The sequence below is a fragment of the Fructilactobacillus fructivorans genome, assembly GCF_001434095.1.
Classification (GTDB): domain Bacteria; phylum Bacillota; class Bacilli; order Lactobacillales; family Lactobacillaceae; genus Fructilactobacillus; species Fructilactobacillus fructivorans.
The window spans coordinates 56,589-171,931 of record NZ_AZDS01000001.1 but is presented as its reverse complement, the minus strand read 5'-3'; the positions used below and the strand labels follow the sequence as shown (position 1 = coordinate 171,931).

The window sequence follows — 115,343 nt, the reverse complement described above, 5'->3', positions numbered from 1 at the left end:
TTTTGATGCCAAGGAAACTACCAGTAATACATCTTTTCCCCTTAGTAATTTTCATGAGCATCAAATTGAACACATGAGGAAATGCACTCAATTAGGTGGAATTACCTTTGCAATGATAAAATTTGTTAAAAGTAATGAGCTTTTTGTCTTAGCGGGACCAAATTTATTTTATTATTGGGATCGGCAAAATAATGGTGGCAGAAAATCAATTTCTAAAACAGAATTACAAGATAACGCATACCAAATTAAGTATCACTTTCAACCACTGATTCCATACCTCAGTGCAGTTGATCATATTATCGATGACAGGAACAACATATAAAGGAGATATCTAATGGCCGATTCAAATGAAAATGCGTCCAGGGTGCAAAAGTTTCAGCATCGTAAGGGACCCCAAAAGAAAAAAATGAAGTTATGGAAAAAAATTATTTTATGGATTTTAGCCATAATTGTTGCCATGGTGATTTTTGGGGCTGGGCTTTTTACCTATTACGCTTCAAGTGCGCCGAAAATATCCTATAATACCCTTTCAAGTGATAATTCAACAACGATTTATGATTCAAAAGGAAAGGTCATTTCACGTTTAGGAGCTCAAAATCGAGACTATGTAAAGCAGGACCAAATTCCTGATAATTTAAAGAATGCAATCATTTCAATTGAAGATCGACATTTCTACAAAGATCATGGAGTTGATCCAGCCAGAATTGTTGAAGCCGCCTTTTCAAATATTCGTGGTAACGGTGGCCTTCAAGGTGGGAGTACTTTAACGCAACAACTAGTTAAATTATCAGTATTTTCCACTAAAGCATCTGATCAAACAATCAAACGTAAAGCTCAGGAAGCATGGTTAGCTGTTAAGGTAGATCATGATTACAGTAAACAACAAATTCTAGAATTTTATATCAATAAAGTATATATGGGTAATAATGCCTATGGAATGCAGACTGCTTCTGATTTTTACTTTAATAAGCCATTAAACAAAATCAATCTTTCTCAGACTGCTTTTCTAGCTGGTCTCCCTCAAGCTCCTGTACAATATAATCCATACACGAATCCTAAACTTGCTACGGATCGTCGTAACCAAGTTTTGGAAGCCATGGCTAGTAATAAAGTGATTACTAGAGAACAAGCCAATCAAGCTGAACAAACGAGTATTACAGATGGTTTAGCAAAAAAGCACACTGCAAACTCTTCTCCGGATATGAAGAATGAAAAATATGCTGACGCTTATATTCAGCAAGTTGTCCAAGAATTAGATCAAAAGGGTTACAAACTAAATGCTGGTAATAAAGTTTATACCAATTTAAACATGGATGATCAAAAGCAAATGTACAATTTAGCTAATAATCCGACTTCCCCAGTTCAATTCCCTAACAACAACTTCCAAATTGGTGCAACTATGGTTAATTCTAACAATGGTAAAGTTGTTTCAATGCTAGGGTCACGAAAACAAAAAATTGCATTTGGTTTGAATCGAGCTGTTCAAACCGATCGATCAAGTGGTTCAACCATGAAGCCATTAATGGATTATGGTCCAGCCATTGAGTATTTGAAGTGGCCAACCTATCAAGCAGTTCAAGATACACCATTTACTTATCCTGGAACCAACAAAGAATTACAAGATTTTGACAATAAACATGAAGGAACTATTACCATGAGAAAGGCATTAGTTGAATCACGTAATATTCCTGCGATCAGAACTTTACAACAAGTTGGAATTCAAAGATCTCAAGATTTCTTGTCAGGGTTAGGTATGACATTCGATAAACCCCTTGAACTTCAAAACGGGATTGGTGCATATATTTCTTCAGAACAAGAAGCAGCTGCCTATGCTGCGTTTGCTAATGGTGGTACCTACTACAAGCCATACCTTATTAATAAAGTGGTCAATGTTAACGGAGCTGAAAAGAAGTTTAGTTCCAAGGGACATCGCGCAATGTCACAAGATACTGCCTTTATGATGAATGACATGCTTAAGGGAGTTATGACATCTTCAAATGGATCAGGAACTGCTGCTAAAATCCCTGGACTTTATGAAGCTGGAAAGACTGGAACGACACAATACCCTGATGATTGGATTAAGCGAGTTCCAAATCAAGCTTCTATGGACTCATGGTTTACTGGATACACTAAGAACTTGTCCCTTTCAATTTGGACTGGATATGACCATCAATTTAAACCAGGAAATTATATTTCAGAACAACAAACCAGAATTGCACAAACCTACTATAAGGAAATGATGTCTCAAGCCTCTGTTGGACAACCTAATATTGATTGGCAGAAGCCAGATAATGTGGTTGAGACACGGCGCGATGGTGTAAATGAGTACTATATTGAAGGACACATGGGAACTGCAGTATCTGCTAATAATAACGCTAGTCAGTCTGGACAAGCTTCCAAAAATCGTTCGGTAGTTTCCAACTCATCAAGTTCAAAGAATTCAAGTAGTTCATCATCTGATAGCAATTCAAGCAGTTCAAGTCAAACCTCATCTGGATCAAGTTCTAAAGTTGAAGAACCAAATAATCAGTCTTCTTCTGAATCGTCTTCTAGTGAGAATAATCAAAGTAGTACCAATTCAACCACTGCTTCAAGTAATGATAATAACCAAAACGCTAGTTCGTCATCTAGCCAATAATTTTAAATAAATAACTGATTAAGACTCGCCGTTTCGATGGTTTGAGTCTTTTTTTATTTTTGTTTTATTAAGTTAAAGTAACTTTTAACTTTTTACTAATATTTACCTCCATTTAAACAAAAAAGGACCAAACTTCAAAGTTTGGTCCTTTTTTACTTGTTATCTTTGATTATCAATCTTAAAAATAGGAATATTCTGATTAGGCTTTCGCTTATTCTTACTTTCTATTCCCTTTTGTCGGCGCTCATTTGCCTGCTGCACCTGAGCAGCCGTTTTAATATTTTGATGTTGCCAATTTAACAAGATTCGATCCATATATTTCAAACTATATACCTGACTTAAAACCGACTCTTTCAGCGCCAATTCAATAATCTCCGGTGAATAATGATCTTGATCAATCCATTGATTAATCATTTCAAGTTCAATGGAAGACAAAGGTCGCCCAAATTCTTCTTGAATTTTTTTAAAGAGCCCCTTACGTTCTTTAACTGTATCATTTTGCTTATTTCGTTCTTGTTGTGATCGGTTACCTGTTTTGATATTAGTCTTTGAATCAATTAGCTTATCAATCTTACTGTTCAACAAATTAAATTTATACTCATCTTCACCAGACTTAGTGCTGGAAATACTAATAATATTCTTAGAAACCAACTGATGCAACAAATTATAAATATCATTTTCACTAATCCCAGTTGCTTGCGATAGCTTTTTGGCACTTGGAAAAAGATTTCCTTGTGAGCGAGCTAAAACTAACTCCAAAAAGATCACTAATTCTGAAGGATTCATACCTAATTCAGCAAAATGTTGTAATAAAAAACCTGACACACTAATCGATCCATAGTCCAAATAACGTTCTAAATTTTCACTCATGTTATTCCTCCTATAATGATCGATCACTACAAATTATTGATGGTTTGAACAATTCTTCCTGTTTTATAATCGACAGTTACATAATTTAACCGTTTATTCTGATTCCAATAAGAAACCACCCAGGCTGGCTTATTTTGATAAATTGCCAGCCCCGCGTTAATAATCTTAGTGGCTTTCCCAATCTTTTGAGCAGCCCGCTCAGCTTCTTGTTGGTTAATTCCATTCTTTTGCGTAACAACTTGCATGCTTTTACCGTTCTTAGGCAAAATAGCGTAAGCATATTGGTTTTGTTTATCATATCCGCCAACTGAATAGTACGTTTGGTTTAAATTAGAAGAATAGAAATGATTAATGTTATGAAAACCAGCACTATTTTCGGCTACCGTAGTAACGTGAGATCGTGCATGTAATAGTGGAGCTTTGGCAGCATGAAAGAAAAGGATAATTCCAACTACAATTAGAACAATAATTGTAATCATTATCCATCGCATTCGATGAGTTTTTTTTCGTTTTAATTGTTCTCTGTACATGATATTCCTCTTTTACTAGCTTTTACATGCCCCATTATAGCAAACTTTACTAACCGATTAGTTAATTAATTTCTTTCTTTAAAGAAATCTTGACCATCTTTAACGATCTCTGAAATGGAGCCAGTTTTAATTGGTAATCCTTGCGGAAGAGCATCAATAATTTGCTTCCCATAACGCTTATCAATTAAGCGGCTGTCAAGAAAATTAATCACACCATAATCCGTTGCACTTCTAATTAGACGGCCAACGCCTTGTTTGGTCTTAATGATAGCTTCCGGTAAATCGAAATTATAAAATGGATTTTTATTTTGACCCTTAAGAAACTTAGCCCGACTCGAAACCACCGGGTTATTAGGAGAATCAAATGGAATCCTGGTAATGATAAGTTGTTTTAACAAATTATCAGGAAAATTAACACCTTCAAAGTAGCCATTAGCCCCTAAGATGACAGGAACCGAATCTTTTACAGATTCAAATCGTTTAACAATTTTTTCTTGACTACCAGAAACCCCCGCTGCCTGAATCATAAACTTACCATTATTACTATGACTTAATCTATCATAAACTTTCTTCAAAATATCAAGTGAATTAAATAAAACTAACGTCGGAACTGAATTAGCACTAATAAGTTTCCAAATCGAATTAGCTAAATAAGCAATGTATTCATCATTTTCTCCATTGGGTGGCATTGGGGTCGTCTGTGAAATCATCATTTCAGCCTGGTTAGCATAATCAAAAGACGACTTTAATCGCTTCATCCTGGTATCAGACCGATTCAAATCTAATTGATCAAAAATATATTGTGATTTTTTCGATGTAAATAAAGTCGACCCAGTAAAAATAATCGGTTGAAAATACTGATAAACATTTTCTTTTAATTTGCTTTTGGAATCAAAATCACCAGTTAGCAATATTACATGGTTAGTATCTAAATCTTCGGTATAATGAATCCAATAAAAATGTGATTTCTCACTAACCTTCTGCTTAATTTTATCCACGTCAATTCCATCAATATAATTAATAATGGTAAGCAAATGACGTTCAAACTTCTCAATGAGTACCTTATCAGAAATGGTCCATCGATTCTTTTCTTTCTGAATTAATGTCTTAAAAGCATTAATAAATTTTTTTAATTTGAGATTAATACTAGTCAAATGCTTAATTTGACCCTGATGAGACTGAATAAACTTCAATAAGTTTTGGGCAGAAATAGCCATCTCCGCACGTCTAGTCTCAACTGGTTTCATAAATTCTGTTCTGAAATCCTGTAATACTAATTGGTTCGTATCAAAAACAGCATCTAACTGTGAATCAAGTCTGTTGAGTCGGTTTAATTCATCAATATCGTCAGAAAAAATTTCGTTCAGGTTAAGTCCATGAGTTTGAAATAAATCATTCTTAACTCTTCCAATGTTTTTCTTCAATACATTAAACTTAACTAACTTTTCCTGTGATGAAAAAGCAATATCAGCTAACTTATGAGCTTCATCAACCACTAAGTACGGTTTGGAATTCATATGATCACTTAGCTGCTGACCATTTTCAAACAGATAGTTATGATTAACTAAAACAATATCAGCATGTTCCACTCGCTTAAACTGAGCTGCTAAAAAGTCAGCATCCCGAAACGAATTATTCTTTCCATTCGCCACGTGCGAACTTTGATAATTAATCTGATCAATAAATGGAACCTCATTAGGAAGATTGAGCTCATCTAAATCACCCGTACTCGTCTCAGTCAGCCAAACTAAAATTCTAGCCTTCATAAATTGAGATTGCTTAGATTTATCATGGAATTGGAGAGTTTTACTAAAACGTTCCAGATTAATGTAATGATTAACTCCCTTTAAAAGAGCAACGTCAAAACTAGTATTCAGTAAGGGTTCTAATTGATCTTTGATGGTAGCGTATAACTGTTCTTGTAATCCATTAGTGGATGTACTAACAACCAGTTGTTCTCCATCATTAATTAGATACGACATGGGTACCAGGTAGCCCAACGTCTTCCCACTGCCTGTGGGAGCTTCTATTAATAAATTATAGGTTGGCTTTTCATTTTCATGATAATTATTATAAATGAGGTTCATCATTTTACTCTGTGAACTACGCCAATCTAACTTACCACTAAATTGTTTCTCTTTTTGCTTCTTGATTTTGGGATATTTGGTTAAGTTATGTTCTGAAATAGAATAAGATGCTGTCTGATTTTTTAATGCAATGCCATTTACTACTACATACTGAGAAGCCAAATTACTCAAATGTTTTCGTTTCATTTGCTCTCGATCAGCAATAAATTCTACGGTATCCCGCGGAAGATCAGGATTAACTTTGAGTATACTTTGCACCGTGATTAACGGTAACTTTTCAATCTTATTCATAATCGTTAGAAGTAAATGAGCCGTAGCATCAGCATCACTCTTAGAAGAATGTGGATGAGTATGCGAGATACCAAAATGATGACTCAGATCTTTTAAACGATAACCGTTTAATTCCGGAAAGAAAATCTGACTTAGGGTAACGGTATCAATTGCCTTAATATTTAATTCTGGGTATCCAACTCTTTCTAATTCAGCATTTAAAAAGGGAAAATCAAAGTTAACGTTATGAGCAACAAAAACGGTGCCACTTAAAATCTTATAGATATGGGCAGCAACCTGATCAAACGACGGTGCCCCTTTAATAGTTTGCGAATTAATTCCGGTTAAATGAGTAATATCTTTGGGAATGGCTTCACCATTATTAACATAAGTTGAATAGGAATCGATAACTTGCCCACCTTGAACAAAAGTACAACTAAATTGAATGATTTTGTCACCACTTGAAACATCCGTTCCGGTTGTTTCCATATCGACTACTGCATATTTTGTATTCTTGGGCACAAGTATCACCTACCTTTAAAACTAACTTCACTATAATATTACTACATTTACCTTAATTTTTATATAAACCAATATTTAATCATTAGTAAAGTATTCCAAAAGATATTGGTCATTCAATAAATTATGATAAAATAGGTATGTTTGGAAAGTGGGCGATTGAAATATGAACATGACTGCAACCGGGTTGAGTCATGCAAAGATAATTTTTCTAGGGGAACATAGCGCGGTCTATCAAAAGCCTGCGATTGTTTTTCCTGTGCCTCAAATCAAGGCCAAAGCCATCATCAGTTCTGACGGCCATAACCAATTGAATAGTAAGTACTATAGTGGTCCAATTAGTACGTTGCCATCTTCAATGAACGGTCTACAGACACTTATTAACCAACTTAACAAGCTCTTAAACCGTAACAACGATCCAATTGATATCGAAATTGATAGTGAGATCCCCCTTGGAAGAGGAATGGGCTCATCGGCGGCCACTGCTAGTGCCGTAACCAGAGCCTTCTTTAACTTCTTTAAACAACCCATCAGTCAAAAACAACTCAAAAGTTTTACTGATGTGGAAGAAAAGATCACCCATGGCAATCCCAGTGGCATTGACGCCAAGACGGTTAGTTCTATTAAACCCATCTTATTTGAAAAAGGCCAATTCTATGACTTCCCTGTTTCAACGCGGGGCCAACTTATCATCGCGGATACTGGGGTATCTAGTAATACATCCACGGCCGTTGCCATGGTAAGAGATGAAATGGATCGTCACTTTCAAAGTACAAGTGAATTAATCGACGACCTTGGCAATTTAGTTGAATCCGCCAAAAGTTCATTGCAATCCAATCAACTAGAACAAACTGGTAAGTTAATGAATTTAGCACAAGATGATCTTACCAAACTTGGCGTCAGTTCGGTTGAGATTAATACCCTAGTAAATGCAGCTAATCAGGCTGGAGCACTGGGAGCCAAGCTAACCGGAAGTGGACTAGGTGGATGTATTATCGCCCTCTCAGCATCCACAACTACAACCGAACAAATTAAGACCGCTCTTAAACAAAATGGTGCGCACGGAGTTTGGATCCAATCATTAAACGAAATGAAGTAAGGAGATTTGTTATGTCCGACAATACTAATATAAATAGAACCCAAAAGGCTCGTGCTCATACTAATATTGCACTAATCAAATACTGGGGAAAAGCTGATGAGCAACTTATTATACCCGAAGATAACAGTCTCTCATTGACATTAAAAGATTTTTATACTGATACTGAAGTTCGTTTTGATAAAGATTTAACGGCAGATGAAATTGTCTTTAACAATCATTTGATGAACAAAGCAGAAAGTCAGAAAATGATTAACTTTCTCAAAATCGTCAGACAAAAAGCACAGCAAAACATTTTTGCTCACGTTAAAACCCAAAATAACATCCCTACTGCCGCTGGACTGGCATCCTCCGCTTCGGGGTTTGCCGCTTTAGCCGCAGCATCAAGCAAAGCCATTGGATTAGATCTTTCAAGAAAAGACCTTTCCAGGTTAGCACGGCGTGGATCTGGTTCAGCGACACGTTCCATTTTTGGAGGATTCGTTGAATGGGAAAAGGGAAATAATGATCAAACTTCCTTTGCAAAACCAATTGAAGAAAACGTTGATTGGGACGTTAATTTAGTGGCAGTTATTACTAATCGTCACGAAAAGAAAATTTCTAGTCGGAAAGGTATGAAAATTTCTAAAGCAACCTCCCCCTACTACCAAGCTTTTAAACAGGTTACAAGTTGTGATCTGATCACCATGAAAAAGGCCATTAGCAACCATGATTTCGATCTGATGGGACATACTGCTGAAGAAAATGCGATGAAAATGCATGCTCTTACCTTTAGTTCCGATCCATCCTTTACATATTTTAATGGAGATACACTTAAAGCAATACAACTTGTTCATGAACTTAGAAATGAAGGGATTAATTGTTACTTCACTATTGATGCCGGTCCAAATGTAAAAGTTTTAGTTCAACACAATAATCTAAAAAAAGTCATTAGAAAATTTAAAACGGCATTTGGACAATCTAACGTAGTAGCAACCATTCCTGGTCCTGGGATCGAATATTTAAATTAAAGGGAGTAATTAATCACATGATTTCCGCAAAAGCACCAGGCAAACTATATATAGCTGGTGAATATGCTGTAGTTGAAACTGGACATCCCGCAATCATCGCAGCGTGCGATCGTTTTGTCAGAGTTAGCATTAAAGAAAGTTCAGACTTTGGAAGTATCTATTCCAAGCAATATGATGAAAATATGTTGCACTGGAAACGATTAGGTCATCGAATGGTTTTTGATAATCGTGATAACCCCTTTCAATACATCATTTCAGCTATTAAAGTTACCGAAGAATACGTTGAAACACTAAACAAAAATTTAAAAACCTACGACATCATCGTAAATAGTGAACTAAATAGTTCTGATGGTCGCAAATATGGATTGGGATCATCAGCGGCCGTAACCGTTGCTACGGTAAAAGCTCTCTGTGAATTCTATGATATTGATCTTACAACCATGCAGTTGTTTAAACTAGCAGCCATTGCTCACTTTGAAGTTCAAGGAAATGGTTCTTTAGGCGATGTGGCTGCCAGTGTCTTTGGTGGATGGATCGCATATCATTCTTTTGACCGTCAATGGCTCGCTAATGCCCGTCAAGATGTTGATTTAGTAGAACTAATCAACTTAAAGTGGCCTAATCTAAAAATTATTCCCCTCACTGCACCGTCTAATTTGCAGCTATTAATTGGATGGTCTGGCTGTCCCGCGTCCACTTCAAATTTAGTTGATCGCGTCGAACTCAAAAAGGCCCGAAATTCAGAACTCTATACCGATTTTCTTCGTCTAAGTAAAGAATGTGTTCTAAAAATTGTTAAGGGCTTTAAATCATCAGACCTTAAGATGATTCAAAAGAACATTGAAATTAACCGAACCCTTCTTTTAAAGTTGGGCGAATTTGCCAACGTTGAAATTGAAACTCCCAAGCTCAAAGAACTAATCGATATCGCAGATCATTTTGGTGGGGCAGCAAAAGCATCAGGAGCTGGCGGTGGTGATTGTGGAATTGTCATCATTGATAAAGACGACAATATTGAGGACCTCATTCGTGACTGGAACAAGCACGGCATTAAGTTACTCGACCTTAAAATTCACAATAATTAGGAGAAAACAATGACTAGTCAACAGTCGCATCGAAAAGATGAACACGTATCCATTGCCAAAAAGTTTCACCACTCAAATTCTTTAGCAGGATTTGACCAAGTGCACTTCATCCCAGTCACCTTCCCTGAAATGGCGATCGATGATGTTGATATTTCTACCACCGTGGGAGATTTGTCACTCTCAATTCCCTTTTACATTGAAGCGATGACCGGTGGAAGTGAATATACCAAAAAGCTTAATTCTAAGCTGGCATCTATTTCCAAAAAATGTGGGATTGCAATGGCATCTGGATCTGAAAGTGTGGCTCTAAGAGAACCACAACTAACCGAAACGTTTTCAATCATTCGCAAACAAAATCCCCAAGGATTAATTTTTGCTAATATTGGTGCGGATGCGAGTGTGAGCCAAGCTCAAAGGGCAATTAACATTCTGCACGCAGATGCATTAGAAATTCACGTTAATTCGGTGCAAGAACTGATTATGCCTGAAGGATCCAGGTCGTTTAACTGGCTCACTCACCTATCTGACATTAAGAAGCAAATCTCAATTCCAGTCATTATTAAGGAAGTTGGCTTTGGCATGAGTTCGACTACCATTCATTCATTATATAATCTAGGAATCAGATATATTAACGTTGGTGGTCGTGGTGGAACTAACTTCGCTCAAATTGAAAACTTTCGACGTCATAAAAAAGAAATGGACTATTTTAATGATTGGGGATTAACAACGGTCGAGTCACTCTTCGAAGCCCAAAAAGTACCAAAGATGAATATCATTGCTACTGGTGGGATCACTAATCCAATGGAGATCGTCAAATCACTATATTTAGGTGCTGATGCAGTGGGAATTGCTAGCCAAATCCTGGTTAAACTAATTAATGACGGTGAAGATGCCACGATTGAAATGATCAACGACTGGGTCACCGGAATTAAAACAATCCTAACGGCATTAGGTGCTCACAACATCAACGAATTAAGAAAACGAGAATCAGTTAATAGCCCAGAATTACAAAATTACTTAAAACAACGAAAATAAAAACTACCCAAGATTGGGTAGTTTTTTTAAACTTTAAATCTTAATCCTTTGGGGAAAAAATTCTTTAATGTTCCATTGACAACTTTTCCAAAGCCAACGTTCATTGAACGACACTGAATCAAGTACCATCCCTTCTTGAGTTTCGCATCAACCGTAATGGTATCTCCATGAACATACCTATCCCATTGATTATCATTAATTTCAATTACATTTTTAACATCATGAGGATTAATTGCAAGTGCCAAAGCATACGCAGGCTCAATTCGATTTTTCTTGATCATTCCAAGGGGTGTCCCAGGACGCATAACCTTTAATCCATTAAGATTAGGGATCTCAGGATTAAATGAGTAGAGCATTTTCCCAAATTCTAATAAGTGATGAGGATAAAAATCATTTTGAAAATTACGTCTACAAAATTCTTTCCATTCTCGCCGGACTTCGGTTGATGCATTTCCGGTTTGATGTTTAATCTTTTTCGACTTCCCACTACTTAGACTCTGAAGCTTGGCAATAAAATGTCCGTCACCTTTAAAGAGATGAGGAAATAATCGAATGGTATTTTCTAATGCTTCATTCCCATCAGCCCATTCTGGCTTTCCCGAAACCATTCCATCATATTTTTTAATAGGTAAAGTCTTAAAGTCATAGTTATCTAAGATCCACGCAATAATTTGCTCATCTTCCTCGGGTGCAAAGGTGCAGGTCGAATATATTAGTTGACCCCCTGGTTTCAACATCTTAATTGCTTCAGCAACGATTTCTTTCTGCCTTATGGCACATTCACGTGGATAATCTTTTGACCAATACTTAGTGGCTTCATGATTTTTTCTGAACATTCCTTCACCAGAACACGGCGCATCAATCAAAATCTTATCAAAGTACCTGGGAAAATGTTTCGAAAGCATCTTTGGGTCTTCGTTTAAAATTAATGGATCAAAAACTCCAAATCGCTCTAAATTCTCAACTAATACTTTAGCTCGACCACGTTCAATTTCATTTGAAACAAGTAATCCTTTGTTTTGCATTAACCCTGCTAAATGAGTTGATTTGCCACCTGGAGCAGCACATAAATCTAAAACCCTATCACCAGGAGTGGGATTAACCACCTCAGCAACGTACATAGCAGACGGCTCTTGACTATAGACATAACCACTTTGATGCTCAACTGTCTTTCCACTTACCTTGCCATAATAACCATTTTCCGTATAAGCAATTGGGCGTGATCGATCTAAATGAACGTCTGCTCTGGGTTTTAACGGATTGGTCCGAAAGGCATTATAAGAATCATCGTCAAACGAATCAATAAAGGATTGATAATCGTCCCCTAAAAGATCATTATATTTACTTTTAAAATCTTCCGGTAATTGCATAATTAAATTCCCTATTCTTTAAATTTCCTAGCAGCTTGAACTGCCATTTTCCACCCACGATATAATTCAACACGCTTCCCTTGATCCATCTGTGGTTCAAAAAAGGTTCCTACGTGTTTAGTTGCTTTAATTTCATCAATACTTTTCCAAAAGCCAACCGCTAATCCAGCTAAATATGTGGCTCCCTGAGCCGTTGTTTCTGAAATTAACGATCGCTCAATTTGATCATTTAAAATGTTAGCTTGAAACTGCATTAAATAATTATTTTGAGCAGCTCCACCGTCAACCACTAATGATTTAATTGGAATTTTAGTCTCAGCTACCATGGTATCTAAAACATCTTTCGTTTGAAAACCAAGCGATTCAATCGTAGCTCGAACAATCTGATTATTAGTGGTAGTTGAGGTCAAGCCAAAAATAGAACCCCTAGTTTCCTGATCCCAGTATGGCGCTCCTAAACCAGTAAAGGCAGGCACGACGTAAACTCCGTTATTAGTCTGGGCATCAAATGCCATTCTTGCAGATGCTTTAGCTGAACTAATCAATCCCATTTCATCCCTTAACCACTGAATGGCCGAACCTGCAACAAAGATACTACCTTCTAGGGCATATTTCACCTTACCATTAATCCCATAAGCGATAGTGGTAAGGAGCCCATTGGAAGAAAACTTTGGTGATTTACCGGTATTCATCATAATAAAAGCACCAGTTCCATACGTATTTTTGGTCATCCCAGACTCTAAAGCTAATTGACCAAACAACGAAGCTTGCTGATCACCGGCAATCCCAGCAATGGGGATCTGGACACCTAGAAATGAATAACCCTTGGTGTAGCCAAACAAATGTGATGATGACTCAACTCTTGGCAACATGGATTTGGGGATGTTAAGAATCTTAAGTAATTCATCATCCCACTTCAGGGAATTAATATTAAAAATCATGGTCCGACTAGCATTAGTGTAATCCGTAGCGTGCACCGTTCCACCGGTTAATTTCCATAAAAGCCACGAATCAATGGTCCCAAACAACAGCTCCCCATTTTCGGCACGTTTTTGAGCATCTTTAACATGATCTAAAATCCACCTAATCTTGGTTCCCGAAAAATATGAATCAACAATTAAACCAGTTTTTTGATGAATAAGATCAGCATAACCATCAGCTTTTAATCGATCCGCAAGTTGATTAGTTTGTTTTGATTGCCAAACAATTGCATTATAGATCGGCTTGCCACTTCGTTTATCCCACACTACAGTCGTCTCACGTTGATTGGTAATACCAATACTTCGCACTTTGTATGGTGGAATCCCAGAATTAATCAACACTTCTGAAATAACCGATTCAACCGCATTCCAAATCTCAATTGGGTCTTGCTCGACCCACCCTGGCTGTGGAAAATATTGCTTAAATTCTTTTTGAGCTTTCGCCACGATTTGTCCATCATGGCCAAACAAGATAGCTCGAGCCGAGGTCGTACCTTCATCAATTGACATTATGTACTGTTTGTTACTAATATTTTACCCTCGTTCTTCTTTTAAAACCTATAATATAATTATACATTAAGTATTTTCTCACACCAAACGTCAAATTATAACTACGTAAGGCAATATGGTAGGATAATCATATGTGATTTAATAGGAGGCAATTGAAATGATACATTTTAACGAATATTCAGCATGTACCAGCATTTTAGTTGGTAAAAATGCCACGGTCGATGGAAGCACTTTAATTGGTCGAAATGAGGATGCCAAAGCATCCTGGCCAAAACGCTTTGTGGTTCATGAACACCATGAATATCGTGATAACCAAGAATTCAAATCCACTGATAACGGTTTTAAGATGCCATTACCAAAGGTTAGAGGAAAGTACACCGCAACGCCAGAATGGACTGACAAAGAAGGTTTATTCGAAGAAGATGGAATTAATGAATATGGCGTTGCAATGAGTGCCACCGAGAGCACCTATGCTAACCCACGTGTTTTGGGTTATGATCCACTTGTAAAAAACGGAATTGGTGAAGAAGCCATGGTCACCGTTGTTCTTCCTTATGTACATTCGGCTCGAGAAGCAGTAAGTCGTTTGGGTAATATCATTGAAAAATACGGTGCTAGCGAAAACAATGGGGTCCTTTTTTCTGATAAAGATGAAGTTTGGTATTTAGAAATCGGATCTGGGCATCAATGGGTTGCCGAACGAATTCCGGATGACCATTATGCGGTGGTTGCTAATCAAATGGCAATTGAAGAAGTAGATTTTAATAATGACGATTACTTCATGTGGTCCCCTCAAATTTACGATTTTGTCTCATCTAATCGATTAAATCCAGATCGTTCTGGCTTTAATTTCCGTCACATTTTTGGGACTCATGATCTTTCTGATACCTACTACAACACTCCACGTGTCTGGTACGGGCAAAGAATGTTTAACCCTGCTGTTAAACAAGATCCTACGTCTCAGAACATGCCCTTTACTAGAAAAAGCGAAACCTTAATTTCAGAATTAGATGCCCAAAACCTTCTTAGTTCACACTATCAAGGAACCCAATTCGATCCACTCGGTGCTGGCGACGAAGCTGATCGGACTAAATTTCGTCCGGTTAGCCTCGCTAAGACCCAGGAATCACACGTCCTTCAAATTAAACCAAATCTGCCAATTGAAATCGGTGGTATCCACTGGTTAGCAATGGGAGTAGCAGCACAAAGTACTTATGTCCCATTTCTTGAGGGAATCACTGATACTCCAGAAGCTTACAAGTATCATGTTAAAAGAGATTTTGATCCCAAATCAGCTTACTGGATTTTCAAACTAGTAGGCATTTTAGTTGATCCCCATTATCTTGAATTTGGTGACAAGTTGAAGGAAGTGCAACAAACTCTAATTGAACAATACGAGCAAATTCTGAAACAAACTGACACAGAAGCAAGTGGTTTAAATTCTTCTGAATTAAGTCAGTTAGCTAATGAAGCTAGTACCAAATCGGCTAAACTAGCAATGCGCAGTTTCAAAAACCTTGGTCAAGATCTAATTACTAATTCAACCGACTTCTCCCCTCTAAACTATCATCAGGATTTAAATCTGTAGTAAAATAGAGTATACTTAATTAGTATTTTCATAAATTAGATCAAGGAGAGTGACTTTATGTCTAAAGGGAAAAAGCAGAATAAATTAGGCTTGATGTCTTTAGTTTTAATGATACTCACTGCGATATTTGGCTTCGGTAATACGACTGTAGCTTATGATCAAATGGGCTATGCCAGTATTATCTGGTACATATTTGGAGCACTAGTATTTTTCTTACCAGTTTCATTAATGTTTGCCGAGTACGGTTCCACTTTCAGTAGTGCTAAAGGTGGAATTTATTCCTGGTTGAAGGAATCAATTGGTGAACGTTTAGCTTTTATTGGAACTTTTATTTGGTTATCATCATGGATTATTTGGATGATTTCCACTTCATCTAAAGTTTGGATTCCATTTTCTAACATTATCTTTGGAACCGACAAAACCCAAACTTGGCATTTATTTGGAATCTTTACCCCAATGCAAACCATTGGAATTCTAGGAATGGCTTGGATTTTGATCATTACCCTTTGTGCTACTCATGGGTTTGATTCAATTGCTAAGATTGCCAATATTGGTGGGGTTTTATCAATTGCCCTCCCGTTGATCTTTGCAATTCTATCCGTGATTGTCTGGGTTCTAAATAAAGGACAATTAGCTGAACCAGTTAATGGTGCAAAGAGTTTTATTCAATCCCCTAACCCATTATTTGTAACGCCGATTGCCATCATGTCATTCGTTGTTTATGCAATCTTTGCTTACGGTGGAATGGAGTCAATTGGTGGAGTCGTTGATAAGGTTAAAAATCCCACTAAAACTTTCCCACGTGGAGTGATTATTGCCGCTATTATCATGGCTGTCATCTACTCTGGCTCAATCTTCTTAGTCGGCATTACAGCTAACTGGCATTCAGTCGTTGGAAAAAGTTCAGTTAATTTAGGAAACATTACCTATGTCTTAATGAATAACCTTGGTTATGTTTTCGCTAAAACATTCGGATTTTCTGCCGGATCGGCTATGGAATTTGGTCGTTTCATGGCTCGAGTTGCTGGTTTAGGAATGTTTATTCCGTACTTAGGTTCTTTCTTTGTCCTCATTTACTCACCAATTAAGTCCTTCATTGAGGGATCTAATCCTGATTTATGGCCAAAGAAAGTTGTTCAACTAAACAAACATGGGATGCCAGGTTTTGCAATGTGGATTCAAGCCTTTGTCGTGGTGGCCGTTATCTTTGTAATTTCATTCAGTGGAAATAATGCACAACAGTTTTACTTAATTTTGACCGACATGGCTAATATCTCAACTACCTTCCCATACTTGTTCCTAGTTGGTGCTTTCCCATTCTTTAAGAAACTAAAGAACGTTCCACGTCCATTTGTTTTCTATAAGAATCGAATTATTACTAATATCATGGTTGCCATCATTCTAATCGTCTTAGTATTAGGGATTGGCTTTACAGCCGTTCAGCCAATCTTGATTCACGATTACACTACGGCCTTTTGGACCATTGCTGGACCAATTGCATTTGCACTCGTTGGCTGGATCATGTATGAGTATAATAGTCGTCATAGTAAGAAAGTTGCTAAAAAACAATAATAGATAACAAAAAAAGAGTTCGCAATGCGAACTCTTTTTTTGTTTAAAATTAATGTTTACGACTTGCTTCTTTAATACGAGCAGCCTTACCAGAACGGTCACGCAAGTAGTATAACTTAGCACGGCGAACGGCACCATGTCTAACAACATCGATCTTAGCAACTCGAGGTGAATGTAATGGGAAGATTCTTTCAACCCCAACACCACTGGCAATTCTTCTTACGGTGTACGTAGCTTGAATGCCTGAACCGTGACGTTTAATTACGACACCAGTAAATCTCTGAATTCGTTCGTTACTACCTTCGACAACCTTTACGGAAACCGTTACAGTATCACCAACACGAAATTCAGGAATATCTGAACGCAGTTGATCACTATTAATCTTATCAATCAAATTGTTTTGACGCATAATCATTTCTCCTAACTAGCATTCTTATCTTCTCGACAGCGGAGTACCGTTTTATTTAGTCATCAGACCACTTAAAATTATAACACATTGATAATTAAACTCAATACCTATTTCTTTTCTTCTTCAATCTTAACGTCCGCTAGTAATTCTTTTTGTTTCTTAGAAAGCTTATCATAATCAATTAAATCAGGTCGGCGTAAGTACGTTTTTCGTAAAGATTCCTTTTGACGCCAGTCAGCAATTTTTTGATGATCACCACTCGTCAAAACTGGTGGAACCTTTGATCCTCTGAAATCGGCCGGTCGCGTATATTGGGGATATTCTAGTAATCCCGTGGAAAAAGAATCATCAGGAGCAGATTCCTGATTTCCGAGGACTCCCTTAATCAATCTTACAGTAGCATCAATCATTACTAAGGCGGGTAATTCACCACCCGTTAAAACAAAATCCCCAATTGAATACTCATCCGTCACAACTGATTTAATTCGTTCATCAAATCCTTCATAGTGACCACACAAAAAGGTCAAATGATCTTCTTTAGCCAAATCAACTGCATCTGATTCTTCAAACCTCTTTCCAGCTGGATCGGTTAAAATTACCCGTCCAGTTGGATAACCCTGCTCTACTGAAACTTGTTGGGTATGAGCAAAAGCGTCTAGCATGGGTTGCGGTTTGAGTAACATCCCGGCTCCCCCACCAAACGGTGTATCATCAACATTATGATGTTTGTTAGTAGAAAAGTCCCGAAAATTAGTAATATCAATGTTTACAATTTTATTTTCGACTGCCTTTCCAATAATTGATTCACTCAATGGTCCCTTCAAGATCTCTGGAAAAAGACTTAATATATCGATCTTCATCTTTATTCCATTCCTTCCATTAATTCCACAATCACTTTATGATTAGGAATATCAACTTTCTTTACGACTGAATCAATCTTTGGTAACAAAAGGTCATCCTTGTCTTTTCGATCAACTACCCAAACATCATTTGCTGGCATATCCATAATGTCTTTGATAACACCAACTTGATTACCGCTTTCATCGACAACGTCTAATCCGATGATTTGCTGATAAAAATACTCACCAGGTTTTAAATCAGAGGTCTTTCTTTGGTTAGCATCAATTTTAAGTATTGCAGGTTTTAAGTATTCAACATCATTAATGGAATCTCGGCCTTTAAAGTGCAACAGAATAAATCCCTTATGATTCCTTACACCATCAATTTCAAGTTCTTCCATGTTACCATTTTTCGGAAAAGCAAAAACATGGTTACCTACCTTAAAACGCTCATCGATAAAATCAGTATTGGGTTGTACTCGTACTTCACCCTTGATGCCTTGAGTGTTAACAAGTTGACCAATTTCTAAGTATTCCATAATTCACCTATTTCTATAAAAAAACTCTTAAATAAAAACGAGTTTTATCTAAGAGTTAGTCTTTGCCATCATCAATAACGAGTTTAATTCGTTTTCCATCATTAACGTGCACACTATAAATTATTGTTCGAATGGTCTGAGCTACACGACCCTTTTTACCAATAATTCGGCCCACATCATTGGGATTGGTTGACAGTATATATTCGCTAAACTGATCAGTATCTTGATGAGAAATACTAATATCATCAGGATATTTAACTAATGGTTTAACGATTGTTTTAATTAAATTATCAAAATTAACCATGGTCAATCACTTATTTCTTAGCTGCTAATTTAGCATCATGTAATTGTTTCATAAGACCTGCATCTGACAAGATATTACGAACAGTATCAGAAGGCTTAGCACCTTTTTCTAACCAGTCCATGATTGATTCTTCTTTTAATGTTACTTGGTCGGGTTCAGTTAATGGATTGTAAGTACCAACGTTTTCAATAAAACGACCATCACGAGGACTACGTGAGTCTGCAACCACAATACGGTAAAATGGACGCTTCTTTGAACCCATTCTTCTTAATCTAATTTTTAATGACATAAATACACCTCCTATTAATTATCTTAACAATTACTAATATTAACAATAATTATTAATGATGTAAAGGTTTTTTTCTTTACAGCGCCAAATTAATGACGTTTCTTGTTTTTACGTCTTTTCTTCTTATTTTTCTTGATCTTTCTACCCATTCGCTTCATGGCAAGATTAGATAATTTTCCAGTCATTCCGCCACCCATTCCGGCAGAATTCATCATATTAGATAATCCAGACATATTTCCATTTGAAACCTTATTCATCATTTTCTTCATTTGATCGAACTGTTTTATAAGTCGATTAACTTGTTGAATAGGCTGAGCAGAACCACGGGCAATACGACGTCGTCGCGAAGGATTTAAGACATCTGGATTGGAACGTTCTTCACTAGTCATCGAGTAAATAATCGCTTTAATATGATCAAGATCTTTAGGATTAACATTTAAGTTCTTTAAAGCCGGGTTATTTGCCATTCCTGGAATCATTTTGACTAGATCTTGAATGGGACCCATCTTTTGGATTTGTTCCAATTGATCAATGAAATCGTCGAAATCAAAAGAATTCTCTTTAATTTTTTCAGTTAATTCTTTAGCTTGATTTTCGTCATATTCTTTTTGAGTTTTTTCGATGAAGGAAAGCATATCCCCCATCCCCAAAATTCGCGAAGCCATTCGATCTGGATGAAAGACATCCAAGTCATCTAGCTTTTCACCTTGACCAACAAACATAATGGGCTTATCGGTAACAGCTCGAATTGATAAAGCAGCACCACCACGAGTATCACCATCTAATTTGGTTAGAATAACACCAGTAATATCCAAAGCATCATTAAAACCAACCGCGGTATCAACCGCGTTTTGACCGGTCATCGCATCCACAACCAAAAGGATATCATTAGGGTTGGCAACTTTTTTGATGTTCTTCAACTCGTCCATTAAATTCTCATCAATTTGAAGACGTCCAGCAGTATCGATTAAAACATAATCGTTATTGTTTTTGTCGGCTTCCTTTAATCCATCTTGAACAATTTGAACTGGATCAACATCGGTTCCCTCTTGAAATACCGGAACACCTACTTGTTCTCCAACTTTTTCTAATTGTTCAATCGCAGCTGGCCGATAAACATCAGCTGCAATCATCAATGGACGAGCATGGTCATCAGTTTTAAGCTTTTTTGCAAGCTTACCAGCCGATGTCGTTTTACCTGCCCCTTGTAGTCCAACCATCATAATAACGGTTGGAATTTTATCCGACTTAACTAGGGGGGTGGCCGACTTTCCCATCATATTAGTTAACTCATCGTTAACAATTTTAACAATTTGCTGAGCAGGATTTAATCCTTCCAGAACGTCAGCTCCCTTAGCCTTTTCTTGAACTGTTTTAACAAATTGCCGAACCACTTTAAAGTTAACATCAGCCTCAAGTAAAGCCAGTCGGATTTCACGCATGGTTTCACGTAAATCAGACTCACTAATTTTGCCCTTTCCTCTTAAGTTTTTAAAAGCTTTCTGTAATCGATCGGTTAAACCTTCAAAAGCCATTTTTTCACCCCTAATTTTCTTCCGTAATTTCTAAGTGATCCACTAATTCATTTAGTTCCGTATCATTTGGATAATTTTTTCTTACATAATCTCTGATTTCATCGGTTTGCTGATTGCGTAATACAAATAACTGGTACAAATGCATTTTACTTTCGTAATCTTCTAAAATTTGTTCCGTTCTCTTAATATTATCATAAACTGCCTGACGACTAATATCGAAGTTTTCGGAAATTTCACCTAATGAAAAATCATCGGCATAATACTCTTGAATGTATTCAGCTTGCTTTTTAGTTAATAATTCGCCATAAAAATCGTACAAAGCATTAATTCGATTATTCTTTTTAATGTCCATTGCATTCACCACTAATTATTTTGAATTAATCCCTTAAATAACCCATCAATAAAGTTCTTAGAATCAAATGGGCGTAAATCGTTAACCGTTTCCCCGAGTCCAACAAACTTGACGGGGATGTTGAGCTTATTCTTAATCGCAATCACGATCCCACCCTTAGCGGTTCCATCAAGTTTAGTCAAAACGATTCCTGTAATATCAGTAATTTCATTAAACATCTTAGCTTGATTTAATGCATTCTGTCCGGTTGTCGCATCAATTACTAATAGAACTTCTTGAGGAGCAGCCGGAATTTCTCGTTTAATGACTTTATTAATTTTAGCCAGCTCATTCATCAAATTAACCTTGTTTTGTAATCTACCGGCTGTGTCCACAAATAAAACATCATAGTTTTCTTTCTTAGCTTTATCGACAGCTTCAAAAACAACCGATGCCGGATCACTCCCAGCTTCTTTCTTGACGATGTCAACGCCATCTCTTTTGGCCCATTCATCTAATTGTTCAATCGCACCAGCCCGAAAAGTATCAGCAGCAGCCATAAGAACCTTTTTACCTTGTTGCTTGTAGTTATTAGCCATCTTACCAATGGTAGTAGTCTTGCCGACCCCATTAACACCTACAAACAAAATAACCGTTGGACCGTCCTTTGAGAGTTGAATGGCATTATCTTTGTCACTTGGGGCATCATACAAATCAATCATCTTTTGAACGATTAAATTTTGAACATCTTTGGGTTTTTTAGCGTTTTTTAGTTTAACTTCTTCTTTTAATTCATCGGTTAATTGAATGGCCGTTTCAAATCCAACGTCTGATTCAACCAAAGTATCCTCTAAATCATCAAAAAAGTTATCATCAACCGAACGAAAATTTGCAAATAAAGCATTTAACTTTTGTCCAAATGAAGAACGAGATTTTGCCAAACCATGTTCATAAGCTTTCTCATTAGACTCCGGTTTTGGTTCGTCATCATTCTCTTCTGTTCTTTGATCTTCATTTTGCGATTTATCTTCAGAAGGAACCGTTTGTTTTGTCTCAGCTTGTTTATCTTCTGTCTCTTCAGAGACCTTGGCTGCCCGATTCTTTTCATCGTAGTGAGCTTCTGAATTCTCTTCTGTTTTAGATTTAGTTAACTCATCGGCTGATTTTGGCTCATTTTTACTCTGCTCATCTGATTTTAATTTCTCATCTTTCTGTTTTAATTCAGAATTATTATCTTCCTTTTTTCCATGATCCTCTTGTTGGTTCTGTTTCTTTGCTTTTTCTTCGGAATCTTTCTTTTTGCTTTTGAAAATATCAAATAAACCCATTATTTTTCTCCTAGCTTCTTGGACTCATCCAAATTTACTGACACAACTTTTGATACTCCAGAATCTTGCATTGTTACTCCATACAAATAATCAGCATAGACCATCGTTTCTTTTCGATGCGTAATTACTATGAACTGCGTCTTATCCTTTAAGCTCTGAATATACCGCGCAAACCGATCCACATTTGCAGGATCAAGGGCTGATTCAGCTTCATCAAGTATAACGAACGGAACTGGTTTCACCTCTAAGACCGAAAAAAGCAATGCCAGTGCGGTCAAAGCTTTTTCACCACCGGATAGGAGATTTAAGTTGCGATATCTTTTACCTGGTGGCTTTACTAAAATATCAATCCCCGTTGTTAACAAGTGATGCGGATCGTCCATCTTTAAGCGGGCTTCACCACCACCAAAAATGTTCCGAAAAATACGACTAAATGCAGTTGCAATTTTATCATAAGTCTCATTAAATTTAACTTTTACCGTTTGATCCATCTGATTCATGATTTTAACCAATTGTTTCTTAGAATCAATCAAATCTTCTAATTGATGATTCATAAAATCATACCGTTCCTTGATCTCTGAGTAATCATCAATCGAATTAATATTAATTGGACCCAAGCTATCAATCTTCAGTTGATAATCTTGAATTAATGAATTGATTTTGTCTAAGTTAAAGTCAACTGGCTCTATTGATCGGTCTTCATTAAACGATGTTTGGAGACGCTGACGTTCTGAAATAAGGTTATTCTCAACTACTTTTAACCTTGCTTTTAATTTTTGAATCACTTGTGTTTGAGAAATTAAACGATCTTGCCCTTGATTAATCTGACGTTCGTCATTTTGATCATCTTGACTGGCATCATTTACATGATGATTAAGGTTGGTAAGTCGCACTTTGATTTCATCAATCTGCTTTTTTAAAGCCAAAACATCTACCTGAGTGACGTCATCATCTTGTTTCATTGATTGATTCAAGGCTTTCATGTTACTCGTTAATTTGCTCAGTTGGTTCTTTAAACTATTTCTTTGATCTATCAGTGAATTTTTTGTTTTCTCAAGTTGCTTATTTTGCTCTTTTGCAAGGATTAAACGTTCTTTTATGTCTGAAATCAATGAACTATTTTTACTAACTTCACCATTTAGCTGTTTAATTTCGTTTTTAACCAATGTGTTTTTAGTTTGATTTTGTTTAATTTTAAGTTTTAAACCATCAATCTTTTGAGAAACGTCTGATTCATTATCACCGTAATCACTAAACGCATTTTTTAACTGTAAACGAAATGCATCGGCATCTCGCTGCGTTTCCTTTAAGCTCTTTTGACTAGCGTTAATATCCCTTTGTTTAACCTTAATTTTACTCTTGATTTCACTTAATTCCTGATACATCTGATCATGTTGAAGTTGTAGATCCTTTTGCTGCCCTTGGGCACGCTTAATGGCTTTCTCTCCAGCATTCATTTTTTGATCCATCTGGTCAACCTGAAGGTTTAATTGGGTCAACTTTTCTTTTTGACTCAGCAATCCATTAGCTTGATTTCGGTTAGAACCGCCAGTTATTGAACCCCCAGCATTAATGATTTCACCATTCAATGTCACAATCTGATTTCTATGATTAATTGCTTTACTAATGCCATTAGCAGCTTTTAAATCGTTAGCAATAATAATTCCACCAAGGAGATGATTCTTAACTCTCGTCATTTCGGATGGCATCTTAACCAGATCAGCGGCAACTCCAACAAAACCATCCATTTGACTCACATTATTTAAAATATTTACCGTTAAATAACGTTCATTAACAGCATTCATTGGTAAAAAAGTTACCCTACCGAGTTTATTTTTATTTAGATACTTAATAGCATCCCTCGCATCATGGACGTTTCTAGTAATTACCTGCTGAATTCTACTTCCTAAAGCTGTCTCAATTGCAAAGACATACTTATCAGGTACTTCGATAAAATCACTGACAGTTCCTCTAATCCCAGGCAGATCTTGCTTCTCTTTTAATAAGTTACGGGTTCCACGATAGAGTGAATTATGATTTTCTAACATTGATTTAATGCTATCACGTTCGGTTTTGGTTTCCTGAAAGACTCGAAGTGCCCCATACCATCTTTTACGCATTTCTGCTGTTTCTTTATTTGAACTAGCAAGGAGACCATTAACTTGCTCAAGTTTACTTGCAATTCTTTTTTGATCATCGGTAAGATCTAAGAATTCTTGCTTTGAAACGTCTAACTGTTGTCTTAATTGACTCGCTTGTTTATCAAGAGCAACAATTCTTTGTTCCTTTTCCTGTGATGCATTGTCACTACGTTTTGATAACTTCTGCATCAGTTTAAGATCATTTTTAGCTTCAACTAATGACTGCATCAAATCTATGTAATCATTTCTAATATCTTCTAACTCTGCTTGCTTTGCTACTAAACGTTCCTTAAAATGAGCAACTTTAGATTCCCTAATTTCTTGATTAAGTTTAGAAATAATGGTTCTTTTTTCATTAATTTGACTCTGATTATCATTAATATTTTGAACCACATCATCCAATTTGATTCGAAGTTCTTTTAATTCTTTCTTCAAATCAACATTTTTTTGTTGGTTAAATTCACGTCGTTGTTTAGATAACTTTTGTGCGCTACTAGCTGATTCAAGCTTCTTAGTATTATTTAATAGTTGATTTTGAAGGCTTTCACGCTCGCGTGATAACTCATTAATTTTTAAAGTTAACTTCCGCTTATGGCTTTGAATTGAATTAACTTTGGCTTTTAATTTATTGTAATCAATTTGCTGTTGCTTAAGTTTAAAATTTAGACTCGAGCGACTATCTTCATGCTGTTTAATTTGAACTGTTAGCAGTGAATACTCCAAGCGATCCAAATACTTCTTTTTAGACAAATACAGCGAAGCATTTTCGCTTTGCTGTTTTAATGGCCCCATCTGTTTATCTAATTCCTTAATAATATCTGAAATCCGGTCAAGATTTCCCTGAGTATCTGCTAATTTTTGTTGGGTTTCATTCTTCTGTTTCTTGTATCGATAAACTCCAGCTGCCGTTTCAATAATTGAACGCCGCTTTTCAGCATCATCATTTAAAATCTCATCTACGTTCCCCTGCGAAATAATCGAAAGGGAGCCTTCACCTAGACCTGTGTCCATAAAAAGATTGTTAATGTCTTTAAGTCGACATTCTTTATCATTAATTGAATAAGAACTCTCACCGTTACGATAAACTTTACGGGTAATTTTTATTTCAGTAAAATCTGAGTCTAAAAAATGATCTGAATTATCAAAATCAATGCTAACTTCCGCACGATTAAGAGCTCTGCGCCCTTTGGACCCAGAGAAAATCACGTCTAACATCTTTTTACCACGTAAGGTTTTGGCGGATTGTTCACCTAATACCCAGCGAATTGCTTCAATAACGTTGCTTTTCCCGCTACCATTGGGTCCAACAATTCCTGTCAATCCGTCCTGAAAGTCAATTGTGGTTTTATCTGCGAAGGATTTAAACCCCGCAATCTCAATTGATTTTAACTTCACCTTAATGCCTCATTTACTTAATACTTGTGCTTACTCCTAGTTCATTTAAGGCCTTCTTAGCTGCCTTCTGTTCAGCATCTTTTTTAGAATGACCTAAACCAACTCCCATTTCTTTCCCATTGATCTTAACGGCTACTTTAAATTTACGATCATTGTCAGGACCATCTTCACTAACTAATTCATAATCTAGGTCGACTGGTCCATCCTCTTGAACCACTTCTTGAAGCTCAGTTTTATGATCAAAAAACTCATCAAACCAACCCTCATCCAATTTAGGAAAAATAACAATTTCACAAAAATGTTTAACGGTTGCCATTCCTTGATCTAAATATACTGCTCCAATAAATGACTCAAAAATATCACATAATAGTGAGTCACGTTGCCTAGCATTCGCTTTTTCTTCGCCTTTACCTAAACGAATGTACTTATCAAAATGACATTCACGGGCAAACCGACTAAAACTATGTTCATTAACCATGGCCGCCCTTAATCTAGTCAATCGACCTTGTGGTAATTCAGGGAAACGTCTAAAGATGTAGTCAGAAACCACTAACTGATAAACGGCATCCCCCAAGAATTCCAAACGTTCATAAAACTTTAATCCCTGACCCGGATGCTCATTAACATATGAGGCTTGTGTCATGGCCTCATCTAAAAGTGATTCATCGTTAAATTTAATATTGAACTTGTCTTCTAACAAGTCATCAAACTGCTTTTGCAATTCCATTTCCTCCAAAGGTAACATTTTTCTTTTAATTATATCATTAATGCCTAAAATCCGATAATTGCATAATAAAAAATGACTCGTCATCATAACGAATCATTTATTTCTTTGAAATGTGTTTTTTGGACTTAGGATCAGTGTCTCTTATAATCACATCAACCAAGTCGCTAACATCACTAATATTTTCAGTATTCTCACTGGTAAATACATCACCAAATTCATCTTCAAGTTCCACAATAAACCCTGCCATGTCAATAAAATCGGCACCTAAATCATTAGTGAAGTTTAAATCATCAGTGACCTTATCAACTGGAATCTTAAAACGATTCGAAGTAATCTCTGCTACTTTTTTAAATACTATTTCTCTATCCATTAGTGATTCCTCCTACTGCTCACCCTTTTTAATGTCATCCATCTCATCAGTGTGATTAGAAAAATAATTTTTCACCGATCCCACAAAGTTAGAAGTAATGATTTGTTCAATTTGAACTACAGTGTTTCTAACGGTTTTAGCTTTACTGCTTCCATGACTTTTAACCACCGGAGCCTTTAATCCAAGTAAGACCGCACCTCCATACTTAGTGTAATCCATTTTGTGAGCAATCTTTTTTAATGTATCTTTTAATAATAAAGCTCCCATTTTGGAGCCAAATCCACCATTAATAATACCATCTTTTAACATATTAATCATAGACAGTGCCGTTCCCTCAATACTCTTTAACACGGCATTGCCTGTGAAACCATCGGTCACTGCAACGTCAGTAATTCCATCTAACAATCCACGTGATTCAATGTTGCCAATAAAATTAATGTCATCATTTTGACTGAGAGCTTGATACATTTTTTGATGAATTTTGTTTCCCTTATCAGACTCAGTTCCATTGTTGATTAATCCAATTCTGGGATTATTAATTTTAAGGACTTTTTCTGCGTAATACTTTCCAAGAAGAGCGTATTGATAAACGTTCACTACTTTGGCATCAGCATTCGCTCCACAATCAATTAAAGTAAATCCAGTGTCATTATTAATCACGGGAAGGGTCGTAATTAGTCCGGGACGATCAATCCCCTTGATTCTTCCAATTATCAGTAATCCCGCAACTAGTATCGCTCCAGTATTACCACACGAATAAAAAGCATCAGCAGAACCATCTTTGACTGCTCGTGCTGCCATAACTAAACTAGAATTCTTCTTATCTTTAACGGCTCGAACTGGTTCGTCTTCCATTTTGATAACTTCATCTGATTGAATCACTTTAATCCGCTCTTTATTACTCAACAAAGAATTGATTTGGGTAGAATTACCAAATAGTTGAAATTCCACGTTATCTATTTCATTACGGGCAAGCTCAACTCCTTTAACAATTTCTTTTGGTGCATTATCTCCACCCATTGCATCAATAGCGATTTTTATCATTATAAGCAAAGCTCCTTAATCAAACTTAACGTCTTGATTCAAAGACTTAAGTCTTTTTACTAACATTCGATTTTGTGGTTCTTGTTCCCAGTTTTTATCATCAACAATTTCTTTTGCAACCGTCTGTGCGGTACTTAAAATGTTAATGTCTGCTACTGGATCTCCAACTTTAAAGGTTGGAATTCCAGATTGATTTTTACCAAGAATATCCCCAGGACCTCTTAATTCTAAATCTTTTTGCGAAATAAAGAAACCATCAGTTGAGGAACACATTACGTTCATGCGTTTGCGGCCAGTTTTGTTTTTCGGATTGGCAATTAAAATACAATATGATTGCTGATCTCCTCTCCCAACTCGGCCTCTAAGCTGATGAAGTTGGGCTAGTCCAAAGTGATCAGCATCATATATGACAATGGTACTGGCATTTGAAACATCCACTCCCACTTCAATCACAGTTGTAGAAACCAAAACTTGAATCTTATTATCTTTAAACGCATCCATGACTTCATTTTTATCTTCATCATTCATTTGACCGTGAAGTAGTCCAACCGCATGCTGATCACCAAATTCGGCTTTAAAGCTTTGGTATGTATCGGTTACGTTTCGCATGTCTACCGCATCGGATTCACCAATGAGTGGAACTACTACATATACCTGTTCGCCATCATTTAATCGTTTCCTTACAAATTTAAGCATGGTTTCAATCTGTTGATTCTTGATCCAGGCGGTTTTAATTGGTTTTCTTCCACCAGGTAATTCATCAATAACAGATACATCCATCTCACCATAAGCTGTAATTGAAAGCGTCCGTGGAATCGGTGTAGCTGTCATTGAAAGAACATTAGTTGCCTGTCCCTTTTCACGCATCGCTTTCCTTTGATTTACTCCAAAACGATGTTGTTCATCAATAACTGCAAGTCCAAGGTCTTGATATTTAACTTCCTTTTGAAATAAAGCATGCGTTCCAACTACCAAATTAATCTCGCCATTTTTAATTCGAGGTAATAGCTCGTTACGAGCTGATCTAGAAGTATCTCCGGTAAGTAAACCAATGTTAACCTTAGTATTTTCAAATAAATTTGCCAGACTATTGGCATGTTGCTCAGCCAAAATTTCAGTTGGTGCCATGATTACTGCCTGCTTACCTGCTAAAACGGCAGCATAAATGGCAATGGCTGCCACAACGGTTTTACCACTTCCAACGTCACCTTGAAGAAGCCGATTCATTTGGTAAGGACGTCCCAAATCGGCCAAAATTTCAGTTACCACTTTATCTTGTGCCCCCGTTAATCGGTAAGGAAGAGCATCAATAAATTTCTGCAAAGCCGAACGTTTGGGGGTAATAACCGAACTTGCATCTGCCTCTTTTTGTTGCTTTAAAGTTTGCATACGCATTTGAAATAAAAAGAATTCGTCAAATTTGGCAGTTCTCCGTGCTAGAGCAGCTGCCCGCTGATTTTTTGGAAAATGCATATTAGTAATGACACTTTTTAAATTCTCTAATTTATATTTTTGTAGAATCCAATCGGGTATAAAGTCTTCAATCTGATCGTGATACTGATCATAAGCTTCGGTTACCAATTGTCGAATTGTATTCTGCGTAATTTTATGATTGGCAGGATAAATTGAGCCAAACTTCTCTCCATCACCGGGTTTTAAAATTTTGATTCCAGCCATTGACTTCTTGTTAGCATCAAACTTTCCGTAAATGAGGATGTCATCCCCAGTCTCAACTTGTTTTTTTAACCACGGTTGATTAAAAAAGGTCACCGGAATTACATCATGACCCACCAGTAATTTAATGGTTAACCGACTTCGCCGTCTGCCAAAAAAGTTCACAGTTGGGATTACTGCAACTCGACCTTTCAAAGTTACAACCTGTTGGTCAGAAATTTCATCCAAATTTTTAGTTCGAAAATCTTCATATCGAAACGGAAAATAAGTTAATAAATCGTAGACAGTCCGAATGCCTAAATCATCAAGAGCTTCAATCTTTTTAGGTCCAACTCCCTTTAGAGTTGCCACATTATCATCTAAGCCGCTCATAAAATTCACCTCCTAAAAAAACTGCTAATCCAATTGGACTAACAGTCTTGTTAAAAAGAAACACTATTCACATTTTACCTATTCGACAGAAATAATCAAAGGATAAACTGGTTGATCCCCTTCATGAGTCTCAACTTCCAGTTCATCATCGGTTGCTAACGCTGCATCAGATACCCTTTTCGCATCACTTGCTTTAGCATTTTTACCGAAAATAATCGTTACATTTTCGCTATCATCATCTAACATTTCTTTAATCATTTTAACGGCCGCGTCATCTAATGAATTTCCAAGGACCTCAATGTTACCATCAATAATCCCCATGTAACTTCCCTTTTTAATGTCCATTCCGTTAATCTTAGTATCACGGACTGCGGTTGTTACTTGGCCACTTTTAACGGTATTAAGAGAGGCATCCATTTGCTTCTGATTCTTCTCAAAACTGCTATCAGGATCAAATGAGAACATCGCTGTTAAGCCTTGGGGAATTGTCTTAGTGTGAACAACTTCCATTGGAATATTTACAATTCCTTGTGCCTGTTCCGCTGCTAGAAAAATATTTTTATTGTTAGGAAGGACGATCGCCTTTTTAGCATTACTCTTATTAACAGCATCAACAATGTCCTGAGTACTAGGATTCATGGTCTGACCACCACTAATAATATTGGTAACACCTAAACTCCTAAAGAGCTTCTCTAGACCAGCTCCAGCCACTACAGCAATGATAGCTAAGTATCTTGGCTTTTTGTGATCTTCTTTTTCATTTTCAGCTCTTTTATCATTCTGCTGTGCTTTTTCGTCACTTTCCATGATTGATTCTTGTTGAAGCCGCATATTATCGACCTTAACAGTTGCTAAATCACCAAACTGTTGGCCCCACGAAAGAACCTTGCCCGGATGTTCAGTATGAACATGGACCCGGACAACCTCATCATCATTGATAACTAATAATGAATCACCCAGTTTAGCTAAGTAATTGTAGAAAGTATCATAATCAAATTTTTGGGTTACTTGCTTACCCTTTCCAATTCGAACCATGATTTGAGTACAATATCCATAAACAATGTCTTCAGGATTTAACTTCCCTTGAGCACTTTTATGGTGTTCAACATCAATCATTTCATTCATTTTTTCAGAATTGGGTTGATGTTCACCCTTATCCTCGATTTTGCGTCCATTTAACACATCATCAAAGGCTTGAAAGACAAAAACTAATCCTTGACCACCTGAGTCAACTACGCCGACTTGCTTTAAAACGGGTAGGAGATCGGGGGTCTCTTTCAGGGCTTTCTTTGATGCATTAAGAATTGCATCCATTACCTTAATGATATCATCAGTATCGTCAGCCTTGCTTTCACCAGCTTTTGCTGCTAATCGAACAACGGTTAAAATGGTCCCTTCTGTAGGCTTCATCACAGAATTATAAGCAGTCTTGGCTCCTGCAATAATAGCGTCAGCAAATTCTTTAGCGTCAAGATCCTTTTTACCCTCAACGTCTTTAGCAAAACCACGGAAAATCTGGGACATAATTACCCCAGAATTCCCACGAGCTCCCATTAAAAGTCCCTTTGCAAGTGCCGAAGCTTTTCCACCAACCGTGTCATCAGTTGATTTATCAACATAACTTTCTCCACTTGATAATGATAAACTCATGTTAGTTCCAGTATCTCCATCTGGAACTGGGAACACATTTAATGAATTAATAAAATCAGTATTATTATTCAGAACGACCGCGGCAGCTTGAACCATTTGGTCGAACTCTTTAGTAGTAATCTTAGTTAATGACACTATTATCAAATCCTCCTTATACTTCAGCCGCTAGTCGTTAATTACTTTAACGCCTTGAACGATCACATTAACTGAATCAGCATTGATGCCCAACATTGATTCTAAGTTATATTTAACCTTCGATTGAACGTTCCTAGAAACTTCAGAAATTTTGGTCCCATAACTTACAATCACATTAACATCGACTTGCACCTTTTTATTTACTTCTCTGACTACTACCCCTTTAGAGTAACTGTCCTTGCGAAGAATTTCATTCATATTATCTTTAAATTGGTTTTTGCTAGCCATGCCAACAACACCATAATTATCAGTTGCGGCACCACCGACTACTGTAGCAATTACATCATTATCAATATCAATTGATCCATATTGAGTGTTTAACTTTACAGCCATCGTTTGCATCCCCCTTATTTTTTCGATCTCATAACGATATCTAATATTACCACACCCCATTATAAAACAAAAATATGAACAAAGCTGTCAAGGACATTTACTTGAAAGAAACTTTGCATTTATGGCTGTATTATGGTAAATTATTTAAGTGGACTATTAAATAAAAAAGAATTCCAAAATAAGGAGGGATATTATGGCAAAGGATCACATTAATGGCAAGAGAACTCATTTCGGTAATCGTCGTTCTCACGCTTTAAACTCCTCAAGAAGAAGTTGGAAGCCAAATCTACAAAAGGTACGTATCTTAGTTGATGGCAAGCCTAAGCGTGTTTGGGTTAGTGCTAGAACTTTAAAATCTGGTAAGGTTACCCGAGTATAATCAATGTATTTTAATTAATTAATTAAAAAAGCAGCATAACCATTCAGTGGTTATGCTGCTTTTTTAATCTCTACTTTGAATTACCATTAATACTCCATCATCAAAAGAAAATGAAGCTTTATCACCAATAAACTCATTACTAGAATAAGAAGTTGGCTGACTTACCCACTTATGATTCAATTGATACCTTTCATCATTAAGGGTTAAATGCATGGCTGTTAAAGGACAAAAATCCAAATATTTCATTTCATTAATCTTCTCAATTTGATGCGAACCTGGCAAAAAATATCTAACCTGATTTTGACTGTCGATTAATTTCAAACGTTCTAAATATGGTTTGATGTTGGGTTTTAAAACCATTAATAGATTAGTAAGTAAATGATCCAATCGACCACCCGAAAATCCATAAACATCAATTTCCGAACTAGCGAAATGTTCACCAGCTGTCATCACACCTAGTTCCGTATCAGTCTCATCCTTGACCGGATCGACTCGAATCACTTTTTTTGCATTTTGTGAGATTAATTTAAATTCTTCATCCGAAACTGAATCAAAGTCACCAACAGCATAATCAGGACGAATTCCCATTTTAATTAATCGTAGACTTCCTCGATCTACTCCAACAAACGGTCCCGAAATTTGGTTATCTTGTAAATTACTCGGCCAAAATTGAACTGGACCACCAACAACCACATTAACTGTATTCATAATTAAAAGTTGGTGGCATCCTTTAAAGCTTGAATTCGAGCAGCAGGATCTTTGGCATCAAATACATACGAACCCGCTACTGCCACATTTGCTCCGGCATTATAAGCGCCAACGACAGTTTGATCATTAACTCCTCCATCAATCTCGATGTCATAAGAATAAGAATCATTTTCTTCACGGAGTCTGTTCAGTTCTTTAATCTTACTAATGGTCTCTGGAATAAACTTCTGGCCGCCAAAACCGGGATTAACGGTCATAACAAGAACTTGATCTACCATGTATAAAACGGGCTTGATCATCTCTACGGGAGTCCCTGGGTTAATAACCACCTCAGCTTTAACGTTTTTATCTTTAATCATTTGAAGAGCTCTATGAATGTGAGGAGTAGATTCAACATGAACCCCAATAATATCAGCGCCGGCATCTGCAAAAGTATTAATGTATCGCTCAGGATTTTCAATCATCAAATGACAATCAAGAGTCAGACCAGTAATGGGACGAATTTCTTTGACCCAACCTGGACCATAAGCAATTGATGGAACAAACATTCCATCCATAATGTCGATATGTAATAATTCGGCACCACCCTTATCAACTTTTTCAATGTCCTTTTGAAGGTTGACATAATCAGCACTCAAAATTGAAGGAGCAACTTTAATCATGATTAATTTCCTCTTTTCTTATTATAAACTGGCTTCTGTGATTTTAATAAATTATATTCCTGCAGGTAATCGTCATACCTGCTCTTCAAGATTGTACCACTTTCAACTCCTGCTTTCACGGCACAACCGGGTTCATTTACATGGAGACATTCACGAAATTTACAGTTAGCTGATACTCGTTTAAATTCGGGAAAATAATTCTTTAACTCATTTGATTTAATATCAAGGGTATCAAACGAAGAAAATCCAGGCGTATCAGCAATTAAGCCCTCATTTACTGTTAATAAAGAAACTTTTCTAGTGGTATGTTTTCCACGACTTAAAGACTTTGAAACTTCTCCTGTTTTTAATTTTAATTCCGGATCAATCTGATTAAGAAGAGTGGATTTTCCAGATCCAGTCTGCCCCATTACAATGGATTGCTTGTGCGGAAGTTTTTTAGCAACCTCATCAATCGCATGCGGATCATCCACCTCAACGGGTAAAATCACATCGTAGCCAATGGTGCGATAATCTTTAGCAATCTTTTTAAAAAAATCAATCTGTTTTTCAGAAGAAAGTAAATCAGTTTTACTAATATAAATAATTGGTGTGATTTTTTGCTTTTCAAGTGCCACTAACTGTTTATCCAGAAGTGAAAATGAAAAATCTGGTTCAACCGCTGAACTCACAACAACGGCCTGATCGGTGTTTGCCACCGGCGGACGAATCAACTCGTTAAATCGAGGTAACATCTTCAAAATATACCCCTCATTAACGTTAGTAATATCAAACTCAACTATATCTCCGACAATGGGTTTAATGTTTTTCTTTCTAAAATTACCACGTGCTTTGGTTCGATATACTTTACCATCGGACTTAACGTCGTAGAATCCACTTAAAGATTGGTAAATCTTTCCCTTTTTCACATTAATCTCCTATTTGATCCGCTGAAATCCAGAAATAAAGAAGCCATCAGAATCATAATCATCCGGATAAATTCTTAAATCATCTGTTTCTCTTTTTGGTTTAAGATTTTGTTTTGTTTCCACCCAAATCGGCTTAAAATTTGGATGATTATCTAAGAACTTTTTCACGTTATCACGATTTTCTTGATTCAAAATAGTACAGGTACTAAAAACTAACTGTCCACCTATTTTCAGTGTAGGAGCAACTGCATCCAAAATTTCAGCCTGAACTTTCGAAAGATGAGAAACATCGTCTAGCGTTTTGTCATATCTAATCTCTGGTTTTCGACGCATCAATCCTAGTCCTGAACAGGGAGCATCAACCAGAATTTTATCAAAGACTTCATTACTAAACAAATTTGAGACTTTTCGAGCATCAAGTGCATGGACTTCAATTTTATCCTTTACACCCATCCGAGCTGCATTCTGTTCGATTTTATTCAACTTCTTCTGATGTAAATCCAATGCTTCAACTTTTCCAGAGGCCAAATACTCAGCAATTTGCGTGGTTTTACCGCCGGGTGCAGCACACGCATCGAGAACGTAATCATCACCATGAATGTCCATTGATTGCACTGGTAACATCGCACTTTCATCCTGTATGGTGAACATTCCAGCTTTAAATAAGGGACTTGAACTGGCACTTTTCCCTGACAAAATTAATGCATGATCCGCCACTTCACTAGTTTTAACATCATACCCTTCTTGAACTAATTCCCTTTTTAAATTAGCATCAGAAATTTTTTTTTGGTTAACCCGAATCGATTGCTTAGCTGGCTGATTAATACTTTTAAAAATGCTAATTGTCTTATCTAGGCCAATTTGTTCATTTAACTGCTCAACGATTCAGAGGGGAACACTATAAAGAATTGAGTAATTCGAAGCCGAATCTTTGGGTTTATCAATTTGAGGTAATCCATTACGTTGGATGTGATGAAGCACTCCGGTTACAAGCCGTCTAATTCCGTCATGACCACGTTTCTTAGCGATTTTAATTGATTCATCAAAAATGGCTCGGTCAGGAATTTTATCAAGGTATTGCATTTGATAAATGGCGGTATAAAGTAATTCTTTTACCCATCCATCAAGCTTATCAGGCTTTTTTACCAACTGATTTACATAATATTCTAACGTTAATCGATGTTGAATTACCCCATAGACAATGTTAGTAAATAATGAGATGTCCTTTGAACTCATGGTACTTGAATCAATGACATTGTTAATTTGTAAATTTGAATATGCTCCACCATGAACTCGTTCTAGAGTTTTAACGGCTAGATATCTTGGATTACTTGAATTATTTTCTGTCAATAAATTGATCTCCGATTTCTAATTTTTGGTGCCCGTTTAAATATTCGGTAATTGATTTTTGGGGCTTGCCAGCAGGTTGAATCTCATCAATTCCGATAACTGTTCCATCACCAGCTGCAACTTGAAGATGATGCTTATCCTTATTAACAATCTGACCTGGATCCAAGTTAGTTGATTCATTAATTACCTCAGTTTTCCAGATTTTATTGGGCTTACCATCGATCATTGCAAACGCAGTTGGATCTGGTCTCAAAGCTCTTACCTTAGCATCAACTGCTCGAGCAGGAAGTGCAAAATCTAATTCTTCTTGTTCTCGTTTAATGTTTGGAGCAAAAACAACCCGGTTTTCATCTTGTTTTTGAGGTTGAACCGTTCCATCAATAATTTTAGGAAGGGTTTTTAAAAGAAGATCTCGTCCGACTAAGCTTAACTTCTTAAACATACTTTCAGTATCATCAGTATCCTCAATTTCAACGGATTGTTGAGCTAAAACATCCCCAGCATCCATCTTTTTAACCATGTACATAATTGAAATCCCAGTTACTTGATCGCCATTCATAATGGCATATTGAACTGGAGCTCCACCCCGATATTTAGGCAACAGAGATCCATGAACATTAACATCAGCAATCTGAGCGGCCTTCAGGAGTTTGGTCGGAAGAAACTGCCCGAAAGCAGCGGTGATGATAAAATCTGGTTTCATTTGAATAATTTGTTCCATCTCATCACTACCACTCAGCTTTTGCGGTTGTAGCACTGATAAGCCTAATTCTTTACTTGCTTGCTTAACTGGTGATTCCACAATTTGATGTTTCCTTCCCACCGGACGATCAGGCTGAGTAACAACTGCTAACACGTTATAATTATCATTTAAAGCTTTTAATATTGGAACACTAAAATCGGGTGTTCCCATGAATACAACTGATTTCATAATGATTCACCTACATAAAACTTACTGGTTCGGGATCAATCCCAATCCTTAAGCCCTTTCTAACTTCTTTTTGTGACACTTGAAGGACGTGCTTTAAACTCTGATTAAGTTTTAAATCACGTTTATATTTAATAATGATCTGAAAATAATACCGCCTTTTCATTCTTGCAATTGGTCTTGGAGTTGGTCCTAGAATAATAGTCTCGTTATTAAGAGATCCCTTAAGATAATTAGCTACCTCGTAAGCCTCTGAGGCAGCTTGCTTTTCGTTTAACGAACTAATTGAAACTTTAATTGTAAAGAAATAAGGTGAGTAATCGGCTAGATGTCTTAACTGCATTTCTTTTTGATAGAAGGCCTCGTAATCCTGATGCTTAGCTAATTGAATCACGTAGTTTTCAGGATTATAAGTTTGAATGATAACTTCTCCGTCTTTATCGGCTCTCCCAGCTCTCCCAGACACCTGAGTTAAAAGATCAAAAGTTCGTTCACTAGATCGAAAATCTGGCAAGTCTAATCCTGTATCAGCGTTTAACACTCCTACCAACGTTACATTCGGAAAATCAAGCCCCTTAGCAATCATCTGTGTTCCAAGAAGAATATCAAAATGATGATCACCAAATTCATGAAGAATCTTTTCATGTGATCCCTTTTTTCTGGTTGTGTCGACGTCCATTCTGACCACTCTAGCTTTAGGAAGGAGTTCTTGTAACTGTTTTTCAACCTTCTCAGTCCCTGTCCCGAAATAACGAATATTTTTACTATGACAATGCGGGCAATACTTAGGGATAGGTTCCTCAAATCCACAGTAATGACATTTCATCGTATGAGAATCCATGTGAAGGGTTAAAGAAATATCACAATTGGGACACTTTAAAACGTATCCACAATCACGACACATCAAAAAGGAGGAAAAGCCGCGCCGATTGAGCATCAAGACCACCTGTTCATTCTTATCAATCCGCTGATCAATGGCCTTAAGTAATTCTTCCGAAAAAATCCCATCATGAGTTTCTTCTTCTTGAGTCATATCAACAATTGACACCTCTGGCAGATGCTTTTGATTAATCCTTTTTGGCAGGCGGAGAAACTTATAAACACCTTTACCTGCACGCGCTCTCGACTCAAGCGAAGGGGTGGCACTTCCTAATACAACAGGGCAATGATGATATTTGCCACGCCATATAGCAACATCTCGCGTATGATAACGTGGATTATCATCTTGTTTATAACTTGTGTCATGCTCTTCATCAAGAATAATGATTCCAATGTTATCTAATGGAGCAAAAACAGCAGATCGAGCTCCAACTACCACTCGCGCATCTCCACTATTGATTCTTCGCCATTCATCGTATTTTTCACCCGTTGATAGTCCACTATGAATCACGGCAACTTGATTTCCAAACCGATTTTTAACCCGATTAACCATCTGTGGAGTTAAAGATATCTCCGGAACTAACATTAAAGCTGTCTCTTTTAAATCCAATGCTCTTTGGATTGTTTGAAGATATACTTCAGTTTTACCTGAACCAGTAACACCTTCAAGGAGATAGGTATCATTTTGGTGACTATCAATAGAACGATTAATTTCTTTGACAGCGTCCTCTTGGTCTTTAGTCAGTTTTTTTGGTTGATCAGCCTTAATTTCATGTTTGTAAGGATCGCGATACTTTTCAACTTGAATCTTCTTCAACCAGTTCTTCTTTTCAAAACTTTTAATGGCTGAATTAGAAATTCCCCAATCCTTAACCAGATGTGATTGAACGAGTGGTTGCTTGGGATTCTTTTGCAAAACTTCTAATAGATTGAGTTGAGCAGTAGCATTCTTTCGAATTTGTTTTTGGATTCCATCAAAATCATTAATTTGGTTAACAACGGCCGTTTCTTGCTTCTTTTTAGCCTCGTTTTGAACCTTATAAACCACTTTAATTTTATTTGCCTTACGCAACTTCGCCAGTTTACCCATCTCTGGACCATCAAAATGTTCTGAATCAAACGGGATCATATCACTAGCTTTAAATTTATTGCTAATGTCCTCGTCATCAATTGGACCAATATCCTTTACATATGTCGCATATTTGGCCTTCATAGCATTGGGTAACATGGTTAAAAGGCAACTAATTTGAAACGAGTAGGTTTTGTCAGCCATCCACTTTGATAGTTTAATTAATTCATCATTTAAAACCGGAACGAGATCCATCGTACGATCAACTTCTTTTAGTTGAGGGGATTGTTTAGCATCAGTTTCTTCAATATCTACCACAAATCCCTCAACCTTACGATTTCCATTACCAAATGGAACAACAACTCTCATTCCACGCTTTAATTGGGTTTCTAAACCATTAGGAATGCGATATGAATAAGGGGTATTTGTTTGCATAGTTGGTACATCAACGATTACTTTTGCAATTTTCAAATGACCCCTCCTTTCAGGTATTGTATACTACAAATTAGTTCAAACGTTTACACAGGATCTCTAAAATTTCCTTAGCAATTTTAGATTTTGATTCAACGTTAGTCTTCTTGATTAACCCCTTATCAGAAATAATTGATACTTGATTATTGTCACTATTAAAACCGATGGCCGAATTTGATACATCGTTTAGAACAATTAAATCGAGATGCTTTTGCTTTAATTTTTGAGTGGCATTTTCCACTGGATGATTAGTTTCGGCAGCAAATCCAATCACAATTTGATCCGGTTTCTTAGTCTTGGCTACCCTTGAAACAACGTCATGATTTTTAATCAGATGAAGGTCCAACGAATCATGATCAAGATCCTTTTTAATTTTTTGGGATGAAACGTGGTCTGGCTTAAAATCACTTACCGCTGCAGCCATAATTAAAACACGATTATGGGGAAAGTTAGCTTGTACCTGTTGCTCTAGTTGAGCAGCTGAATAAACGTTGATGACCTTTACTCCAGACGGAACCTGACAATGACTGTTAGCACTAATTAACGTCACATTGGCTCCCATTCGCTGGGCAACTTCAGCAATTGCATACCCCATCTTTCCCGAGGATTTGTTAGAAAGATACCTAACGGGATCAATTGGTTCTCGTGTTCCACCAGCTGTGACTAAAAGGTTAACACCATCTAACGGCTTAGAATTACCATCAATAAAATTTTGATCCAAAAAATGATAAATTTCTTCTGGTTCAGCCATTCTACCATTAGCAGAATAACCCTCCGCTAGTAAACCAACTTTTGGTGCAATAAAATGAATTCCATCGTGCTTTAATTGCATAATATTTCTCTGGGTTGCGGGATTATCTAACATAACATCGTTCATGGCAGGCGCATAATACTTGGGACAATCCATGGCTAACAGAGTGGTACTAGCAAAATTGTCCGCAATTCCGTTGGCTGTCTTGGCAATGAAGTTAGCTGTAGCCGGGACAATAACCGCTAAATCGGCCCATTTGGCTAATCCAATGTGATTAATGGTAGTTGAATCATCAAAATAACTTTGATCATCGTAAACATCATTTTTGGATAAGACTTGAAAAGTTAATTTAGAGACAAACTTTTCGGCAAATGGAGTCATCACAACTTTTACATCCACACCATTCTTCCTGAACATTCTTAATAAATAAATTGCCTTATATGCGGCAACACTACCGGTCACAAACAGAGCAATCCGTTTTCCCTTTAACAAATTAAGTCCCTCCAACACATTTCTTATTAATTATACTACACAATCATTATTAATCATTTAATAAAAAAAGACCTTGCGATGAGGTCATCACAAAAGTCTTTATTATTTGTCTTCTGGAGCGATTGTTAATACACCAGCAGCAATTTCTTCAAGTGCCATTCCAACTGACTTTACTGATTTGTAATGAGGAAGTAGTGGTTTTGCACCCTGATCAAGTTCTTCAGCTCGCTTACTAGCTAACATCACGAGTGAATATCGTGAATCAACGTGTTTTAATAAATCTTCAAGTGGTGGATAAATAAACATTAAATTTCATCTCCTAATTTGTTAAGGTAATTCGGCATAACCCGATTTACCTTTAAACGTTCACTTTTAACAATTGTCTTAATTCGATCAACAGCATTTGACACCTTATCATTAACGACGGCATAGTCATAGTTCTGCATCATTCTGATTTCTTTAGAAGCCTTTTCAATTCGCTTATTGATGACTTCAATATCATCCGTTCCACGACCAACTAAGCGATTTCGAAGTGAGTCAATATCAGGGGGTGTTAAAAAGATAAAGACGCCATCAGGACAATTTGCACGCACTTGCATCGCCCCATTGACTTCGATCTCCAAAAAGACATCTCTTCCCGAATCTAATGTCTCATTAACGTATTGTAGTGGTGTCCCATAATAATTGTCAACGTATTTAGCGTACTCTAACATCTCACCATTCTTAATATTTTCCTCAAATTGATCCTTTGAGACAAAATAATAGTCTACCCCATTAACTTCACCTTTGCGGGGCTTTCTGGTGGTCATTGAAATTGAATATTTAAAATCAACATCAGGTTCATTGAAAAGTGCTTTTCTAACCGTTCCCTTACCTACACCACTAGGGCCTGAAAGAACAATTAACATTCCTCTTTCACTCACTTAAACCGCTCCTTTTTCGTAACTTCATTAACTATATTATGCAATTTATCAATCAATTAATCAACACGCGATAAAATGAAACTCATTTCTTTTTTTGGTCTTTTTGCTTGTTTGCTAAGTTTAAAAGTTCAGAAGCATGCTCCATCGTTAGCTTCGTGACCGTGGTCCCAGCGAGCATTCGAGCTAGTTCTTTAACTCGTTCACTACCAGATAAGGGTTGAACGGAAGTCTCAGTTCGATTATTGGCGTCAACGTGCTTAGAGATAAAATCATGATTATCAGCCATTGCGGCCACCTGGGGAAGATGTGTGATACATAAAACTTGTGATTTTTGTCCAATAGCACTGATTTTATCTGCAATTGCCTGGGCAACTCTACCCGAAACTCCTGTATCGACCTCATCAAACACAATCGAAGTTACACCTTGAACCCTTGAAAAAATAGTTTTAAGTGCCAACATAATTCGAGACAGTTCTCCACCAGAAGCAATTTTCGCTAACGGTGCCATATCCTCTCCTGGGTTAGTCCGAATATAAAATTCAACATCTTCAATCCCGTTTCGATTGAATGTATCTTTTGGTAGGTTGGAAAAACGAACTTCAAACTGGGTTTTATCCATGTAAAGGTCCGCCAACTGCTGGTGAATTTCAGTGGTTAACTTTTCGGCTTGCTGGTGTCTAATCTTACTTAGTTCTTTTCCCAAATGGTTTAATTCATCAACGGCTGCATTATACCGTTCTTCTAAATTATTTCCACTTTTCTCATCAGATTCCATTTCAGCTAATTCCCCTGAAATTTTGTCATAATACTTTAAAATCTGGGCGATTGAATCGCCATATTTCCGTTTTAATTCAAAAATGGTATTTAACCGCTGCTCAACCTCATTTAACCGATCGGGGTCAAACTCTAAGGTGTCAATTTGATTACTGATTTCACCAGAGGCATCTTGAAGTGTGTAGTAAGCATTTTTAACGTTCTCAGAAATTGACTTAAATTCATCATCAAGTCGTTCCACGTCTTCAAGCGCGCTCATGGCATCTCCAATCATATCAATTGGACTAATGCTTTCATCGCCATTAATATCATTAAAACTTCTACCTAAACTATCGCTGATAGCTTGAAAATTATTTAACCGATCTCTTTCAGCAATCAAATCTTCTTCTTCTCCATCGGTCAAATCAGCAGCCTCAATCTCATTAACTTGATACTTTAACATATCAATCCGTTGTGCCCATTCTTTTTCATTTTTATTTTTACTGTTTAGTTCTTTTTTTAATTTCAGGTATTTTTCGTATTTATTTCGATATTTTTTAAGCGTTGGCTTGAGGTTGCTACCAGCAAATTCATCAAGTAAACCAATGTGCTTATCAGGTTGCATTAACGCTTGATGTTCATTTTGACCATAAATATCAACCAAAGTTTCACCGACCTGCTTCAGGGTGTTTGTATTGACCAACATGCCATTAATACGACATACATTACGTCCATTACGATATAATTCACGTTGCAAAATGACAGTGTCATCATCATGATCAATGCCAAACTTATCTAAGACTCGCGCCGTCAAACCGTCAGTAGGAATAGCAAACATTCCTTGTAAAATCGATTTATTAGCACCCTTTCTGATAAAATGCGACGAACCACGTCCTCCGGCTAGTAGACCTACAGCATCAATAATAATTGATTTTCCAGCTCCAGTCTCTCCAGATAGGACGGTCATCCCTGAATAGAAATTAACCTCTAATTGATCAATGATTGCAAAATCTTTGATTGAAATTTCCTGTAACAACTTCTCACCTTCTTAATTATTCAAGCTTTTATAAGCCTTATCCATCGCATCTTCTGCAGAAACATTTGGTGCAATCCGTGGATTATCAGATGATTTTAAGTGAATCAAAAATTCAATGTTTCCCTCTCCACCTTTAATTGGCGAAAAGTCTAAACCTAAAACTGAAAAACCAGCATCTGTAGCAAATTGAATTACATTATTAATTACTTGTTGATGAACCTTTTTATCATGAACAATCCCATGTTTTCCAACGTTGCCACGACCAGCTTCAAATTGTGGTTTAATTAAAGCCACAACTTCACCATCAGTGGTTAAGATTGATTTTAATGGCCCTAAAATCAATTTGAGCGAAATAAAAGATACATCAATTGATGCAAATTCAGGTTTCCCATGCGTAAAATCAGCGGGTTTACTATACCTAAAATTAGTGTTTTCCATTACAATCACCCGTGGATCATTTCGCAATTTCCAAACTAATTGGTTCGTTCCGACGTCAAGGGCATAACTTAACTTAGCACCATTTTGCAACATGACGTCAGTGAATCCTCCAGTAGAGGATCCGATGTCTAAAACAATTTTATCCTTTACACTAATGTTAAAACTTTTCAGAGCTTTGGCTAACTTCAAGCCTCCACGGCTAACGTATGGAAGTACATTCCCCTTTAAATGAAGCTTAGTTTCAACTGGTATTTTCACACCTGGCTTATCCATGCGCTGTTCATTTTTGCCTAACACTTCACCTGCCATGACGGCTCTTTTAGCTTTCTCTCTCGTGTCAAACAATCCTTGTTTGACTAGTAAGACGTCTACTCGTTCTTTTTCTTTTGCCATTTAAACCTCACTTCTGGACCATGAAATATGATAAAAAGGAACTTAACAGGTCAGGTGAAAATTTATCTGGTAATTCTTCTAATGAATGCTGACTTGCTTGCACAGTTTCTTTTAACTTTTGTTTAGCACCTTTCATTCCCAATAAGTTTACATACGTATTTTTATCAACATCATCTTGATTTTCATCATCTGGTGCATCTTTAATATCATCAAAGATTTGAAAAGCCAATCCAAAATTCCAAGCAAAACTTGATAAGGCCTTTTTACTCTGCTCATCAGCATCGGCAATAATGGCTCCTGCCATGACACAATAATGAAAAAGCTCGCCAGTTTTTTGCTTATGTAAATGTATCAATTCGTCAAGACTTAACTGCTTTTTGTCAGAACTTAGATCAACAGTTTGACCAGCAACCATTCCATCAGGACCGGCGGCATGTGCCAACAGACGAACTAATTCAATTTTTTTGGTATCCGATAAACTAGTGTTTGTTAACCATCCAAATGCCAAGGTTAATAGTCCATCACCCGCCAGAGTTGCAATTCCCGCACCAAATTCTTTATGATTTGATAACTTTCCGCGCCGATAATCATCATTATCCATTGCGGGAAGATCATCATGAATCAGAGAATAAGTGTGAATTAATTCAACGGCAGAACTAGCTCGGACCATTGCTTCATCAATGGGATGATTCAGGGTTTGGAGAGTAGCTAACGTTAATAAGGGACGTAGTCGCTTTCCACCCGCCATCAGCGAATATTCCATCGCTTTTACAATTAATTTGACTGAGCTAGCTTTTTGAATGTTGTTCTCTAGAACCCGATCAACTTGTGGAATATACTCCTGTTTGAACTCTGTCAGAACTTGTTTATTGGCCATCATCACTGTCACCATTTTGCTGATCGCGATCAAATGGAACTTCATTGTCACTATCATCCATCATTTTGGTAAGGGTCTTTTGGGCATTCGACAGGGTCTTTTGCATTTCATTACTTAACTCAACCCCATCTTTGAATTCAGACAAAGCCTTCTCAAGGGGTACATCGCCCTGTTCAAGCTGATTAACGATTTCTTCTAACTTACTCATATTTTCTTCAAACGTTGGTTTTTTATCTGCCATTATTTGTTATCTCCTTTAGATTCAGTTCGGTCAACAGTTGCTTTGGCACTCCCATCGCTAAATCGAACATCAATCTGCTCATTTTTCTTCAAATCCCTAATTGACTTAACCATTCGGCCGCCACTATCTGTCACCATACTGTATCCTGAACTCATTAAGCGCAACGGACTCAAATGATCAAGTGCAGATGCATTTGAACTTAATTGATTTCGCTTTCCATCTACAATTCCTTGGACTGATTTTTTGATGGAAGCAAGATAATAATTAACTTGATTCTGCATCCCACTAATTTTATGGACGGGTGAACTTAACTTTAATTGTTCTGACTCTCCCTGAAGTTGATTATGATAATAATTGATCAAATCTTTCATACTAGTACTGAGTTTTGTATTTAAAGTATCCAATTGTTGGACATATGACTCATACAACCGTTCTGGCTGATTAAAAACATAGGAATTCATGACCCGATCGTATTCGGATCGCGACCGTGCCAAAAGATTATCCATTGCATTATAAATTCGAGTTTGTTTCGTCTTTAAATCTAAAAGCACATCGCTAAGTACGGGAACAGCTAATTCTGCCGCTGCAGTCGGAGTGGCAGCGCGTTGATCAGACACTAAATCAGCAATAGTAGTATCAGTTTCGTGTCCTACAGAAGAAATAACAGGAACTTCACTATCATAGATTGCTCGTGCAACTATTTCTTCATTAAATGGCCACAAATCTTCAATTGATCCACCACCACGTCCGATAATTAAAGTATCAAATCCACCAATTTCATTAACTCGTCTAATTTGATGGGCAATCTCCGATGCAGCATTTTCTCCCTGAACCGCAGCTGGAAACAAAACAATTTGGGCGATTGAAAACCGTCTTCTAACGGTGGTAATAATGTCCTTGATAACGGCCCCACTTTGCGATGTCACTACTGCAATCTTTTTCGGATACATTGTCAGTGACTTTTTATGAATTCCCTCAAACAGTCCTTCTTTAGCTAACTTGTTCTTTAATTGTTCATAAGCTTCGTAAAGTTGGCCCACACCGTCCGGTTCCATATGATCAATATAAAATTGATACATCCCGGTTTTTTCATAAACAGAGACATGTCCAGTTACTAGAACTTTCATTCCCTCTTCAGGCATAAACTTGATCTTAGAAAACGCTGATTTGAACATCGTAACGTTAATCTTAGAATTATCATCTTTCAAACTAAAGTATTGGTGTGTCGGACGTAAACGAAAGTTCGAGATTTCACCCGTAAGATAAACTCTTCCTAAGTATGGATCAACGTCGAATTTCTTTTTTATATACTGCGTCAATGCTGATACAGTTAGATATTTACTTGCCAATCTTTTTACTCCATTCACACATATCAACCGTTTGCTGCATCAAAGTAGCAATTGTCATTGGACCAACTCCACCCGGAACAGGTGTAATGAATTCAATGTTGTCACTCTTGGCTTTGTAAGCTACATCACCAGCTAGTTTACCGTTTTCATCCATATTTTGACCAACATCAATTACCACCGCACCTGGTTTAAAATCATCATCATTTAAGATGGCGTACTTTCCAACGGCCGATATAACGATATCCGCATGTTTAGTGTACTTTGAAATATCATCAGTATGACTGTGGACATCAATGACCGTTGCATCAGCATTTAACATCAATGCCAACATGGGCTTTCCAACAATTGAACTTCTTCCAACCACCACAACGTTTTTGCCGTCCAAATTAATTTTATATTTAGCAAGCAAAGTCATAATTCCCTTGGGAGTACATGCAACGGGATAATGGCCCTTTAAATTAAGAAATAATTTTCCAACGTTCACCGGATGAAAACCATCCACATCCTTTTTAGGATCAATAGTTGCAATAATCTGTTCTTCGTCAATATGATCGGGAAGAGGTGATTGAACTAAAATTCCGTTAATGCGGTCATCATGATTAAGGTCTTTTACGATTTGAACTAATTCAGATTGGGTAACAGACTCCGGCAATGCCCGTTTTATTGAAAAGATTCCGAGTTCTTTGGCCTTCTTCTCCTTACTACGCACGTATCGCTGACTGGCTGGATCATCTCCGACAATTACTACCGCTAACCCGGGAGTTACGTCCTGTTTTTTCAAACATATAACTCGTTTTTTTGTTTCTAAATTAAGGTCATTAGCGACCCTTTTTCCATTAATTAACTGAACCACGAAAACATCTCCCGCTACGTTATTATTAGTACAATTCTAGCATATTATTTTTAATCTAGCTAAACGTAAAAAAATAAGAATCCCACTCGAATTCTTATTTTTCAATTACGCTGTCTAATACTCCATTAATAAAGTTTCTGGATTTATCATCACAGAACTTTTTAGCTAATTCCAAAGCTTCATTAATGGCAACTTTATTCGGCGTTGCTTCTACATATTTAATTTCAAATAACGCAATTCTTAGAATAATTAAGTCAGCCTTACTTATTCGATCAATGGACCACTTATTAGCCAAGTGATCAGTAATAATGGCATCAAGCTCCGTTTTATGATCTCTTACTCCGTTGACGAGCTCTAAATAATACTTAGGAGCGGTCACATCTTCTTTTACCAGATAATCAAAAAACTCACTTGGTTCCACCGAGTCATTACTTTCCATTGCAAACAAAGTTTGAAAAGCTAACTCCCTAATTTGATGTCGACTTATTTTCACTTTTTATCCTCATTATCGAATAACTTATCAGTATCAACTTTACCAGTACTCTTTGGAGGAATCATCCCTTCAACGTGAACATTAACGGCACCGATTCGAAGGTCAGTCATAAACAACAACTGTTGTTTTACTTGACTCTGAATCTCTAATGCTACCTTAGGGACCGAAACGCCATAATTAAGATAGACAAAAATATCAACATTTAGTTTTCCATTAGCGATCGCTAGTTTGACACCTTTACCACGTTCTTTTCTTCCAAATAATTCATTTACACTAGAAGAAAAGCTACCACGCATACGATTGACACCTTCAACTTGCACAGCTGCAATTCCAGCGACTACTTCAATCACACGCGGTGCAATTTTAATTGATCCTAGGTCCGATTTCTTATTATCGAGTGTAATGAAACTTTCATCTGCTGCCATAATATAACCCCCCAATTGGTATAATAATCAGAATCGACTAATTATTATGCCCGAGAAATGTAAGTACCATCGTCAGTATTGATAACTAACTTGTCACCTTTGTTAACGAAGAATGGAACTTGAAGGGTCAAACCTGTAGTCATAGTAGCTGGCTTTGATCCACCAGAAGCAGTATCACCCTTAATTCCAGGCTCAGTATCAGATACTTCAAGTGTAACCGTCTTAGGGACTTCGACTCCAAGTGTTTCTCCACCATACTGGATTACCTGGACTTCCATGTTTTCTTGCAAGTAGTTCATTTCTTCTTTAACTTGTTCTCTTGGAATTGTTAATTGCTCATAATTATCCATATCCATAAAGACCAAACCGCTACCATCATCGTAAAGATACTGCATCTTTTTAGTCTCAATGTTGGCTTTTTCAACCTTAGCGCTGGCTCTGAAAGTCTTTTCTTGAACCGCTCCGGTCCTTAAGTTCTTTAACTTAGTCCGAACAAACGCTCCACCCTTACCAGGCTTTACGTGTTGAAAACTAACGATTTTCCAGATGTTATTGTCAGCTTGAATGGTCATACCATTTTTTACTTTTACAATTGAAATTGACATTTTCATGCCTCCCACATATTTATATTCCTATCATATCAATATCGATCATGTAAAAGCAAGTTACGATACTGATAAAAAAAGAGACCCCCCCACGTTTCCGCTAGGTCTCTTTTGATTTACTTAGTTGCTACTTCTGCTTCAGGGTAAACAGAAACTTGACGTTTGTCACGGCCTAAACGTTCGAAACGAACAATTCCATCAACTAAAGCGAATAATGTGTCATCTCCACCACGCTTAACGTTTTTGCCTGGGTAGATATGAGTTCCACGTTGACGGTATAAAATTGTACCAGTCGTTACTGATGAACCATCAGCGGCTTTTGTACCTAAACGACGTCCAGCAGAGTCACGACCGTTAGATGATGAACCACCAGTTTTATGGTGAGAGAAGAATTGTAGATTCATTTTTAACATGTGTTTACACCTCCAAATTAAAAGGATTATTATTTTACTTCAACATAATTCGAATATTGTTTTGAAATATCCTTAAGACCATTCATAAAGCTTTTAAGTAAAGTCTGGACCTTAACATCATCCCAGTGCTCATCAGGAATCTTAACCTGGAGATAACCTCCATTCTTTTCATCCTGTTTAACAAAGGGATCAACATCACAAACAGTAATTAAACCGTTCACAGAAGAAATAGCCAACGCTGACACAGCAGCACAAACAATGTCATGTCCGTACTCCCCAGAATCAGCATGCCCGGTTACTTTAAATCCAGTAATTAGATTATGATTTAAATCAAACTTAGCTTTAATCATGAGAATTAAGCATTAATTTTGTTGATAGTAACTTTAGTGTAAGGTTGTCTATGACCCTTCTTTGATTGAGCGCCTTTCTTAGGCTTATATCTAAAGATACGGATCTTCTTGCCCTTACCTTGCTTATCAACTTTTCCTTCGACTGAAGCACCATCAACTAATGGTGAACCAACCTTAGGAGTCTTACCACCAACAAAGACAACATCATCAAAAGTAACTTTATCGCCTTCATTAGCATCAAGCTTTTCAACAAAAATGGCTTCGCCTTCGGCAACTTTGTATTGCTTACCACCGGTTTCAATAATTGCGTACATGTAGTGCACCTCCCTATAATTTGCTTAGACTCGCCAGTATTAAGTGCCTAATGGACTTAAAGACTCATACTGAGCGGTTGTAGCTGTGGAAGTCCACAATTACAACATCATAAGTATATAAAAATTACTGGTATAAGTCAAATTAAAAAGGCACATCTCCTAAAAGATGTACCCTTTTAAATATGTCGCAGGAGCGATTCGAACGCTCGACCTACGGTTTAGAAGACCGTTGCTCTATCCAGCTGAGCTACTGCGACATAAACTCAAACAACAAGAATAATTATATTGAATATTAAACTATAAGTCAATGGTTTTTAATATATTACTAGATTTAGTGGTTATCTAAGACCGTGTTCAAGTCATTTTGAATCATTTCATCAAACTTGTCTGTGATTTCTTCTGCCTGAAAGCCTAGATCAACAATTCCAAACTTCAAAAACAAGGTCCAAGCGTGTTTATACCCAATTTTACTCTTTTCGTAATAACTTTTGAGCAGCATATTTAGCATTGACAAATACAACGAATTTAAATCATCAGTTTTCTTCATTGCAGACAGTTTATTTAACGTTTGTTCATCTACATCAATAATGTCAGTCCAGCTTTGTAAATTAGCGATTAACAGAAAGTCCCGAAGTGTCTTGACATAATTCTCTAATTGGTAGTCTCGATTGCCACTGGGAACGGTAATATCCGTCTTTAACATCCCTGAACTTTTAGCCAGTTCACTCATGTGAATATTAAGTGAAACGTAAGAACTTGAAACATGGGTTCCTGGTTTCCAAATTTTCTGATCTTTGGCATCTAACTGTCGGTATAAGTTAACCGTGTCCGATACCATTTTACTGATATTCATATTTACTTCCTCCATTCTTTAATTTGCCGTTCAATTTGTTGAATTTCATCTGGATGTTGAACTAAATCATACCAACTGACGCTCATCTTGTTTCTAAACCACGTTAGTTGCCTCTTAGCGTAATGTCGTGAGTCTTTCTTGATCTCGCTTCTAACTTGATCAAGATCCTCTCTACCGTCAAAATAAGGGATAAATTCGCGATATCCAATTCCCTTACTAGCAGGAATTTTACGCCCACCATTTTTAAAAAGCCACTCATTTTCTTCAATTAGACCATTTTGCATCATCAGATCAACTCGATTATTAATCCGCTGATATAGAACCTTTCGATCGGTGTTTAATCCAATCACTAAATCATCATATTGTTTCCCAGAATTAACCTGATGTGAAATTGGTTTCCCCGTACTTTCATATACTTCAAGGGCTCGAATAATCCTCCGAGTATTTTCAACGGGAATTTTTGCCGCCGAAACGGGATCAATTTGATTCAATGTTTCCCACATTTTCTTTGGCCCACTCACTTTTAATTCATCATTTAGTCGAGTACGAATATCAGGATCTTCCTTACTTCCTAAACTCAAACCATTTAACAACGAACTAACATAGAAGCCTGTTCCACCAACAATAATGGGTAAATGCCCACGACTTATGATTTCAGTAATTAATTTTTGGGCTGCTTCAGTAAAATCTGCGACTGAGTACTGCTCATTAACGTCAATAATATTAATTAAATGATGTGGGATTCCCTCTTGTTCAGGTTCGGCTACCTTAGCGGTGCCCACATCTAAATGTCGATAAACCTGCATCGAGTCACCCGAAATAACCTCACCATTGAATCGCTTGGCAATCTTAATTGATAAGTTCGTTTTCCCAACTGCCGTTGGACCAACAATTGCTAATAATTTTTCCATAAATTCACCTAATTTAATGATGTTCTATACTGGATATATTAGCGCAAATAAAGCATAATAGACAAGTAGATAATAAAAAGGAGGCAATGACTATGAGTAAATTTACACAAGGATTTACTACCGGAGTTGCGGCATGTGTTGGAATTGCTGCAGGAGTTTGGCTTTCATTTAAGAAGACAGTGGTTCAACCAATCGAAGAACAAGAATCTAAGATTGATGAAAACCGCAAGAAGGCAAACCGAAAGAGTCATTCAGCTCATTTAAGTTAATAATATTCAGCAAAAAAGAGAACTCAACTGAGTTCTCTTTTTTTATTTAACCTTTTTTAATCTTGCCATCCCATCTTTGATATCCTTCATCAAGGATTGAGATGTCTTTAAAACCCTTTTTATGAAGAAGCTTAGCAGCCTTCATGCTCAAAGTTTTATTTTGATCATACAAATAAACTGGTAGATCTGGTCTCAGTTCTTGATAAAAACTTCGAAAAGTTGAATATGGCATGTTCCTTGCACCTAAAATATGTCCATCGTTAAAAGCCTTACTTTCACGTAAGTCAATAACTTGAGATTTGCGAATCCCTTTTTGAAATTCGTCTTCATTCAAAAACTTACAATAACGTTTGGCCATTAAAATAGTAAATTCATGATACAACCACCAAATTAACAAAACCACTCCCAGAGTGATCAAAAAATAAAGAACTGAAACTATCACGCTACTCAATTAAAATCTCTCCAATACTTTTATCTAAATTGTAATGCTAATGAAGCTGCTCCAATCACACCAGCATCATTCCCCAATTGGGCTAATTTAATTTTAGTTGAATCACGAATTGATGGGAAGGCGTTTTCTTGGAAATATCGAGTGGTTGGTTGAAGCAAAGTGTTACCTGCATTCGAAACTCCACCACCAATAATAATACTTGCGGGATTAAGAGTGTTTCCAATGTCAGATAAAGCAAGACCAAGGTAGAAACAAATTCGGTTAACTACTTGGTTTGCCAAAATGTCACCATTGTCTGCTAAGTAGAAAATCATCTTAGAAGTAATCTTTTCATCAGTATTTTCTAGGTCTTTTAGACGCGAATGTCCATTAAATTCTTTTGACATGTCTTTTGCGACATGAACAATTCCAGTTGCTGAAGCATACTGTTCCAAACAACCTTTCTTTCCACAAGTACAGAGATAACCATTTGGTTGAACAGCAATATGACCAACTTCACCGGCACCACCGTTAACACCGTGGAGCAGTTTACCGTTGGCAATCACTCCACCACCAACTCCAGTTCCTAAAGTAACGAAGACAACATCGTCTTCAGTGCTACCTGCACCTCTCCAATATTCTCCTAAGGAAGCCACATTGGCATCATTATCTAATTGAAACGGTAACCCAACCCCATTTTGAATTAATTCTCTAACTGGTTGTTCATCCTTCCAGTTAAGGTTGAAAGCTTCTGAAACCGTACCCTTCTCACGATTTACCGTTCCAGGTGTTCCCATTCCAATTCCAACAAAGTCATTAATGGTTTTATCAGAATCTTCGATGTGTTTGTTGATTGACTTGACAATATTTTCAACGATGTGAGCACCTTTGTCACTAGTATCGGTAAGCACTCTCCACTTATCAAGAACCTCACCATTTTCGTCCAAAAAAGCCATTTTGGTGGTCGTACCACCTAAGTCAATTCCAATCAAATTCTTTGCCATTCTATAGACCTCCCGTCTCATTTTTAGATTTTAAGTTTTTCTCTTCAATTCTGTGTTCACGTGTTAATACCAGTTTTGCGGATGTAAACTCTCGATCACTAACTACATGAGCATCATGGAGATGGTCAAGTTCCAGAGCCATCACCTCAATATCCCAAAGTCGTTTCCCGACATATACATATATTCCAAATTTTTTTAACAGTTGTTGAACATCATATAAAGTTGTCATTTTTAATCATCATCCTAAATTAACTATGTATAACGTGTCAACGAACAGAACCTAAATAGTACATTATTATTATACCAATAATTAAAGCGGTTGCATAAGATAATCGCATAATTTTATTTAAATTGATATTTTGTCTTAATCCTACAACAAAACTAACCAAGTAACCACCAATGAATCCACCGATGTGACCATAAATGTCAATCCCAGGAGTAAAAATATCAAACACCAAGTTAATTACCACAAAGAGAACGAACGTCTTCGCTGTACTTCTCACAAAATCATTACCACGATACTGAAATGCAATCATCAAAAAAGCACCAAATAATCCAAAGATAGCAGTACTAGATCCAGCTGAAATTCCATTTCCGAGGGCAAAACTCATCAGATTGCCACAAATTCCAGAAACCATAAAGATGATGAAATACCTTAAGTGCCCAACAATTGGCTCAATCAATTTTCCCAAATAATATAATGTAATTCCATTGATTAGAATGTGTTGAAAGCCAATGTGAACAAAGATTGGGGTAATTAACCGCCACCATTGTCCATCCCGAACCAGTTGATTCGACTGAGCACCAAATTTCAATAAATTAAATACGTTTTCTGATCCGCCATTCATGGTCATCAATAAATAAATCACAACCATGACAAATAATAACAGATATGTGACCCACGGATAATTATTAATCCTTCTAATCTTTTGTCTTATCATGCTCATCCTCTATAAATAATTTGATCTAATTTAACGTCAAAATTCTCTGGCTCCCAATCTAAAGCAGAGATAATTTGTTCCTCTTGAGCTAACGCTACTTTATATCCCTTAAAATGTGATAAGTATCGATCATAAAAACCAGCCCCATAACCAATTCTCTGCTTGCTTTGAGGGTTAAATGCCACTCCTGGAACAATCATTAAATCAATTTTATCCGATTTAACCACTGAACCAGCAACTGGTTCCCAAATTCCAAATCTAGTTTGCTGGAAAACCAAATTATGATCCATTTTAACAAATTCCATCTGATGATTTGGTAAGGTTCTGGGGACAACAACCCGTTTGCCTTCACCTAAAGCCTTGAAAATAATGGGAGCCGTGGGAATTTCATTTGTCGTATTCATGGTAGTAGCTACTATTTCAGCGTGATTCCATTCTGAAAGATGAAAAAGTTCTACATACAGATCAAAAAACTTTTGATCTGATTGTGTAGCACCTTCCATTTTATTTAATATTTGCTTTCTAACTTTATCCTTATTCAATTTTAGCACCCATTAATTTTATAATAAAAAAGATCTTGGGCAATAACCCAAAATCTTATTTTGTTTCGCGATGTAAAGTAACTTTTCTTTCACGTGGGCAATACTTTTCTAATTCTAAGCGATCGGGATTGTTACGACGACTCTTAGTTGATAAGTAATTGCGTTCGTGGCATTCAGTACATTCCAAAGTGATATGAACACGCATGTCAAATACCTCCAAACATATTCGTTTTTTTAACTAACTCAACAATCATAATCTTAACATCTTTAAACTTAGATATCCAGTCCTTTTAACATAATGTTAAGTATTTCCCCTTAACAGCAACTAAGGCTTGTTCTGAACATCCGACCAGTATGCTTGATAAATTTGTTTAGCTAAATTCAAGTTATTATTTTCAGCATTAACAGGGAGATTTGGAATTGCAAGGGCAACCACCACTTGAGGATCCTTTGAAGGTGCATATGATGCCAAACTTAAAGTAACCGTTGGCTTACCTTCATAAAAGGTCTGAGCAGTACCAGTTTTCGCAGAAACCTCTGGAGAGATACTGGATAGATCTCCACCAGTCTTGTATTTATTGGTACCATGAACAACCTGGTATAGTCCTTGCGTAACAACGTTTCGCTCTGCTGGAGTCATTGGAATTTCATTTAGCACCGTTGGCATTGTGGTATTTTGAACGGCTCCAAGTTGGCCATTCTTCGTGTTAGTTGATCTTACGTTTTGAACAACATGGGGTTTCATCCGATACCCACCATTAGCAATCGTTGACATATATTGAGCTAACTGAATCGTAGTGTATGAATCATAGTTACCAAACGATTCATCAAGTGCTTTACCAATGTTAGCAAAGGTTGATGGTCCTTGAATTCCGGCAGTTTCACCAGGTAAATCAATTCCGGTTTTAACTCCCAATCCAAATTGATTGAAGTAATTTCTTTCAGTGTTAAAGACGTTAGGACTCATGTTTAACGAGCCCCCGGCCTTATACTTAAAGCCGCCTTCCTTCATAGCAAGCTGCATCATGTATGAGTTCGATGAAACTTCCAGTGCTCCTTGAGCATTAACGGACATGTTAGCTTCCCCATTCTTATTAAACCACGAACTCTTTTTAGATCCACCAATATCAATTGGCATATCTTCCATCATACTACTATTTGGGGTAATAACTTTATCCATCAATGCTCCAGATACCATAGCACCCTTTACGACGGATCCCATTACGATAGCACTGTTAATCGTTCCTAATTCGTTTGGCGTGATTTTCCCAGTCTTAGGATCACGATTTACTCCAGCCATTCCAATAACGGCACCATTCTTGGGATTCATGACGACCGCATAAGCTCCGGTTGAATTACCAACTCCTCCTGATTCAGAACCCTTTACTAGATCTTGGAGTTTATTCTGAAATTTGGAATTAATGGAAAGTTGAAGGTTTTGGCCACGCTGGCCAGGATACTTCTTAACCTCCTTAACAATCTTATTATCACCACCAACTTTTACTTCAGTCTGTGATTTTGATCCTCTCAAAACTGGCTCATATTGTTGTTCCAAATTACTTTGACCAACGGAATCATTTCTCGAATATCCTTCAGCTAATAATTCATTAACCCGATCAGATGGTAATCCTGTTTTACTAGAAGACACGTTTCCAACAATGCTTTGGATTTCATTACCAGATGGATAATCACGCGACCAACTCGTTCCAACTTGAACTCCGGGCATTTCAGCAGCGTGTTCACCTACTTCAGCAATTTCCTTGTTACTTACCCCATCGGTTTTAATATTGGTGGTCGATAATTGATAAGCCCCACTCATTTCAGTAAAAATAGCAGCGGCGTTCTTCATTTGAGGGGTAACCTTAATAAGCTTGCCATCCTGAATCATATCTAAGGCTTTATCGTAAGCAGCTTGAGGTGCCAATTTTTCACCGTTAGGAACGACCTTCGTTGCTTTGGCTAAATTAGTTTTATCAGCTAAGTAATATTCACCAATTTGTTTCTTAGTAAGTGTCTTGGTTGGAATGGTAATGTAACTACCAAGCTTATTGGCATTATTATAAATCTCCTGTGGCATGACACTTAAGCCCTTAGTGTAAGTGATAGCTCGATGAGTTTTGTTTCCAACTAAAACCTTCCCCGTTGAATCATAGATCATTCCACGAGGAACGTTTCCGTATTTCACTGAATTATCACTTTGATTAACATCTGACTTATATACTGACCCCTGAAAAATTTGCATGTATGCTAAACGAAATACCAAAACCGCAAACAATATTCCCACAATAGCAAAAATAAAATTTAATCTAAACGGGATCTTGGAATTACCGTTTCGACGGCTTGAACCACGGCTTCTTCTCCTAAATAACCGATCAAAAAAGTTTTTCACAACGCTAACGCTCCTTAACTAACATTAATAACTCGAATTCATTATTTATGACGCTTTTCTTAATTCATGTATGATAACCTATTTACTAGAAAAACAATCAAGCTAATTCCATTATAATTCACCAGTTTGATAAATTAATGAGGTAATCAAATGCTTAACCAAAAAATAAAAAAAATTTTGTCTAAGAATTTGTCATTAATTCTAGGCTTTTTGATACCACTAGTCATTATGGCATTATATGCAGTATATCGCAATATGGCTCCCTTCGGCAATAACACGATTTTAACGGTTGACTTAGGCCAACAATACATTGATTTTTTTGCTTACTTTAGAAGAGCAATTTTACAACATCCATCATCTATTTTTTACTCTTTTTCGAATGGTTTAGGAAATGAAATGATTGGAACATGGGCATACTATTTAATGAGTCCTTTAAATCTCATTCTGCTTTTCTTCAGTAATGACAATTTATCAATCGGAGTCTTATTTCTTCTTTTAATCAAAATTGGCCTATCTGGCTTCACTTTCAGCGTTCTCATAAAGAAGCTCAAGCTTACTAAATCATGGTTAATTTCATCATCGTTTGCAACCGCATACGCTTTAAATGGTTGGATGGTAGCTAACAACTTAAACATCATTTGGTTAGACGCCATGATTTTGCTTCCTTTAATTGTATTAGGGCTTTCTCAACTTTTAAAAAATAAGCATTCGGCACTGTTCATCATTTCTTACACTGCCATGTTAATCATCAACTGCTACATGGCTTATATGATCACCATCTTTATCATCTTATTAACAATTTATTATTTAGCTGTTAATGCCAAGAGCATCAAAGAAGCTGCCACTAAACTACTACGACTTCTTATCAACGGAATCATTTCCGTTGGACTAGCTGCTTTCATCCTATTCCCTGTCTTTTACTCTTTGCTTAATTCAAAGGGACAAGGATTTTCGTCTAAATTAAATTTCAAGTTTGAATACCCCATTCTAGACATTGTCACCAAGTTAACTCCTGGATCATTTAACTTTGATCAAATGCCGAATGGACTACCAAACATTTTTGTTTCTTCAATGATCCTAATGTTGTTTTTATTGTTTTTTATTAATCGAACCTTTTCTAAAAGGCTTCGATTCGCCACTTTCATAATGACAATTTTTCTCATTTTGTCAGCTTGTTTTGAACCACTTAATCTATTCTGGCACGCCTTTCAATTTCCAATATGGTATCCATACCGCTTTTCATTTGTAATTTGCTTCTGGTTAATTATGGTTGCCTTAACAAGTTTAAATCACATTCGATCCATCAACCTCACACAAAAGGGCCTTTGGATCATGATAATAATCTTACTAGCAATGATTGGATACACTTGCCTTAGAATTCCCAAATATAACTATTTAAAGTGGTACACAGTGACAATTGAAGGATTAATGATATTAGCTTCACTAATTGTCTTAATAACTCCATTCCGCAAAGAAAAATGGTTTAATGCTGGCATTTTTTTGTTGGTCATTTTTGGTATTGCCGCTAATCTCTTCCTATCACTAGACAACATTTCATATCTAAGTAACGTTGAATACCGAGGTTACGTGACAAAACTAAACCAAGTAACCACGAATCTTCATGCCAAATCTTCTAACCAGCTTTTTCGTATCAATAAAGATTTTTCCCGCACTAAAAATGATCCGTTTAACTTTGGCTTCAACGGTGCGTCTCTATTTTCTTCCGTTATGAATCCCCAAATGTCGAACTTGATCGGTAATCTTGGTCAACCAAATGGAGATGGAGTCATTGAATATTCTAGTGGAACCATGGTTTCGGACGCTTTATTATCCATGAATTATCATATTGCTCGCCCATTGACTGCATCCGTTGACGTTCCTGGAATTCGCGAGTTCCCTGAAAGATATGATCAGGCCGCTTATAAATATCAAAACAATGTCGCGGGATTCTCATTATATAAAAACCAGTACGCCCTGCCAATGCTATTTAGTGCTAGTAAGCAGGCAATTACGAGCCAGGCTACTAGTGCCGATCCAATCCAATATCAGTCAGAGTTGTGGTCCAATCTAACCGGTAACCAAAGTGTTAGGAGGAACCTTTTTTCAAACCGCAACTTTGACAACGTGAAATATAACAATGTAACTAAGCATAACCAATTAACTGGTACGATTTTTAATAAAGTTAACCCACTCAAGCCGGCATCATTAGAACTCGAATTTAAACCACAGACTAATGACTCCTACTATTTGACCCTTGGCACTGAAATGCAAAATAGCAAGTGTGATTTATTCGTAAATGGTAATCAATTATCACTTAGTCCCGAATCAAATTCCATCAAGGTGATAAACATTGCCAACCAATCAAAGGACAAAGTTGTTGACGTTAAAATCCAATTCAAGAAATCATCGTTGTGGCTTCAGAATTTTACTCTCTACCAATTAAATAATTCTCTTTTTAAGCAGACTGACCGTCAACTCCAAGCAGGATCGATCAAGGTTACTAGTCCTAATTCAAGAAGGGTTAATGCCATTATCGATACCAACAATTCAAAGTCCGTTGTGGCTTCAAGTATCCCTTATTCAAAGGGATGGCACGCTAAAGTTAACGGAAAAAATCATCCTCTTACCAAATGGGATAATTACTTTATTGCCATAAAAACTGGTAAGGGCAAGCAAAACATTCAGCTTTCATATTGGCCACCATTTTTAAACCTTGGAATCTTGGTAAGTGTGCTAACGTTACTTATATTACTTGTCCAAACCAGATTCAAAAAATTACGTAAATAAATAAGACAATCGTCTTAACTGACGATTGTCTTATTTAAATTGCACAATTATTTAACTGATAAAATTTTAACGTGCATAACGCCCGCGGGAATATCAATATCAACATTCTCTCCTACTTTGTGTCCAAGTAAAGCTTGGGCAATCGGAGAATCATTTGAAATTTTTCCACTCATTGGATCTGCTTCAGCGGCTCCAACAATTTTAAACGTTTCAGGATCTTCATCGGGCAATTCTTTAAACTGAATTTCTTTTCCGACCGTAACTTCATCTTCATCGGTTTCTTCTTTATCAACAACCTGAGCATATTGGAGCATGTGTTCAACCGTCGCAATTCGACTTTCTAACATGCTTTGCTCATTCTTTGCTGATTCGTATTCAGAATTCTCAGATAAATCACCATAACTTCTAGCAACTTTAATTCGATCAACAATTTTAGGACGTTGATTAACTTTCAAATCCTTTAATTCAGTTTCAAGCTTTTCCTTACCCTCTTGCGTCATTGGATACATTTCATCTTCAGCCATTCTTACACCTCACTAATTTATTCAAAATTAAAATACCATTTAAATCAAGATTTAGCAACTTAACTAGATTGTCGTATCAATTGCATTACTAATTGGATCATCACCAATGTCATTTAAAATCGACTGAATTTTAGTAACAAGTAAGTCAATTGCCACTTGATTTTTTCCACCTTCAGGGATAATTATATCAGCATACCGTTTCGTCGGCTCAACAAATTGAAGGTGCATTGGACGAACCGTTGCCAAGTACTGCTGAATTACTGAATCAAGCGATCGTCCCCGTTCACTTGTATCCCTTTGAATTCTTCTGATTACCCGAATGTCGGCATCGGTATCAACGTACACTTTAATGTCCATCAAATCACGTAATCTTTTATCATCAAGAATCAAAATGCCCTCAACAATGATGACATCCCGCGGTTCCTGAGTAATCGTCTTGCTACTCCGCGTGAACTTAGAGTAGTCATAAACTGGTTTTTCAATTGATTCATAATTTAAAAGTTGCTTTAATTGTTTAACCATCAAATCGGTATCAAAAGCCAGTGGATGATCATAATTAACTTGTCTTCTCTCATCCATCGTCATATTAGCTTGATCCTTGTAGTAAGAATCTTGTTGCAAAATTGCAATGGAATGCCCTAACAAACGGTGCAAAATTGCACGGCTAACCGTCGTTTTCCCACTACTAGAACCACCAGTGACGCCAATAATAACTGGTCTTTCTTTCTTTTTCACCATGTCTCTCCTCCACTACCGATTAATGTGAGTTTTAATGTTATTTTGTTGTTCTTTCAAGCTTTTAGCGTAATAAATCTTTTTGGTCTTGTTATCGGCCAAGAAATACAAGTATCCCTTGTCCATATCCGTTGGATACAAAACCGCATGAACTGAACTTACTGAAGGACTATCAAACGGACCAGGTCCAAATCCCTGGTTAATATAAAGATTATATTTAGAATTAACCGTCAGGTCACGTTTAGAAAGGATCTTAGTATTCTTATGAAGTGCATATAAAACAGCTACATCTGATTGGAGTGGCATTTTCTTCTCAATTCGATTTCTAAGTACCCCAGCCATCTTATTGCGATCATCCTGGCTAACGCCTTCCCGTTCAATCAATGAAGCTAAAGTCAGGGTTTGTTGTACCGTTAACTTTTGATCTTTCATTCGTTGATAATATGGTTGATACATTGCGTTACTCTTAGCAAGCATCAAACTCACCAACATCTTTAACGATGAATGCTTTGGAACCGGGTAAGTTGCCGGATACAGATACCCCTCAAAAAAGTAGCGAGTGTCTTTCGCATTTTTAGCTGAACTTAACAGCTCAGGATAATTTTGTACCATGGCATCAAAGAACTTACGGTCCTTCATAAGGGACAGGAACTCATCTTTAGAGAAATCGGTATTCTTAGCAATGATATCCGCAATTTGATCAATGTTATCACCCTCAGGAATGATTAGTTTACTATCGGTACTTTGAATTGGTTCAGAACTTCCACCCTTTTGGAGATTCTGCGCAATGTTATCCAAAGACATCGAAGGCTTCAATTGATAGTATCCGGACTTAAAATTAGTAATATTGTGAGACTTAACGTAGTAATTAAACACCATTCCACTTTTAACCACTTTCGATTTTTGTAAGATCGCACCAATTTTTTTGGTAGATGATCCTCTGGGAATGTCGACTTGGGTCACTTGCTGATCATGGGGATCAAGTGGTTGAAGGGATGTTTTGAAGTAATGATGACCAATTAACACAATTGCAATGACTAAAATCACAATAATTACAATCACTGAATAAATAATTTTCTTGCCAAATGAACTGGTCTTGGCTTTCAAAATGACACCCTTTAAACGTTTCTTTTTGTCATCCATTACAAATCCGCCTTTATCTAATCTCAGCGTTTAACTCGTTAGTTAAGCGCTTTTGAATTTTATCTACTGCTTTATCAACAGTCTCATCTTTTAAGGTGGCGTTGGGATCTTCAAATGTCAAAGAATATGCAATTGATTTTTTACCTTCAGGGACATTACTACCTTGGTATACATCAAACACGGTAGCGTCTTGTAAGTATGCGCCGCCTCTTCTAGTAATTAATTTATTAATCTCAGCATTCGTAACGTTCTCATCAACTAACATGGCAATATCACGGTGAATTGCTGGGTATTGACCAACCTTTTGATATTGTTGGCCCGATTTTGGTGCCGTATATAAATAATCAAGATCCAGTTCAAAAACATAGGTTTCTTTAATCTTAAATTGCTTAGCAACTTTAGGATGAACCTCACCAATAAATCCAATAAGATGATCATCTAGTTTAATCAGAGCGGTTCTACCAGGATGCATATCGGCCATTTTGTCCGTAGAAACATAAGTGATATGTCCCTTTAAAGAAAGGCTTGCCAAATACTTCTCCAGAATTCCCTTAATTTGATAAAAATCAACTGGCTTGGCCTTTTGGTCCCAACTATTAGAAACGAGCGAGCCAGAAATGGCACCAGCAATATGTTCCACTTCATCAGGTCGAACCTGATCTTCATCTTGTTTGTAAAAGACCCGTCCTTGCTCATAAAGTGGTACGTTCAAAACATTTCGTGCCTGATTATAAGCCACATCATCCAATAAACCTGAAATCAAATTCATTCTTAAAATAGCATGATCTTCAGTCATGGGCCATTGTAATGGGGTTTCTGAACTAGCTCTTAACATAAACATTTTTGCTTTTTCTTGGGTAGTTAATGAATAAGACATTGCGTGAGTTAGTCCAAGTCCTTCAAGTGTTTCCCTTGATTTCCTGATCATTTCTTGTTTGGGGGTTAATCCGCCTTCAGTTGTCTGAGTAATTGGTAATGTAGACGGAATGTTGTCATATCCATATATTCGAGCTACCTCTTCAACTAGATCAGCATCAATTTTAAGATCCCAGCATCTAGTTGGAACCGTGACAGTCAAATTATCACCGGATTCTTCTACACCAAATCCTAAACGTTTAAAGATTGAAACAATTTCTTTAACACTAAGGTTCGTGCCAAGGACATGGTTAATATAAGAAGACGAAATTGAAATGACACGTGGTTGAACTTCTTCATTACTACCATTAACAACACCCTGTTCTGACTCACCGTTGGCCAAGTCTTCTGCCATCCCAGCGGCATACTCAAGGGCTGCTTCAACGTTTCCATGGTCAACTCCACGTTCAAAACGCTGCGAGGCATCCGTGTGTAGAAGCTGTTTTTGGGCCATTTTTCGTGTCTTAACGGGATCAAAGACACCCGCTTCAAAAACAATATTCTTAGTCCCAGACGTTACTTCCGTATCCTTACCACCCATTAACCCAGCGAGTGCGATTGGTTTATCATCCGCAATTACAACATCAGTACTGGTTAACTTTCGATCATTTCCGTCCAAGGTAGTAATTACTTCACCATCTTTAGCATTTCTGACTTCAAGATCCTTTGACTTCAACTTATCCAAATCATAGGCATGCATTGGTTGACCAACTTTAACCATGATGAAGTTAGTAATATCAACAACGTTATTAATCGGCTTAATACCAGAATTCCATAACTTAATCTGAAGCCACAATGGACTTGGCTTCACATCCACATTCTCGACAACCTTCAGCTTATAAATTGGAGCTAAATTAGGATCTGCTTTTGCCGAAATAAGTTCGTCAGTGTCATGAGTCCCAGTGGGTGCACTAGCATGCTCAATGAAATTAACTTTTTCATCAAAAACGGCGCCCAAATCATATGCCGTACCACGAACACTCAACATGTCACCACGATTAGGCGTAACGTCTAGGTCAATTAGTGATTCGTTCATTCCTAGATAGTTATAAACTTCATCGCCAACTCTAGCGTTATCTGGCAAGAAATAAATGCCATCCTTCCATTCATCAGGAACGAGTGATTTATCAAAGCCAATCTCATCAAGCGCACATAGCATTCCATTTGATTCAACACCACGCATTTTAGACTTCTTGATTTTAACATTATCCGCAATTCGGGCACCTGACAAGGCAACAATGACTTTTTTACCGATCTCAACGTTTGGAGCACCACAAACAATTTGAATGGGTTCATCTTCACCAACATCGACTTGTGTAATATGAAGATGATCGGCATCTGGATGATCTTTAATGGATAAAATTTGACCAACCACGATTTTTTTAAGTCCGTCACTCCGTTTAAAAACCGAATCAACCTCAACGGACGTTTTCTCAATTTTATTAGCTAGTTCTTCGGGAGAAAGCTTAATTTGAACATAATCTTTCAACCATTCATAAGATATCAGCAAATTTATTTCCTCCTTTAATCAAACTGTGACAAAAATCTTAAATCATTAAGGTAGAAGTCACGAATATCATCAACACCGTATTTCAACATGGCAAAACGATCTGGTCCAACTCCGAATGCAAAACCACCGTATACATTACTATCGACTCCCGCCATTTTTAAGACGTTCGGATGTACCATGCCGGCTCCAAGAACTTCGATCCAACCAGTGCCTTTGCATACGTCACATCCCTTACCGTTACAATTAAAGCAGGTAATGTCTGCCTCAACTGATGGTTCCGTAAAGGGAAAATAACTAGGTCTCAGTCGAACCTGAAATTTATCACCAAAAAGCTTATGAGTCATTACTTCAAGAGTTCCCTTAAGGTCAGCCATCGTGATGTGTTTATCGATCACAATTCCCTCTACTTGATGAAACTGATGCGAATGAGTCGGATCATCAGTATCGCGTCTATAAACAACCCCTGGCGAAACCATTTTTAATGGCCCTTTAGTAAAATCATGTTTTTGAAGAGCACGAGCCTGCATTGGTGATGTATGAGTTCTCATAAGAATGTCTTTAGTAATATAAAAAGTATCCTGCATATCCCTAGCCGGATGGTTTTTAGGCAAGTTCATCATTTCAAAATTATAAACTTCCTCTTCAACTTCAGGACCAGAAAGAACTTGGTATCCCATTCCGATAAAAATATCATCAATCTCATCGATGATCTGTTGAATAACATGAGGATGTCCCTTTGGAACTGAATCACCTGGAAGAGTTACATCAATTTTTTCATCCTTTAATTTTTGATTTAAGGCTGCCTGATCTAACTCTACCCTTTTAGAATCAATTGTTTTTGCGAGTTCATCTCTTAATTTATTTGCCAAACTACCAATCTTAGGTCTTTCTTCAACTGGCAATTCAGAAATTCCATGTAGTGCCTTAGTAATTGATCCTTTTTTCCCTAGTAAGTTGACCTTTAAATCATTTAAAGTTTTTCCATCTTGAGCTGCTTTAATGTTTTGTAAGCCATTTGTTTTAATTTGTTCCAAGTCTTCTTTTAAAGCCATGACAACCTCCGTTTCCATAAAAAAAGCTTCGTCCCCCCAATCAAAGGGACGAAGCATCGCGTTACCACCCAAATTCACACTAAAGTGTGCACTTATAGATGATGAATAACGACATCAACCGAACATTTTTAATATTCAATGCTAACATCAAAAAGCGAATTCAATCGTAACGTTCAATCTCAGCTAATTTGAACTCTCTGTATAAAACGATCTACTACTTCTTTTATCATTGTATTTATTTAAATATTATAGCAATTTAGCAACATGGTCAAGCTTTATCAGGGTCGCACCACTTGTCTGACCAACCATGAACTTCCTTCATAATAGGCCGTAATTCTTCTCCCTTAGTGGTTAATTGATAATGAGCAACTCCTGAGTTACTACCAGCTTGCTTTTCAACAATTCCTTCACGAGCTAACTCCTTTAAACGTTCAGTTAAAACACGATCACTGCACCCTTCAACCTTGTTAGCCAATTCACGAAAGCGAAGTGGTCCCGCCAACAAAAATGATTCGATAATTAAACCATTCCACTTCTTTCCTAGAATTTGAAAAGCGACCTGAAACTTAGGACATAAATGAATTATTTCTTTATCAGTAAAATTCATCTTCACATCCTCCTAACTTATCTTTTTAACAAACCTCTGACCTTTTTCTTCATTGGTGAAAAGAACTCATCAACAGCAGAATAATCATCAACCAAGGAAACAATCACACTTTCCATGTATTTTGGTCTTGCAAGGGTTAATCCCCACATATGTTTTAAGATAATATCTTGTTCTTTAGGTGTGATGTCAGTAATTTTCTTGGCATTTCTAAGTGCCACTCGGGGATGAATGTAAGCATGAGTTCCTAAATCAAATTTGGTTGTCCGCCAATCATAATAAAAGAGATCATGTAACAAACCACCACGGGCAGCTGCCCGATAATCCAAATTCATTTTTTTAGCAATTTTATAACTCTCGTACGATACCGCAATTGAATGCTTTAGCCTGGTCGAGTGGTGATGTTGGGTATAATCACCCAATTTTTGAATCTGAGGACTTTCTAATAAATCAGAAATAATTGAAACATACTCAGGGTCATTTTTCCATGATTCAGTTTCCATTTTACATTACTCCAATCTGTCTCTACATTAATTCTACATAATTAGACAAGTCATGTTCAATGATAAAGCCTTACCTTAATAAACAATTTAGCTTTTAATGCGAAACATAATAACCGCAGCCGCAATGGCAACATTTAATGACTCTGCATTTCCTTTAATGGGAATGTATAAGTTATCATTAGTCATTTTTAGTAAGTCTTTATTCATTCCATTTCCCTCGTTACCCATAATTAAGGCAAAATTATCCATTGGCTGGACATCTTGATAATTAATTGCATCTGGATTTAACTCGGTTCCGTATATTTTAACGTGCTGTGCTTTAAATATTTCCATGGCTTTCTTTAAGTTCATCCGAATTACAGGCAGATGAAATTGACTACCCTGCATTGCACGCAAAACTTTACCATTATACTCACTAGAAGTTCCATCACCAAAAATAACACCAGCAAATCCAGCTGCATCGGCAGTTCGCACCATCGTTCCAATGTTGCCCGGATCTTGGACGTTATCAAGTAATAGCCAAGCTCCACTGTCTTTTTGAACGTTAAAACTTTGTTCCTCAATTTTACATACGGCAAAAATCCCCTGAGTCGTCGAAGTATCACTCAATTCGGCCGCAATTTCATCTGATATGACAATAATATTCTCACCAGAAAGATCATCACCATGAGCTAAATACTGGTCCTCGGTAGCCAAGATGGTCACTACTTGATTCAAATTAAGATAATTAATGGCTTCTTGCACCAAGTGCCAACTTTCAATTAAGTATTCGCCACTCTTCTGGCGACCTTTATGCGTGTGCAATTTTTTGATTTCTTTAATGGTTTGATTTTGTTTAGAATTAATTCTTTCCATTTATATTCCCTTTCAAATGAATTAGAATTGAGATAGTTGTCTTCATCATATCACAGTCATAGCTTAAGCTTTTAAGGAGATTAATTTGTTAAACAATCAATCGGTCAAAATAACTGTATCAGGACTCGTGCAGGGAGTCGGATTTAGATATAGTACCAAGGAAATTGCTGAACATTACTCAATCAGTGGCAGTGTTAAAAACATGGCAAATGGAAATGTTTTAATTATTGCAAGTGGCTCTAAACAAAATCTCGATAAATTTATCAATGAGATCAAAACTTCGCCTAATAGCTTTGCTCAAATTCAAAACGTAAAGGTACAACCGGTGAAACTTAACCAACACCCTCGTTCATTTACAATTAAAATATAACTTGAAATTGATGAAATACGCCGATTAGGTTAATATGTAACATGTCACTTAAAAGTTAGGAGTTAACTAAATGAAAAAAATTAAGAAACTGGGCCTTTTCGGTTTTATTGCTATGGTTGGAATATTTCTAACTGGATGTGTAAGAACGGATTCTAAGGGTCGTCCATTTGGATTTGTTTATCATTATCTAGCAATTCCAGGACAACATGTTATGGACTGGTTGGCTCAATATGTTGGTGGTTATGGTTGGGCATTGATTGCCATTACTGTAATCGTTAGAACTCTCCTTCTCCCAATGATGATTAGTCAGACGAAGAAGTCCACGATTCAGCAAGAAAAGATGAATTTGGTCAAACCACAAATGACTAAAATTCAGCAGCTTTTAAAGAAAGCAACCACTCAGGAACAACAAGTTGCCTTGAATCAACAAATGATGCAACTTTATAAGGATAATGGCATTAGCATGACCGGCGGGATTGGATGTTTACCATTCTTGATTCAATTGCCCGTTTTTGCTGCCTTATATGCTGCCATTCGTTACTCACCCGAAGTCTCCCACACTGTTTTCATGGGAATTAAGCTGGGACAATCTAGTATTATATTGGCAATTCTCTCATTTGTAGCATATGCTCTTCAAGGTTATCTTTCCACCGTGGGAATTCCCAAAGAGCAAAAAAAGCAAATGGCTATTATGATGTTAATTAGTCCAATTATGATCTTATTTGTTACCTTGTCATCTCCAGCTGGACTAGGAATTTACTTCTTTATTGGTGGATTATTTGCTTGTGTTCAAACCTTTATTATTAACCTCTCCCGTCCTCGAATCAGGAAGCAAATTAATGAAAAGGCAAAACAAAACCCACCCAAAGTTGTTATTCCAAAAGAATTAGAAGAAGAAATTGAAACTGGTAGCGAGCCAGATTCAAACACCACTTCTAACAACCATAAAAGTTCTGCTAAAACCGAAGTTGAAGAAGAACACGAAAATAACCGAAAACGAAATGCTGGAAAGCAGCAACATCATCACGATGAATAACTCAGAAAACCGACAAAAGTTTGTCGGTTTTTTGTACAAAAAAAGAACTTCAAAAACCCATGGTGTTTTTGAAGTTCTTTTTTAATTAACCTTTTTTGGCAACTACTTCTTTGCCATCATAGTAGCCACAGTTTGGGCATACAAAATGTGATTTACGTAGTTCACCACAGTTAGGACATGGACTCATGCCAGGAACTGATAAACTGTCATGCGAACGACGCATGTTTCTTCTTGCTTTAGAAGTCTTTCTCTTTGGTACAGCCATTATTCACAACCTCCTCTTAATTTGATTTCCACTAGTGAATTTTTAAGTCTTGTCATCGTCTGAAGGTTTGAAATCCTTTAATTTTGCAAGACGTGGATCAACATTTTTATCTTCTTTCTCCTGACGATTAAAATCGTCTTCAGAAATAACTTCCCAGTCATTCCCTTTAGGCATCCCTTTGCCATTTTGTTCCTCAGGTGAAAGAACCTGCATTGGAATGTTTACAATTACATTGTCAGCAACGGCCTTATCAAAATCAATCATGCCGCTATCACCAACAATTAATACAACTTCTTCATTGTCATATCGATTAAGTGCCGTTTCAGTTAATACATAAATCTCACTAATGTGAAAATCCATGGGTAACTTAACTGGCGTCAACGATCGTGAAGAAGGAACTGTCACACTTCCCTTTACGTCTGCATCAATAATGATGTCCCCATTATCGGGAGTTGCTTTAGCAGTAACTTCAAAGGGAGTAGAGTCTAGAATTGTTTCTGGATATCGATGAATCAAATCATCTTTTAAATCCACCGTTTCATGAGTCGTAAACGGTTCTCTCTTATATCCAAGGAGCTTTTCAAATGACCACTTCATAATTAAACCTCCAATGCAACACGATTAATTATACATACCATAATTTTTATTGTCAAGGCTCTGTGCTTGATAGCACAATTGCCTAAATCATAATGGGATGAGTGAACTTATCCTGAATTCTACCATTCAACATTCCATATAAAATTCCCGAATGACATTCTATTTCTAACGTCTTATTAAAGGCATCTTTTCCAATTCGGTCAACAATTGGAAATCTAACCGTCTTTTTAACCTGATTCAAATAATTTCGACCATTCTGATTCATTCCCAAGACACGGATGACTTGCCTAGAATTCGCCATTTCTGTTTCTGTCATTTGAAACAACGTGTAGACCAACAATCTTTGGAGGCGTGTGTACGTGTATCGTTTAGTTTTAATATCAGTCATAAAAGAATCATAAGTTTGATCTTTTATGGCAGCTTGTTTTAACCGATACTCGAGCCCCTCCCTCATTTGATAAATCCGTCCTAAATCAGACAAACTACTCTGAGTTAATTCATACCTCAGATAAGGCCAAAAATCTGACCAGAAAAGAGGCTTTTCAGTTTCAATATGAACCGAGGAACGAGGAATAAATTTTTGATAGGAATCATCATGAGAACGAATTGCAGAACGAATCGCTTTGCCACTAGCAATCTTACCCGCTAGCTTATCACTATTATGTCCGCTTGCATAACGTTTAATTGGAATGAGCTTTAGCGGGAAACTCAATTGCCGATTAGCCTTAGCATACCAAAATGCCAACGTATCATTTGGCTGATTAAGATCAATTCCACTCTGTTTTTTAACAGTACGCCGAAATAATTCAGGATAAGTATAGCGATAATCATGAAACTCATTAGATTTCCCAATGGTGACAGTTGCTAATTTCATAAAATCCCAATCACTGTGTTCACTACCAAAGGATAAATATGAACACTTCATACTACTTACAAGATTAACCGCTCGCTGAGCAAAAATACTAGCAGGTTGAACAGCATCCACGATTGGAAGCTCAATCACTAGATCCGCTCCATTTTCTAAGGCCATTTGGGCTCTCACCCATTTATCATAGATCGCAGGTTCCCCTCTCTGGGTCCAATTACCACTCATAAAGACAATGGTAGCATCTGGATGAGTCAATTGTTTAGCCTGTTGTAACTGATAAAGATGTCCGTTATGAAACGGGTCATATTCCGATATTATCCCCATCGCTTTCATCATTATTATTCCTCGCTACATACAAAGAACCATCGCGTCGTATCATCATGAACTTCATCATTACCAAAATCACTGCTTACCCGAACATTATTAAATCCGGCAGACTTTAAAGCGTCCTGATATTCAATCAGTGAATAAGTTCGTTCCTTATGAGTCTCATTATATTCATCAAAAGCATCAAGCTCATGATTGTAATCAAAAAATGATAGGTCGTGTTCGACCGAATGTGGAACATTACCAATAAAAGTATTCCACATAAAAGCACGATCACCATCATTAGTATTAAACATGTAGCCGGGGTAAACGATATCCGTCTGATAAGGTGTAATTACGTCAAATAAAAACTTGCCATCATTACTTAAATGGTTTCTCACCTGAGCAAACATCTGCATAACTTGATCAATGTTTGCTAAGTAACAAATTGAATCATCAAAACACGTAATTGCCCCATACTTTGGTAATCCATCTAAATCAAGCATATTAGCGTTAATCAACTCAACATCAAAAATTCCATTTTCATTCAAGTGATCATTTGCAATCGCTAACATGTCATCAGATAAATCAGCGCCAGCAACTTGATAACCGGCATTTTTCAATTGAACTAATAGTCGTCCAGTTCCACAAGCTAAATCCAAGATCCGAGCACTTTTAGGAACATTACTCACTACAAAGTTACACCACTTTTTATATAATTCATTGTCAAATAGTTCATCATAAAATGATGCAAATTCCCCATAAATCATGCTAGTCTTCACTTATCCAATCGGTAACATCAACATTAGGTGCATCAGACCACAATTTTTCTAAATTGTAAAAGGCTCGTTGTTCACTCTTAAAGATGTGAACAATGATGTCACCCAAATCAATTAAGACCCACGCACCACTATTCAATCCTTCAACACGAAGTACTTCTACGTTTTCTTCATCCAATTTATCAATAATATCATTGGCAATGGCCTTTACTTGACGGGCACTTGGCGCATCCATAATGACAAAGTAACGTCCAACCAACGACAACTTTTCAATATCTAGAACAACGATATCGTGAGCTCGTTTGCTGTCAGCTGTCTTAACAATCCCTTGTAAAACTTTCATATTATCCATAATATCTCCTACTACTTTCCAGCAACAATCACATTAAAAGTTGAAATTGCTCCAGGATAAATTGCTTTTCCATTATTTGCCAAATATGAAATGGTACTCTTAGTTTGATATTTCACACCATCCCATAGGTTTTGGCGGGTAATTTTCCGAGCTTCATCTACCCCATCAAATTCACGACCAGGCTCAATGTAATCAGCCATATAGGTAATTTGTGCAATCTTATCCATGTATGGAGATCCAATTGTATGGTATTTAATGGCGTTAAGAATCCGATTGTCATGAATTCCAAGTTCAGACTCAACGATCAAATAACCAACATAACCATGCCAAATTGATCTGCCATAGTTAAGCAATTCGGGATTTAAATGGTGCGATTTAATAATATCGATGAACTCTGAATCAGGACGCTGTTTAGCGTAATCATGAACCAAACCGCTAAGTCCAGCAAGTGTAGGATCAACATCAAATCTTTTTGCTAAATCAATGGCCGTGTCTTCAACTCTTAAACAATGTTGAAACCGTTTGTCTTTTAATGTGTCCTTTAATTTGGCAACAATTTGGTCTCGGTTATACTTAGAATACTTTTGATAATCTAATTTTTCCTTATTCATATAAATGATGCTCCTCAATATAATGTAAAACCTCGTCTGGCAATAAATATCGAACGCTACTTCCATTTTTGATATTTGACCGAATGAGCGACGATGAAATTGCAACCTCAGGAGAATTAATCCAAGTAACGGGATAATCAGTTCCTTTGGAATTTCCTAGACGATTAACTCCCACGAATTTAACCATTTTTATCAAATCATCAATTCGATACCACTTTGGCAGATATTCCACCATATCACCACCAACAATAAAGTAATAGTCAACGTTTGGATGCAACTGCTTCAATTCACTTAGGGTATCATAACTGTAACTTTTTCCCCTTCGCTTTATTTCAATCAATTCAATCTGAAATTTAGAATTATTTTCAATCGCCAAGTTAATCATATTCACCCGATCTTGAGCGTCGATGGCCGTTTTATGATCAACGTGCGGAGGAAAATAATCTGGCATAAACAACACGGAATCAAGGCTTAATTGCGTCAATGCTTGCTCAGCCATAATTAAATGTCCATAGTGAATCGGATTAAAAGTTCCACCTAAGATTCCAATCCTTTTACGCATTTATCAATCTCCTATAAATCAGATACTTCAACTGATAACTTACGTGAACTTTCTTTACAAGACTCCTTAAATAATAAGAGAGTTTTTCCGATGGTTTGAACAATTTGAATGTCAGAGTTTTCTTCAATAAATTGTTTTACGTCCTTAACGTCAACATCAGCAGTTTGTTGAATGTTAATCTTAATTAATTCACGATTATCAACCGCGCTTTTTACTTCATCCAACCAAGTTTGGTCTAATCCATTCTTGCCAACCGAAAAAATAGGACGCATATGATTGGCCTTTGACCTCAAAAATCGTTTTTGTTTTCCCTTTAAATCCATCGTTAGATACTCCTAAAACATTGCTTTCCTAATCAACACTGAAACACCCTTAGGCGCATATCCCGCTACCGTTGATCCCTTTGGTACGGTAATCCATCCTAATCCTTCAATTACTAAGTCACTTCTATCAGTAACTTTAAATTCATACCTTTGTAACTCTATCACGTTATCTTTTCCAGTAGGTGGAGTTAAAAGCTCCCCAGCGTGTTTATCGAAAAATTCATCTGCATTTTCTAATTTAGTTCTGTGAATCATTAAATTATTATCAGCATAAACCGTAAATCCGTGGCGTTCACCAGAAATAAAGTCAAACCGTCCAATTGCACCTAAAAATAGTGTTTGTCCTGGATCTAATTGATAAGTTTTGGGCTTAATTCTTTTCTGTGGTGAAACATACTTTAAATCTTTAGAACCTAAGTAATGCGCCATCTGTCCCTCATGAATTACTCCTGGCGTATCAATTAGTTCCCTTCCATCTTCTAAAGGAATTTTAATTAAATCAAGTGTCGTACCAGGAAACTTAGAAGTCGTAATAACCTGTTTCTCGCCGGTACTTTGTTGAATGATCTGATTAATTAAAGTTGATTTTCCGACATTTGTCACACCTACAACGTAGACATTACGACCTTTTTGATGATTGGAAATCGCCTTTAGTAAATCATCCACAGACTGATTGGTTTTAGCCGAAACCAATTCAATATCAATCGGGCGAATCCCGTTTTTATTGGCCATCTGCCGTAACCAATCCTTAACTTTATTATGGTTAAAAGACGATGGAAGTAAGTCAGACTTATTACCAACTAGAATGATTGGGTTTTTGCCCACAAAACGTTGAATGCCAGGAATCATACTTCCATCAACATCAAAAACATCCACTACATATACTACCAGTGAATTAGTTTCACTAATTTTACTCAATAACTTTAAAAATTCATCGTTAGAAACACGACTCGGTTCAATTTGATTGTAGTGACGCAATTTAAAGCAGCGTTGACAATACAATTTCCCGGAATCGATCCCCTTCTTAATAGCAGAAGTTGGGGTATAACCAACGGCATCTGGATCAGTATCCTGAATTTCTGCTCCACACCCGATACAATACAGGGGCTCCTTACTTTCATCGTTATTCATTAATCAATATCATCCTTCCACTTCAAATCATCATACTTGCGCATTAATTTAGTGTAAACAAAGGCCTCAAAAAAGCGATTAATACGCGTATTCCATGCATCTGAAGTAACCAAGGGCTTTACTAAGATACTTCGAATTCTAGTATTATTAGCTGCCCAAATATCCGTTAAAATCTGATCACCAACCATCACAACTTGACTGCGCTTTAAATGATACGTTTTAAGGGCCCGTAAAATACCAAAAGTTAGTGGCTTTAAAGCACGGGCTACAAATGGTAATTGAAGACTATTCAACGCTTTTTCAATCCGTTCGCGATTATTATTAGAAACAACGATTACTCTGATCCCATAATCACGAATTCGTTCTAACCATTCATGTAACTGAACGGTCCCCTCAGGATTGTTCCATGGAATTAGAGTGTTATCTAAATCAGTTAAAATCGCACTAATCCCATAACTTTTAAGTTTTTCTGGGGAAATTTGATAAATATTATTAACCATCCAAGTTGGTTTGAATAATGATAGCATATAAACCTCTCTGTAAATAAGAATTGATGTTTCTATTTTAAATCATTTATGTATAGATTGGGAGCATCCCAATCCGATAAAAAAACTTCCACCAAACAAAAGCGGTGAAAGTTTTTTAGCTTATTTTAATGCTGCTTTGGCTTTTTCAGCTAGTGCAGAGAAAGCATCCGCATCGTTAACTGCTAAATCAGCCAACATTTTTCTGTTCATATCAATGTTAGCAAGCTTCAATCCATGCATGAATTTACTGTAACTCAAACCGTTGTTTCTAGTAGCGGCATTGATTCTAGCAATCCAAATTTTTCTGAAGTTACCTTTGTTGGCACGACGGTCACGAAAGGCATACTCTTGTGACTTCATTACTTGATCTTTAGCAGTTTTGAACAAACGATGCTTAGCACCGCGATATCCTTTAGCTAATTTAAGAACACGTTTACGACGATTACGTGTGGTAGTTCCACCTTTTACTCGTGGCATATTAAAATCCCCCTATACAAACTATATTATTCGCTTATTTTTGTAGTAATTCTTTGTAAGTCTTCAAGTTTGACTTAGCCATCATACGTGTTCCACGTAAGTGTCTACGTTGCTTCTTAGTTTTACCGTGGAAACGGTGACTAGTGTAGGCATGACCACTCTTTAGGCCACCATTAGCAGTCTTTCTGAAACGTTTAGCAGCAGCACGATTTGATTTCAATTTTGGCATATTATATTCCTCCTCATCGATTCATAACTCAGCTCACTGAATTATTTCTTTTCATTCTTACTTGGTGCAAGCATTAAGAACATACTTCGGCCATCCATCTTTGCTCGTTGAGTAACATCGGCAACATCAGAAGTAGCCTCAGCCATCTTATTAAGAACATCTCTTCCAATACTTTTATGAGTAATGGCACGTCCCTTAAATCTAATAGAAACACGAACACGTTCGCCCTTTGTTAAGAACTTCTTTGCATTCTTGAGCTTAGTATTAAAATCATTACTATCAATTGTAGGACTTAATCTAATTTCTTTAACGCTAACCGTCTTTTGACGCTTACGAGCTTCACGCTCTTTCTTTTGACGATCAAAACGATACTTCCCATAATCAATTATTTTAGCTACGGGTGGTTTAGCCTTAGGAGCAACTACAACTAAATCCAAATTAGCCTCTTCAGCAATTGCTAAAGCTTCCTTAGTAGATTTAATTCCTAATTGATCTCCATTAGCACCGATTAATCTCAATTCACGGGCATGGATGCCCTCGTTAACCATCTTATCTCTTGCTATGGTAATTCACCTCCAAGTAATTTTAAGCAGAAAAATAGCGGATGCCACAAAGCACCCGCTACACCTAAAAATATTAGGACTTTCATTCGTAGATTGCCCAGCGATCAAAATCACTCAGGCGAGAAGCGGGAAGCTTCTGCTTTTGACTACATTATCGTACCAATTTTATTTAACTTTGTCAACAGACTTTGATTTAGAATCATCGTCATCGTTTCTAGAATAGGTAGCAATATCATGAAGAACTTCAGAGATAAAGTCATCGATCGACATATCTCTACTATTATCTTCACCATATTTACGAACTGAGACCGTATTGTTCTTAATCTCATCATCACCAACAACAATTGTATATGGAATCTTCTTAGTTTGTGCATCTCTAATTAGATAGCCCATCTTTTCACCACGTTCGTCAACGTTGGAACGTAATTTTAAGGCACGGAATTTTTCGTTTAACTTACGTGCATAATCACCGTGTTTGTCATCACTGACCGGGATGATCTGAATCTGATCAGGTGCAAGCCAGGTTGGAAAGGCCCCCTTATACATCTCAATTAGATAAGCTGTAAATCTTTCCATTGTCGAAACAATCCCTCTATGAATCATAACGGGACGGTGTTCCTTCCCATCTTCTCCAACATAGTGAAGATCAAATCGTTCTGGCAACATGAAGTCTAACTGAATGGTAGATAAAGTTTCTTCATTTCCAAGAGCCGTCTTAGTTTGAACGTCAAGTTTTGGACCATAAAAGGCCGCTTCACCTTCCGCTTCAACATAATCAAGGCCTAAATCGTCCATGGCACCCTTTAACATTGTTTGTGCCTTATTCCACATTGCATCATCATCAAAGTACTTTTTAGTGTTCTTAGGATCACGATAACTCAATCTGAAAGTATAATTATTAATATCAAAGTCATGATAAACTTCCATCATCAAATTCAAGATCTTTTTAAATTCTTCTTGGATTTGATCTGGAGCAACAAAAGTGTGACCATCATTCAAGGTCATTTCACGAACTCGTTGTAAACCACTAAGAGCACCAGATTTTTCGTATCGATGCATCATTCCTAATTCAGCAATTCGTAATGGTAGTTCCTTATATGAACGAATATGGTGGTTATAAATTTGAATATGTGATGGACAATTCATTGGACGAAGCTCAAGCATTTCGTCATCATCCATCTTCATTGGTGGGAACATGTCATCTCGATAATGATCCCAATGACCAGACTGCTTGTATAAGTCAAGATTAGCTAGGACTGGAGTGTAAACATGTTGGTAACCATGGGCAATTTCCTTGTCAGTAATGTAACGTTCGATGGTTCGACGAATCGTAGCACCCTTTGGCATCCAATAAGGAAGTCCTGCACCAACCTTAGGATCAACAAAGAATAGATCAAGGTTATTCCCAATCACACGATGATCACGTTCCTTAGCTTCTTTACGATGCTTTAAATCCTCATCCAAAGCATCTGCTTTAAAGAAAGCTGTTCCATAAATTCGTTGAAGCATTGGGTTTGATGACTTACCTTCCCAGTAAGCACCAGCAACTGACAATAACTTAAAGTGCTTAAGATCTTTTAGACTTGGAGCAACAACACCCTGTGCCAATGTTTTGACACCATCAATGCTATAAAAAAGAATGTTATCTGAATCAATTTTAGCAATTAATTTAGCTTGGTAAGGATCGCCATCAACTTCTTTTAATGCATCATCTTTACTTAAGTAAACTCTGTTAACCGTTGCATTGTTTTTGATGATTTTCTTCATTTTAGAAGCTAATTCTTCAAGTTCATCTGAACTAACCTGACGATCTTCCTTATCAGTGTCAACAAAGAAGCCATCCTTATCAGCGGAAATTTCACCAATTCTGATATCATGATACTTCTCTTTTACCGCTGTCTCTAGTAACTGAGCAGCACCTTGTCGTAAAATTTGAAGACTTTCATCCGAACCAGAGGTAATAATATCAATCTTGCCACCTTGGTCTAAGGGTTGCATTAGATCAATCATTTTACCATCCAATTTAGCAGCTACGGCTTTTTTAGCCAAACTAACTGAAATTGACTTAGCAATGTCTTCAGCAGTTACTCCAGAATCAAATTCTTTCTTGTTGCCATCTGGAAATTCAAATGATAATTTAGCCATTCTATTCATTCCTTTCATAAAAAAAGTCCCTAGTAAATAAATACTAGGGACGCCATTTAGCGCGGTTCCACCCAAATTCGTCCATAAACTGGACATCTCGTTTAAAACCTATTATTAATGTCATTAAATAAAGGCGGTAAGTCAATTACTCCAAACAGATAGTTTCCAGAAAACCTATCCTCTCTGTGAATCTTGTAATTACTCATATCCTTAACAACTATCAGTCTAAACAACGACTTGTTTCATGTCAAGAATAATCCTTATTTATTCCGTCGGTTTCTGCCGTTTAATTCGACCGGCCTTGATAAAAATTTTATCCGTTCCATCAAACGCTTGGCCTTCAAGGGTTCTTCATCACCCTGCGAATTGATTTTTAGATGCTCTTCTTCCAATTGATCCATCGAAAAATTAGAACTGAAAAAAGTCGGAAGTTCATTTTGCATTCGATATTCTAAAATTACCCCAAGGATATCATCCCGAATCCAAGATGACATCGAGTCCGCCCCAATGTCATCAATCATCAAAATCGGCGCGGTTTTAATTTCATCAAGTTTTCCACCAACTTGATTATTTCCAATTGCATTTTTAATTTCCACTGCAAAGCTAGGAAAGTGAATCAGAACAGTACTAAATCCATCTGATGCCAATCGATTAGCAATTGCTCCAAGTAGATAGGTCTTTCCAACTCCAAATGGACCATACAAGTACAAGGCCTGCTGAAATTGCTTGGGATTGTCCTCATATGATTCAATAAAGTCAAGAGATTTCTCAAGTGCCTCAGCCCGATCAGCCGTTTGATCATAATTACTAAGACTTGCTTCCTTGATTCCCTTTGGCATTGAAATGGATTTAATTCGTGAAGCAAATTGTTCCTGCTTCTGCTTATTAATCAATGCTTGAGTTGGTCGATAAGAAACATCAATTAGATGATCACTTAAAACTAACGTGGGTTGATAACCCTTCGCAAAGTTTTCATTACCATCTTTTAATTTCTTCTTTTCATTTACAAACTCATACAATTTAGAAGCCGACCGTTTCACTACGTCATCACTAAGCTCTTTTTGGTGTTCCTTTAAAAATCGTTTTACGTCCGGATCAGAATAAACAGAATTCATTAATTGTTGGTAATTCTGATTGAGATTTTTCTTTTTCATCAACTCACTCATTTCATCACTAACATTTTTCATGTTTATTCATCTCCTGACTTTTTATTCAATGACTTTAATTTTTCTGAAATTCGTTTCCGTTGTTCATCAGAAAGTTGCTTATCACTTTGCTTTGCTTTTCTTGGCTTTGCCCAATCAGGAAGAGTTTCTCTGACGTTTCCATGTTTTCTATAGTTTCTTTTTCTACTACCTTTACTCTGAACTTGATTTTCTTGATGATGCTTAATGTCATTAATTGCTGCCGTAGCACCATTAATTTTTCTTTGTGACCAATCATTAGCAATGGTATCAATCAAATTTTTATTGATGGTTGGTTTCTCCTCATCAATTAAAATATGATAAACAAGCATGTTAATGGCACCATTACTTAACGTATTACGATTAACTAATTCCGATAAAATTCGTTCTTCCGCAGAAGTCGTGAATCCACCCTTCTCATTCTTTAAAGAATCAAGAAAATCAACCGGAGCGGAAGTCTCCGCAATTTGCGCCAACTGTTGTTCTTGAGATGATAAATCTGATTTACCCTTAACCACTTCAGCAGTTTGGTTAGATCCATTGTTTGAATTCTTAACGTTCATTTGATTTCTTCTTGAAACTAAAATCTTAAACTTTTTGGGATCAAAGCGATTATTAACTAAATTACTAGCTTTTTCAACGTATTGGGCCATCTCAATTTCACTAATTCCGTATAAACGATTGGTGTTACTTAATAACGTTTCATACTTCTTAATGCTCTCAGTTTCAACAAAGGAGTTATCTAAAATATTCAATAATAACTTGAAATCAAATTGATCATTTTGGAGTTTGTCATTGAATTGACCTTCAACTTGACTGGTTTTATCTTTGACCTTTTTAATCACATCGGGTTGGTTATTTACCTGATTATTATTAACGGAAAATACCTGTAAAAAATTATGAGTTTGATCATCTAAATCACTAAAGTCAAATTGTTTCGGTAACATCTGATCCGATAGTTGTAAATAACGATCTTCGCCCACCATTTCTAATAATAATAGACTAAGCAAACTATCATTAAAAAACAAATCAGGCTCCAAGGGAGTAACAAGATCATACTTGTATAATCCCATTTCATCAGAATGATCCAGGTATGTTTTAAGTAATCCAGCGCCTTCAAGCTTCATCAATGCATCCTGAAGTTCCTTGGCATCAATTCCCAAATCAGACATTAATTCAAAGTTAACGTGCCGACTATCATCAACTAACCATAAAAAATTGTATAAAGCATACGCATTTTTCCCAATGATTGGCACGTACAACAAGTCAATATAATGGTGTTCAACGTTACTAATTGGTCGTTTTCGATAAACTTCAAAGTCACTTTTAGGATTAATTCCGTTGATCATTCTTTATTCTTATCCTCATTATTCTCTTCTTCATCATCCATCAATTCTTTGAGTTTGTTATAAAAGACAGACATATCTTTAAACTGTCGATAAACACTTGCAAAGCGAATATAGGCAATCTCGTCAACCTCTTTTAATCCTTTCATAACGCCCTCACCAATTGTCTGGCTTGAAACCTCATGACTACCATCATCAGCGTCATAGGCAATTTTTTCAACTTTATCAACAATGTGATTCATCTGTTCCATAGAAACTGGTCGCTTTTCGGAAGATCTTACGATTCCTCTTAAAATTTTAGAGCGATTGAATTCTTCCCGGTCACCATTCTTTTTTACAACTAACAGTGGCGTGGATTCAATGATTTCAAAAGTAGTGAAGCGAAATCCACATTCTTCGCACTCTCTTCGCCGACGAATGCTTTCGCCATCTTTAACACGACGACTTTCTAAAACTTTTGAACCAATATGATGGCATCGTGGACATTGCATTTTTTCACCTTCATTAACTACACATCACTTACTAATGTGTACCAATCCCTAACCAATGATTTCAACTGAGCTGGAGTTCCCGAATTATCAATACACCAATCCGATAATTGGGACTTAATCGACTGTGACCACTGCGAACCAATCATTTTACTTGCTTGACTAATCGAAACGTTATTTCTTTTCATTAACCGTTTTATTTGAATCATAGGATCACAAGTAATCATAAGATTACTATCCGTCAGGATTTGAAAACCATTTTCAAAAAGAGTCGGCGCATTTAAAATTACTAAATGACGATCTTGTAACTGATTTAGTTCCTCTTTGACAGTCCGAAAGACAAACGGATTAACGATCTGAACCAATTGCTTCATTTTATCATGATCGGTAAACACCATTTTACCCAAAGCCTTTCGGTTAACTTGGCCATTACTAATTGATGCAGGGCCAAACAATTCGTAAATTTGTTGAATTAAATCATGGTTATTCTGTTCTAATTCATGTGTAATTGCATCTAAATCAAGCGTAGGAATTCCCAGTGCAATTAAATCATCACTGGCTGCCGATTTTCCAGTTGCAATTCCACCCGTTAGCCCAATTACTTTACTCACTCAAATCACCATGAACTCTTTGACAGTATGGACAAAAGCTGGTTCCTCTCTGAGCAACTTTGATTTTTTCGATGGGAGTTCCGCATCGTTCACATGGTTGCCCCTTCTTACCATAAACATGAAGATGATTTTGAAAGCTACCTTCCTCACCAAAAGCATTTTTATAGGTAAAAACCGTGGTTCCATGACCTTTGATTGCCAACTGAATTTCTTTAATAATATTTTTCCTTAAGGTCTCAATCTCTTGATCACTTAAATAATTAGTAGCTTGTTCAGGATGAATTTTTGACAACCACAGCGTTTCATCAGCATAAATATTTCCAATTCCAGCAATATTAGATTGATCTAACAAAAAAGCTTTGATTTTTCGATGTGATTTATGCAACTGTTTTTTTAAATAGTCAAACGTTAAATCTTCTTCAGTCGGCTCAGGGCCAATTTTATTCAATCCCGACAAGTCATAAACTTGAGAATCCTTAACTAAATTCATTTTACCGAATTTTCTTGTATCGTTATACCGCAATTCACGTTCATCATTTAAATGAAAAACAACGTAAGTGTGTTTTTGGTTCTCAGTTCCCTCAGGAACAACATCATATTTCCCTTCCATTCGCAAATGAGAAACTAACGTATAATCATCGCTTAAGCGAATTAAAAGATACTTTCCTCTTCGATCAATCTGTAGAATTTCTTTTCCAGCTAACATGTTTTCAAATTCCTTAGCTGGCATATTTAACATTTTTGGATACAAAGCATCCACAGATACAATCGTTGTACCTTGTACAAGATTGGTTAAACCTCTTCTGATTGTTTCAACCTCAGGTAACTCAGGCATCCCTATACCCCATTATTTTTTAATATCATACCAATTTGGACCATAATGACTTTCAACCTTTAATGGTACATCTAAATCAACTGCTGAATCCATAATACTTGGAACTAATTTTTCCAACACTGGAATTTCATCCTTGGGTGCTTCAAAAATTAATTCATCATGAATTTGAAGTAACATCGTAGCTTTTAAACCACGCTTTTTTAATTCCTTTTGCATCCTGATCATAGCAACCTTAACAATATCAGCAGCACTCCCCTGAATGGGGGAATTCATTGCAGTTCTTTCAGCAAATGATCGCTTCTGAAATTGTTTAGAGTTAATGTCTGGCAAATAACGGCGACGCTTCATAATGGTCTCCGCGTAGCCATGATCCTCAGCAAATTTTACACTATCTTCGGTATACTTTTTAACACCTGGATATTCCCTAAAATACTTATCAATGAATTCTTGAGCTCGTTTTCTTGAAATCCCGGTATTCTTAGCCAGTCCGTAAGCACTAATTCCATACACAATTCCAAAGTTTACGGCTTTAGCCTGTCTTCTAAGTTCTGAAGTTACATCCTCATTACTTGGTAGTTCGAAAATTCTTCGTGCAGTAGCGGCATGAATATCTTCACCATTTTTAAACGCTTCCTGCATGTTCTTATCCCCAGAAATGGCAGCTAAGACTCTTAGTTCAACTTGAGAATAATCAGATGAAAAAAGTTCCCAATCCTTGTGACGTGGAACAAATGCTTCTCTAATTTTGCGTCCTTCCTCAGTTCGAACGGGGATGTTTTGCAAGTTTGGATCAACCGATGATAATCGACCAGTCTGAGTTAACGTTTGCAAATAACGGGTATGAACCTTATGATCACGAGAATAAATATCCTTCTTGATTCCATCAATATAGGTTGAAATTAGTTTTGAAAGCTGTCTGTAAGCTAACACATTATCGATAATTGGATTTAATCCGGCCAGTTTTTCTAAGACATCAACTGAAGTTGAATACCCAGTCTTAGTTTTTTTAACTACTGGCAACTTTAGTTTATCAAACAGAATCTCACCCAATTGTTTTGGCGAGCCGATGTTAAACTCTTCACCGGCTTCTTGATAAATAGCCTGTTCAATTTCAGAAAGATGCTCGGTAAACTTACTTTTAAGTGCTTCTAAAGTATCAACATCAACAGTAATTCCCTCAATTTCCATGTCGCTTAGAACATAAGATAAAGGAACTTCCATGTTGCGATAAAGATCCAATTGATTGTGCTTTTTCAGATCGTCAATCATTTTATCCTTTAATTCGTCAATTGCCAATGCTTTTCTAACAATGTGAGTAAAAAAGACATGATCATCAGCCGGAATTTCTTTTTTCTTCCCGGTTCCATAAACTTCACTATCCGGCTTAACCCCATAGTAATTATGACGATTAGCCACCTTAGCGAGATCATTACTGTTATCCAAGGTGTTCAACAGGTACGATGCAAGCAACATATCAAAATCAACACTATTTAACTTTATGTTCTCCCGATTAGCAGCCACAATCTGAGCTTTGGCGTCAAAAACATTCTTTTTAATATTTTTATTCTCTAAAATATTTTTTATTTTGGGATCATCTAAAAGATCATTATCACGACTTACATACCAGTGGTTCCGATTACCAATAACAAAGCCCGCAAAGGGTGCCCTGTGATAATTTTCCTCCAGCATTTCAATGTTAAACACAATTTCCCCAGATAACTGGTCTAATTCATCTAAATTATCCTTAGTTAATACAGTATATTTAACGTCTGGAAGTTTTTCAGCATCCTGATTACTAGCACCTTCCATTTCTCGTAAAAATGATTTCATATTCATTTTTTTATAAAAATCAACTAATTTATCATTATCAGCCCCATCATATTTCAAATCTGACAATGAAATTGTGAGTGGTGCATCACGATCAATAGTAGCTAATTTTTTCGCAAGCAAAGCCTGATCTTTGTCCCTAATTAGATGTTCTTTTAATTTTTTACCAGAGACCTCATCAATGTGCTCATAAAGGTTCTCAATACTTCCAAATTGCTGAATTAATTTTACAGCAGTCTTAGGTCCAACCTTTTCAACTCCAGGATAGTTATCAGAATTATCACCTTGAAGTCCCTTAACATCAATAATTTGTTCCGGGGTAATTCCCATCGTCTCTTTTACAAATGCGGGGGTATACTTCTCAATTTCACTAACACCCTTCTTGGAAATCGCAACGGTCACTTTATCCGAACAAAGTTGAGTAAGATCACGATCGCCAGTTATGATAGTGACATAATAACCCCTTTTCGAGGCTTCTTTAGCAAGGGTTCCAATAATATCGTCTGCCTCATAATTTTTTAGTTCATAGGTTTTAATACCACGATCATGCAGTAAGTCCATAACAAATGGAAACTGTTCTCGCAATTCATCGGGCATTTTGGCGCGTCCAGCCTTATAATCTTCATACATTTTGGTTCTAAAGGTTGTCTTTCCTGCATCAAAAGCAGCAAGGGCTGACGTAGGTTGAACATCCTTTAAAATATCGTCTAGCATTCGGTTAAAGCCATAAATGGCACTGGTATGCAAGCCGTCTTCGTTGGTAAAACGCTCCAATGAAGTAAATAACGCAAAGAATGCTTTATACGTTAAAGAGTTCCCGTCAATTAATAATAATTTCTTGTCTGCCATAAAATTCTCCTTTAGAATTAATTACTATTATTTTAACACTTATAATCAATTCAACTGCGAAAAAAAACATGACCCGTTCGGTCATGTTTTTTATGTTAATCTCGATTATTTCCAAAAATGCCAAAGATTTCGAGAAGGAAAGTAAATAAGTTAAGAAAATCAAGATATAACTGAAGTGCTCCTGAAATTGCTAGCCCATTGACATTAATTTCACCAGCATATTGATTGTACATTTTCTTTAAATTTTGAGTATCAGTAGCACTCAAAGCAGTAAAGATAATGATTCCAATTGCTGAAATAAATAATTCAATCCAAGGATTTCTCAAGAACAAATTAATTACCATCGCAATGATTAAAGCAATCAAAGCGGCAAATAACTGAGTGCTCAATTTAGTTAAATCCTTATGGGTGGTGAATCCAATTGCACTCATCACTAAGAAGATACTTGCGCTGGATACTAATGCTGCTCCAATGGTTCCTAGGTTAAAGGCAATGAAAATGTAACTAAGCGAAAAACCAGTTAAAACCGAGAAGACTAATAGACCAATAAAGCTTAACGTCGGATTGCTTTGAGCAAATCCTGAAATCACAAATGAAATAATAAACCAAACTACTAATATGACTAAACCAGAAGCTCCACTACTAATGTTTGGCATAAAAACACTACTTAAATATGCAGAAATAGCAGAAATCAACACTGCAATTCCCATAATCCCATATACTTTGGTAAAAAACGCGTTGAGTCCTGCGTTGTCTCCAACCATTCGACGACCGCTTTCTCCATCAAAATTATTCATTTTTTATTCTCCTTTAATTAACCTTCTTGCTCAAGTGACTTAATAATTCTTCATACGCCCTCTCATATTTTTGAATATCTCCAGCACCCATAAATATTACCACGGCATCGTGATATTGCAACAGAGGAGACATATTTTCTTCCTCAATCAGGCCACCATCTTTGGTAATCTTATTGACTAAGTCCTCACTTTTAACGTGTCCAGACTTTTCTCTAGGCGAACTATAAATTTTAGTAACGTAAACCTTGTCAGCTTTACTCAAAGTTTTAGCAAAATCATCAAGGTATGCAATGGTACGACTAAAAGTATGGGGCTGAAAAACAGCAATAATTTCCTTATTTGGATATTCCTGTCTTGCAGCATCCAAAGTAGCTTTAATCTCAGATGGATGGTGAGCATAATCATCAATGATCGTCATATCGCCAACTTTAATCTGAGAGAAACGACGCTTAACTCCCTTAAAGGTTTGAAGTTCTCGTCTAATTTCATCTAAATTAACGTCTTCAAAGTAAGCAACTGCGATTACTGCTAATGAATTCAAGACGTTATGTTCACCATACAATGGAATACTAAATTCTCCGAGATCTTTTCCATTATACTTAACGTTAAAAGTTGATCCGGCAGTTGTTCTCTTGATGTCAACGGCCTGAAAATCATCATCATCACTAGTTCCATAGTAATAAATGGGAACTGACGCCTTTAGCTTTCTTAAGTTCTTATCGTCGCCCCAAGCAAAAATAGCTTTCTTCACTTGATTTGCAAACGTTTGAAATGCATCAAACACATCTTCAATCCCGGTGTAATAATCAGGATGATCAAAATCAATGTTAGTCATAATTGCATAATCTGGATAAGTAGCTAGAAAATGTCGGCGATACTCGTCAGCTTCATAAACAAAGAAACGAGCATCAGGAGTTCCCTTACCAGATCCATCACCAATCAAAAAGTCAGTTGGAGCAATGCCACCAAGTACGTGAGATAGTAACCCAGTTGTACTGGTTTTACCATGGGCTCCACAAACCCCAATACTCGTGTAACCCTCAATTAATTCTTCAAGAAAATCTGGATAACTATAAATTTTTAATCCTAATTCTTCAGCTCTCTCAATCTCAGGATGAGTATCAGGGAAAGAATTACCTTTAATAATGGTCATTCCCTTTTTGATATTATCAGGATTAAATGGTTCAATCTTAATTCCAGCATTTTCTAGTCCTTGCTGGGTAAATGTATATTTCTCAATGTCAGATCCCATGACTTTGCAGCCACGATCATGCAGAATCAGTGCCATTGCACTCATTCCGGTACCCTTAATTCCCACAAAAAAATAAGTGGTATTTTTATTAATATTAGTCATTTTAGTTGGAATTCCCCTTTTTATTGTCTGATTTAATCATACCAATTAAAGTAACGAAAATCTAAGAATTTAGATATTCAATTTAGCAAGTTCTTTCTCATTCAAATAAACATCCCGCGGCTTCGAACCATGCTCACCTGAAATGAAGTTATTTTGTTCCAGATCATCAATAATACTAGCTGCTCGATTATATCCGATTGAAAAGACTCGTTGCAACTTAGAAGTAGAAATTCCATCTTCTTTGGCAATGTACTTTAAGACTGATTTCCATAAATCATCGTGTTGTTGAGCTTGTTCGGCACTTTTCAGTAATGATTTAGGTTGAAATTCATATTTTGGTGTTTCCTGACTCCGCACTTGTGCACATACTCTCTCAACTTCTTGATTCGTCACAAATGCACTTTGAAGTCGGACTGGCTGACTGGCGCCACTACCAAGATAAAGCATATCACCCTTACCAAGTAGTCGTTCTGCCCCACTTTGATCAATAATGGTTCTCGAATCAACCTGACTAGATACCATAAATGCAATCCTAGTAGGAATGTTATTTTTAATCGTCCCAGTAACAATGTCCACACTTGGTCGTTGAGTAGCAACAATCAGATGGATCCCAGCAGCTCGGGCTTTCTGTGTAATTCTTACAATATAATCCTGAACTTCATTTGATGCAACCATCATTAAATCAGCCAACTCATCAATTACAACCAAAATTTGAGGCATCTTATCAGCATCACGTCCACTCTTGTGGGCCTGTTGGTTATATTGCGTAAGATTTCTTACCCCGGCAGCCGCCAATCGTTCGTAACGATTATCCATTTCTTCAGTAACCCATTTAAGGGCTGCCGAGGCTTCTTTTGGATCAGAAACAACTGGTGTCAAAAGATGTGGAATCCCGTTATAAGGTGCTAATTCCACCGCTTTAGGATCAATCAAAATCATTCTTAAATCACGTGGAGAATTTCGATACAATAAGGAAACCAACAAACTGTTTATAAACACACTTTTTCCAGAGCCAGTTGCTCCAGCAATCAAAGCATGTGGCATTTTCTGAATGTCAGCTGTCTTGGATACTCCACCAATACTCATTCCAAGTGCAACTTCTAAAAGTGATTGACTATCGGAGAAAGAACTTGAATCCAAAATTTCAGACAACATTACTGGTCTTGGCTTGGGGTTTGGAATTTCAATTCCAACCGTTGACTTTCCAGGAATTGGTGCTTCAATTCGAATATCCTTTGCAGCTAACGCCATCTTTAAATCATCAGTAAGATTGGTGATCTTACTGACTTTAACTCCCAACTCTAACTTTACTTGGAACTGAGTTACCGTTGGACCATCCGTCCAATCAACCACATGGCCATGAACCCCAAACGCCTTTAAAGTATCATCTAGCGTCTGGACTTGTTTTTCAATCCATTCACTTAACCCATCATCAGAAGAAGAAACCGGTGGATTTAACAGATCCTTTTTAGGAAATTGATATTCTGTCCTTCCCTGATTAGACTCTACTAAATGGTCATTTTGATCGTTTGGATTTTCGATGACTGAATTATCATGTTCTTCAACTGGTTTTGTTTTCTTTTCAACATGATGATCAGTATCATCATTTTGAAGTTGAACATCATTTGGCTGATTAATTTCTTTTCTCGATTCAGCATTTACATTATCGTGATGAGCCTTGGATGCCGATTCATCTGACTTTAACTTAGCACCTTCATCCTTGCCATCACTAAATAATGCCAAGTTAGCTGCCAATCCGCTTTCTTCTTTAAAAATATCAGCAAGTGAATGGCCAAGTTCCCTGTCACCATCAGGACTTTCTTTATCATTTCCTGAGTTATCCACAGCCTCTGAGTTATCCACAATGTTTTCATTATTATTTACATTATCCTTCATGATTGGCTGTGTGTCGTTATCCCAAACATTTAGGTCATCATTCGGGATGGCACTCGGATCTTTAGGATCCAAATAAAGAACAAAATCATCATCGCTCTTTTCCAATTCAACTGCAGCATCCTCATATGGTTTACTAATGGAGTGATTAATTGAGTAAAAATTATCATTTTGAGCACGTGAACGTGGAGTAAATTCCTTAGTTCTTTCAACTAAAGAATTCCGTGATTCAACATAGTGCTTTTTATCATCCTTGAATCGTAGTTGGAAATTACTCCGATACTTGGGTTGATAACGAGAACTAAAATGATTCTGTTTAACAGCAGAATCATCATTATGAATGACTTTTTTATTCAGTTGCTTGGTTGGTTTTTGCAAATCATTAATTTTTCTATCGCTATTTTTAAAGGGAACCTTCCCATTAAAATACTTACGATAAAATGCTGGTCCATCATAATGTTCCAATTTACTCACCCTTAAAGAATTATGTATAAAAAAACGAATAGAAACTATTCGTTAAAAAGATTTTTTGCTTTCTCAAAATCAAATGGTTCCCCAACTTGGTAAGAATCTGGCAAGATAAGTGCTCCAGGTCGATCCGGAGCATTAGGAATTCTTAGTTCTCTTCCAGAACAAATCATCCCATCGCTTTCTACTCCCCGAAGTTCACCAGGCCAAATAATTTGTCCATTCGGCATCATGGCACCAACCTCAGCTACTACAACTTTAATTCCTTGCTGCATGTTAGGTGATCCACTCACTAATTGAAGTACTTTATCATTTTGCACTCTTGTCTGAGTTACATGCAAATGATCAGATTTGGGGTGATCCTCCATTTTTTCAACATACCCAACGATAAATTTAGGATCACTTTTAAACGGTAATTTTTCTTTAAATCCCGCTTGATTTAATTTGTTATTTAATTTTTTTACGTCCGCAGTTGAAAGCTCAACCTGACCATTTTTAGATTTCAAATCATTAAGGACTTCGCTGGCATCAAAAATATTATAACCAACTACTTTTCCATCCTTATCCTTAATTTGAACAACATTGTCTGATTCAGATACACTCTGTGGATCTGATCCTTCGCCCAGAACGATAATTAAAACGTCACCCATCTGAGTTGGATTATAACTTGCAATCATCAAATTTAATCACTCCCGAGTTTATTGTGGAAGAGATTTAATAAAGTCTTCAACTTGTGCTTTAGTCTTACGATCCTTATTAACTAATCTTCCTGTTTCAACACCATTATCAAACGCAACAAAACTTGGAATACCAAAAATGTTCATTTCTTTAGCTAAGTCAAGATTGTCATCACGATCAACGGCAATAAACTTGTAGTTTGGAAAATCTTTTACAATTTCTGGCATAGCAGGCTTGATAAATGTGCAATCCGGACACCATGTGGCCGAGAAAAACAAAATGTATTTTCCGTTCTTGATTTTTTGCTTTAATTCTTCAAGATTCATTACTGGTAATTGTTCCATAGTATCCCTCCTAAACATTAATATTATAACCCACTAAGATTAAAAATGTTATATAATAAATTAAACAAATCCAATCGAAGGGATGCTTTTATGATCGTAAAACATAAATTAGCTTTCATTACCGGGACAGCTATTGCTGGGGCAACATTGTACTCACTGATTCGACACAAACAAGAACGTGATCAAGATAAGGTTAGACGTCATTTATCCGATACTCTCACTAAGAAATTTGATAACAGCGAACTTTATGGGTATTGGATTGATTTCAATCAAAATGAGGATGGTCAGTTTATCGGTGGTATCAACCTACTAGATGATGATAATAATAATATCAAATCCTATGGATTTACATTCGATCTAGCTAATGATGAGATCAATAACATCAAACTTTTGAATACTGAATCAATTAATTAGTCAACGAATTGGGCCACAATCTTATAGATTGGGCCTTTTTCTTTAAATTTTTCTTCATATTCAGTTTCGACGTTATCTTTCACTGCATCACTATCGTGCAAGTTAAGGTTTACCGTTTCAAACTTCATTCCAAAATTATTTAAACTAACCAAAGAATATTCAAACAATCCCCGATTATCTGTTTTAAATTCTAATTCAGCTCGATCTGGTAGAACATCTTGATAACTTTGCAGAAAATGTGGTGAGGTTAATCGACGTTTGGCATGCCGTTTTTTAGGCCATGGATCAGAAAAGTTTAAGAAAATTTTTGCAATCTCATCCTTTTTAAAAAAGGTATTAACTAAGCCACCATCAGTGTGAATCAGTTGTACATTACTCAAGTGGTCATTTACAACTTTCTTTAAAGTCATGGCAATTACTGACTTTTGAATTTCAATCCCAATGAAATTAATGTTGGGATTTTTTTCTGCCATTTCGGTAATAAATTTACCCTTGCCACAGCCAATTTCAACGTAAATTGGCGCATCATTAGGAAATCGACTTTCCCATTTACCAATGTATTTCTCCGGATCATCCACAATTGATTCAGGATGGTCCAAAATAAATTGATTTGCCCATGGTTTATTTCTAACTCTCATTATTTAACCTCAATTTCTAATTTGTTTTGCTTTCTTGTTTAAGTATGGAACCGTCAAAACATATCCTTCAATCAACCAAACAACCATTGTAATCAAAATAATTGGAATGGTAATTCGGGCAATTAACATCGCAATTAATAAGACAAAACATTCAAACAACAGTAAAAGTTGCACAATTGCCCGAAAATTTTGGAGCTGTCGCTTTTGATTAACTGGGTAGATATGAGTAAATACATTACTATCAAAGTGTTCGTAGAATGGAATCAACTGGAAACCAACCAAGTATACGAAGATAACGGTCATTAACGCTCCAATAATTTGATTTGGGATAATCAATACCAAAATTAAAGCAATAATTACCAACCGAAAATAAAGAGACCCTGGCCCACTATCTCGTAGTAATGATCGCAAATATAAGTTGGAATATAAATGTCCTTGATCCCTTTTTAATAGCTTAAATACTGGATCCAAATATTTTCTGCGATGAATTCGCCCGGATAATTCAGGGACTTCAGTGAAGAGACTATAAAAATGATAAATTCGATTCATTCGAGCGTCTTCATGATCAATGGTATAGTTCCAATTTAAAAGTTCATTTTTAATCAAACTAGCTGCATATAACAAGGATGCAGTAATGAGCAACGCTAAAAGAGCTGCTGCCCAAACATTAAAATAAAGTGCCAAAACCAAAATAATCAAGGGAAGAACCAATTCGGTGACAAAAGCCATTACCATATGATGATTCAATTGAAAATACAACTTAACGACTTGATATGCCATCCATCCAGTTTTTAGTAATAAGATGACCAATAACAGTCCAATTAACTGAGAAATTCCCCATCCAATTGAAATACTTAAAAATGGCATTAAAACAAACCAGGTGATTAAATCAATTATCATCCCCATTACGAGGCTATAAATAAAAGCTCCACTAAAATAGCTATGAAATTGGTATTCTTTGGGAGCCATAAAGACTTTATCTGCGGACTTGACCAGAGTTGCTAATCCACCAAGTTGCAATCCAATCAACAAAACAACGATAGCAACGGGACGTTCCCACCATAAATTCCCGGATAACTGCTTTAAGAATCCAGAGTAAGCATAACCAAGTCCACCAACAAAAAACATGAGAGCAATCACAAAGAAATCGTTAAATACATACTTAAGGTATTTGGTCATTTCAACCAAATGATTGCTTAAGCGTTTTTGAAAAATCTTATTCATTTTTACCATCCCTTGCTAAAGATAGATAAATATCTGAAAGTGATTTCCCAGCATCAGGATATTTTTCCCTAATCTGATCCATTGTTCCCTCGGTCTGAATCTCACCCTTACTAATCAACACAAAGCGATCGCAGTATTTTTCGGCAGTATCAAGAACATGGGTTGACATCAAAATACTTGCACCAGCTTTTTTCTTTTTTTCAATTAAGCGCAAAAGATCATCAACAGCAAGTGGATCAAGCCCTAAAAACGGCTCATCAATTACATATAATGACGCATTCGTGATAAAAGCGCATACGATCATTACTTTTTGTCTCATTCCTTTAGAAAAGTTAGCTGGAAACCAATCAAGTCGTTTATCAAGTCGAAACATTTTTAGTAATTCATTGGCCTGATCCCAAGCTTCCTTTTGATCTAAGTTATAAGCCATAATGGTTGTATCAATGTGTTCTTTTAGAGTTAAATCCTGGTATAAAACCGGCATCTCCGGAATGTAAGCAATCTGTTGTTTATACTTTTCAGTATCCTTACTAATTTGTAATCCATTAACTTTAATGGCCCCTGAAAATGGTTTCATTAATCCAATAATATGATTAATTGTAGTTGATTTTCCCGCTCCATTTAATCCAATCAGAGAAACTAGTTCCCCATCCTTAACATCGAACGTCTCATTTTTTAAAACCGGCACGCTAGAATACCCACCAGTTAAGTCTTCTACTTGCAAGCTCATAATTAACCTTCATTTCTTATTCTTATCATTATCATAATTAGTATACCATATTGCTTAGTGCACTTATTATACAGGTAATGTTAGTGTATAATTGGATTAAATTGAAGGGAGAAATTTATATGACTGATTACGATCCAAACTGTGTTTTTTGTAAAATTGTTAAGGGTGAGATTCCAAGTTATAAAGTTTATGAAGACGATGAAATTTTAGCATTTTTAGACATCTCACAAACCACTCCTGGACATACTTTAGTTATTCCTAAAAAACATATTCAAGATATTTTTCATTTCGATGCTGAAACAGCTGGCAAAGTATTTTCCAAAGTCCCTGAGATTGCACGTGCAATCAAAGATTCCAATCCTAATATTAAGGGAATGAACATTGTTAATGACAACGGAAAGATTGCTTATCAATCGGTTCCCCATGCTCATTTCCATTTAATTCCGCGTTACACGAATAACGATACCTTTTCCATCAACTTTTCTGATAATTCAAAACAATATGACAAAAATAAATACCAAAAAATTGCTGACTCAATTACTAAACAATTGGAGGAATAATTTATGAAAAAAACCACCGTTACGTTGGTCGCTGCAGGAGTTTTAACTGGGATTACCATCACCGGCTTATTAATGCTTAAAAAAAAGGGTGACTCTAATCCTAAAGATAACGTTACTTTGGATGACTGGAAAAACATCTTCAATTCCGCTTTAGCGGTTCAAAAAAATTTGAATCGATTTAATCATGCATTAGAAAATGCTCAGCCCGTAATGAAAAGCTTAGATAGGGACCTAGAACAAGCTAAGTTTCAATTAAAGCCGCGGGTTAACCACCTCTCTGATCAGTTAAATAATTTTTAATTTCAATTAAATTATTTGATCAATCTTAACTTGTCACTAATGTATGTTATATTAAGAATGAATGGTGTACATAAAGTCCTTGTGTGCCCAATATTTTGAAGAAATGGATGTGCTAATATATGAAGAAGAAATGGCTCGTTGGAGCTGCAGCATTACTTTTGAGTGTTTCACTAGTTGCCTGTGGTAGTAGTAAGACAGTGGCTACTACAAGTGGTGGTAAAATCACCGAAAGTCAATATTACAATAGTATGAAGAAAACCCCACAGGGTAAGACCGTTCTTCAAACTATGATTTTGAACAAAGTTCTTAATAAAGAATATGGTGACAAAGTTAAATCATCACAGGTTGATGACCAATTTAATCAATACAAGTCACAGTATGGTTCCCAATTTAAGACCCTTCTAAGTCAACAAGGATTAACCGAAAAGAGCCTGAAGGAACAAATCAAGGATAACCTATTATTGAAACAAGCTGTGATTGCTAACACTAGTTTCTCCGATAAGGATCTTCAAAATCAATTCAAGAAATATCAACCTAAGGTAACGGTTAATGAAATCACCACTAAGAATCAGGGTGATGCTGAGAAAGTAATTTCTGGCTTAGAAAATGGTCAAAAGTTCTCCGATTTAGCTAAGAAATACTCAACTGATGCCAACAAGAAAGATGGTGGCAAGATGGCTCCATTCGATAACACTGATACCAGTCTTGATAATAACTTCAAGAATGCGGCTTTCAAGCTTAAGAATGGCGAGTACACTAAGGAACCCGTAAAGACTAAAGCTGGTTACCAAGTAATTCAAATGGTAAATCATCCTTCTAAGGGTAAATACGAGGATCACAAGGCTGAATTAAAGGATCAACTTGCTACTGAACGTATGAGTGATAATACTGTTCTACACGCGGTTGTATCTAAAGTCCTTAAAGATGGTGATGTAAAGATCCAAGATAAAGACTTACAAAATATCTTGGCTGATTACACTTCAACTCCTAAGGCAATGAAATAAGATAATTTAAATATAAAAAGGTGAGTAACTTGAGTTACTCACCTTTTTCTTTACTCTCAGGTTTATAGAATTTATTTCGATCCATTCCAAAAATTCGTTTGCTAAACGATCCAGATTCTGTGTCGTTTAAAGCACCAGTAATCATGTTAATGGAAGCATCCAAATCATCTAAATCGTGTAAAATTTGAGCTTCCAATAGTTCTGGCGTCACTGGTGATCCATATTCTTTGATACCATGATGCGATAGAACCATGTGTCTCAAAAGAAGTAAATCTTCAGAATGTTGATTAATCTTTAACTGATCGGCTGCCTCGACAATTTCACCATCAATAATACTAATATGTCCCAGTAAGTCTCCCTCACTAGTATAAGATGTGGCCACTGGACCAGATAACTCGGTTGTTTTGCCTAAATCATGCAAGATTGCTCCCGCATAAAGAAGCGATGGATTTACCTGCGGGTATAATTTAGCAACTCCTTTAGCTAATTTTAAAATCGAAATCGTATGAAACGCCAATCCACCAGCATAAGCATGATGATTAGTTTTAGCTGCTGGATAAGTGAAAAACTCATCTTGATGTTTTTTAAGTAGGGTTCGAACAATTCGATTCCACGTTGGATTAATGATTTCAAAAATAGTTTGACTAATGTATTCCTCCATTTCGGAACGAGTCATTTGAGCATGCTGCATAAAACTACTGGGATCATTGGGTTCACCATTTTCAGTTTGACGAATATGATTAATCTTAATCTGGGGACTTCCTTGATAAGCTTCCCGTTTCCCATTAATATGAACAACCTGTCCAGATTTGAATGTTTTTACATCATCGTTACTGGCACCCCACAATTTTCCGCCAATTTCTCCCGAATTATCTTCAAATACAAAGGAAATAAATTGTTTCCCATTTTTCGCAATTCGAGCATCGGCTGATTTGATCAATACAAAAGCATCGATGTCTTCATCCAATTGATATTCTTTTAATTTTTTGCTCATTTGACTCCACCTCCACTATTTTAATTCAATTAAGTTCTCATCATTTACGTCACTTCTAATTCGATCATCGGCCGTAAAATAAACTACCTGTGTGCTTTTAGCTAGTTCCTTCATCAGGTCGATGGCTTTATCGGTTCGAAAATGATCAAAGTCAACAAACCCATCATCGATCATGATTGGCATCGGATATTCATCACTAAATGCTAATGTTAACGCAAAAACAAGTGAGAGATACAACTGTTGCATCGTTCCCTTTGACAACTCTTCCACTTTAAATTTGATGCCATCATCACTTAGGACTGAAATACTCTTCTTATTGTAATCAATCTTCTTGTAATGACCATCGGTTAAGGTCTTAAAGAACTTAGCAGCATCTTTTCTGACCTTTGGAATTCGACCACTACTTGCAGCATCAAGAACTTTTTCAATCCACTGGTTGGTTAATCGGTAAACTAACCATTTCTCAACTAACTCGTTAATCTTAGTATCCATGCTTGCTAACTCCTGAGTTAATGAATCGAGTGTTCCATCCCTTTCCATATTTTTAATCTGAACGTTTAATTGAGCAACCTGGTCTGATTGGTCAGCAAAATCAGAATCCAGTTGATCGATTTGTTCCTGAAGATCATGCCTAACATTCTTCAATTGATCAATATTGTCATACTTTTGCAGTCTTTCAATAAGAGCTTGATCCAGTGAGTATTCTAACTCCTCTTTTCGTTTGCTTTTCTCAGTTGTATTTCGTTGCTCATCATACTCTTTTTTGAATTCAGTACCGTTTGTAACATCACGTTCTCTTAAGAAACGATTCAACCTACCATTAACATCCTTCATTTGTGCTCGATGAGTATCAGCATTTGACGTTAAATAACTGAGCTCATGATTAATTTGTTCAGACTTTCTTTTTTGGTCCCTAACGTTTGAAAGAAACTGTTTAATTTTGTTTAAAGCCACCATTTCGCTATCATAATCACTCAAACCCGTTCTACTTGCCGCAAAATTCCATCGATCTAGATAACTTTCTACCCTCTCATTCATAGTCTTTTGGGATTGCACAAAATCACGTAAATGATCACGATCCGAATCACGTCGTCTCATTGCCTTTTGCAGGGAGTCATTCCACTGATTATAAGGGAAATTTTCAATATGATGTTTCTCCCCCATCTGATCTAACATTTGGTCAATTTGCTCTAGCTTAGTCTGAAAGTAATTATTTTTTTCATCCTTATTTTCAACTGGTTGTTTGGATTTCTGCACATAACGATAAAGGCCAAAGCCCATGCATAATAACCCAATTACAGCTAAAATCGGAATGGCTAATCCGCCCATAAAGATTCCAATTCCAATAAGTACTAAACCAGTAGCACCTACAACTAGTGATAAAGTATTATCTCCATTACTAGTAGTGGAGCTGGAATGGGCATAATAATCCATTTGTTCCTTGACATCTTGATATTCATTCATAAGATGATTGATTTGATCAATTTCATCATCATCAAATGGAACACTTTCTCTGCCACCCGCATCAGGTTCATCCTCAGACAAACGGACCTGAGCACTTTTAATATCATGATCCAGTCGTTCAATCCGGCTTACTTGTTGAATTTGACCATCAAGTTCTATTTCTAAACTCCGAATTAAATCAGCATTATCATTATAAAATTGTAAATCGTCATTTGATTCACGATGTTGACTTTTAAATCGATCAATTTTTTGCTCATCATCCTGAACTTCAGATTGAATATTAGCAAGCTTATTTTGTATATCCTGAAACTTTTCAAAATCACTTTCCGCAAAGCCTTGTTTGATATCCAAGTCATCGTTTTGAAGGTGTTTTAGTTGATCATATTTATCCCAACTAGATAAATCTTGATCAACCCGACTCAGTTGCTGAGATAACTCATTACGATGAATTCGATTTTGACGCTTCTTTTCTTCATCCTTCTTTGCTTGAATTGTCAGTTCACGGTATTTTGGGTATTCATTACTTGCTTCATGAACCTTGGCGTTTAATCTTTCCCTTTCAACTAGTAATTGATTTAACTCCGGCTTTTTACCAGTTGGCTTATAAATCTTCCCACCATTTTCTTGGTTTTCATTCTCTAAATCGATCCAACTGTCAATTCCAACTACTCCGACACGCTGAATTCGTTTAGAAAGTTCTTCTTTATTTAAGCGAGAAATATCATTTAAACTGACGTTTCCAAAATAAAACAAATTATCATAAGAATCACGATTAATCGGTCCTAAAATCCGATCCAAAATTCCAGCTGGTAACTGATTTTCATCTTCATCGAAAACCGTCAGTTTTCCACCGTTTTTTCCTTCATTTCTCTGAATAATGTAGGTGGTTCCGTCTTGCTCGACAATTAAGCGACCACCCATCTTATAATCATCCTTCGGGGTAAAATCCCGTTTACTCCGACTATCTCGAAAGCCAAATAAAACATCTTTAATGAAATTCAAGAGGGTTGTTTTTCCAGCTTCGTTTTTCCCATAAATCACTTGAAATTCATGAAAATCAAGTGTTAGATTATGAAGTTTCCCAAAGCCAGATACTTCAACTTTTTTAATCCTCATCTTCCACGTTTCCCTTCGTTTTATTAGTAATTAAATTCATACTCTCATCAAGTAACTTGATAATGGCATCATCACTTGAAAAATTATCGCGAATATAAGAGTGCTTAAATAATTTCTTGGCTAAACTCTTAATATTTTCATCATTATATACTTCATGCTTAGTCTCATCCCAAAATTCTTGGTCAAGATCATTAAACTTCATTTCCGCATTTTCAACCACATCAATTTCATAGACCCAGGCATGAAGACTTTCAAAATCATACTGCAACTTTTCTTTAATTCGATCTAGTAAATCCTCTGATGAAATTGTTCCATCATCAACAAAATTTAATTTTACATCCAACAAATGAAGCTTCGAAAAATTTTGGGACTCAGTGTTGTCAATAATACGATTAACAATTCCTTCTTCAGTCTCATTACCATCTAATTTCATTGTTAATGTCGACCACACCATGGGACAAGTAGGCTCAAAATGCACTTGTAAGTTGCCATCACTACCATCAGTGACAAGAAGATATCCTTTTTCACCAGCTTCATTTTTATGACGCCCTTGAATGTTTCCAGGATATTCAATTAAGGGATGATCATCTAGTTGTTGCCGTTTATGAATATGTCCCAGTGCCCAATAATCATATCCTAAATTTTCCATTTCGTTAATAGTAAATGGCGCATACTGTGAATCTGTGCCACTTTTAATCGCTCCATGGACCATTCCAATCTGGTAATCCGCATCGGACCGTTCTGGAAATTCAGAAATCATGTCATTTACAATATTACGAGTCGCATAACTAAAACCCGTAACCGCGACGGTTTTACCGTCCTTAAGCGTTAAAGTATGAGTTGTTACCTCTTTAGGAAATACGTAAACATTTTTGGGAAAGGCGAAATCTTTGCCCCCCTCACTTTGATAATCGTGATTACCAAAAGAAAGAAGAACGGGAATCTGATGTTCATCTAATCGATTTAACTGTTCAATTAGGAAACTAATAGCCTTTACACTCTGGTGGCTTCCATCAAAGAGATCGCCTACCAGCAAAACGAAATCAACATTTTCATCGATAGCATCATCAACAATTTTCCTAAAAGAATCAAATGGAGCTTTATGTAGGATTTTCCACAACTCACTGGGGGTAGTAGCATCCTCTTTTATTCCTAAAAATGGACTATCCAAATGTAAATCTGCAGCATGAATAAACTTCATTATAATTTCTCCCATACAAAAAAATCGGAGCACCAATGGGCGCTCCGATTAATGATTAATTAAGCTTCGTACATATCACGCAAAGGCTTAGTAATTAACATATTAGCATCATCAATAACCTTACCCATTGCTTTTTCTTTACCCATCAATTTTTTGATGATATCAAGACTGTTCATCTTATTAGCAAGTTCTTGAGCTTTTTTCATGTCATCTTGCGAAATTTGTTGACCAGCCATTTGTTTTTGTCTTAATTCATTTTGGTTAGTTTGAAAATCCTTAAATGTCTTGAAGGCATCCTGATCCTTCTTTAACTCATCATATGTTGCTTGGAGTTCTTTGAACTCATCAGTCTTTACTAATGCATCTTGTAAAGTTTGTGCATCTTTCATTACATCATTTTCTGCCATAATTCCTTACCTCCTTAAATGTTGTTACAATACACATTTTAACATACGTAAAGCTATCGTCCTAGTAAAGCCTTTGCTCCACTAATAACTTCTCCAGCGCCTTTTTTAATTCCACTGGCTCCTTCTTTAACAATTCCCTTTACAACTTTACCAGTATCATTAGTAATTCCCTTAAATAATTTGGAATCATGATTGTCATTATTAGTGTTATCACCGTCACGTGCAACCGTCTGAGCATCTTGAACCCCAAACTGAGTATTGTTGGTGTACGGTAAAATCTGTTGCATTTGGGTCTTATAAAGTGGCCCAACGTCGGTCCCGGTTAGATTCTCTAAATGGTGAGTCGAATTGGTACTATCAAATCCCTCCCAAGTTGCAACAACCACGTTCGGTGTATAACCAACAATCCATTTATCTTTAGTGGCATCAGAATCAGGAGTGTTATCGGCCTCAGTACTTCCGGTTTTACCAGCAACTTGATAACCATTCGGTTTGGCGTCAACCCCAGTACCATTATCAAAGACGCCTAGCATCATACTGGTCATCTGACGAGCTGTCGATTCAGACATGATTTGTTTTGAACTTGGATGCTCATTATCAACCACGGTCTTACCCGTCGAATCAACAATCTTAGTAATGTAGAAGGGCTGTGAAATGCGTCCCTTATTCGCGAAGGCAGTGTAGGCACCTGCCATTTGTTGTGGCGAAACTCCATTTGAGAGTCCGCCAAGTGCTAAGGCTAAGTTTTTATCTTTATCTGTAACTGGTAAATTGAATTTCTTAACCGAATCGTAACCCTTATCAACACCAATTTTGTTTAGTAACCACACTGCAGGTGCATTCATACTTTGAGCCAGTGCTTGATACATTGGTACTTTCCCGGTGTAAACATCATTATAATTGTGTGGAGTGTAATGATTAGCTCCATATGATTTCTTCTCATTTTGAAGTTCAGAATCATAATAATAGCCATTTTCGAGCGCCGGAGTGTAAACCGCAAGTGGTTTCATGGTTGAACCAGGTTGACGTTTAATATCTGTTGCACGATTATACCCACGGAACACGGTCTTTCCACGTCCACCAACCACGGCTTGAACTCCGCCATCTTTAGGATTTAAGGCCACGGAAGCAGCTTGAACCTTGGTTCCGTCGGCTGCATCATTAGGAAAAAGACTAGGATTTTTAAAATCAGTTTGAAAGCTTTGCTGTTGCTGCTGATTAAGATTGGTATATATCTTGTATCCGTGATTCATAATGTCAGATTCAGTCAGCCCATACTTCGAAATGGCTTCGTTAATTACCGCATCAAAGTAATACGGATACTTGTAGCCATTGGTTGATCGATAAGAATTCCTGGTATTCAGTGGCATTGCCTGATACTTCTTAGCCTCTGAATTCGTAATCTTATGATTCTTTGCCATCAAATCAAGAACAACGTTTCTTCTTTGTCGGGCTGCCTCAGGATGATCAATTGGATTATTGCTAGGGTTTGATAACATCCCCGCAAGTACCGCAGCATCCTGAACCGGTAAGTCTTGAGCTGATTGACCAAAGTAACGTTTAGAGGCATCTTCCACCCCATACACTCCATTACCAAAGTACGCATTGTTCATATACATTGTTAAAATTTGATTCTTTGAGTAAACATTTTCAATTTCAATGGAGATAAACAATTCTTTTAATTTTCGGGTCAATGTTTGCTGTTGCGAAAGAAATGTATTCTTAGCTAGTTGTTGTGACAGCGTACTTCCACCACCACTAATGTAATCTCGACCCATGACTTTATTCTTTACGGCTAGTAAAATGGCTCGTCCATAACCACTCACTGAATAACCATGTTCTTTATAAAAGTTACGGTCTTCCGTTGAAAGAATCGCATTGGGAATATTCTGCGAAATTTTATTCATCTGAACATAAGTACCCTTTTGTGCGTATAACTTGCCAGCTTCATGATGATGAGAATCATAAATTACAGTAGATTTTGATAAATTCGACTGTAAATCACGAACGTGTGAAGTTTTTGCCACAATTGTTAAATAACTACTTAAAACTAGGGCAATGAATAAAACAATTACAATAATCCATCTTGTGATTTGAAATCGCCGCCAGAACCTTCTGAAGTAACCCCAAATCTTTTTAAATATTGACTTGTGTTTGCTGTTATTATCCATAAAAGTCCAAATCTCCTTTTATCATTAATTGCTATTGTACCACATGGACATTTAATGGATTTTAAAAGATAAAGGATGGACATCCATTGACATCCATCCTTTTTATTACATTTGATCTGGAGCTTCAATCCCCAACAATCTTAACGATTCCTTTAAAACGATTGCTACACTTTTTACTAGGTCTAAACGAGCATCTTGTTCGTCATCATCAGCCAAAATCTTAGAATGAGCGTAGTATTTGTTAAATGCTTTCGCCAATCTCAGTGAATACTTCGCAACATCAGAAGGCTCAAATTCATTGCGAGCTTGCTTAACTACCTCTGGAAAAGCTTGAAGCAGTTTGATAACTTCCCAAGCACTTTCATCAGTTAATTCGTTAGCTGACTCATTTAATTCTTTTTTGCCTGATTTTCTTAAAATACTTTCTGAACGTGCGTGAGCATACTGAACGTATGGCCCAGTTTCACCCTCAAATTTCAATTGATCTTCAAGAACAAAATCAATACTATTGATTCGTTCACTCTTAAGATCACCAAAGATAATGGCACCGACACCAACCTGTTTGGCTACTTCATCCTTATTTGGCAGGTCGGGGTTCTTTTCAGCAATTTGTTGTTTAGCCATTGCAATTGACTCGTCCAAAACTTGATTAAGCAGAATGATGTTACCCCGACGAGTCGAAAGTTTCTTACCATTGACCGTAATTAATCCAAACGGAATATGATGAACTCCGTCCGCATTTTCTACTCCCATCTTCTTTAACACCGCTTTTAACTGATGGAAATAATTAGTCTGCTCAGAACCCACTACATAGAGATTCATAACGGGATGATATGTCCGTTCACGGTATAACGCGGTCGCAATATCCCGGGTGATGTAAAGGGATGCCCCATCACTTTTAAGGATCAAGGCAGGATTCAAGTTATCATCACTTAAATCAACGACTTGAGCTCCTTGAGATTCCTGAAGTAATCCGTCCTTTTTAAGAATATCAACGACTTCATCCATTTTATCGTTATAAAATGATTCACCGTTATAAGTATCAAAACTAACCCCAAGTGTCTTATAGGTATTATTAAAGGCTTTAAGAGACACGTCTCTAAACCATTTCCACAATTTAGTGGCTTCAGGATCACCATCTTCAAGCTTCTTAAACCATTCTCGTGCTTCTTCGTCTAATTCGGGATCTTTTTGATCTTCCTTATGAAACTTAACGTAGTACTGAACCAGATAATGAATTGGGTCACGCTTGACATCATCCTCATTTCCCCACTTCAGGTAGGCCGTAATTAGCTTACCAAATTGGGTCCCCCAGTCTCCTAGATGATTATCTTTAACAGTCTTATATCCATTTTTCTTTAGAATTTCAGAAATTGAATTACCAATGACAGTAGAACGTAAGTGTCCCATTGACATGGGTTTAGCAATGTTAGGAGATGACATATCAATGGTAACCGTCTGGTCCTTACCATCATAGTTATCACCATAGTGTTCCTTGTCAGTCAAAATATCTGACATAACTTGTTTACTTACTTTCCCTTTGTCTAAGAAGAAATTAACGTAGGGACCAACTGCAACTACCTTATCAAACTGACTCCCATCGATATTGTTTACGATATCTTGTGCGATCATTTGAGGAGCCTTATGCAACTCTTTTGCTAAAATAAATGCTGGAAAGGCAAGGTCCCCGTTCTCAGGTGTCTTTGGTTTTTCAATCTTTCCATAAATATCATTAGTTGAAATTTGGTTGTTAATCGAATCTGCAACTGCATCAGCAACTTGTTGTCTATAATCCATAATTCTCCTCCTCATAAATAAAAAAAGTCTCTTACACTAATTCAATTAATGTAAGAGACGAGATTACCCGCGGTACCACTCTATTTGGAAATACCCACTTATTATTAACTTATATACCTAGAAAGGACGCCTTCACCATCATCGTTTGTCTAACTCACATCAACTTAGACTTGCTTTAAAACCATCACGGCTACTACACTTTCATCATTGGTAGCTTCCCAAAAGCGGGTGACGGGAATCGAACCCGCGACGTAAGCTTGGGAAGCTTAAATTTTACCACTAAACTACACCCGCAATACATAAATAATTGTATCATGAATTATATCAATTGTCATCAAGACTTCCATGGTGCCTTATGATAAACTTTGTTTGGAGGGATAAATATCATGTTAATTTACATAATTACTTTCTTATGGATTCTTTTATTAATCTCATTAACAATTGGAATCACACGCAAACAAGACAAGCAGATCATCAAGGGTGTCATTTACACACGAGCTTTTTACATTCTCTTGTTGATTGCCGAAGTAATCTTCACCATTAACCATTTCAATGAACACCGTTACTTGGTCTTTTTAAGCTTTGTCATGACCATCGTGGCCATTTCTTTCATTGACATTTGCTATCAAAGAAAAATTCAAGGGAACTTAAAAACGTATATTATTTTACTAACGTTAATTTCAATTTTGGCTTCAGTTGGATTACTTTTCTTTATCCAGTAAAAAAGCATCCCATTGTTAGGATGCTTTATTTTTTTGCATTTTTTCGGCAAGACGGATTGATTCATCAACTAATTCAGACTGCGCATCGATTACCGGATAGTCATGATTTCCGGCTCGTTCCTCGGCCACGGAAATTTCTGTGCAACCCAAAATAACTACATCACTACCAAGTTCATTTACCATTTGGTTCAAAATATGATGATACAATTTCGGGTCAACATAATCTTGCTCTTTAACACCCTTATAGATCAAATTCATTGTTTCATCAGCAATTTCATCGCTGGGATGAACAATTTCGTAACCAGCGTCTGCAATTTCTTTATCATAGACTTTGTCTTTAAGTGTCCCCTTAGTGGCAATCAAGCCCACTTTTCTTGCATGAGGAAACTTTTTAGCAATAGCACCTACTGCCAGCCTTGGCATATGCAAAATGGGAACATCAGTCACACTTTGCAACTGATCATAAAAATAATGAGCAGTATTACATGGTAACGCAAAAAATTCTGGACCCAATTTACTTTGCTGTTGAATGTCTTCTTCAAGTGGTGGTAATGGGCTTGGATTATTTTCTGGATCAGTAATATAAGCAGTCCGATCAGGGACAGTTGCATGATTAACTAGTATATAGTTTAGATAGTCTTGATCATTGTGAGCGGGGGTACGCTTATTTAACAAATGCACATAACTTTCAGTGGCTTGGGTACCCATCCCTCCGATGATTGTAAAAAATTTTTTCATTCGCTTATTCCTTATTTATGTGAAAATACTTTTTAAAGTTCTTTGCGTAATTATGATCCATCCACTTCATTAGAAGCCAACGCATAAAGTTTTCGTCCTTCTTATACCAGAACGTAGTCCCCCACTGGCCCTTTCGAATCAATTCTTCCGCTTTTTCTTTATCATCATTCTTCTTGGCGTATTTTTTAAAGACGCGATTAGGAACTCCTAGCCACAAATAGTAATTTTTCGGATTCTTATTTGCATAAACGGTCTGATCATTAGCTAAATTATCCTGCACGTAATCACGAACAACCCATTGAGCTAAATTATACCCATTTAGAGTCACAAAAAAGCTACTTCGACCCTGACGCAAATTAATTTCAAATAACTTATAGGTATCATCCCGCACGTCATACTTCATATCAAAATTAGCATAACCCGTGAAATTGATTGATTCCAAAAACTTTTGAATTTGATCATAAATACGTTGATCAAAGTCGGGAATAATCGTGACATAATTACCAATTGCTGATGGAGCTGGATCTTCCAGAAGTGGGTGACCCAAGCACATCATCTTAACGTGATGCTTCTTATCAACATAGGCGTTTAAGACCCGCATGTTACTGTCATCACCAGGAATAAAATCTTGAACGATCAAATCCGAAGTATAGCCATTATTATAAATCTTTCCAACAATATCCCGATATTCATCCTCACTTTTAATGGTGAAGGCTTTTTTTCTACCTTCAAAGTGAATGTCTAACCACTCCACACTGTTAGTTGGTTTGAGTGCAATCGGATAATCAAAAGGTTGAGCAAAGTTATCCTTTTCAAAATTATTTTTAGAAATAATCTTGGTCCCGGGATATGGCATCCCATACTTGTCACACATTTTATAAAAGTTTTCTTTACTATTCAGTTGTTTTATCAGTGAATAATCCACGTAGGGACATACAAAGACATCTTCTAAATCCTTTTTGTGTTTTGAAATTAGTTCAGCATAGCCATCACCACAACCAATTAAAATCACTGGTTCTTTATGGCTAGCGTACTTTTGCTTTAATTTCTTCATTTCTTCAAACCAGACTGGATCTTCACTAAAACCTGGTATGAAAGTAAGGTCCACAATCTTGGTAAACCTAGTAGGTGCCAGTCGTTCCTGAGCGTAGGCCTTAACACGCTTCCCATATAATTCGTAGAAAGAACGTGCCATTCCGTATACATTAAAATCACTTCCTAAAAGAACGGGAGTGAAATTTGGAACATTTTCATTTGTCATTACTGTTTAAATCCTCCAAGTAATCTTCCACGATAACTGAATCAGTAGGATAAGGTGTGTCAACACCGTTAATCTTTTGATAAGGATCGCGACCCTTTCCAGCAACTACAATAATATCACCAGTTTTACCAAAATTAATGGCGTCTTTAATAGCCTTTTCACGGTCCATTTCAAAATGAACATCAACCTTATCATGATCGATATGGTTATCAATTTCTTTTGCAATTTTCATTGGATCTTCATAAGCTGGATCATCAGTGGTTAAAAAGGCAACATCAGCATTTTGAGTAAGGGCTTTACCAAACCCCTTTCTGCGATCAATTCCCTTATTACCCGGACTTCCAACCACTACGATCACTTTTCCATTGGGATCTTGACGCTTTAAAAATCCTAATAATGCATTCATACTAGCATAATTATGCGCATAATCGACGTGAACATTTCCATGACTTTTGGATTTAAAAATCTCCATTCTACCCGGGATCCGAGCACTCGCCAATCCGTCTATCATGTCACCACGTTTAAATCCGGCAAGTCCCGCTGAAATAATTGATGCCGTTGCGTTCGATTCATTATAATCTCCGGGAATGCCGATTCGATAATTTCCATCCAATCCTAACTTCTTAGCTTTTTCAGAAACTGAGTTCAACTGAATATCATTATCAGTTAGACTGTCCGAAATCGATTCATAAACAAAGTCCAAATCAACTTCAATTTGTGGCGTAGTTCCCTTTTTACCAAATAAATAAATGTTTTCTGGATCAGTGGTAGTTTTAGCTGCATAGTAAATATCAACTAAATGATCCGAATCAGCATTTAAGATACACGTATGGGAGTTAACCAATAGTTGTTCCTTACAGTGTAAATAATTAGCAAACGTGGGATGCTCATTTTCCCCGATATGATCAGGTGAAATATTCAGAAAGTTTCCCACATTATATTTTAATCCATAGACCCGATTCTTAAGGTAAGCTTGTGAAGAAACCTCCATAATTAGATATTTCATGCCATTATCGACAGCTGCCCGCATATTCTTAAACACATCTAATGACTCAGGTGTGGTTAAATGAGACTTAAAAGTTTGATCTGGTTTATTTCCGACCACCGTGTTAATGGTTGAAAACAATGCCGTTCGATCACCAGTTGCTTTTTCAATGGCGTCTCTTGTGAAATAAGAAGAGGTGGTCTTCCCTTTCGTACCTGTAAAGGCAATAATAAACAAGTCATCTTGTGGATAGTTAAAGAAAGCGGCAGAAATTAGTGACATTGCCTTTTGAATGTTAGTAACAAGGATTTCATTCATTCCATTACTTTCAGATAAATGTTTTTCACACACAATGCCTGTTGCACCAGCATCTTTAGCTTTAGTAACAAACTCTGGCTTAAAATTACCCTTTCCAAAGAATAACGTATTGGATTTAATATCTCGCGAATCATAACTAACGTAATCAAAGTTATGATCGCTAACTTGATTAATTGACTTCAACAAATCATGTTCGCGAAGAATGTTTTTAATTTCTTGAATGCTTAGTGACAAAAAGATTCAGCTCCATCCCATTAATTTTTGTAATGGAAATCTAAACAATTCGTTTAGATTTTAATTTTAAATTCATTTACTCTTAGATAATTCTACCAAAATAACAAGCCAATGACTAATTCAAAACAACTAATGAAACCATAAATTAATATAATAAAAAACATTCCATTCAGATTAGATAAATCTAATCTAAACGAAATGCTTTAATTACTCAACATCTTTTAATTTTTGTTCACTAACATTATCCAAACGATCGCCGACGGCATTAACCATCTTTAAGCACTTTTGAATATCTTCTTGACTCATATCTAAAACGGAAAAGCACTGATTGACGTGTTCATATACTTTATCGCGTTGTTCTTTTGCATAATCAGTAGTATCAACGATAACTACACGTTCATCTTTATGACTTCTAGTTCTGGTAACCCATCCTTGTTTTTCAAGGCGTTTTAGTAGCGGCGTCAACGTTCCACTATCAAGATCGAGGTATGAGCCAAGCTCACGAACGGTCATTGGTGCATGTTCCCAAAGTACCAACATGGTAATGTACTGGGGATAAGTTAAATTAAATTGAGATAAGACGATTTGGTAGTACCGACTAAACTTTTTACTTGTATTATAGATTCCAAAGCACAGCTGGCTTTCAATCTTACGTGGTTCAACCATAATAATCTCTTCTTTCTAAAAACTCTTGTACTATCTTATATTTTACACAACTAAATAACAAATACAAGGATACACAGAAATTAAGTGTTTATTTTATGATATTTTTATTGTATGATTGAAAGGTAGTAATTGCCCGAGTGGCGGAATTGGCAGACGCGCAGCGTTCAGGTCGCTGTTCAGTTTACTGGGTATGAGTTCGAATCTCATCTCGGGCATTTTATATGTTTTGGCTTAGGTGTGATTGCTGTTATATCAGCATTCTTATATATATAATCTAATCAAAACTAAACAAAACTAATTAAATTGCGACCATTTTGTGACCATAATAAAGACGCTACCAAAATTAATTGGTAACGTCTTTTTTGTTATTTTCTTCAAATCTCTTTTTGATTATTTCAGAAAATCTACTTAAATCATCTTGAGTAGCTTGTTTCATTAAAAAACTTTTTGCACGTGAGCGATCACTCAAATATTTTGCATGCTGTTTATTTTTATCTTGCCATTTTTTGTTAGCAATAGTTCTTTTATTTTTACTTGGCATATTTATGTTTTCTCCTATAAAAACTTCCCATTATATTATACTATGCATAGTATAATATGTCAATGATCTTTATTTAATTAATAAATTCGCAATTTGAAAAATTATTGCAACAGTTATTAAGATTCCTAATATTATAACTAAAGTCTTATTTTGCATGATATCTTGCCAAAAGGTATACTAAAAGCAAGGGACAACGTCCCTTTAACTTTTATTATTTGAAAAGCTTGCCTATCATTCCTAGGATTGAATTAACAATATTTAGTAATAAGCCAATTATGTTTAATATTGCTAAATCTTTTTGATAATCAGGCTTTTTATTATGCCTACCTTTCAACTTCTTCCCTCCTTTCCTTACAATTATTATGTTACTATGCATAGTATAATATGTCAATACCTTCGATAAAAAGATTAAACAGTTTCAAAACTGCCAAGTCAACGTTGAATACCTAATTTAGCACATTTTACATTGACGACTTAAATCAAAATAAAAAAGCCCACTTCATAATTGAAGTGAGCTTTACTTATATGTATCCTCTCTAGGACAACCTAGAAAGGAGATAAAACCATGAATAACCGTACACGTAATCAGCGCGTAAAGAGGTAATTCATTTGAACCATCTACAATTCACATTATATTTAATTTAAATTAGTTGTCAATAAAATACTATTAATTGTTATAATTAAGTAGTTCTTGTGTTTATATTCGTCTAATCAGCGAAAATAGCAAGAACGTTAGGAGGTAATGATTTTGTGCCATCTACGCAATTTCATAAAAGCTATTATAGTAAAAGTTATCGTATCGGTAATTAGTACTTTAATAGTTACTGCTATCTTAAGCTTAATTTAAATAGCAGATGGAATTAGGTAATGCCTTAAGTGCATTACCCTTTTCTATACATAATTATAACATAACTAAAAGCCCCACTACCAAAGTAGTGAGGCTTATTTTTTATCTAAATGTTCCCCAAGCAACTTGTCCTACTTGACGAACTGGTAAGTAAAGGGTTTTTCCATTAAAGCCAGTATAAACGGTCCAAACATAACCATTTTTAACTACGTAACCGTAGTAATGAACACTTGCGTAAGCAGGCAATGTGCCAGATTTAGTAGCATTCGTCGATGGACCATAATGTACGTTGATTGGTTGATTGCCATTAGTAAACGTTGCATTTTCCGAGTGAAAACCAGAATTAGTAGTCTTAGGTTGCTGAGTTGGCTGACTTTGAGGTTGTGACGTTGATGGGCTAGTTGGTATATTTACACTTCCCACGCCATCTTTAACGTCATGCGCAAATTGAGTAGGTGTTACTCCCATTTGAGATAGATAGCCGTAAGGGTCAGTATGATCTCCCCAAACATGGTTACTAATCCAGTTATGTGACTTTACTCCAACATAACTATTTGAATCAGTATCCAATGGAATTCCATACTTTTGCGCACTTTCTCGAAGTAAATTAATGTATGTATGATAGTTTGTCTTAAAATCCTGTTTGTTATAAGTACGTGCTAGCTCAATCTGAACCGGCGAATTAGCGTTAGCCCATGAACCAGCTCCCCATGATTGATAGTCGGGTTGACCAATTTGATAAATGTTACCTGCTTGACCCGCATTGTTGTTTCCTACAATGTACTGTACGTAAGCACCATTAGAGTTCCATGTGTTCTTTTCAAAAGAAGCATTATTTTGAGCCGTAGCTTCACTACCAGTTTCATGTGCCACAATAATATTGTTATTAGTACGAGAAGCTGATCCTTCATTACGATTCAATTGATACTGATTGTTAATGTTGGAAGCATGAACATTGGGCAAACCAGCCGAAAATAAAAAGCTTACTGACAAAGCCAAAGTACCTAACGTAAAAAATAATTTATTGGTCTTTTTCATTTTGACCACCTTTCTTATTAACTGATGAGCCATCGTCTGTAACACGTTGTACGTTATTAATGACCCCTAAAATTCCTAAAATAGTGAAGATAGTGTTAATAATTCCTGTTAATTGATCAAAAGAAACTGGCGGAGTAATACCAAAAGCCTGTAAGATTTCTTGAATTGCAACTAGTCCAAGTGAAGTAACTGAAGATAATACAACTCCGTTAAGGCTCCCATCATCGTTTCGAATTTTAATATGTAGTTTTTTCACTTTTTTCGTCTTCCTTTTCTAAATTCTTTATCCTAACGTCGTGCTCTTTTAGTTTTAATTTTTGTTGATCTATATCATTTGAGATTTGTTCATCACGTTCTTTGAAGGTCTTCGAGAGTTCACTCAGTGTTTCTGACAGGTTGTTCATTGATGTTCGTAAGGGTTTTACCACAATCTGATTAAAAACCCACACAACAAAAGTCACTATTGGTACAAGGATTGACAGCACTGAAGCCCATTCAGTTACGTCAATGCCCAAAAATTGCAATTTACCACCACCTTCCTTAAAAACTTATCCAATAAAAAAACACCGACTATTCAGTCGATGCTTCATATTCTTTTCCTGTAATGTCTTTATAGTCAGACGAAGTAATTTGTCCATTTTTAACAAATCCAGCTACATCTAAATCTGTATAAATTTGATCGTTATAAAAGTCTTTAACAAATGACTTCCATGTCATAATTATTTACCTCCAATCTGTTTGGCTAAAAATGCCACTTTTTCTCTTAATTGGTTATTTGACTCAGTTAATTCCTTATTGCTTCCAATTGCATCAGATGTTTGTTGAATCGAAAAAGCTGTGGCATTTTGTAATTGCATATTCTTCTTATCTGAAGCATCTCCAGCTTTATCTAATTCATTTAACTTTTGACTCATGATTTTATTATCAAAATCTGCAGATTTTTTCGGGAATGAAGTACTTACTGGCTCGCCTTCCATATAAATAAAATCTTCTAAATTATCTAAAAAATAATCTGAATATTTATCAGGAACTTTAACCATTGAAGAACCATTAAAGCTCTCCTTTTGTGCATTAATGATTTCTCCATTTTTATTTACTGTTACATAAAAATTCATCTATATTTCCTTTCTTTTACATCGAGTAAACAGGTCCCTCAACATATAGACTTACTGTATCTGGGAAATTGTTTGGATCCATCCCAATCCCATTTCTCATTTCTTCAAACGTAATCTGATCACCTAAAGTTCTAAATTCAAAGCCTAGTTGTGAAGCTAATCCATAAGTTCTTCCAGTTAACTGATTTACATGGACAGTATTGTTAGCTAAATAATCAGGCAAATAAAACAAGACTTTTTTAGGGCTACCCCACTCAGTACTATTAAACAGTTCTTTTTTACATTTAAAATAACCAGAAAAATACATAATTTTAAACCCTTGTACATTTACTACCTTAGCTCCCCAACCATCAACTTGACTAACATTCTGACCAACATTTG

At 36.5% G+C, this 115,343-nt stretch carries 120 protein-coding genes, 3 tRNA genes, 1 pseudogene and 3 other annotated features (2 of these 127 cut by a window edge); of the genes and pseudogenes, 19 read left to right on the top strand and 105 right to left on the bottom strand.

What is annotated here, in order from left to right; genetic code table 11:
• Positions 1-322: the 3' portion of a Holliday junction resolvase RecU gene (recU, locus tag FC73_RS00940; RefSeq protein WP_010021475.1), read on the top strand. The gene continues 302 nt to the left of window position 1, outside the view; 322 of the gene's 624 nt are visible here — the last part of the coding sequence; its start codon lies off the left edge, out of view; the stop codon is at positions 320-322.
• Positions 323-334: 12 nt separating this feature from the next.
• Positions 335-2,638, top strand: a complete 2,304-nt coding sequence (locus FC73_RS00935; RefSeq protein WP_056936276.1) for a PBP1A family penicillin-binding protein — start codon at positions 335-337, stop codon at positions 2,636-2,638.
• 159 nt (positions 2,639-2,797) lie between these two features.
• Here the strand turns inward: FC73_RS00935 and FC73_RS00930 are convergent, their stop codons facing one another.
• The 3 genes from FC73_RS00930 to FC73_RS00920 all read right to left on the bottom strand — a co-directional run bounded on the left by FC73_RS00930 (position 2,798) and on the right by FC73_RS00920 (position 6,917).
• The gene (locus tag FC73_RS00930) at positions 2,798-3,508 is read right to left on the bottom strand and encodes a DnaD domain protein (RefSeq protein ID WP_010021477.1); all 711 of its coding nucleotides are present in this window, start codon (positions 3,506-3,508) and stop codon (positions 2,798-2,800) included.
• A gap of 26 nt (positions 3,509-3,534) precedes the next feature.
• Positions 3,535-4,038, bottom strand: a complete 504-nt coding sequence (locus tag FC73_RS00925; RefSeq protein ID WP_010021480.1) for a cell wall elongation regulator TseB-like domain-containing protein — start codon at positions 4,036-4,038, stop codon at positions 3,535-3,537.
• 65 nt (positions 4,039-4,103) lie between these two features.
• Positions 4,104-6,917 carry a helicase C-terminal domain-containing protein gene (locus FC73_RS00920; RefSeq protein WP_010021482.1) on the bottom strand — a complete coding sequence of 938 codons (2,814 nt, stop codon included), beginning with the start codon at positions 6,915-6,917 and terminating at the stop codon, positions 4,104-4,106.
• Positions 6,918-7,080: 163 nt separating this feature from the next.
• On the opposite strand from FC73_RS00920, the gene mvk reads away from it, so the two are divergent.
• Genes mvk through fni form a run of 4 tightly spaced genes read left to right on the top strand, consistent with a single transcriptional unit; the run spans position 7,081 to position 11,140 of the window.
• Complete coding sequence (mvk, locus tag FC73_RS00915) at positions 7,081-8,013, top strand: mevalonate kinase (RefSeq protein ID WP_010021484.1); 933 nt, start codon at positions 7,081-7,083, stop codon at positions 8,011-8,013.
• An 11-nt stretch (positions 8,014-8,024) separates the two neighbouring features.
• Positions 8,025-9,020: a diphosphomevalonate decarboxylase gene (mvaD, locus tag FC73_RS00910; protein ID WP_010021485.1), complete on the top strand. Its 996-nt coding sequence runs from the start codon at positions 8,025-8,027 to the stop codon at positions 9,018-9,020.
• A 17-nt stretch (positions 9,021-9,037) separates the two neighbouring features.
• Positions 9,038-10,105: a phosphomevalonate kinase gene (locus FC73_RS00905; RefSeq protein ID WP_010021486.1), complete on the top strand. Its 1,068-nt coding sequence runs from the start codon at positions 9,038-9,040 to the stop codon at positions 10,103-10,105.
• 9 nt (positions 10,106-10,114) lie between these two features.
• Positions 10,115-11,140 carry a type 2 isopentenyl-diphosphate Delta-isomerase gene (gene fni, locus FC73_RS00900; protein WP_010021488.1) on the top strand — a complete coding sequence of 342 codons (1,026 nt, stop codon included), beginning with the start codon at positions 10,115-10,117 and terminating at the stop codon, positions 11,138-11,140.
• Between the two features lie 26 nt (positions 11,141-11,166).
• Here the strand turns inward: fni and FC73_RS00895 are convergent, their stop codons facing one another.
• Both FC73_RS00895 and glpK read right to left on the bottom strand, forming a co-directional pair.
• Positions 11,167-12,510, bottom strand: a complete 1,344-nt coding sequence (locus FC73_RS00895; RefSeq protein WP_010021490.1) for an RsmF rRNA methyltransferase first C-terminal domain-containing protein — start codon at positions 12,508-12,510, stop codon at positions 11,167-11,169.
• An 11-nt stretch (positions 12,511-12,521) separates the two neighbouring features.
• Complete coding sequence (gene glpK / locus FC73_RS00890; protein ID WP_029327096.1) at positions 12,522-14,021, bottom strand: glycerol kinase GlpK; 1,500 nt, start codon at positions 14,019-14,021, stop codon at positions 12,522-12,524.
• Positions 14,022-14,157: 136 nt separating this feature from the next.
• Here glpK and FC73_RS00885 point away from each other — a divergent pair, with 136 nt between their 5' ends.
• Complete coding sequence (locus FC73_RS00885; RefSeq protein ID WP_010021492.1) at positions 14,158-15,588, top strand: C69 family dipeptidase; 1,431 nt, start codon at positions 14,158-14,160, stop codon at positions 15,586-15,588.
• Positions 15,589-15,645: 57 nt separating this feature from the next.
• Positions 15,646-17,160, top strand: coding sequence for a glutamate/gamma-aminobutyrate family transporter YjeM (gene yjeM, locus FC73_RS00880; protein ID WP_056936275.1), 1,515 nt, complete (start codon positions 15,646-15,648; stop codon positions 17,158-17,160).
• Positions 17,161-17,209: 49 nt separating this feature from the next.
• Here yjeM and rplS read toward each other — a convergent pair whose 3' ends face one another.
• The 15 genes from rplS to FC73_RS00805 form a co-directional block, all read right to left on the bottom strand.
• Positions 17,210-17,569, bottom strand: coding sequence for a 50S ribosomal protein L19 (gene rplS, locus FC73_RS00875; RefSeq protein ID WP_010021494.1), 360 nt, complete (start codon positions 17,567-17,569; stop codon positions 17,210-17,212).
• 107 nt (positions 17,570-17,676) lie between these two features.
• Positions 17,677-18,429: a tRNA (guanosine(37)-N1)-methyltransferase TrmD gene (trmD, locus tag FC73_RS00870; RefSeq protein WP_010021495.1), complete on the bottom strand. Its 753-nt coding sequence runs from the start codon at positions 18,427-18,429 to the stop codon at positions 17,677-17,679.
• A 2-nt stretch (positions 18,430-18,431) separates the two neighbouring features.
• A complete protein-coding gene (gene rimM / locus FC73_RS00865; protein WP_010021496.1) occupies positions 18,432-18,947 on the bottom strand; it encodes a ribosome maturation factor RimM in 516 nt (171 codons plus the stop codon).
• A gap of 55 nt (positions 18,948-19,002) precedes the next feature.
• On the bottom strand, positions 19,003-19,251 hold the full coding sequence (locus FC73_RS00860) for a KH domain-containing protein (RefSeq protein ID WP_010021498.1): 249 nt from the start codon (positions 19,249-19,251) through the stop codon (positions 19,003-19,005).
• Positions 19,252-19,261: 10 nt separating this feature from the next.
• Positions 19,262-19,540 carry a 30S ribosomal protein S16 gene (gene rpsP / locus FC73_RS00855; protein ID WP_010021500.1) on the bottom strand — a complete coding sequence of 93 codons (279 nt, stop codon included), beginning with the start codon at positions 19,538-19,540 and terminating at the stop codon, positions 19,262-19,264.
• An 89-nt stretch (positions 19,541-19,629) separates the two neighbouring features.
• Complete coding sequence (ffh, locus tag FC73_RS00850; protein WP_010021501.1) at positions 19,630-21,075, bottom strand: signal recognition particle protein; 1,446 nt, start codon at positions 21,073-21,075, stop codon at positions 19,630-19,632.
• A gap of 10 nt (positions 21,076-21,085) precedes the next feature.
• On the bottom strand, positions 21,086-21,427 hold the full coding sequence (locus FC73_RS00845) for a putative DNA-binding protein (protein WP_010021503.1): 342 nt from the start codon (positions 21,425-21,427) through the stop codon (positions 21,086-21,088).
• 11 nt (positions 21,428-21,438) lie between these two features.
• Positions 21,439-22,734 (bottom strand): signal recognition particle-docking protein FtsY, encoded by a 1,296-nt coding sequence (gene ftsY / locus FC73_RS00840; RefSeq protein ID WP_010021504.1) that lies wholly within the window; start codon positions 22,732-22,734, stop codon positions 21,439-21,441.
• Positions 22,734-26,270, bottom strand: a complete 3,537-nt coding sequence (gene smc / locus FC73_RS00835) for a chromosome segregation protein SMC (RefSeq protein ID WP_010021505.1) — start codon at positions 26,268-26,270, stop codon at positions 22,734-22,736. Before smc ends, ftsY begins: the two co-directional genes overlap by 1 nt.
• 13 nt (positions 26,271-26,283) lie before the next feature.
• Positions 26,284-26,991: a ribonuclease III gene (gene rnc / locus FC73_RS00830; protein WP_010021506.1), complete on the bottom strand. Its 708-nt coding sequence runs from the start codon at positions 26,989-26,991 to the stop codon at positions 26,284-26,286.
• Positions 26,992-27,094: 103 nt separating this feature from the next.
• Positions 27,095-27,367: an acyl carrier protein gene (locus FC73_RS00825; RefSeq protein WP_010021507.1), complete on the bottom strand. Its 273-nt coding sequence runs from the start codon at positions 27,365-27,367 to the stop codon at positions 27,095-27,097.
• Positions 27,368-27,379: 12 nt separating this feature from the next.
• Positions 27,380-28,411 (bottom strand): phosphate acyltransferase PlsX, encoded by a 1,032-nt coding sequence (gene plsX / locus FC73_RS00820; RefSeq protein WP_010021508.1) that lies wholly within the window; start codon positions 28,409-28,411, stop codon positions 27,380-27,382.
• A gap of 15 nt (positions 28,412-28,426) precedes the next feature.
• A complete protein-coding gene (recG, locus tag FC73_RS00815; protein WP_010021509.1) occupies positions 28,427-30,457 on the bottom strand; it encodes an ATP-dependent DNA helicase RecG in 2,031 nt (676 codons plus the stop codon).
• A gap of 78 nt (positions 30,458-30,535) precedes the next feature.
• Entirely contained in the window at positions 30,536-32,242 is a 1,707-nt protein-coding gene (locus FC73_RS00810; protein ID WP_010021511.1) for a DAK2 domain-containing protein, read from the bottom strand.
• A gap of 30 nt (positions 32,243-32,272) precedes the next feature.
• Positions 32,273-32,635, bottom strand: a complete 363-nt coding sequence (locus tag FC73_RS00805; protein WP_010021513.1) for an Asp23/Gls24 family envelope stress response protein — start codon at positions 32,633-32,635, stop codon at positions 32,273-32,275.
• A gap of 193 nt (positions 32,636-32,828) precedes the next feature.
• On the opposite strand from FC73_RS00805, the gene rpmB reads away from it, so the two are divergent.
• Positions 32,829-33,014, top strand: a complete 186-nt coding sequence (rpmB, locus tag FC73_RS00800) for a 50S ribosomal protein L28 (RefSeq protein ID WP_010021515.1) — start codon at positions 32,829-32,831, stop codon at positions 33,012-33,014.
• Positions 33,015-33,077: 63 nt separating this feature from the next.
• On the opposite strand, the gene FC73_RS00795 is transcribed toward rpmB, so the two are convergent.
• The 24 genes and pseudogenes from FC73_RS00795 to miaA all read right to left on the bottom strand — a co-directional run bounded on the left by FC73_RS00795 (position 33,078) and on the right by miaA (position 52,459).
• On the bottom strand, positions 33,078-33,722 hold the full coding sequence (locus tag FC73_RS00795; RefSeq protein ID WP_010021516.1) for a thiamine diphosphokinase: 645 nt from the start codon (positions 33,720-33,722) through the stop codon (positions 33,078-33,080).
• 2 nt (positions 33,723-33,724) lie between these two features.
• On the bottom strand, positions 33,725-34,384 hold the full coding sequence (rpe, locus tag FC73_RS00790) for a ribulose-phosphate 3-epimerase (RefSeq protein ID WP_010021518.1): 660 nt from the start codon (positions 34,382-34,384) through the stop codon (positions 33,725-33,727).
• Between the two features lie 2 nt (positions 34,385-34,386).
• Positions 34,387-35,292, bottom strand: coding sequence for a ribosome small subunit-dependent GTPase A (gene rsgA, locus FC73_RS00785; RefSeq protein WP_010021519.1), 906 nt, complete (start codon positions 35,290-35,292; stop codon positions 34,387-34,389).
• 9 nt (positions 35,293-35,301) lie between these two features.
• Positions 35,302-36,642, bottom strand: a pseudogene (gene rsmB / locus FC73_RS00780) (16S rRNA (cytosine(967)-C(5))-methyltransferase RsmB).
• A complete protein-coding gene (fmt, locus tag FC73_RS00775; protein WP_010021520.1) occupies positions 36,629-37,573 on the bottom strand; it encodes a methionyl-tRNA formyltransferase in 945 nt (314 codons plus the stop codon). Before fmt ends, rsmB begins: the two are co-directional and overlap by 14 nt.
• A 10-nt stretch (positions 37,574-37,583) precedes the next feature.
• Positions 37,584-39,989 (bottom strand): primosomal protein N', encoded by a 2,406-nt coding sequence (gene priA / locus FC73_RS00770; protein WP_010021521.1) that lies wholly within the window; start codon positions 39,987-39,989, stop codon positions 37,584-37,586.
• Between the two features lie 34 nt (positions 39,990-40,023).
• The gene (gene coaBC, locus FC73_RS00765) at positions 40,024-41,232 is read right to left on the bottom strand and encodes a bifunctional phosphopantothenoylcysteine decarboxylase/phosphopantothenate--cysteine ligase CoaBC (protein WP_010021523.1); all 1,209 of its coding nucleotides are present in this window, start codon (positions 41,230-41,232) and stop codon (positions 40,024-40,026) included.
• A 102-nt stretch (positions 41,233-41,334) separates the two neighbouring features.
• Positions 41,335-41,538 carry a DNA-directed RNA polymerase subunit omega gene (gene rpoZ / locus FC73_RS00760; protein WP_010021524.1) on the bottom strand — a complete coding sequence of 68 codons (204 nt, stop codon included), beginning with the start codon at positions 41,536-41,538 and terminating at the stop codon, positions 41,335-41,337.
• On the bottom strand, positions 41,538-42,155 hold the full coding sequence (gene gmk / locus FC73_RS00755; RefSeq protein ID WP_010021525.1) for a guanylate kinase: 618 nt from the start codon (positions 42,153-42,155) through the stop codon (positions 41,538-41,540). Before gmk ends, rpoZ begins: the two co-directional genes overlap by 1 nt.
• 82 nt (positions 42,156-42,237) lie before the next feature.
• Positions 42,238-43,944, bottom strand: coding sequence for a DNA repair protein RecN (gene recN, locus FC73_RS00750; protein WP_010021526.1), 1,707 nt, complete (start codon positions 43,942-43,944; stop codon positions 42,238-42,240).
• A 12-nt stretch (positions 43,945-43,956) separates the two neighbouring features.
• Positions 43,957-44,775: a TlyA family RNA methyltransferase gene (locus FC73_RS00745; protein WP_010021527.1), complete on the bottom strand. Its 819-nt coding sequence runs from the start codon at positions 44,773-44,775 to the stop codon at positions 43,957-43,959.
• Positions 44,776-44,782: 7 nt separating this feature from the next.
• Complete coding sequence (locus FC73_RS00740; protein WP_225416835.1) at positions 44,783-45,655, bottom strand: polyprenyl synthetase family protein; 873 nt, start codon at positions 45,653-45,655, stop codon at positions 44,783-44,785.
• The gene (locus FC73_RS00735; RefSeq protein ID WP_010021530.1) at positions 45,642-45,893 is read right to left on the bottom strand and encodes an exodeoxyribonuclease VII small subunit; all 252 of its coding nucleotides are present in this window, start codon (positions 45,891-45,893) and stop codon (positions 45,642-45,644) included. Before FC73_RS00735 ends, FC73_RS00740 begins: the two co-directional genes overlap by 14 nt.
• Positions 45,893-47,242, bottom strand: coding sequence for an exodeoxyribonuclease VII large subunit (gene xseA / locus FC73_RS00730; protein ID WP_010021531.1), 1,350 nt, complete (start codon positions 47,240-47,242; stop codon positions 45,893-45,895). Before xseA ends, FC73_RS00735 begins: the two co-directional genes overlap by 1 nt.
• The gene (locus FC73_RS00725) at positions 47,232-48,095 is read right to left on the bottom strand and encodes a bifunctional 5,10-methylenetetrahydrofolate dehydrogenase/5,10-methenyltetrahydrofolate cyclohydrolase (RefSeq protein WP_010021533.1); all 864 of its coding nucleotides are present in this window, start codon (positions 48,093-48,095) and stop codon (positions 47,232-47,234) included. Before FC73_RS00725 ends, xseA begins: the two co-directional genes overlap by 11 nt.
• Before the next feature lie 94 nt (positions 48,096-48,189).
• A complete protein-coding gene (gene nusB, locus FC73_RS00720) occupies positions 48,190-48,588 on the bottom strand; it encodes a transcription antitermination factor NusB (protein ID WP_010021535.1) in 399 nt (132 codons plus the stop codon).
• Entirely contained in the window at positions 48,585-49,013 is a 429-nt protein-coding gene (locus tag FC73_RS00715) for an Asp23/Gls24 family envelope stress response protein (RefSeq protein WP_010021536.1), read from the bottom strand. Before FC73_RS00715 ends, nusB begins: the two co-directional genes overlap by 4 nt.
• Positions 49,014-49,057: 44 nt before the next feature.
• Entirely contained in the window at positions 49,058-49,618 is a 561-nt protein-coding gene (gene efp / locus FC73_RS00710) for an elongation factor P (protein ID WP_010021537.1), read from the bottom strand.
• Positions 49,619-49,734: 116 nt separating this feature from the next.
• On the bottom strand, positions 49,735-50,031 hold the full coding sequence (gene rpmA, locus FC73_RS00705) for a 50S ribosomal protein L27 (RefSeq protein WP_010021538.1): 297 nt from the start codon (positions 50,029-50,031) through the stop codon (positions 49,735-49,737).
• A 29-nt stretch (positions 50,032-50,060) separates the two neighbouring features.
• Positions 50,061-50,381, bottom strand: coding sequence for a ribosomal-processing cysteine protease Prp (locus FC73_RS00700; protein WP_010021540.1), 321 nt, complete (start codon positions 50,379-50,381; stop codon positions 50,061-50,063).
• Positions 50,382-50,386: 5 nt separating this feature from the next.
• Complete coding sequence (rplU, locus tag FC73_RS00695) at positions 50,387-50,695, bottom strand: 50S ribosomal protein L21 (RefSeq protein ID WP_010021542.1); 309 nt, start codon at positions 50,693-50,695, stop codon at positions 50,387-50,389.
• A 16-nt stretch (positions 50,696-50,711) separates the two neighbouring features.
• Positions 50,712-50,784: a sequence feature (ribosomal protein L21 leader region), on the bottom strand.
• 94 nt (positions 50,785-50,878) lie between these two features.
• Positions 50,879-50,952, bottom strand: a tRNA-Arg gene (locus FC73_RS00690).
• Between the two features lie 74 nt (positions 50,953-51,026).
• Positions 51,027-51,548, bottom strand: a complete 522-nt coding sequence (locus FC73_RS00685; RefSeq protein WP_010021543.1) for a hypothetical protein — start codon at positions 51,546-51,548, stop codon at positions 51,027-51,029.
• A gap of 2 nt (positions 51,549-51,550) precedes the next feature.
• Positions 51,551-52,459 carry a tRNA (adenosine(37)-N6)-dimethylallyltransferase MiaA gene (miaA, locus tag FC73_RS00680; RefSeq protein ID WP_010021544.1) on the bottom strand — a complete coding sequence of 303 codons (909 nt, stop codon included), beginning with the start codon at positions 52,457-52,459 and terminating at the stop codon, positions 51,551-51,553.
• A gap of 92 nt (positions 52,460-52,551) precedes the next feature.
• Between miaA and FC73_RS06875 the strand changes: the two genes are divergently transcribed.
• The gene (locus tag FC73_RS06875) at positions 52,552-52,728 is read left to right on the top strand and encodes a DUF3042 family protein (RefSeq protein WP_010021546.1); all 177 of its coding nucleotides are present in this window, start codon (positions 52,552-52,554) and stop codon (positions 52,726-52,728) included.
• A 46-nt stretch (positions 52,729-52,774) separates the two neighbouring features.
• On the opposite strand, the gene FC73_RS00675 is transcribed toward FC73_RS06875, so the two are convergent.
• The 7 genes from FC73_RS00675 to FC73_RS00650 all read right to left on the bottom strand — a co-directional run bounded on the left by FC73_RS00675 (position 52,775) and on the right by FC73_RS00650 (position 58,034).
• Positions 52,775-53,179, bottom strand: a complete 405-nt coding sequence (locus FC73_RS00675; protein ID WP_052236581.1) for a rhodanese-like domain-containing protein — start codon at positions 53,177-53,179, stop codon at positions 52,775-52,777.
• Positions 53,180-53,199: 20 nt separating this feature from the next.
• Positions 53,200-54,162 (bottom strand): ROK family glucokinase, encoded by a 963-nt coding sequence (locus tag FC73_RS00670; RefSeq protein ID WP_010021548.1) that lies wholly within the window; start codon positions 54,160-54,162, stop codon positions 53,200-53,202.
• 1 nt (position 54,163) lies between these two features.
• Positions 54,164-54,391, bottom strand: a complete 228-nt coding sequence (locus FC73_RS00665) for a YqgQ family protein (RefSeq protein WP_010021549.1) — start codon at positions 54,389-54,391, stop codon at positions 54,164-54,166.
• A 37-nt stretch (positions 54,392-54,428) separates the two neighbouring features.
• Positions 54,429-55,103: a rhomboid family intramembrane serine protease gene (locus FC73_RS00660; RefSeq protein WP_010021550.1), complete on the bottom strand. Its 675-nt coding sequence runs from the start codon at positions 55,101-55,103 to the stop codon at positions 54,429-54,431.
• Between the two features lie 2 nt (positions 55,104-55,105).
• Complete coding sequence (locus FC73_RS00655; protein WP_056936274.1) at positions 55,106-55,645, bottom strand: 5-formyltetrahydrofolate cyclo-ligase; 540 nt, start codon at positions 55,643-55,645, stop codon at positions 55,106-55,108.
• A gap of 55 nt (positions 55,646-55,700) precedes the next feature.
• Positions 55,701-55,850, bottom strand: coding sequence for a 50S ribosomal protein L33 (gene rpmG / locus FC73_RS06870; RefSeq protein WP_081454141.1), 150 nt, complete (start codon positions 55,848-55,850; stop codon positions 55,701-55,703).
• A 120-nt stretch (positions 55,851-55,970) separates the two neighbouring features.
• Positions 55,971-58,034: a peptidoglycan D,D-transpeptidase FtsI family protein gene (locus FC73_RS00650; RefSeq protein ID WP_010021555.1), complete on the bottom strand. Its 2,064-nt coding sequence runs from the start codon at positions 58,032-58,034 to the stop codon at positions 55,971-55,973.
• A 150-nt stretch (positions 58,035-58,184) separates the two neighbouring features.
• On the opposite strand from FC73_RS00650, the gene FC73_RS00645 reads away from it, so the two are divergent.
• Entirely contained in the window at positions 58,185-60,821 is a 2,637-nt protein-coding gene (locus tag FC73_RS00645; protein WP_056936273.1) for a YfhO family protein, read from the top strand.
• A gap of 47 nt (positions 60,822-60,868) precedes the next feature.
• Here FC73_RS00645 and greA read toward each other — a convergent pair whose 3' ends face one another.
• From greA to FC73_RS00605, 8 genes are all read right to left on the bottom strand, one after another.
• Positions 60,869-61,345 carry a transcription elongation factor GreA gene (gene greA / locus FC73_RS00640; RefSeq protein WP_010021557.1) on the bottom strand — a complete coding sequence of 159 codons (477 nt, stop codon included), beginning with the start codon at positions 61,343-61,345 and terminating at the stop codon, positions 60,869-60,871.
• Positions 61,346-61,408: 63 nt separating this feature from the next.
• Positions 61,409-62,083, bottom strand: coding sequence for a uridine kinase (gene udk, locus FC73_RS00635; RefSeq protein WP_010021558.1), 675 nt, complete (start codon positions 62,081-62,083; stop codon positions 61,409-61,411).
• Positions 62,084-62,095: 12 nt separating this feature from the next.
• Positions 62,096-63,223 carry an endolytic transglycosylase MltG gene (gene mltG / locus FC73_RS00630; RefSeq protein ID WP_010021560.1) on the bottom strand — a complete coding sequence of 376 codons (1,128 nt, stop codon included), beginning with the start codon at positions 63,221-63,223 and terminating at the stop codon, positions 62,096-62,098.
• 13 nt (positions 63,224-63,236) lie between these two features.
• The gene (pheT, locus tag FC73_RS00625) at positions 63,237-65,648 is read right to left on the bottom strand and encodes a phenylalanine--tRNA ligase subunit beta (protein ID WP_010021562.1); all 2,412 of its coding nucleotides are present in this window, start codon (positions 65,646-65,648) and stop codon (positions 63,237-63,239) included.
• A gap of 14 nt (positions 65,649-65,662) precedes the next feature.
• A complete protein-coding gene (pheS, locus tag FC73_RS00620) occupies positions 65,663-66,700 on the bottom strand; it encodes a phenylalanine--tRNA ligase subunit alpha (RefSeq protein ID WP_010021563.1) in 1,038 nt (345 codons plus the stop codon).
• Between the two features lie 41 nt (positions 66,701-66,741).
• Positions 66,742-66,939: a binding site (T-box leader), on the bottom strand.
• A 29-nt stretch (positions 66,940-66,968) separates the two neighbouring features.
• Entirely contained in the window at positions 66,969-67,307 is a 339-nt protein-coding gene (locus FC73_RS00615) for a winged helix-turn-helix transcriptional regulator (RefSeq protein ID WP_010021564.1), read from the bottom strand.
• A gap of 17 nt (positions 67,308-67,324) precedes the next feature.
• Positions 67,325-67,807, bottom strand: coding sequence for an HDIG domain-containing metalloprotein (locus FC73_RS00610; RefSeq protein WP_010021565.1), 483 nt, complete (start codon positions 67,805-67,807; stop codon positions 67,325-67,327).
• 87 nt (positions 67,808-67,894) lie between these two features.
• Positions 67,895-68,662, bottom strand: coding sequence for a TrmH family RNA methyltransferase (locus FC73_RS00605; RefSeq protein WP_010021566.1), 768 nt, complete (start codon positions 68,660-68,662; stop codon positions 67,895-67,897).
• 85 nt (positions 68,663-68,747) lie between these two features.
• Here FC73_RS00605 and FC73_RS00600 point away from each other — a divergent pair, with 85 nt between their 5' ends.
• Together FC73_RS00600 and yidC are read left to right on the top strand one after the other, a co-directional pair.
• On the top strand, positions 68,748-69,032 hold the full coding sequence (locus FC73_RS00600) for an acylphosphatase (protein ID WP_010021567.1): 285 nt from the start codon (positions 68,748-68,750) through the stop codon (positions 69,030-69,032).
• Between the two features lie 70 nt (positions 69,033-69,102).
• Positions 69,103-70,068, top strand: coding sequence for a membrane protein insertase YidC (gene yidC / locus FC73_RS00595; protein WP_010021568.1), 966 nt, complete (start codon positions 69,103-69,105; stop codon positions 70,066-70,068).
• A gap of 85 nt (positions 70,069-70,153) precedes the next feature.
• Here yidC and rpmF read toward each other — a convergent pair whose 3' ends face one another.
• The 25 genes from rpmF to FC73_RS00470 all read right to left on the bottom strand — a co-directional run bounded on the left by rpmF (position 70,154) and on the right by FC73_RS00470 (position 92,477).
• On the bottom strand, positions 70,154-70,333 hold the full coding sequence (gene rpmF / locus FC73_RS00590; protein WP_010021570.1) for a 50S ribosomal protein L32: 180 nt from the start codon (positions 70,331-70,333) through the stop codon (positions 70,154-70,156).
• A gap of 42 nt (positions 70,334-70,375) precedes the next feature.
• Positions 70,376-70,930, bottom strand: coding sequence for a YceD family protein (locus tag FC73_RS00585; RefSeq protein WP_010021572.1), 555 nt, complete (start codon positions 70,928-70,930; stop codon positions 70,376-70,378).
• 82 nt (positions 70,931-71,012) lie between these two features.
• Entirely contained in the window at positions 71,013-72,134 is a 1,122-nt protein-coding gene (locus FC73_RS00580) for a nucleotidyltransferase (RefSeq protein ID WP_010021573.1), read from the bottom strand.
• 2 nt (positions 72,135-72,136) lie between these two features.
• On the bottom strand, positions 72,137-72,874 hold the full coding sequence (locus FC73_RS00575; RefSeq protein ID WP_010021574.1) for a class I SAM-dependent DNA methyltransferase: 738 nt from the start codon (positions 72,872-72,874) through the stop codon (positions 72,137-72,139).
• Between the two features lies 1 nt (position 72,875).
• Positions 72,876-73,235, bottom strand: coding sequence for a ribosome silencing factor (gene rsfS / locus FC73_RS00570; protein ID WP_029327101.1), 360 nt, complete (start codon positions 73,233-73,235; stop codon positions 72,876-72,878).
• 11 nt (positions 73,236-73,246) lie between these two features.
• A complete protein-coding gene (gene yqeK, locus FC73_RS00565) occupies positions 73,247-73,846 on the bottom strand; it encodes a bis(5'-nucleosyl)-tetraphosphatase (symmetrical) YqeK (RefSeq protein WP_010021576.1) in 600 nt (199 codons plus the stop codon).
• Positions 73,839-74,408, bottom strand: a complete 570-nt coding sequence (locus FC73_RS00560) for a nicotinate-nucleotide adenylyltransferase (RefSeq protein ID WP_010021577.1) — start codon at positions 74,406-74,408, stop codon at positions 73,839-73,841. Before FC73_RS00560 ends, yqeK begins: the two co-directional genes overlap by 8 nt.
• A gap of 11 nt (positions 74,409-74,419) precedes the next feature.
• The gene (gene yhbY, locus FC73_RS00555; RefSeq protein WP_010021579.1) at positions 74,420-74,731 is read right to left on the bottom strand and encodes a ribosome assembly RNA-binding protein YhbY; all 312 of its coding nucleotides are present in this window, start codon (positions 74,729-74,731) and stop codon (positions 74,420-74,422) included.
• A gap of 12 nt (positions 74,732-74,743) precedes the next feature.
• A complete protein-coding gene (yqeH, locus tag FC73_RS00550) occupies positions 74,744-75,862 on the bottom strand; it encodes a ribosome biogenesis GTPase YqeH (protein ID WP_010021580.1) in 1,119 nt (372 codons plus the stop codon).
• The gene (locus FC73_RS00545) at positions 75,862-76,407 is read right to left on the bottom strand and encodes a YqeG family HAD IIIA-type phosphatase (RefSeq protein ID WP_328284172.1); all 546 of its coding nucleotides are present in this window, start codon (positions 76,405-76,407) and stop codon (positions 75,862-75,864) included. Before FC73_RS00545 ends, yqeH begins: the two co-directional genes overlap by 1 nt.
• A 102-nt stretch (positions 76,408-76,509) precedes the next feature.
• Complete coding sequence (gene rplT, locus FC73_RS00540) at positions 76,510-76,866, bottom strand: 50S ribosomal protein L20 (protein WP_010021582.1); 357 nt, start codon at positions 76,864-76,866, stop codon at positions 76,510-76,512.
• A 34-nt stretch (positions 76,867-76,900) separates the two neighbouring features.
• Entirely contained in the window at positions 76,901-77,095 is a 195-nt protein-coding gene (gene rpmI / locus FC73_RS00535) for a 50S ribosomal protein L35 (protein WP_010021583.1), read from the bottom strand.
• A 41-nt stretch (positions 77,096-77,136) separates the two neighbouring features.
• Complete coding sequence (infC, locus tag FC73_RS00530) at positions 77,137-77,643, bottom strand: translation initiation factor IF-3 (protein ID WP_010021584.1); 507 nt, start codon at positions 77,641-77,643, stop codon at positions 77,137-77,139.
• 38 nt (positions 77,644-77,681) lie between these two features.
• Positions 77,682-77,806 (bottom strand) — a sequence feature (ribosomal protein L20 leader region).
• A 17-nt stretch (positions 77,807-77,823) separates the two neighbouring features.
• Positions 77,824-79,803, bottom strand: a complete 1,980-nt coding sequence (gene thrS / locus FC73_RS00525; protein WP_040472242.1) for a threonine--tRNA ligase — start codon at positions 79,801-79,803, stop codon at positions 77,824-77,826.
• A gap of 260 nt (positions 79,804-80,063) precedes the next feature.
• The gene (gene dnaI / locus FC73_RS00520) at positions 80,064-80,990 is read right to left on the bottom strand and encodes a primosomal protein DnaI (protein WP_010021589.1); all 927 of its coding nucleotides are present in this window, start codon (positions 80,988-80,990) and stop codon (positions 80,064-80,066) included.
• Between the two features lie 2 nt (positions 80,991-80,992).
• A complete protein-coding gene (locus tag FC73_RS00515; RefSeq protein WP_010021590.1) occupies positions 80,993-82,336 on the bottom strand; it encodes a DnaD domain protein in 1,344 nt (447 codons plus the stop codon).
• Positions 82,333-82,824, bottom strand: coding sequence for a transcriptional regulator NrdR (gene nrdR / locus FC73_RS00510; RefSeq protein ID WP_010021591.1), 492 nt, complete (start codon positions 82,822-82,824; stop codon positions 82,333-82,335). The genes FC73_RS00515 and nrdR overlap by 4 nt, the downstream gene beginning before the upstream one ends.
• A gap of 17 nt (positions 82,825-82,841) precedes the next feature.
• Entirely contained in the window at positions 82,842-83,432 is a 591-nt protein-coding gene (gene coaE / locus FC73_RS00505; protein ID WP_010021594.1) for a dephospho-CoA kinase, read from the bottom strand.
• The gene (gene mutM, locus FC73_RS00500; RefSeq protein ID WP_010021596.1) at positions 83,425-84,267 is read right to left on the bottom strand and encodes a DNA-formamidopyrimidine glycosylase; all 843 of its coding nucleotides are present in this window, start codon (positions 84,265-84,267) and stop codon (positions 83,425-83,427) included. The genes coaE and mutM overlap by 8 nt, the downstream gene beginning before the upstream one ends.
• 12 nt (positions 84,268-84,279) lie before the next feature.
• Complete coding sequence (gene polA / locus FC73_RS00495) at positions 84,280-86,943, bottom strand: DNA polymerase I (protein ID WP_010021597.1); 2,664 nt, start codon at positions 86,941-86,943, stop codon at positions 84,280-84,282.
• A 95-nt stretch (positions 86,944-87,038) separates the two neighbouring features.
• Complete coding sequence (locus FC73_RS00490; RefSeq protein ID WP_010021598.1) at positions 87,039-87,740, bottom strand: Bax inhibitor-1/YccA family protein; 702 nt, start codon at positions 87,738-87,740, stop codon at positions 87,039-87,041.
• Positions 87,741-87,753: 13 nt separating this feature from the next.
• Positions 87,754-89,085, bottom strand: coding sequence for a UDP-N-acetylmuramate--L-alanine ligase (murC, locus tag FC73_RS00485; protein WP_029327102.1), 1,332 nt, complete (start codon positions 89,083-89,085; stop codon positions 87,754-87,756).
• Positions 89,086-89,163: 78 nt separating this feature from the next.
• Positions 89,164-91,452, bottom strand: a complete 2,289-nt coding sequence (locus FC73_RS00480) for a DNA translocase FtsK (protein WP_010021600.1) — start codon at positions 91,450-91,452, stop codon at positions 89,164-89,166.
• A 44-nt stretch (positions 91,453-91,496) separates the two neighbouring features.
• Positions 91,497-92,135, bottom strand: a complete 639-nt coding sequence (gene ytpR, locus FC73_RS00475; RefSeq protein ID WP_010021601.1) for a YtpR family tRNA-binding protein — start codon at positions 92,133-92,135, stop codon at positions 91,497-91,499.
• Between the two features lie 18 nt (positions 92,136-92,153).
• Positions 92,154-92,477 (bottom strand): thioredoxin family protein, encoded by a 324-nt coding sequence (locus tag FC73_RS00470; RefSeq protein ID WP_010021602.1) that lies wholly within the window; start codon positions 92,475-92,477, stop codon positions 92,154-92,156.
• 90 nt (positions 92,478-92,567) lie between these two features.
• On the opposite strand from FC73_RS00470, the gene FC73_RS00465 reads away from it, so the two are divergent.
• Positions 92,568-92,891 carry a hypothetical protein gene (locus FC73_RS00465; protein ID WP_010021604.1) on the top strand — a complete coding sequence of 108 codons (324 nt, stop codon included), beginning with the start codon at positions 92,568-92,570 and terminating at the stop codon, positions 92,889-92,891.
• Here the strand turns inward: FC73_RS00465 and trmB are convergent.
• From trmB to FC73_RS00450, 3 genes are read right to left on the bottom strand one after another with little or no spacing between them, the layout of a single operon-like run.
• Complete coding sequence (gene trmB / locus FC73_RS00460) at positions 92,888-93,529, bottom strand: tRNA (guanosine(46)-N7)-methyltransferase TrmB (RefSeq protein WP_010021605.1); 642 nt, start codon at positions 93,527-93,529, stop codon at positions 92,888-92,890. The two genes, FC73_RS00465 and trmB, sit on opposite strands and share 4 nt — an antisense overlap.
• A 9-nt stretch (positions 93,530-93,538) precedes the next feature.
• Positions 93,539-94,753, bottom strand: a complete 1,215-nt coding sequence (locus FC73_RS00455) for an ABC transporter permease (protein ID WP_010021606.1) — start codon at positions 94,751-94,753, stop codon at positions 93,539-93,541.
• The gene (locus FC73_RS00450; RefSeq protein ID WP_010021607.1) at positions 94,746-95,483 is read right to left on the bottom strand and encodes an ABC transporter ATP-binding protein; all 738 of its coding nucleotides are present in this window, start codon (positions 95,481-95,483) and stop codon (positions 94,746-94,748) included. The genes FC73_RS00455 and FC73_RS00450 overlap by 8 nt, the downstream gene beginning before the upstream one ends.
• 119 nt (positions 95,484-95,602) lie before the next feature.
• On the opposite strand from FC73_RS00450, the gene FC73_RS00445 reads away from it, so the two are divergent.
• From FC73_RS00445 to FC73_RS00435, 3 genes are all read left to right on the top strand, one after another.
• Positions 95,603-96,043, top strand: a complete 441-nt coding sequence (locus tag FC73_RS00445) for an HIT family protein (protein ID WP_010021608.1) — start codon at positions 95,603-95,605, stop codon at positions 96,041-96,043.
• A 3-nt stretch (positions 96,044-96,046) separates the two neighbouring features.
• Entirely contained in the window at positions 96,047-96,343 is a 297-nt protein-coding gene (locus FC73_RS00440) for a hypothetical protein (RefSeq protein WP_010021609.1), read from the top strand.
• Positions 96,344-96,462: 119 nt separating this feature from the next.
• Entirely contained in the window at positions 96,463-97,347 is an 885-nt protein-coding gene (locus FC73_RS00435) for a peptidylprolyl isomerase (protein ID WP_010021610.1), read from the top strand.
• Positions 97,348-97,381: 34 nt separating this feature from the next.
• Here the strand turns inward: FC73_RS00435 and FC73_RS00430 are convergent, their stop codons facing one another.
• From FC73_RS00430 to FC73_RS00400, 7 genes are all read right to left on the bottom strand, one after another.
• Complete coding sequence (locus FC73_RS00430) at positions 97,382-98,341, bottom strand: 3'-5' exoribonuclease YhaM family protein (protein WP_010021612.1); 960 nt, start codon at positions 98,339-98,341, stop codon at positions 97,382-97,384.
• A gap of 15 nt (positions 98,342-98,356) precedes the next feature.
• Entirely contained in the window at positions 98,357-100,921 is a 2,565-nt protein-coding gene (locus FC73_RS00425) for an AAA family ATPase (RefSeq protein ID WP_010021614.1), read from the bottom strand.
• Positions 100,911-102,122 carry a metallophosphoesterase family protein gene (locus FC73_RS00420; protein ID WP_010021615.1) on the bottom strand — a complete coding sequence of 404 codons (1,212 nt, stop codon included), beginning with the start codon at positions 102,120-102,122 and terminating at the stop codon, positions 100,911-100,913. Before FC73_RS00420 ends, FC73_RS00425 begins: the two co-directional genes overlap by 11 nt.
• A gap of 59 nt (positions 102,123-102,181) precedes the next feature.
• Positions 102,182-102,529, bottom strand: coding sequence for a YlbF family regulator (locus FC73_RS00415; protein ID WP_010021616.1), 348 nt, complete (start codon positions 102,527-102,529; stop codon positions 102,182-102,184).
• 53 nt (positions 102,530-102,582) lie between these two features.
• The gene (locus FC73_RS00410; RefSeq protein ID WP_010021617.1) at positions 102,583-104,700 is read right to left on the bottom strand and encodes a transglycosylase domain-containing protein; all 2,118 of its coding nucleotides are present in this window, start codon (positions 104,698-104,700) and stop codon (positions 102,583-102,585) included.
• A 105-nt stretch (positions 104,701-104,805) separates the two neighbouring features.
• Positions 104,806-106,497, bottom strand: a complete 1,692-nt coding sequence (argS, locus tag FC73_RS00405; protein ID WP_010021618.1) for an arginine--tRNA ligase — start codon at positions 106,495-106,497, stop codon at positions 104,806-104,808.
• Positions 106,498-106,720: 223 nt separating this feature from the next.
• Positions 106,721-106,791, bottom strand: a tRNA-Gly gene (locus tag FC73_RS00400).
• A 92-nt stretch (positions 106,792-106,883) separates the two neighbouring features.
• Here FC73_RS00400 and FC73_RS00395 point away from each other — a divergent pair.
• Positions 106,884-107,219, top strand: a complete 336-nt coding sequence (locus FC73_RS00395; protein ID WP_010021621.1) for a DUF1516 family protein — start codon at positions 106,884-106,886, stop codon at positions 107,217-107,219.
• 15 nt (positions 107,220-107,234) lie between these two features.
• Here the strand turns inward: FC73_RS00395 and FC73_RS00390 are convergent, their stop codons facing one another.
• The 4 genes from FC73_RS00390 to FC73_RS00375 all read right to left on the bottom strand — a co-directional run bounded on the left by FC73_RS00390 (position 107,235) and on the right by FC73_RS00375 (position 111,421).
• Positions 107,235-107,957, bottom strand: a complete 723-nt coding sequence (locus FC73_RS00390) for an aspartate/glutamate racemase family protein (protein WP_056936272.1) — start codon at positions 107,955-107,957, stop codon at positions 107,235-107,237.
• A gap of 4 nt (positions 107,958-107,961) precedes the next feature.
• Positions 107,962-109,218 (bottom strand): carboxylate--amine ligase, encoded by a 1,257-nt coding sequence (locus tag FC73_RS00385; RefSeq protein ID WP_010021624.1) that lies wholly within the window; start codon positions 109,216-109,218, stop codon positions 107,962-107,964.
• Positions 109,208-110,755 carry a UDP-N-acetylmuramoyl-L-alanyl-D-glutamate--2,6-diaminopimelate ligase gene (locus tag FC73_RS00380; protein WP_010021625.1) on the bottom strand — a complete coding sequence of 516 codons (1,548 nt, stop codon included), beginning with the start codon at positions 110,753-110,755 and terminating at the stop codon, positions 109,208-109,210. The genes FC73_RS00385 and FC73_RS00380 overlap by 11 nt, the downstream gene beginning before the upstream one ends.
• Positions 110,756-110,962: 207 nt before the next feature.
• Positions 110,963-111,421: a MarR family winged helix-turn-helix transcriptional regulator gene (locus tag FC73_RS00375; RefSeq protein ID WP_010021627.1), complete on the bottom strand. Its 459-nt coding sequence runs from the start codon at positions 111,419-111,421 to the stop codon at positions 110,963-110,965.
• Positions 111,422-111,552: 131 nt separating this feature from the next.
• Between FC73_RS00375 and FC73_RS00370 the strand changes: the two genes are divergently transcribed.
• A tRNA-Leu gene (locus tag FC73_RS00370) sits at positions 111,553-111,636 on the top strand.
• A gap of 128 nt (positions 111,637-111,764) precedes the next feature.
• Here FC73_RS00370 and FC73_RS00365 read toward each other — a convergent pair.
• The 7 genes from FC73_RS00365 to FC73_RS00340 form a co-directional block, all read right to left on the bottom strand.
• Positions 111,765-111,962, bottom strand: a complete 198-nt coding sequence (locus FC73_RS00365; RefSeq protein WP_010021628.1) for a hypothetical protein — start codon at positions 111,960-111,962, stop codon at positions 111,765-111,767.
• Positions 111,963-112,911: 949 nt separating this feature from the next.
• The gene (locus tag FC73_RS00360) at positions 112,912-113,847 is read right to left on the bottom strand and encodes an N-acetylmuramoyl-L-alanine amidase (RefSeq protein ID WP_010021630.1); all 936 of its coding nucleotides are present in this window, start codon (positions 113,845-113,847) and stop codon (positions 112,912-112,914) included.
• Positions 113,831-114,103, bottom strand: a complete 273-nt coding sequence (locus tag FC73_RS00355) for a phage holin (RefSeq protein WP_010021632.1) — start codon at positions 114,101-114,103, stop codon at positions 113,831-113,833. Before FC73_RS00355 ends, FC73_RS00360 begins: the two co-directional genes overlap by 17 nt.
• On the bottom strand, positions 114,084-114,371 hold the full coding sequence (locus FC73_RS07020) for a hypothetical protein (RefSeq protein ID WP_010021633.1): 288 nt from the start codon (positions 114,369-114,371) through the stop codon (positions 114,084-114,086). Before FC73_RS07020 ends, FC73_RS00355 begins: the two co-directional genes overlap by 20 nt.
• Before the next feature lie 46 nt (positions 114,372-114,417).
• A complete protein-coding gene (locus tag FC73_RS06865; RefSeq protein ID WP_010021634.1) occupies positions 114,418-114,564 on the bottom strand; it encodes an XkdX family protein in 147 nt (48 codons plus the stop codon).
• 2 nt (positions 114,565-114,566) lie between these two features.
• Positions 114,567-114,962, bottom strand: a complete 396-nt coding sequence (locus FC73_RS00345; RefSeq protein WP_010021635.1) for a hypothetical protein — start codon at positions 114,960-114,962, stop codon at positions 114,567-114,569.
• A gap of 16 nt (positions 114,963-114,978) precedes the next feature.
• Positions 114,979-115,343, bottom strand: partial view of a hypothetical protein gene (locus tag FC73_RS00340; RefSeq protein WP_010021636.1) — the 3' portion only. The gene runs 139 nt beyond the window's last position; only the last 365 of its 504 coding nucleotides appear in the window; the start codon falls outside the window, past its right edge — the gene reads right to left on this strand; its stop codon occupies positions 114,979-114,981.

Bases quoted from the DNA above. Each gene is read 5' to 3' on its own strand.
- FC73_RS00935 (WP_056936276.1), top strand. From the start codon at position 335: ATGGCCGATTCAAATGAAAATGCGTCCAGGGTGCAAAAGTTTCAGCAT.
- FC73_RS00930 (WP_010021477.1), bottom strand. From the start codon at position 3,508: ATGAGTGAAAATTTAGAACGTTATTTGGACTATGGATCGATTAGTGTG.
- FC73_RS00925 (WP_010021480.1), bottom strand. From the start codon at position 4,038: ATGTACAGAGAACAATTAAAACGAAAAAAAACTCATCGAATGCGATGG.
- mvk (WP_010021484.1), top strand. From the start codon at position 7,081: ATGAACATGACTGCAACCGGGTTGAGTCATGCAAAGATAATTTTTCTA.
- mvaD (WP_010021485.1), top strand. From the start codon at position 8,025: ATGTCCGACAATACTAATATAAATAGAACCCAAAAGGCTCGTGCTCAT.
- FC73_RS00905 (WP_010021486.1), top strand. From the start codon at position 9,038: ATGATTTCCGCAAAAGCACCAGGCAAACTATATATAGCTGGTGAATAT.
- fni (WP_010021488.1), top strand. From the start codon at position 10,115: ATGACTAGTCAACAGTCGCATCGAAAAGATGAACACGTATCCATTGCC.
- FC73_RS00895 (WP_010021490.1), bottom strand. From the start codon at position 12,510: ATGCAATTACCGGAAGATTTTAAAAGTAAATATAATGATCTTTTAGGG.
- FC73_RS00885 (WP_010021492.1), top strand. From the start codon at position 14,158: ATGATACATTTTAACGAATATTCAGCATGTACCAGCATTTTAGTTGGT.
- yjeM (WP_056936275.1), top strand. From the start codon at position 15,646: ATGTCTAAAGGGAAAAAGCAGAATAAATTAGGCTTGATGTCTTTAGTT.
- rplS (WP_010021494.1), bottom strand. From the start codon at position 17,569: ATGCGTCAAAACAATTTGATTGATAAGATTAATAGTGATCAACTGCGT.
- trmD (WP_010021495.1), bottom strand. From the start codon at position 18,429: ATGAAGATCGATATATTAAGTCTTTTTCCAGAGATCTTGAAGGGACCA.
- rimM (WP_010021496.1), bottom strand. From the start codon at position 18,947: ATGGAATACTTAGAAATTGGTCAACTTGTTAACACTCAAGGCATCAAG.
- FC73_RS00860 (WP_010021498.1), bottom strand. From the start codon at position 19,251: ATGGTTAATTTTGATAATTTAATTAAAACAATCGTTAAACCATTAGTT.
- rpsP (WP_010021500.1), bottom strand. From the start codon at position 19,540: ATGTCATTAAAAATTAGATTAAGAAGAATGGGTTCAAAGAAGCGTCCA.
- ffh (WP_010021501.1), bottom strand. From the start codon at position 21,075: ATGGCTTTTGAAGGTTTAACCGATCGATTACAGAAAGCTTTTAAAAAC.
- FC73_RS00845 (WP_010021503.1), bottom strand. From the start codon at position 21,427: ATGGACATTAAAAAGAATAATCGAATTAATGCTTTGTACGATTTTTAT.
- ftsY (WP_010021504.1), bottom strand. From the start codon at position 22,734: ATGGGTTTATTTGATATTTTCAAAAGCAAAAAGAAAGATTCCGAAGAA.
- FC73_RS00825 (WP_010021507.1), bottom strand. From the start codon at position 27,367: ATGGATAGAGAAATAGTATTTAAAAAAGTAGCAGAGATTACTTCGAAT.
- plsX (WP_010021508.1), bottom strand. From the start codon at position 28,411: ATGATAAAAATCGCTATTGATGCAATGGGTGGAGATAATGCACCAAAA.
- recG (WP_010021509.1), bottom strand. From the start codon at position 30,457: ATGAGCGGCTTAGATGATAATGTGGCAACTCTAAAGGGAGTTGGACCT.
- FC73_RS00805 (WP_010021513.1), bottom strand. From the start codon at position 32,635: ATGGCTGTAAAGTTAAACACTCAATATGGATCAATTGATATTGATAAT.
- rpmB (WP_010021515.1), top strand. From the start codon at position 32,829: ATGGCAAAGGATCACATTAATGGCAAGAGAACTCATTTCGGTAATCGT.
- FC73_RS00795 (WP_010021516.1), bottom strand. From the start codon at position 33,722: ATGAATACAGTTAATGTGGTTGTTGGTGGTCCAGTTCAATTTTGGCCG.
- rpe (WP_010021518.1), bottom strand. From the start codon at position 34,384: ATGATTAAAGTTGCTCCTTCAATTTTGAGTGCTGATTATGTCAACCTT.
- fmt (WP_010021520.1), bottom strand. From the start codon at position 37,573: ATGAAATCAGTTGTATTCATGGGAACACCCGATTTTAGTGTTCCAATA.
- rpoZ (WP_010021524.1), bottom strand. From the start codon at position 41,538: ATGTTTATTTATCCACCACTTGAAGATTTATTAAAACACGTTGATTCA.
- FC73_RS00745 (WP_010021527.1), bottom strand. From the start codon at position 44,775: ATGGCAAAAGAAAAAGAACGAGTAGACGTCTTACTAGTCAAACAAGGA.
- FC73_RS00740 (WP_225416835.1), bottom strand. From the start codon at position 45,655: ATGATGGCCAATAAACAAGTTCTGACAGAGTTCAAACAGGAGTATATT.
- FC73_RS00735 (WP_010021530.1), bottom strand. From the start codon at position 45,893: ATGGCAGATAAAAAACCAACGTTTGAAGAAAATATGAGTAAGTTAGAA.
- FC73_RS00715 (WP_010021536.1), bottom strand. From the start codon at position 49,013: ATGGCAGCAGATGAAAGTTTCATTACACTCGATAATAAGAAATCGGAC.
- efp (WP_010021537.1), bottom strand. From the start codon at position 49,618: ATGTCAATTTCAATTGTAAAAGTAAAAAATGGTATGACCATTCAAGCT.
- rpmA (WP_010021538.1), bottom strand. From the start codon at position 50,031: ATGTTAAAAATGAATCTACAATTCTTCTCTCACCATAAAACTGGTGGT.
- FC73_RS00700 (WP_010021540.1), bottom strand. From the start codon at position 50,381: ATGATTAAAGCTAAGTTTGATTTAAATCATAATCTAATTACTGGATTT.
- rplU (WP_010021542.1), bottom strand. From the start codon at position 50,695: ATGTACGCAATTATTGAAACCGGTGGTAAGCAATACAAAGTTGCCGAA.
- FC73_RS00685 (WP_010021543.1), bottom strand. From the start codon at position 51,548: ATGAATATCAGTAAAATGGTATCGGACACGGTTAACTTATACCGACAG.
- miaA (WP_010021544.1), bottom strand. From the start codon at position 52,459: ATGGAAAAATTATTAGCAATTGTTGGTCCAACGGCAGTTGGGAAAACG.
- FC73_RS06875 (WP_010021546.1), top strand. From the start codon at position 52,552: ATGAGTAAATTTACACAAGGATTTACTACCGGAGTTGCGGCATGTGTT.
- FC73_RS00670 (WP_010021548.1), bottom strand. From the start codon at position 54,162: ATGGCAAAGAATTTGATTGGAATTGACTTAGGTGGTACGACCACCAAA.
- FC73_RS00665 (WP_010021549.1), bottom strand. From the start codon at position 54,391: ATGACAACTTTATATGATGTTCAACAACTGTTAAAAAAATTTGGAATA.
- FC73_RS00660 (WP_010021550.1), bottom strand. From the start codon at position 55,103: ATGATAAGACAAAAGATTAGAAGGATTAATAATTATCCGTGGGTCACA.
- rpmG (WP_081454141.1), bottom strand. From the start codon at position 55,850: ATGCGTGTTCATATCACTTTGGAATGTACTGAATGCCACGAACGCAAT.
- FC73_RS00645 (WP_056936273.1), top strand. From the start codon at position 58,185: ATGCTTAACCAAAAAATAAAAAAAATTTTGTCTAAGAATTTGTCATTA.
- greA (WP_010021557.1), bottom strand. From the start codon at position 61,345: ATGGCTGAAGATGAAATGTATCCAATGACGCAAGAGGGTAAGGAAAAG.
- udk (WP_010021558.1), bottom strand. From the start codon at position 62,083: ATGGTGAAAAAGAAAGAAAGACCAGTTATTATTGGCGTCACTGGTGGT.
- mltG (WP_010021560.1), bottom strand. From the start codon at position 63,223: ATGGATGACAAAAAGAAACGTTTAAAGGGTGTCATTTTGAAAGCCAAG.
- pheS (WP_010021563.1), bottom strand. From the start codon at position 66,700: ATGGCTTTAAAAGAAGACTTGGAACAAATTAAAACAAATGGCTTACAA.
- FC73_RS00615 (WP_010021564.1), bottom strand. From the start codon at position 67,307: ATGAATTTTACTGATAAAGAAATAATTCATTTATGTCCTAAGTTTCAG.
- FC73_RS00610 (WP_010021565.1), bottom strand. From the start codon at position 67,807: ATGGAAACTGAATCATGGAAAAATGACCCTGAGTATGTTTCAATTATT.
- FC73_RS00605 (WP_010021566.1), bottom strand. From the start codon at position 68,662: ATGGAAAGAATTAATTCTAAACAAAATCAAACCATTAAAGAAATCAAA.
- yidC (WP_010021568.1), top strand. From the start codon at position 69,103: ATGAAAAAAATTAAGAAACTGGGCCTTTTCGGTTTTATTGCTATGGTT.
- rpmF (WP_010021570.1), bottom strand. From the start codon at position 70,333: ATGGCTGTACCAAAGAGAAAGACTTCTAAAGCAAGAAGAAACATGCGT.
- FC73_RS00585 (WP_010021572.1), bottom strand. From the start codon at position 70,930: ATGAAGTGGTCATTTGAAAAGCTCCTTGGATATAAGAGAGAACCGTTT.
- FC73_RS00580 (WP_010021573.1), bottom strand. From the start codon at position 72,134: ATGATGAAAGCGATGGGGATAATATCGGAATATGACCCGTTTCATAAC.
- FC73_RS00575 (WP_010021574.1), bottom strand. From the start codon at position 72,874: ATGATTTATGGGGAATTTGCATCATTTTATGATGAACTATTTGACAAT.
- rsfS (WP_029327101.1), bottom strand. From the start codon at position 73,235: ATGGATAATATGAAAGTTTTACAAGGGATTGTTAAGACAGCTGACAGC.
- yqeK (WP_010021576.1), bottom strand. From the start codon at position 73,846: ATGAATAAGGAAAAATTAGATTATCAAAAGTATTCTAAGTATAACCGA.
- FC73_RS00560 (WP_010021577.1), bottom strand. From the start codon at position 74,408: ATGCGTAAAAGGATTGGAATCTTAGGTGGAACTTTTAATCCGATTCAC.
- yhbY (WP_010021579.1), bottom strand. From the start codon at position 74,731: ATGGATTTAAAGGGAAAACAAAAACGATTTTTGAGGTCAAAGGCCAAT.
- yqeH (WP_010021580.1), bottom strand. From the start codon at position 75,862: ATGAATAACGATGAAAGTAAGGAGCCCCTGTATTGTATCGGGTGTGGA.
- rplT (WP_010021582.1), bottom strand. From the start codon at position 76,866: ATGCCACGAGTAAAAGGTGGAACTACCACACGTAATCGTCGTAAACGT.
- rpmI (WP_010021583.1), bottom strand. From the start codon at position 77,095: ATGCCAAAATTGAAATCAAATCGTGCTGCTGCTAAACGTTTCAGAAAG.
- infC (WP_010021584.1), bottom strand. From the start codon at position 77,643: ATGGTTAACGAGGGCATCCATGCCCGTGAATTGAGATTAATCGGTGCT.
- thrS (WP_040472242.1), bottom strand. From the start codon at position 79,803: ATGGCTAAATTATCATTTGAATTTCCAGATGGCAACAAGAAAGAATTT.
- dnaI (WP_010021589.1), bottom strand. From the start codon at position 80,990: ATGAAAAATGTTAGTGATGAAATGAGTGAGTTGATGAAAAAGAAAAAT.
- FC73_RS00515 (WP_010021590.1), bottom strand. From the start codon at position 82,336: ATGATCAACGGAATTAATCCTAAAAGTGACTTTGAAGTTTATCGAAAA.
- nrdR (WP_010021591.1), bottom strand. From the start codon at position 82,824: ATGCAATGTCCACGATGCCATCATATTGGTTCAAAAGTTTTAGAAAGT.
- mutM (WP_010021596.1), bottom strand. From the start codon at position 84,267: ATGCCTGAGTTACCTGAGGTTGAAACAATCAGAAGAGGTTTAACCAAT.
- polA (WP_010021597.1), bottom strand. From the start codon at position 86,943: ATGGCAGACAAGAAATTATTATTAATTGACGGGAACTCTTTAACGTAT.
- FC73_RS00490 (WP_010021598.1), bottom strand. From the start codon at position 87,740: ATGAATAATTTTGATGGAGAAAGCGGTCGTCGAATGGTTGGAGACAAC.
- FC73_RS00470 (WP_010021602.1), bottom strand. From the start codon at position 92,477: ATGGAACAATTACCAGTAATGAATCTTGAAGAATTAAAGCAAAAAATC.
- FC73_RS00465 (WP_010021604.1), top strand. From the start codon at position 92,568: ATGATCGTAAAACATAAATTAGCTTTCATTACCGGGACAGCTATTGCT.
- trmB (WP_010021605.1), bottom strand. From the start codon at position 93,529: ATGAGAGTTAGAAATAAACCATGGGCAAATCAATTTATTTTGGACCAT.
- FC73_RS00455 (WP_010021606.1), bottom strand. From the start codon at position 94,753: ATGAATAAGATTTTTCAAAAACGCTTAAGCAATCATTTGGTTGAAATG.
- FC73_RS00450 (WP_010021607.1), bottom strand. From the start codon at position 95,483: ATGAGCTTGCAAGTAGAAGACTTAACTGGTGGGTATTCTAGCGTGCCG.
- FC73_RS00445 (WP_010021608.1), top strand. From the start codon at position 95,603: ATGACTGATTACGATCCAAACTGTGTTTTTTGTAAAATTGTTAAGGGT.
- FC73_RS00440 (WP_010021609.1), top strand. From the start codon at position 96,047: ATGAAAAAAACCACCGTTACGTTGGTCGCTGCAGGAGTTTTAACTGGG.
- FC73_RS00435 (WP_010021610.1), top strand. From the start codon at position 96,463: ATGAAGAAGAAATGGCTCGTTGGAGCTGCAGCATTACTTTTGAGTGTT.
- FC73_RS00430 (WP_010021612.1), bottom strand. From the start codon at position 98,341: ATGAGCAAAAAATTAAAAGAATATCAATTGGATGAAGACATCGATGCT.
- FC73_RS00425 (WP_010021614.1), bottom strand. From the start codon at position 100,921: ATGAGGATTAAAAAAGTTGAAGTATCTGGCTTTGGGAAACTTCATAAT.
- FC73_RS00420 (WP_010021615.1), bottom strand. From the start codon at position 102,122: ATGAAGTTTATTCATGCTGCAGATTTACATTTGGATAGTCCATTTTTA.
- FC73_RS00415 (WP_010021616.1), bottom strand. From the start codon at position 102,529: ATGGCAGAAAATGATGTAATGAAAGATGCACAAACTTTACAAGATGCA.
- FC73_RS00410 (WP_010021617.1), bottom strand. From the start codon at position 104,700: ATGGATAATAACAGCAAACACAAGTCAATATTTAAAAAGATTTGGGGT.
- argS (WP_010021618.1), bottom strand. From the start codon at position 106,497: ATGGATTATAGACAACAAGTTGCTGATGCAGTTGCAGATTCGATTAAC.
- FC73_RS00395 (WP_010021621.1), top strand. From the start codon at position 106,884: ATGTTAATTTACATAATTACTTTCTTATGGATTCTTTTATTAATCTCA.
- FC73_RS00390 (WP_056936272.1), bottom strand. From the start codon at position 107,957: ATGAAAAAATTTTTTACAATCATCGGAGGGATGGGTACCCAAGCCACT.
- FC73_RS00385 (WP_010021624.1), bottom strand. From the start codon at position 109,218: ATGACAAATGAAAATGTTCCAAATTTCACTCCCGTTCTTTTAGGAAGT.
- FC73_RS00375 (WP_010021627.1), bottom strand. From the start codon at position 111,421: ATGGTTGAACCACGTAAGATTGAAAGCCAGCTGTGCTTTGGAATCTAT.
- FC73_RS00365 (WP_010021628.1), bottom strand. From the start codon at position 111,962: ATGCCAAGTAAAAATAAAAGAACTATTGCTAACAAAAAATGGCAAGAT.
- FC73_RS00360 (WP_010021630.1), bottom strand. From the start codon at position 113,847: ATGAAAAAGACCAATAAATTATTTTTTACGTTAGGTACTTTGGCTTTG.
- FC73_RS06865 (WP_010021634.1), bottom strand. From the start codon at position 114,564: ATGACATGGAAGTCATTTGTTAAAGACTTTTATAACGATCAAATTTAT.
- FC73_RS00345 (WP_010021635.1), bottom strand. From the start codon at position 114,962: ATGAATTTTTATGTAACAGTAAATAAAAATGGAGAAATCATTAATGCA.